Raw genomic sequence first — 111800 nt, forward strand, 5'->3', positions numbered from 1 at the left:
GCTAGACGCGTTGCTCAAGCGGCTTGATCAAGCCATCGCCCAGTTCTACGACGACGGGGTCGCCATCGACGAGATCAATGGCGTTTGACGCGGCATCCGCGTCAAGATGACATGGCCGGTCGCTTACGGTCAGGCCGCCTTGGTAGCCGGACATCATTGAGGTCGCCACGTCCATCCCGGGGAGGATGGAGCCCGTGTCGGTCACCTTGTCGGGCATGGCGAGCTTCTGGCCCGCGATGACCCGGATGGGGGCGCCGGAGGGCATCAGCATCGGGTGCAGCCCGTTGTTGTCCGGGAGGCCCAGGGCGATGTCCTTGCCGTCGATCTCCTGCCCGTGGGGCGTCATGAGACCGGGGACCTTGACCTTGAATTCGGCCATGTCCTCGCGGAAGGTCTTCGCGGTGTTCTCCAGTTGACCGTCCACGTCCTTGACGTTGCCGAGGGCATAGACAGGCTTCCCGTTCACCATGTTCAGCGGGTTGCCCAACTCGGTGCCCTTGGACCCATAGGGGTTCGGGACCATCTGGAAGTGCTTGCCTTGACCGGGAAGGAACGTGTAGCCCTTCGCGATCTGCTGCGCCACCACGTCGGCCGCCTTGTCGAAGTCCACCTCGCCAGTCATCTGACGCATGTACGTCGCCTGCCGGTAGAGCATCTCGCGTACTCGCCGCGCATCCTTGGACGGGAGCGAGCTGTCGATGCCCGAGAACCAGCCATCGGAACCGGTGTGCTTTCGCATGGCTGCCGTGATCGCCTTGTCCACCGATAGGTCCACCTCAGCCGGCTTGGCGCCAGGCTTGAACTGGGACCACTCGAAGCGGCCCTTCGCGGCATCGGTCAGGGGCTTGATGTCCCCGCCGTTCGCGAAGTATTGGCCGGCCGTCTGGGCGTCGATGTCGCCACCGATGTAGGCCTTCATAGCGAGGAAGCGCCCGTAGGTCTCATCGTTCGGGAAGTACTTCTCGAGAACTTCGGAGCCCACCTTGTCTTCGAGGGTCCTGTAGCCCCGGTAGACCTGGGCGATCTTCGCGGGATCACGGCCCATCAGGGCGCCGCCGAGCTGCTGCTTGTAGACCTCGCTGGTGCCCTTGGGGCTCGCGGCCTGCACGATGGGGTCCGACAGGAATTCCATGAACTCCTGCGTCGCCTGTTCACTCGCCACGGCATTCGGAATGCCGTAGGTCTTGATGGTCTCGGCCAGGGCGGGCATGGTGGCCTGCCGCTGCACAACGATGTCACGGAGACCCAGTTCGTAGTTCTCGTTCACGATGGCGCCCACGGACTTGCCGAGGTGCGTGGCGACCGTGGGTCCGTCGTGGATGCCGTTGATCGCGCCGTTGACGGCCATGCCAAACACCGAGACCTCGGCCTTGGTCCGCAGCGACTTCTTGAAGGCCGCGTCGAGACCACGGAAGACCTCGGGACCGACGCCGTGTCGGCTGTCGATCTGGTAGGCCTTCTCCTCCATGTCCATGATCTGCGCGGGCGTGACGCCGGGCTGCGCGACGAGTGCTTGGAAGTCTTGGTTCCACTGCTGCACTGCCGTGCCGGCCTCGAAGGTCTTGATGCGGTGCGTCTGCTTGAACAGGTCTTCGGATAGCCGGGTATACGCAGCGGGGTTCCGGGCGGCCCAGGAGTTCGGGCTACCGTCGTCGTAGAGCGCTTTGAGGGTGCCGAGGGCTTGGCCGTAGTTCGTCACGCTCTCGCGGACGATGCCTTCGTGCCACTTGTCGGCCTGGGCCACGTTGCCCCGAGCCATAGTCAGGAGGCGCTGGTGGAGATCGGCAGCCTCGCCTGCCGTGAGGCCATCCGGGCTCGCATTGAGCTTGGACTTTGTGGATTCGAGGACCGTGTTTAAGGTGTTCGTCTCGACCGTCTTGCGCACGTCCTCGTTCGCCTTCGCGACCATCGATTGCGCTTGCTGCGTGAAGGTGTAGAGCTTGCGGGCGTCGTACTGCGGATCGCCCGTACCCTTACCGACTTCCCGTTCATACCAGTCCTTCATGTACTGCTCGGGGTTCACCGAGCCGTCCAGCGGCATGTCGCTCATGTGGAGCTTCGCGGCCTCGGTCATCTTGAAAGCGTCATCGTCCGCTTGCGCGGTGATGAAGGTGCCGGCGTAGTCTTGGCGATCCGCGTAGCGCGGGTCCATCGGCTTGCCTGTCTGTTTATCGGCCAGAGCTTGCCACTTCAGGGCGGTCCTCTCGCGCTCGCTCTGCACGAGATTTTCCTTGTGCACTACATCGGCGGCTTGTTGCAGCGACTGCGCAGCGATGTTGAAGAAGCCAGAAAAGGCGTTGCCGAGGGCCTGGATGGCCTGACCTTGACCTTGAACCTGCGCGGCAGTGGACTTGCCCATCTCGGTGCTCGTGGAGGGTGCGGCGGTCTGCTGAGCCGCTCTGAAATTCGGGGTTGTCTGGAATGACTGCTCGCGTTGTCCTGCCATGTGTGTCTGGTTCCGGTTGGTGAAGGTTGATCGCACCAGCGGACGCCGGTACGCGGACGAGAGCGCCCGTCCCACTGCCCGGGCGGGCGGTGAGGCTGAAGCTCTCAGGATGGGGGAGAGGGACGCACTGGAGACCCAGGGAGTGGGGCTCGATGGGCGCACGGTTTTTGACAAGCCGGTGATACGGCTGTCACCTTGGGTTGTCTTAATCCCCGGCGATACGGTCGTCACCATGCGTGGGTTTAATCGCGGCGGGTGATACGGCTGTCACCTTGGGTAGTTTTGATCCGGTGATACGGTCGTCACCTTGTGCACTTTTCATTCCGGCTGACGCCCGAACCCGCTACGATCTGCGGCATGAATGCCGAGACTGCCCGCCTTGTTGACGCCGAGATAGCCAAGCTTGTCATTGAAGCCGCCAAGATCGGGGATGAGCGGCGGGCGCGACATGCCGACGAGACACATCGCGCAGCCTGTGCGGAGACGTGGACTATGAAGACTGTGCGCGAGGAGATCGTTTACCCCGCGCTTGTCGCGGCGTGCCTAATAGCGGCGGGCGCTGCCTTGTTTGCGGCACTATCGAAACTCGCGGCCTAACCAACACTGCCTCTGCAGTTCTCGTTCGAATCGCGGGGAGTGATTTCCGCCGAGTGAGTAAATCGAGGTGAGGGGCTGGGACAACCTGAAGGCCCCCTAAACGGCCAAGAGCGCACCAGTCAGTAGGCCTATCAGGGCACGCTCTATCCATGCGTCCGTGGCCGCTTCTGGATGCCCCGGCGGGACCAAGAGGTCCACGACGTCCAATGCCTTGTTTGCAAGCGTCAAGAGCGTCACGGGGTCAGGCGCTTCGCCTTTGACCTGTCGAACCTCATGGCCAACGATGACGACGGCGCGAATCACGGGATGTCCTGCGGCTTGATCGGCCGTATACCTCGTGCGGTAGTTTTGAGGTCCTGGCACTTCCTGTGCGCCCACGTGCGGGTGCGGGTCTGTTGGGTCATCCCGCGCCGTGCTGCTAGGCGCTACAGGCGTTTGCGCGATGGCCGTTGGAGGTGGCGACTGCACGATGGTCTTCCGTAACTCGCGTAGCGCTGTGGCGAGTGCTGGGAATCTTTTCGGTTGAGCAGCCTTGTTCGCATGTGCTACTACGTATGAAGCGGTCGGCCCTCGAAGCTCAATCGTCAGAGATGCCGCTCGCACGTCTTGGACCTCCACCCAGGCGCAAGGGTCGCCGTGCGTGCTGGCCGCCCACTGGACCCTGACGGGTCTTCGCAAACTTTTCCCAAGCGCAGCGGCGAACGTCCGAAGCGGTCCCTCAGCATAGGCGGGCGCGTAGGGCATGGGCGTTACGGGGTAATGCTGGCTCGTGCCGACGAGCGACGCGCAGAACGCATGCACACGTTCCGGGCGGCTTCGAGCGCAGCGGGGAAGGTAACGCCCTCGCGCAACGGGAGGCCATCCCGCGACAAGACGGAGGCCTCGCCGGGAACCCCTGCACCGATCACGATGGACACGAGGGCCGTCGGTACTGAACGTGAGTCCTCGGTACAGAGGGCAGCCCAGTGTTGGCCGCAGTCGGTCGAGCCGTATTCGGTCGTTACTGGGCGCTTAAGCGCGGTCGCCATCTGCTCGCGCAGAGCTTCGACGTTGGCGCGTTGAGCGGCAGGGAAATTGAATTGCGTGGTCATGGCTGTGTGTCCTGTTTGTGTGGAGCCGCGACTTTGTCCGCTGATCACAAGATTGTCAGCAGCACGAGTTACCTACTTGAGGGGCTTTCCTCGGCAACTAGCGCGAGTCACCTGCGAAGCACTCGCTTCTCAGTAACTCGCATCTTGTTCAAATGGGACGCGGACTTGCGCGATATCGCCTCGGGCGATCTTCGCGCTTGGAGAAAGTCAACCCCCACAACCACTTTTGTCGTTGAGGTGCTACTTTGCCCCCATGAACGCTGCCGCAAAGCGACCGAGACGTGCCCATCGCTGCACGCGCGGGGCGAGGCGGTCGCCACTAGAGGCGTGGGAAACTCATTAAGGGCGGCGACGGCTTTGAACGGACAATGAGTCCTTCGCAGCCCTTCGCAGCCCTTCGGTCCCGCCTATGGCTAAGCTAATTCCTGCCCCTCTCCTTGCCATCGTTTCGAACATCGTTTCTACGGCAGAGACTCACGCGAGTATGGACAGTCTGTTCATGTACGCCGAAGCCCCCGGCGAGCCGCCGGAGGGCAGTAAACACGTCAAGGCGCAAGAGTGGCTACGGAACACGAACAAGGAGCACCCAGATCCGTTGGCGGTTCTGGGACGGATCATCAGCGGCTACATGGAGGACCCAGTGATGGCTGCGGACTACGTAGCCCCTCAATGGACCCAAGAACACGAATCGACCCTGACGAAGCGGGAGAACGTCCGCAAGATCGAGAAGGTGCTTGCCAACAACGGCTTGCAATACCGTGTCGGGGGCTTCATCACGGGAGGCGGACTCGCACCAAGTAAGACGCTGGGGCAGCTAATCAAAGGCCGGGACATGCCCGCGATCCACCGTGAATTTGATCGAGCTATGGAGACCGTCGAGGCCAAGCCACGAGAGGCCGTCTCTGCCGCCTCTAACATCCTTGAATCGATCTTCAAGACCTACATTGAAGACAACAAGCTGGCGATGCCGGACAAGCAAGATTTGCAACCGGTGTTCAAGGTCGTCCGCGCTGACCTCGGGCTCGATCCTGGAAGCATCGAGGACCAGGACCTACAGCGAATCATCACGGGCCTGTTTTCAATTGTTGACGGTATCGGCGCACTGCGCACGCATGCGGGCAGCGCCCATAGCGAGGGCCGCAAAGGCTACAGGCTCGAACCTCGGCATGCACGTTTAGCCGTCAACGCCGCGCACACCGTCGCGACGTTTGTTATGGAGACATGGGACAAGAAGATCGGCAGCAAACCGCCGTTTGCTGCTGCCTAGCGGCCACGACGACGCGCCGGGCCTATGGGATTCGTAGCTTGATGGTGGAATCAAGCACCCCGCTTCGCGAAGTTGAGATCCGACCAGTCCAGCACTGCTACAGCGGCCACCAGCGCCCCCATGGATGCATGCGTGTACCTCGACTGCACTGCGCCGCTCTCGTGCCCAATCAGCTTGTCGATGATGGTCTCGTTCACGCTGGCCCCAGCTAGTACGGAACGGACATTGTGGCGGCAGGAGTGCGCTGAGAACCTCGGGTCCGGGGCGATGCCGGCGTCCTTGCGGAGGTCCAGGAAGTAGCGGCCCGCAAGCTCGCTGGGGCGCTTTTTACCTGACTGGATGAACGTAGGAAACAGGAAGCGCTCACCGCAGGCCCGCATGGCCTCTACGTGCTCTCGCAGCCCCATTGCCAATACCTGTGGGGCCATCGGGACCACGCGCAGCCCTGCGGCCGTTTTGACGCTTCGGGCCTCATGGCCCTCGGTCGCCATGTCGTGAATCTCAATGGAGAACTGGCCGTCGATCTCCTTCAGGTCTGCCAATTCAAGCTGCGCAATCTCCCCGAGACGACAGCCCGTGTACAGCAGCAAGGGCAGCAGCCAACGGCCCGAGTCGTTCCGGGTGTTGTTGGCCGCGACCAGGGCCTTCAATTGCTCCAGGCGCCACGGGAGCCGCTTGGTCGAATCGGAGGTATCGACCTTGACGCCCACCCATGGATTGACCTTGAGCTTCCCGGAGTCCACAGCCAGATTGAGCAGGGCGACCAGCGGGGATAGCAGGTTGCGGATGGACCGACCCTTGAGGCCCTGGGCGACCAGAGCAGCCCGGTACTTCGCGGCGTGTCCCCGGTCCAAGTCTCCAGCGGCCACAGGGCCGCATGCCTTGGTGAACTCGGCAATGCCGCGCTCGGTGATCTTGATGGCTGCAGGTTTGCGGGTCTTGGCCGCCTTCCAGTCGGCGAGCAGGGTTGCCCAGGAGAGGCCGGCAGAGGGTGCGCCAGGAGAGGCCACAGGAACTGCCTGAACCCCGGAGACCGCTGGAGCCTCTGGGGTGTCAATGAGTTCACCGCGATCCCGGGCGACCGCCTCGGCGCTGGCCTTCGCCAGCACACGGGCCAGCTTCAGCAAGGCCAGCTTCCCGGGCATGCCGCTCCAGTCGATGCGCAGCCCCATCGGCTGGGTTAGGCGCTCCATGCGCAGCGTAATGGCAGACAGGTCTCCAGCAGCGACCATCTGCACCCACTGCTCGGCGATCCAGGCCCGAAGGATCAGGCGCCGCTCAGTAGGGCTCGGGTTGCCTTCCCATTCGTAGGAGGCCAATGCAGCATCCAGACCTTCCGGCTCTACGCGCAGCCGGTCGTCCCCGATCAGCACGGCATGACGGACAGCCTGCGCCAGCGTATCGACCAGTGCAGCGGTGGGAGCTATGGCAGGCTGCGGACGGCGCCGCTCACGCTCGGCCGCCCATTGAGTCTCAAGGTCGGCCCGGATCGCCAGGGCTTTGATGCGGGCTATGGGTTCATCCCGGGTGCCGAGGGTCGCGCGGAAGGCGTAGCGGTCCTCGGGGCCGGCGCGGAGGTCTACCGGCTTGACGATGGTCAGGAAGAACGTTTGACGCCTACGCGTCAGGCCGGGTATCGGTCTCGGTGGTGATGCCATTTGATGGGGCTCCAAGTGGTGAAGTTCACACGTCTGGAGCACATCGGATTACGCGGTAGGCCGCGCCAGCCTTGGAGATTCGCGTTTTCAGAGGAGAAAACGGAATTCTAGAAGAGGTTGACGAGCCTTACCCCTGGCACTGACTACGCAGTTAGGGCTGCTTGGTTCCCCACCTGACCCGGTTGGCCACTTCACCATGCAGGGAGGCCCGTCAGCACGCATTGTAACCCCCCAGGATGCGCGCACTTCGTGTCGCTTCTCCTTCCCCCTGCCGGGGGCGACACCTGAGGCCCCGGCGAAGCCGGTTCCTCGGTGTCCCACGAAAAGGCAGGCTTTTTTGATTGCGGGGTAGGGCTGAGGGCTGGCGCCGTGCCTTTTAGAATGCCCGCAATGTCTTATCTCGTGCTCGCTCGCAAGTTCCGTCCGAAAACCTTCGGTGAGATGGTCGGTCAGGGGCATGTGGTTCAGGCGCTCGAGAACGCGTTGACCACGCAGCGCCTGCATCACGCCTATCTTTTCACCGGCACCCGGGGTGTCGGCAAGACCACGGTCTCGCGGATTCTGGCGAAGTCACTCAACTGCCAGGGGCCGGACGGGCAGGGCGGCATCACGGCCACGCCGTGTGGCGTGTGCCAGGCCTGCCGCGACATCGACTCGGGTCGTTTCGTGGACTACACCGAGCTCGACGCGGCCTCGAACCGCGGCGTGGACGAGGTGCAGTCGCTGCTCGAACAGGCCGTCTACAAGCCGGTGCAGGGGCGCTTCAAGGTCTTCATGATCGACGAAGTGCACATGCTCACGAACACCGCGTTCAACGCGATGCTGAAGACGCTCGAGGAGCCGCCCGAGTACCTCAAGTTCGTGCTGGCCACGACCGATCCGCAGAAGGTGCCGGTCACGGTGCTGTCGCGCTGCCTGCAGTTCAACCTGCGGCCGATGGCGCCCGAGACGGTGCTCGAGCACCTCACCAGCGTGCTGCAGACCGAGAATGTCCCGGCCGAGCCGCAGGCGCTGCGCCTGCTGGCGCGCGCGGCGCGCGGCTCGATGCGCGACGCGCTCTCGCTCACCGACCAGGCCATCGCATTCGGCAACGGCGAGCTGGTCGAGGCCGGCGTGCGTCAGATGCTCGGCAGCGTCGATCGCGGCCATGTGTTCCGCCTGATCGAGGCGCTGGCGCAGGGCGATGGCAGGACGGTGGTCGAGACATCGGAGGCGCTGCGCGTCGACGGTATGTCCGCCGCTTCCACGCTCGAGGAAATGACGGCGGTGCTGCAGGCCATGGCCGTGCTGCAGGCCGTGCCCTCGCGGGCGGAGTCGGCCGATTCCGCCACCGACCCCGACGCTGCAGACACCGCGCGCCTTGCCGCGCTGATGCCGGCCGACGAGACGCAGCTGCTCTACAGCCTGTGCCTGCATGGCCGCGGCGAGCTGGGCCTGGCCCCCGACGAGTACGCCGCCCTGACCATGGTGCTGTTGCGGCTATTGGCCTTCAAACCTTCCAGCGCGGTTGCTTCGACGGCCTCCCCGGAAAAAAAAACTCTGAATGAAGCTGCGGCCGTGGCGCCGGTAGCTCCGGCGCGCACCGTGCCACCTGCTCCGGCCCCGGCGCCGGTGGCTCGCCACCCGGTCGAATCGCCTGCTGCACCCGCGCCAGCGCCTGCCCACGCTGCCTCGGTTCCCGCCGGCCATCGCCTCGCCGTGGTCGACGAACCCCGGCAGGCCGAACCCCGCCCCGGCGCTGCCGCCGAAGCACCCGCCCGGGTTGTCGGCGTGCCCATCCGCGTGCAGCCTCCGCCCAGTGCCCGCGACACGCCACGCGCCGACGAGCCGCGCAGCACATTCACCCCCATTCCGACCAGCGAAGACGGCGATTTCTGGTACGCCACGGTCTCCCAACTGATCGCGGCCGAGGCCATCGCCGCCTTGGCGCGTGAACTGGCACTGCAATCGCAGCTGGTGGGCCGCGACACCGATCAGTGGCTTCTGCGCATCGAGCGTGAAACGCTCAACCAGCCATCCAGCCGCGAAAAGCTGACGGCTGCGCTGGGCAGCCTGGGCCACGACGTCAAGCTCGCCATCGAGATCGGCAGCGTGGTCGACAGCCCCGCGCGCCGCAACAAACAGGCCGCGGACGAGCGGCAGCGCGTGGCCGAAGAGGCCATCCTCAGCGACCCCGAAGTGCAGGCGCTGATGCGCGACTTCGATGCGAAGATCGTCCCTGGCACGCTGAAACCAGCCTGAGCTTCCGTCTCTCTTATCCTTCACCCACTTTCCAACCAGACACAGGACCAACGATGTTCAACAAAGGACAACTGGCCGGCCTCATGAAGCAGGCGCAGGCAATGCAGGACAACCTCAAGAAGGCCCAGGAAGAGCTGGCCCACATCGAGGTCGAAGGCGAATCCGGCGCCGGCCTCGTCAAGGTCGTCATGACCTGCAAGCACGACGTCAAGCGCATCACCATCGACCCCAGCCTGCTGGCGGACGACAAGGACATGCTCGAAGACCTCGTGGCTGCCGCCTTCAACGCCGCCGTGCGCAAGGCCGAGGAAACCAGCGAGCAGAAGATGGGCAAGCTGACGGCCGGCATGCCAGGTCTGCCGCCAGGCATGAAGCTGCCGTTCTGAGCGAGCGGTCGCAATAAATGGCAGACGCCAGTTCGCTCGACGCCTTGGTCGATGCGCTGCGCCGCCTGCCCGGTGTCGGCGTCAAGTCGGCCTCGCGCATGGCATTCCACCTGCTGCAGCACGACCGCGAGGGCGCACAGCTGCTCGCACGCGCACTGCAGCAGGCCGCAGGCCACGTGCGGCATTGCGAGCGCTGCAACACCTTTACCGAGGCGCCGGTCTGCAACGTCTGCCTCGACACGCGGCGCGATGCGAGCAAGCTCTGCGTGGTCGAGACGCCGGCCGACCAGGCCGCGCTCGAACGCACCGGCGCGTTCCGCGGCTATTACTTCGTGCTGATGGGCAAGCTCAGCCCGCTCGACGGCATCGGGCCGAAGGACATCGGCCTGCAGAAGCTCTTCGACCGCGCGCGCGACGGCACGGTGAGCGAGGTCATCCTCGCCACGAACTTCACCGCTGAGGGCGAGGCCACCGCGCACGTGATCGGCGAAGCGCTGAAACAGCACGGCCTGACCGTGACGCGCCTTGCACGCGGCGTGCCGGCAGGCAGCGAGCTCGAGTACGTCGATCTCGGCACCATCGCCCATGCCCTGGTAGATCGCAGGTAGCGCGCACAGCGTTGTCTGGGCACTCGCGTTTCCGCTCGATATCGCAATACTTTTTCCGGCGTGATGAAGCCTTGGCGAAGGCTTCTCGGAGAGGCCTTCGTGCTTACGTGAAAACCCGCACGGGATCACCCCGATGCAGCCCTGTGGTGCGGCCCCTAAGCTCGATTCAGTTCTTACGAGTCACAGAGCCAACGGGCAACGTTTCATGCTTCATCGCCGCACTCTCATTTCAGCTACTGCCGCCATTGCCGCTGCAACCATCGCGTTGCCGCGTGTCTTTGCGCAGCAGGCGAAGCTGGAGAAGACGAAGATCTCCATCGCGGTCGGCGGCAAGGCGGCGTTCTACTACCTGCCGCTCACCATCTCGGAGCAGCTCGGCTACTTCAAGGCCGAAGGGCTCGATGTGGAGATTTCCGATTTCGCCGGCGGCGCGCGTGCGCTGCAGGCGGTGGTCGGCGGCTCGGCTGATGTCTGCTCGGGCGCTTACGAACACACCATCAACCTGCAGGCCAAGAACCAGTTTTTCCAGGCCTTCGTGCTGCAGGGCCGTGCACCGCAGATCGCGGTGGGCGTGTCGACCAAGAACATGGCCGGCTACACCGGCATCCAGGATCTCAAGGGGAAGAAGATCGGCGTCTCCGCGCCGGGCTCGTCGACCAACATGGTGGCCAACCTCGTGCTCTCGCGCGGCGGGCTCAAGGCCAGTGACGTGAGCTTCATCGGCGTGGGCGTGGCGGCCGGCGCGCTCACCGCGCTGCGCTCGGGCCAGATCGACGCCATCAGCAACACCGACCCGGTGATGACGATGCTGGAGCAGAAGGGTGACGTGAAGATCATCAGCGACACGCGCACGCTCAAGGGCACGCTGCAGGTGTTCGGCGGCACGATGCCGGCGGCCTGCCTGTATGCGTCGAGCGAGTTCATCCAGAAGAATCCCAACACCTGCCAGGCGCTGGCGAATGCCATCGTGCACGGCCTGAAGTGGCTGCAGACGGCGGGGCCCGGCGACATCATCAAGACGGTGCCCGAGACTTATCTGCTCGGCGACCGCGCGCTGTATCTTGCGTCGTTCGACAAGGTGCGCGAATCGATCGCCACCGACGGCCTCGTGCCGGTCGACGGCCCCAAGACGGCGCTCACCGCGATCGCAAGCTTCGATACCACCGTGAAGGCCGACAAGATCGACCTCGCGAAAACCTACACCAACGATTTTGCTAGGCGCGCGAAAGACAGGTTCAAAGCCTGATTCCGAACGTCCCCGCGACCCGGCCTCGGCCGGGTTTTTTACGCCATGTCCGATTACGCACTCGAACTTCTCTCCATCAGCTGCACCTTCCATTCGAAGGACGATCCGGGCCAGCGCTACACGGCGGTGGCCGACACCACGCTGCGCATCAGGGCAGGGGAGTTCGTCTCGGTGGTCGGACCCACAGGCTGCGGCAAGTCGACGCTGCTGAACGTGGGCGCGGGCCTGCTCGAGCCCTCTTCGGGCACCGTGAAGGTCTTCGGCCAGACGCTCGAGGGCATCAACACGCGCGCCGGCTACATGTTCCAGACCGAGGCACTGATGCCCTGGCGCAGTGCCGTCGACAACGTGATGGTGGGCCTGCAATACCGCGGCGTGCCCGATGCCGAGGCGCGCGAGCAGGCCGAGGCCTGGCTCTCGCGCGTGGGGCTCTCGGGCTTCGGCGACCGCTATCCGCACCAGCTTTCCGGCGGCATGCGCAAGCGCGTGGCGCTGGCGCAGACGCTGGTGCTCGACCCCGACATCATCCTCATGGACGAACCCTTCAGTGCGCTCGACGTCCAGACGCGCCAGCTGATGGAGAACGAGGTGCTCGACCTCTGGAGCGCGAAGAAGAAGGCGGTGCTGTTCATCACGCACGACCTCGACGAGGCCATTGCGATGAGCGACCGCGTGGTGGTACTGTCGGCCGGCCCTGCGACGCACCCTATCGGCGAGTTCGCCATCGACCTTGCAAGGCCGCGCGACGTGGCCGAGGTGCGCACGCAGCCGCGCTTCGTCGAGCTGCACACCCAGATCTGGGAGGTGTTGCGCGACGAGGTGCTCAAGGGTTATGCGCAGCAACTGAGGAAGGCCGCCTGATGCCGCGCCTCGGACTCAATGAACGCAACGCGCGCTTCTGGCAGCTGGCGCTGCTGGTGGTGATCCTGGTGGCTTGGCACATCGCCTCGCGCAACCAGCAGTTCGCCTTCTTCCTCGGCGAGCCGATCCAGGTGGCGGGCCGCATCTGGAGCTGGTTCCTGCCTTTTGAACTGCCGGCCAATGCGCTCTTTCCCGAAGGGCTGAAAGGCAATGCCGACATCTACCAGCACCTGGGCACCACGCTGCTGGAGACGGTGCTGGCCTTCGTCATCGGCACAGTGCTGGGCCTGGCCTGCGGGCTGTGGCTGGCGCTCGCGCCCACGGCGAGCCTGATCCTCGACCCGTACATCAAGGCCGCCAATTCGATGCCGCGCGTGATCCTCGCGCCCATCTTCGCGCTGTGGTTCGGGCTGGGCATCTGGAGCAAGGTGGCGCTGGCGGTCACGCTGGTGTTCTTCATCGTGTTCTTCAACGTCTACCAGGGCGTGCGCGAGGTGAGCCCGGTGGTGCTGGCCAACGCGAAGATGCTGGGCGCCAACCAGCGGCAGCTGCTGCGCACGGTGTACCTGCCGAGCGCGACCAGCTGGGTGTTTTCCAGCCTGCACACTTCGGTCGGCCTGGCCTTCGTGGGTGCGGTGGTGGGCGAGTACCTGGGCTCGGCGCGGGGCGTGGGTTATCTGATCCTGCAGGCGGAGGGCACCTTCGACGTCAACACGGTGTTCGCCGGCATTGTGGTGCTCACGGCCTTTGCGCTGGCGCTCGACGGGATCGTAGGGCTCATCGAAAAGCGCCTGATGAAGTGGCAGCCGAAGACCGGCGAGACCGAAAAGCTCTAGAGCCCTCATGCGATGATCCTGCGCGGCGCTGAGGAGTGCCGCAACGATCCACGGGGGTAAACGAACAATGAGCCACGACCACAAGCGGGCCACGACCTTGCGCTCGCGCGACCAGGCCGCCAAGGTTTCGAACGAAGAGCTGTTCTTCGACCTGGTCTACGCGTTTTCAGTCACGCAGCTTTCCCACTACCTGCTGGACCACCTCACGCTATTGGGGGCGCTGCAGACGCTGGTCATGTGGTTCGCCGTCTGGCTGGGCTGGCAGTACACGGCCTGGACCACCAACTGGTTCAACCCCAGCGCGCTGCGCATCCGCGGCGTACTGTTCGCAATCATGCTGCTGGCGATGGTGATGGCCTCGGCGCTGCCAGGGGCCTTTGCCGAGCGGGGACTGGCGTTCGCGCTGTGCTTTGTGGGCATCCAGGCGGGGCGCACGCTCTGCATGCTGATCGCCATCGGCCCCAACGATCCGCTCACGCCCAACTTCCGCCGTCTGCTGGCCTGGAACTGCGTGGCCGGGGTGTTCTGGATTGCCGGTGGCCTGGTCGACGGGCCGGCGCGTCTCGCACTCTGGTTCGGCGGCGTGCTGTGCGAGTACATCGCACCGATGATCGGCTTGCGCTTTCCGGGCCTGGGCCGTTCGCTGACCAGCGACTGGACCATCGACGGCGGCCATCTCGCCGAGCGCTGCCAGCTGTTCGTGATCGTCGCGCTGGGCGAGTCGGTGCTGGCCACCGGCATCGCCTTCGGGCACCACCCCGAATGGCACGGGAGCGATCTGTTCGCGCTGCTCGTGGGCTTCGCGGGCAGCCTGGCGATGTGGTGGATGTATTTCGACACCAGCGCCAAGGAGGCGACCCACGTCATCGAGCATGCAGCGGACCCGGGCGGCGTCGGCGCCAAGTTCCACTACACGCACGTCATTCTGGTGGCGGGCATCATCGTCTGCGCTGTGGCGGACGAGCTGACGATCGGAGAGGGCTCGCACCATGCCGAACTCAAGTACCTCGGTGCGCTGATCGGCGGACCGGCGCTCTATCTGTTCGGCAATGCGCTGTTCAAGCGCGTGGTGCGCGGCTTCCTGCCGCAATCGCATCTCTATGGGCTGGGCCTGCTGGCGGTGCTTGCGGTCTTCGCGTCGCACATGACGGTGATGGTGGTGGGCACGCTCACCACGGTCATCATGATCGCCGTGGCCGCGCTGGAGGCGGTGGTACGCCGCAGGGCGTGGGCCGCCAAGGCCCACTGAAGCGCGACCAGCCTTAGCGCTTCTTCTTTGCCGGCGTGCCGCCGCGCTTCTCGCGCACGACCTGCTGCTTGCTGCTGGCGGGCACCTTGGCCACATTGGAGCCCCGCGGCGCGGCCGCCTTCGAGGACGCACCGCCACGGCGTGCGGGAGCGGCCGTGACATGCGACGTCTGCACGGGCCGGATGCCGGTGCCCGCGCGGGTCGCAACCGTCGCGCGAACGGGCAGATACACCACCACGCTGTAGCCACGCTTGAACGCGTGATTGGGCTTCACGTCGTTCCACTCGGCCACGTTGGCCGGCTTGAGGTTGTAGCGGCGCGCGATGCTGGCAACGCTGTCGGCGCGCCCGGCCTTGACGGTCGTGCGGCGCGTGACGATCTCGGGCTGGAAGCTCAGGTGGCCGCCGTCGGCCACCACGGCCGCCACGTCTTCCTTCACGCGGGCGCCGCGCGGCACGATCAGCGTCGAGCCGGCCTTGATGAGCATGCGCGGCGGCACGTTGTTCATGGCGCGCAGGTCGGCTTCGCTCATGCCCGAGCGCTGGGCTGCGTCGGCCACCGTCATGGTGTTGGGCACGACCCAGGCGGTCCAGCTGGCGTACTGGCCCTGCGAATAGGCATCGAAGTTGCGCTGGAACACGGCCGCGTTGTCCCACGGCAGCAGGATCTGCGGCGTGCCGGCCGCGATCAGCACGGGTTTGTGCGCTGCGGGGTTGAGCGCGCGGAAGTCGTCGAGCCGAACGTCGGCCAGCTTGGCGGCGAGCTCCACGTCGAGGTCGCGCGTGAGCGTGACGGTCTGGAAGTACGGGTGGTTGGCGATCAGCGGCAGTTCGGTGTTGAAGGCCTGCGGGTTCGCCACGATGTTCTTCACGGCCTGCAGCTTGGGCACGTACATGCGCGTTTCGGCGGGCATGGTGAGGTCGCTGTAGGTGGTGGGCAGGCCCAGGCGCTGGTTCTTGGCGATGGCGCGGCTCACGCTGCCTTCACCCCAGTTGTAGGCGGCCAGGGCCAGTTGCCAGTCGCCGAACATGCCGTAGAGCTTCTGCAGGTAGTCGAGCGCGGCGCGGGTGGAGGCCACCACGTCGCGGCGGTCGTCACGGAAGATGTTCTGCTTCAGGTCGAAATCGGTACCGGTGGCCGGCATGAACTGCCACATGCCCGCGGCGCGCGCGCTGGAGATAGCCTGAGGGTTGAACGCGCTCTCGATGTAGGGCAGCAGCGCGAGTTCGGTCGGCATGTTGCGCCGCTCGAGTTCCTCGACGATGTGGAAGATGTACTTGTTCGAGCGCTCCGTCATGCGCTGGATGTAGTCGGGCCGGCTGGCGTACCACTGCTCGCGGTCGCGCACCAGGTCGCTGTCGAGGTTGGGCATCTTGAAGCCGCGGCGGATGCGGTCCCACATGTCGACCGGCGGCGCGAGCGTGACCACGCTCTGCGAATGGGCCTGGCCGCTGGGGAGGGGGGAGAGCGAGTCGCGCGGGTAGATGGGGGCCGCGCTGCCGGCGACCTTGGAGCCGGTGCCGCCGGCCTGGGGTGACGATGAAGAAGAGGGGGAGGAGCTGTTGTTGTTCGTGCCCGCGCAGCCCGCGAGCACCAGTGAACCTGCAAGGCAGGTGGCAGCGATAAATTTCATCGGAAGTCGTTTTTCCATTGGCGCAGTGCGGCAAACACGTCGGCTTCGGCTGCATCGGCAGCCAGCTCGGCGTGGGCACGCACCGCTCTAAGGACAGTGGCTTCGCGGCTGCGAAGAAAGGGGTTGACCTGGCGTTCGATCGCCAGTTGTGACGGCAGCGTGGGCTGCCCCTTCGCGCGCAGGCTTTCGCAGCGCGCGTTGTAGTGACTCAGTTCGGCGTTGGCCGGTTCCACCGCCTGGGCGAAACGCAGGTTAGAAAGTGTGTACTCGTGAGCGCAGCAGATACGCGTGTCGCCGGGCAAAGCGGCGAGTGCATCGAGCGAGGCCAGCATTTGCGCAGGCGTGCCCTCGAACAGCCGTCCGCAGCCACCGGAGAACAGCGTGTCGCCACAGAACAGCAGCGGTGCGTCGTTGAGCGCGGTTTGCGCGGCGGGGAGGAAGTAGGCGATATGGCCGGCCGTATGGCCCGGCACGTCGATGACCTCGAAGCGCAGGCCGAGCACTTCCGCGATGTCGCCCTGCGCCAGCGGCGTGTACGGCTCGGGAATGCGCTCGCGTGCGGGCCCCCAGATCGGGGCGCCGGTGGCTGTATGCAGCGCGGCCACGCCCCCCGTGTGATCGGGGTGGTGGTGCGTGACTAGAATCGCGGCCAGCTGCAGCTTGTGGCGCGCCAGCGCGTCGAACACCGGTTGGGCATCGCCCGGATCCACCACGATGGCGTGGGACCCGTCGTGCAGCATCCAGATGTAGTTGTCAGCGAAGGCGGGCAGCGGAACAAGGGTCATGAGCGGTCAAATTATAGGTTTGCAGGATTGGTTCGCGACCCCCCCGGGGCGCTACCTTCTGGCTTGGGAGCAGGCCCAGTTCGATCAGGCGGTGGCCGATGTGTTCGGCTATCACGCGCTGCAGCTGGGCGCGGCAGAGGTCGACGGGCTGCGCGCCAACCGCATGCCGCACCGCTGGCTGGCGCTGGACGACCCCGCCCGCGCCAGCAAGGCAACGCTCCTGACCGACTTCGCGGCGCTGCCTTTTGCAGCCAACAGCCTCGACCTGGTGGTGATGCCGCACGCGCTCGAACTGAGCCCCGACCCGCACGCCACCCTGCGCGAGGTCGAGCGGGTGCTGGTGCCCGAAGGCCGCGTGGTGATCTGCGGGCTCAACCCGGCCAGCCTCTGGGGCATGCGGCAGCGCCGCGCGCACATCTACCGCCGGCTGGGCATCGGCGATCTCTACCTGCCCGAAGGCGGGGAGTTCATCGGCTACTGGCGCATGCGCGACTGGCTGCGCCTGCTGAGCTTCGAGGTGGAGTCGGGCCGCTTCGGCATCTACCGGCCGGCGGTGCGCAGCGAGGCCTGGCTGGAGCGCTCGCGCTGGATGGACGCCGCCGGCGAGCGCTGGTGGCCGATCTTCGGTGCGGCCTACTTTCTGGTCGCGGTGAAGCGGGTGCGCGGCATGCGCCTGCTGAGCGCCGACTGGCGGCGCGCAGGCGCCCGCGCCACCGCGCCCGTGCCCATTGCCGGCAAGGTGCATCGCAGCGAGCCGAACAAGAATTGAAATGATCGAAATCGAATGAAGAGGATCGAATGAAAGAGAAGGAAAAGTCAGTTTGAACGAAGTCGTGATCTACACCGATGGTGCGTGCAAGGGCAATCCCGGCCCCGGTGGCTGGGGCGCGTGGCTCAAGTCGGGCGCCACCGAGAAGGACCTGTTCGGCGGTGAACTCAACACCACCAACAACCGCATGGAGCTGACCGCCGTCATCGAGGGCCTGGCCGCGCTCAAGCGGCCCTGCAAGGTGCTGCTGTATCTCGACAGCCAGTACGTGCGCAAGGGCATCACCGAATGGATCCGCGGCTGGAAGGCCAAGGGCTGGCTCACCGCGAGCAAGCAGCCGGTAAAGAACGTCGAGCTCTGGCAGCGGCTCGACAAGCTGGTGAGCGAAGGCGGCCACCAGATCGAATGGCGCTGGGTCAAGGGCCACTCGGGCGATCCGGGCAACGAGCGCGCCGACATGCTGGCCAACAAGGGCGTGGACAAGGCGCTGGGGCGCCTCTGAGCCGGGCGGCCGCGGGCCGCTCTTTCTTTTACAGGCGGCTAGATCACGCCGTCGAACATCATCACGTCGACTTCGTCGCCCGCCGCCACGCTGCCTTGATCGTGGTGCAGCACCACGAGCCCGTTGGCCTCGACCATCGAGCTGAGCACCCCGGAGCCCTGGTGGCTCCCAACGCACACTTCGGGCAACGCGCCCCGCACGTTCTTCACGAAGCCGCGCTGGTATTCGGTGCGGCCCGGCTTCTTGCGGATCGGGCTCGTGCTGCGCGCGCGCAGCAGCGGTGGCGGCGCGGCGGCTGCTTCATGGCAGCCCATCATGCGCAGCAGCGCCGGCCGCACGAAGGCCAGGAAGGTGACCATCACCGCCACCGGATTGCCCGGCAGGCCGAACAGCACGGCCGGCTGCGGTGAGGCCTCACGCGGAATCAACCCCACAGCGAGTGGACGGCCCGGGCGCATGGCCACGCGCCAGAACGCCATGTCGCCCAGCTGCTGCATCACGTCGCGCGTGTGGTCGGCCGCGCCCGCGCTGACGCCGCCGCTGGTGACGATGGCATCGGCCTCGCGCGCGGCGCGCTGCAGCGTGGCGGCGAGCGTGGCCGGGTCGTCGCGCACCAGGCCGAGGTCGATCACCTCGCAGCCCAACCGCGTGAGCAGGCCGATCACGGTGTAGCGGTTGCTGTCGTACACGGCGCCTTCGCGCGGCGCGTCGCCGAGGCTCAGGATCTCGTCGCCGGTCGAAAAACAGGCCACCCGCAGCCGCCGCAGCGCGGGCACGCCCGGCAGGCCGAGGCTCGCGACCATGCCGAGCGCGGCGGGCGAGAGGCGTTCGCCCTTGTGCAGCGCGGGCTGGCCCTTCATCAGGTCTTCGCCCGCGAAGCGGCGGTTGTCGCCGCGGCGCAGCACCTTGGCCGGGAAGCACACGCGGTCGCCGTCGACCTTGCAGAACTCCTGCGGAATGACGGTGTCGAGGCCCGCCGGCATCATTGCGCCGGTCATGATGCGCACCGCATCGCCCGCGCCCAGCGCGCCGCGCCAGGCCGCACCGGCCAGCGCCGTGCCCGCCACGCGCAGCGTGATGGAGGCGTCGATGGGGGCGTCCTTGGGCAGCACCGAGCCGTCGAAGGCGTAGCCGTCCATGGCGGAGTTGTCGTGCGGCGGCACGCTGATGGGCGAGACGATGTCTTCGGCCAGCACGCGGCCGAGGGCATCGAGCAACGAAACGCTTTCGCGCTGCGTGACGACGGCCGTGGCCGTCAGTTGCGAAAGGAAGGCGTGGACGGCCTCGACGCTCAGGTCGGCGGCGTCGTCATAGCCCGTGAGGGTGGAAGCGATGTCTGCGATGCGGCTCATCGGTTTTCGAGTGCGTGCAGTTCGGCCAGGGTGTTGGCGTTGAAAAAGGCGTCGGGCGCGTCGCCGGGGCGGTCGAAGGGCACGTGCACCGTGCGGTGCTGCGCGGTCCATGCGTGGACCCTGCGGCCGCCGGCTTCGGTGTAGCGCTGCAGGCTGCCGCGCAGGTCGGCGCGCAGCAGGCAGAAGACGGGTTGGGGGCGCAGCACTACGTCACCCTCGGCGGCTTCGGGCGCGGTGGCGATGGCGATCTCCGCATTGCCGGCAACGACCGCTTCGGCGAGCCGGGCGGCCAGGTCGGTCGGGAACAGGGGGGTGTCGCAAGGCACGGTCAGCAGCCAGGGCGTGGTGCAGTGCTCCAGCCCGGCCAGAAAGCCCGCGAGCGGCCCCGCATAGTCCGCGAGGCTGTCGGGCCACACCGGCACGCCGAAGGCTTCGTAGTCGGCGAGGTTGCGATTGGCATTGACCATCAGCCGGCCGACCTGCGGCCCCAGCCGCCGTATTGCATGCAGCGCCAGCGGTTCGCCGTTGAAAGGCTGCAGCCCCTTGTCGACACCGCCCATGCGCGAGCCGCGTCCGCCGGCCAGCAGCAGCCCCGTGATGTCGGCGGTTGCGATGGTGGCGTGCGCGGGCATGGCGGCCGCCTGCGTCATCCGCCGATGTAGCTCATCTCGACGCGGCGCGGGGCCTTGTCGCCGGCATCGCCACTGTCGTCGTCCGGACCGTGCAGGGCGCGCAACTCGGAGTAGCGGTCGGCGCGGCCCTGCCAGATGTGGCCGATGGCCGAGGAGATGTCGTCGTCGCTGGCGGTGCCGCGCAGCAGTGGGCGCAGGTCGTGGCCGGCGCTGGCGAAGAGGCAGAGGTAGAGCTTGCCTTCGGTCGACAGGCGCGCGCGGCTGCAGTCGTGGCAGAAGGCCTGGGTGACGCTGCTGATCACGCCGATTTCGCCGGTGCCGTCGGCATAGGCCCAGCGCTGGGCGGTTTCGCCGGGCGTGGCGGCTTCGAGCGGCACCAGCGGAAATTCGGCATGGATGCGCGCGATGACGTCGGCCGAGGGCAGCACTTCGTCCATGCGCCAGCCGTTGGTGGCGCCCACGTCCATGTACTCGATGAAGCGCAGCACCACCTTGCCGCCGTGGTGCGTACGGAAGTAGCGGGCCATCGGCAGGATCTCTTGATCGTTGGCGCCGCGCTTGACCACCATGTTGACCTTGATGGGGCCGAGGCCAGCGGCGATTGCCGCGTCGATGCCGGCGAGCACGTCGGCCACCGGAAAGTCGACGTCGTTCATGTGGCGGAACACGGCGTCGTCGAGGCTGTCTAGGCTCACCGTCACGCGCTGCAGGCCGGCAGCCTTGAGCGCGCCGGCCTTGCGCGCGAGCAGCGAGCCGTTGGTGGTGAGCGTCAGCGCCAGCGGCTCGCCGGCGGGTGTGCGGATCTCGGCGAGTTGTTCGATGAGCCCCTCGATGTTCTTGCGCAGCAGCGGCTCGCCGCCGGTCAGCCGGATCTTGCGCACGCCGTGGGCGGCGAACAGGCGGGCCAGCCGCGTCATTTCCTCGAAGCTCAGCAGCGCGCTGTGCGGCAGGTACTTGTAGTCCTTGTCGAACACATCCTTCGGCATGCAGTAGCTGCAGCGGAAGTTGCAGCGGTCGGTCACGCTGATGCGCAGGTCGGTCATGGGCCGGCCCAGGCGGTCGAGCAGCAACCCCGTGGCGGGCACGGCAATCTCCGGTACGGCCACGGCGGGGCGTGCGCGGCTGATCGTGGAGATCGGGATGACGGTGCTGCTGCTGTTCTTCATGGCTTCGTGGAAGGGGGTTCCGATTTTGCGCCAGGCCCCAAGGGCCTGTGAATCGGAGGCTACTTGATCACCGCCGCATAAATCATGTCCCGGGTCAATGTTCTGTAATGTGTTCTGTACTTTGGCGACTGCAGCATGAGCACGACGAACATCTCGTTCTTCGGGTCGACCCACATGTAGGTGCCGCCCGCGCCGCCCCAGTTGTATTCACCGTCGGCCGACGGGTAGGGCGCCTCGCCGTCGTTGCGGCGCACGGCAAAGCCCAGGCCGAAGCCGTAGCCCGGGCCCGGCAGGTAGAGCGGGCCGGGCACGATGCCGGCGCCCGCGTTGGAGTGGTCGGCGGTCATCAGCGCGATGGTGCGCGGGCCGAGGTAGCGCTTGCCGTCGAGCGAGCCGCCGTTGAGCAGCATCTGCAGGAAGCGCGCGTAGTCGTTCGCTGTCGACACCAGTCCGCCGCCGCCCGATTCGTACTTGCGCACGACGCGCGGGTCGTTGAACTCGGCGCCCACGCCGAAGCTGCGGTCGCTGGCCAGCGGCTCGGCAATGCGCGGCTGGCGCGCCGGTTCTGGCACGTAGTAGCTGGTGTCCTTCATGCCCAGCGGGTCGAGCAGCCGGGTTTTCTCGAACTGGTAGAGCGACTGGCCCGACACCACCTCGATCACGCGGCCGAGGATGTCGGTCGACTGGCTGTACTCCCAGGTCGTGCCGGGCTGGTAGGCCAGCGGCAGCTTGGCGAGGCGCTGGGAGAACTCGGCCAGCGTCGGGTCGCCGGCGCCCAGGTCGGCGGCGTTGTAGGCTTGCTTCACGAGGCCCGGGCCGAAGAAGCCGTAGGTCAGGCCCGATGTGTGGCGCATCAGGTCCTGCACGGTGATCGGGCGGCGCGCGGGCACGGTGTCGAGCACCGGCTTGCCGTCGGCGCCGGGCTTCTCGACGCCCACCGTCATGGTGGCGAACTCGGGCAGGTACGTCGAGATCGGGTCGTCGAGCTTCAGCCGGCCGTCTTCCACCAGCATCATCGCGGCCACCGTGGTGATGGGCTTGCTCATCGAATAGATGCGGAAGATGCCGTCGCGCGGCATTGGAGTGCCGGCCACAGGGTCGAGCTTGCCGACCGGCTCGAACCACGCGACCTTGCCCTGGCGCGCCACCAGCAGCACCGCGCCCGGGATCTTGCCGGCGGCCACGTCGGCCTTGAGCACGTCGGTGAGCATCTGCAGGCGCCCGGTCGAGAGGCCGACCTGTTCGGGCCTGGCTGTCGGCAGCGATTGCGCCGCCGCCAGCAGGGGAAGGGCCAGGCCGAGCACGGCCGCGCGCAGGCTGCGCTTCAGGAATCTCATGGTGTTGTCTCCGTCTTGTTGTGAATGGAAAACCTGTGCCGCCTCTCGTGGGCGGCTGCGGGCTATCCGCGGCAGAGCTTCAGGTTCGTGCGGGTGGCGCGGACCACGGGCAGGAAGATCTCGGCGTCGGCCGGCGGGTAGTTGTCCTTGATGCCGTCGTCGGTGCGGTCGGCGTCCTCGGCCAGCGGCTGCAGGGTCTTGAGGCAGGCGGCGCGGTCGTTGAGCTTGAACTGGGTGAGCGCGAGGTCGTTGCGCAGCCAGGCCTTGGTGATCCAGTCGAGGGTCTTGTCGCAGTCCGACAGTACGGGAGCGAGGGTGGTCTGCGCGGCAGCGTAGTCCTTCGCGTCGTACTGGCGCTTGAAGGTCTTGCGCGAGTTGGCCACGGCCTTGTCGGTGCAGGCGGGGATGGGGCGGGTGTAGGTGCCCTCGAAGCCGGCGCGCGCGCCGCAGTTGTCGCGGCATTGATCCGCGCCGTTGGTCGTGACCTGCACCTTGTCGGCGTTGACCGCGAAGTTCACCACGCACGCCGAGTCGTCGAGCTTGGCCTTGCCGCGCACGATGGTGCCGTCGAGTGCGCAGGTGTGTGCGTTGGCGCCGATGGTGGTGATGTCGAAGTGCCCGTCGGGCTTGACGCGCAGCGAGCCGCTGCCCCGTTCGTAGATGTAGTCGCCGGCCGGCGGCGTGGCGGTCTGCGCGGCGGCGAGGCCGGCGCAGGCGAGCAGGGCGAAGGGAAGGATGCTCTTGAGCTTCATCGTTGGAAATCTCCCGGGGAAACGTGCCGCAGCGCAGTGTATCTATCGTTGCCGAAAGCTTCCTGAAATGGCCGGTTTGCGCCATCTCTGCCGCAGATGTCTTGACGTGGACAATGAGAATTCCTATCATTTAGGCGCCTGAGTACGCAACACGTCGACAACGCAAAGGGCTCTTCCAACCAAGGAGCTTTTCGAACGTGCCGTACACCCTGCCAGCCTTGCCCTATGCCTTCGATGCGCTCGAACCGCACATCGACGCGCAGACGATGGAAATCCACCACGGCAAGCACCACCAGACCTATGTGAACAACCTCAATGCGGCCCTGAAAGACACGCCGCACGAGGGAACGCCGGTCGAAGAACTGATCGCCAACGTCGAGCAGCTGCCCGAGGCGCTGCGCGCGCCGGTGCGCAACAACGGCGGCGGGCACGCCAACCACAGCCTGTTCTGGACCGTGATGGCGCCAGTCGGGCAGGGCGGTGGCGGCACGCCTACTGGGGCGCTCGCGAAAGCCATCGACACCGACCTGGGCGGTTTCGACGCCTTCAAGGAGGCCTTCACCAAGGCCGCCCTCACGCGCTTCGGCAGCGGCTGGGCGTGGCTGTCGGCAGGCCCCGGCGGCAAGCTCGCCGTGGAGAGCAGCGGCAACCAGGACAGCCCGCTGATGCGCGGTATCGGCTCTGGCAACACGCCGATCCTCGGGCTCGACGTATGGGAGCACGCCTACTACCTCAAGTACCAGAACCGCCGCCCCGAATACATCGCGGCCTTCTACAACGTCGTGAACTGGGCCGAGGTGGGCCGGCGTCACGCCGCCGCGACCGGCGGCTGAGGAGCAGGCCCATGAACGAGCCGCAGCAGCGCGCGATGGCAGGACGGCAACCCAGGCAGGCCCGCCCGATGCGCGAGTGGGTCGGCTTCGCCATCGTCGCGGCCGGGGTGCTGGTGGGCGTGTTGCAGTTCTGGCAGTTCGTGCGCGGCGATCCGCTGGTATGGAATGCCTTGCTAGGCGGCTCGGTGGCCGCGCTGGCGACCGCGCTCGGCACGCTGCCGGTGCTGTTCTCGCAGAAGCTCCCGGAGCGGCTGCAGGACACTCTGTTCGGCTTCGGCGCCGGCGTGATGCTGGCGGCCAGCGCCTTCTCGCTGATCATCCCGGGCCTGGAGGCCGCAAAGAACGTGGGTGTGTTCGGCGGCGGCAACTGGGCGGCGGGAGGGGTGATCGGTTCCGCCATCCTGCTCGGTGGCATCGTGCTGATGCTGATGGACCGCGTGCTGCCGCACGAACACTTCATCAAGGGCCGCGAAGGCCAGGCCGCCAGGCAGCTGCGCCGCACCTGGCTCTTCGTGTTTGCGATCGCGCTGCACAACGTGCCCGAAGGCCTGGCCATCGGCGTGGGCTATGCGGCCAACAACGGGCTGCGCGCCGACGCGCTGGCCACCGGCATCGCAATCCAGGACGTGCCCGAGGGCCTGGTGGTCGCGGTGGCGCTGCTGGCCGCCGGCTACAGCCGCATGTTCGCGGTGCTGATCGGCATGGCCTCGGGGCTGGTGGAGCCGCTGGGTGCGGTGCTGGGCGCGGCCGTGGTCGGCCATTCGGCGATGCTGCTGCCCTGGGGACTTGGCTTTGCGGCAGGCGCGATGCTGTTCGTGATCAGCCACGAGATCATTCCCGAGTCGCACCGCAAGGGGCACGAAGCCTTTGCCACGAGCGGGCTGATGATCGGCTTCGTGCTGATGATGCTGCTGGACACCGCGCTGGGTTGACCAGCCCCGCGCGGTCAGCCGTGCTTGACGGCGACGGTTTTCAGCGTGGTGAAACCGTACAGGGCCTCGAAGCCCTTCTCGCGCCCGTAGCCTGAAGACTTCACGCCGCCGAAAGGCAGCTCGACACCGCCACCCGCGCCGTAGTTGTTGATGAACACCTGGCCGCTGCGCACGCGCTTGGCCATGCGGAACTGGCGCGAACCGTCGGCGGTCCACACGCCCGCCACCAGGCCGAACTGCGTGGCATTGGCGAGCGCGACCGCTTCGTCTTCGTCGGTGAAGGACATCGCGGCCAGCACCGGGCCGAACACTTCTTCCTGCGCCAGTCGATGCCCGACCGGCACGTCGCGCAGCAGAGTGGGCGCCTGGTAGAAGCCGGTCTCGGGCGCTTCCTCGACCACGATGCCCTGCGCCACCATCGGGATGCCGGCATGCTGCGCGTCGCTCAGGAAGTCCCACACACGCTGCTGCTGCGTCTGGCGGATCAGCGGGCCCACGTCGAGGTCCATGGCCGCGGGGCCGACGCGCAGGGCTTCGAAGGCATGGCCCAGGCGCTCGAGCAGCGGCTCGTAGATGCCGCGCTGGATCAGCACCCGCGAGCCGGCCGAGCAGGTCTGGCCGGCGTTCTGCACGATCGCGTTGATGACCACGGGAATGGCCGCGTCGAGGTCGGCGTCCGCAAAGATGATCTGCGGGCTCTTGCCGCCCAGCTCCAGCGTGACAGGGCAATGCCGCTCGGCTGCCACCTGCTGGATCAGCGTGCCGATCTTCGGGCTGCCGGTGAAGCTGATGTGGTCGATGCCTTCGTGCCGCGCGAGCGCGTCGCCCACTTCATGGCCGTAGCCCGTCACGATGTTGAGCGCGCCGGCCGGAAAGCCGACCTCGGCTGCCAGCTGCGCCACGCGGATCAGCGAGAGGCAGGCATCTTCGGCCGGCTTCACCACGCACACGTTGCCCGCCGCCAGGGCGCCGCCCACGCTGCGCCCGAAGATCTGCATCGGGTAGTTCCACGGAATGATGTGGCCGGTAACGCCGTGCGGCTCGCGCCAGGTGAAGACGCTGTAGCCGTCCTGGTAGGGGATGGTCTCGCCGTGCAGCTTGTCGCAGGCGCCGGCGTAGAACTCGAAATAGCGCACCAGCGCCACCGCGTCGGCACGCGCCTGCTTGACGGGCTTGCCGCAGTCGCGCTGCTCGATCAGCGCCAGTTCGTCGACGTGCTCGGCGATCTTTTGCGAGAGCTTGTAGAGCAGGCGGCTGCGGTCGGCGGCGCTGACCTTGTGCCACACACCCTCGAAGCAGTCGCGCGCGGCGCGCACGGCGGAGTCGATGTCGGCGGCATTGCTGCGCTGGATTTCGTCGAAGGCCTGGCCGTCGGAAGGATCGATGACCGGCAGGGTGCGGCCGGAGGAGGACGGGACGTCCGCGTTGGCGATGTAGTTGAGCTGCATGGGGCTGGATTTTGCGCGAAGCACGCGCAACCCACGGCTGAGAGACAACTACCGACTTAATACGCAGTCGCCTACGCTAAGAATCTATTGATGTGAATTAAAAAGTACTATTTTTTGCCGAGGGGCAGCGAAAAAACCAGAAACTCGTGGAAAAAGTACGTGTTCAGGTGTCGGGCCTGCCGCAAACGAAGTGATACAACCGGATACGATACCCACCGGCCAAACCTTTGGCCTATCTAATCTTCGATGACAACCAAATTGCCGGCCAGTCGCATCAATAGCAGAGGGCGATGTAGCTAGGACCGGCGCACCGAAAGGAAACACTGTGGCGATACTCAATGGCACGACCGGAAACGACACCTTGGTCGGTACGGAAGGGGGGGACGTCATTCATGGCGGTGCCGGAAACGATCTGATCGATGGTGGGGCAGGTGACGACCTTCTTTTCAGCGATGAAGGCGACGACATCATCTGGGGTGGGCCTGGCAGGGACATGATCACCGGTAACAACACCGGGATCGTCGTTGCCAATTACGGCCTCGATCCTGCGGGGGTCACCGTGAATTTGCGTACGGGCCTTGCGACTGATGGTTGGGGAGATCAGGACATCCTGTCGCGGATCTATGCCGTTGCAGGTTCGAATTTCAACGATACCCTCACGGCGGCCGGTGCCACGAGTTCGGTGTTGCTGTCCGGCTTGGGCGGCGACGACAAGATTACCGGCGGCTGGGGCAACGACCTGTTGCTGGGCGGTGACGGCAACGACACGATCGACGGTGGCGATGGCATCTCGGGTTTCGGCAACTACATCCACGGTAGCGTCTACCGCCTTTATCAAGCAGCCTTTGCCCGTGAGCCCGATGTCGGCGGCCTGCAGGGATGGGCCGGCTCCATCAGGAGCGGCGCAACCCTCAAGACGGTCGCGGCGGCTTTTGCGCAGTCGTCGGAATTTCAGACAGCTTATGCAGGCCTGGACAACACGCAGTTCGTCACGCGCATGTACCAGAACGTTCTGGGGCGCGCACCAGATGCCGGTGGCCTCGCTTCCTGGCTCCGTTCGCTCAACGCGGGGGCGTCGCGTTCGGAGGTTCTGCTCGGGTTCTCGGAGTCTGGCGAGTTCAAGAACAACACGTCCCTCGATGTCGATGCATTCATGACATCGCGTTTCAGTGCTGATCATCAGGGCGAGGTCTATCGCCTTTACAAGGCGATCTTGAACCGTGAGCCGGACAGCGGCGGTTTTGTCGGGTGGGTGAACCTGCTGGACACAGAGGCAACCAATATCCAGACAGTGGCGGACGGGTTCATGAAGTCTTCGGAGTTCCAGAAGATCTATGGATCGCTGGACAACACCCAGTTCGCAACGCTTCTCTATCGGAATGTGTTGGGACGTGAGCCCGATCAGGGCGGCCTCGCAGGCTGGGTCGATGCGCTGAACCGTGGTGCGAGCCGCGCGGATGTGGTCGTCGGCTTCTCGAGGTCGGGTGAGTTCATCACGAACACTGCACCTGCCCAGGCCAGCTACATGGCAACCAGGTTCGGCAGTTGGAGCGACGAGTTGCAAGGCGGCACCGGAAACAACACCCTGATGGGGGGGCGCGGCGCGGACACCTTCGCGTTCGATTTCGGCAAGCCTGGCAACGATCAAGTCTATGGACTCGAGAATGTCGACATCCTGCGATTCACTGGATATAGCTACGGCAGCGCTGCGGACGTCTTGAGCCACATGACTCAGAACGGCCAGAACGTGATTTTCTCGGATGGCAGCCAGAGCATCACGTTCCATCACACCACGCTGGCGCAGCTTTCCCAGACCACCATTCAGCTGACAGCTTGACGTTGTAGTGACTGGTTCTTGCGAGATCTTTGTCGCAAGAACCGCACTTCACCTTGATTGAGAAAAGAGCTTGGACGGTCTTGCATCAAGAGCCAAATGAAAAGGAGCGAACGAGCCAACGGGAGGCCTCGGGGAAGCCGGTCGATCCGAATTTGACGGCTCACGCTGAGCAGGCGTCATTTCCGGCGCGTCACGGCTTGTCTGCCTTGCAGCCTGTGATCGCATTCTTCTCCTTGGAGATGAGCGTTCAGGCATTGGGACAGGCCATGGGGTGGCGACCTGATTCCCTCGTCGGGTTTGAAGACCTCCAGCGTGCGGCGCACCACCTGGGACTTCGCTCGAGAAGGCAAAAAGTCGGCCTGCGCCAGCCGCACAAGTGGAGGCTTCGGCTATTGCGGAGCAGGGCAGGTGCACTGGCAATTCCTTGTCTGGTGGTTGCTCCCGACGGAGGCTTGGTCACAGTTGTGGCGCGCCGCGATGTACGTCCTGGGTCTTCAGTCGCAGAAATGCAGCCTGGTGCCACCACATCGCCGCAGCCCGCGCAGGAATTGCTCCTGTGGGTTCCTGACAGCTCGACGTTCAAATGGGTTTCCATGACCGCGCTGGCGTCGCAGTACGGGCGCGATGGCGTGCTTTCGATCCTTCGGTTCCATCAGCCGCTGCACCTCGGGTTGTCCGAAGGGGGCTCGAACAGGCGTTTTGGGTTGGGCTGGTTCGTACCTATCCTTTGGCGCTATCGCAAGCCGCTCGGGCAGGTGCTGCTTGGCGCGTTCCTGCTTCAGTTGGTCGCGCTGACCACCCCACTGTTCAGCCAAGTCATCATCGACAAGGTCTTGATGCACAAAAGCCTGTCAACGCTTCATGTGCTGGGCATTGGGATGGCGGGACTGATCGTGTTCGAGGCGGTCACCAACACACTGCGCGGCTATATGCTCGCTCACACATCTGCCCGCCTGGATGCGGGGTTGTCGAGTGACCTCTTTCGCCATCTGCTAAGCCTGCCTATCCGCTATTTTGAGCAGCGGCAGGCTGGCGACACGCTGGCCCGTACGCGGGAACTGGAGAACATTCGCGGATTCTTCACCGGCGGTGCGCTGACGACGCTCGTCGACGGTCTGTTCATCGGGATCTTCATCGCAGTGATGCTCCTCTATAGCGTCAAGCTTACCGTCGTGACGCTCGTAGGCTTACCGATCCTGGCTTTGGTCACGTTGGTGGCGCAGCCCATCTTTGCGCGAGCGCTGCAGACCAAGTTCGATCGCGGCGCCGAGGCTGGGAGTTTCATGGTCGAAAGCATCCACGGCATTCACACGGTGAAGAGCCTGGCGCTAGCGCCGATGTGGCAACGCAAGTGGGATCTGCTTGCCGCCCGGCAGGTTGCCGCGGGGTTCGATGTCAGCAAGCTGGGAAACGCGGCGCAGAGCATTTCGCAGGCGGTGCAGCGCATGTTGACGCTGGCTGTGCTTTGGGTAGGCACTACGCTCGTGATGGACAACGAGCTCACTGTCGGTGGCTTGATCGCATTCCAGATGCTTGCTGGGCAGGTGCTGCAGCCCGTTTCGCGTCTCGTCGGTCTTTGGCAGAACTTCCAGCAGGTCAAGCTTTCGGTTGATCGCATGGGTGACCTTATGAACGCACAAGCAGAGCCCAGTAGCGCCAGTGCGCAGGCAATGCCGTTGTTCAAGGGGCGCGTGGAACTGCAGTCGGTCTGCTTTCGCTACCAGGTGGAGGCTTCCCTTGTCCTGCAAGATGTCAGCCTGGTCCTTGAGCCTGGGGACGTGGTGGGCATCGTGGGGCGCTCGGGATGCGGGAAGTCGACGCTGACCAAACTCATTCAGCGGCTGTATGGCCTGGAGGCTGGGCGGATACTGATCGATGGGCATGACATTGCGCAGGCCGATCCACAGCAACTTCGTCGCCAGATCGGCGTGGTTCTTCAGGATAGCTTCCTGTTCAGCGGAACGATTGCCGAGAACATCGCTATGGCTCACCCGGGGTTGGCCTTCGATCGCATTGTTTTCGCAGCGCAGCAAGCGGGAGCGCACGAATTCATCACGGCGTTGCCGCAGGGCTACCAAACGCCGGTTGGCGAACGAGGCGCTCTTCTTTCGGGCGGCCAGCGCCAGCGCATCGCCATTGCGCGTGCATTGACGGGAGATCCGCGAATTCTGATCTTCGACGAGGCCACCAGTGCGCTGGACGTCGAAAGCGAACAGGCCATTCAGGCCAACATGGCGCAGATCTGCAGAGGCCGTACGGTGATCATGATCGCTCATCGTCTTTCGACATTGCGGCATTGCGGCCGCATCGTCGTGCTGGACAGCGGACGGGTGGTGGAGCAGGGCCCGCTGCAAGACCTAGTGGCGCAGAAAGGCGAGTTTTCAAGGCTCTGGGCAATGCAACAGCAGGAGCCGATGCCTGTGACGCGCAGGAGTCAATCTTCTGCGCGGCCGGAACGGCGCGGGAGTTCGGCGGAGGCCCCCCTGTGAGCGATGTATTGTCCTCCAGGGAGAAGGCGTTTCACAGTCCGACGCTCAGCATCGAGGAGACACCCCCAGCCCCTTTTGCCAGTGGTCTGATGTGGACGTTGGCTGTATTGCTGTTCGGTGCCATCGCCTGGGCTTGCATAGGCGAGATCGAGATTGTCGCCACAGCGCCTGGCCGCCTGATCCCTGATGGACGAGTGAAAGTGCTGCAAACGATCGAACCGGCGCTCGTGCGCGCGATCCACGTGCGGGAAGGTCAGCGGGTGAAGGAGGGAGACCTCCTGATCGAGCTGGATCCCACGTTGTCTCAGGCAGATCTCTCCAGCAGTCAGCAACGGCTGCAGCAGAACCAGCAGCAGATGGCTAGGCTCATGGTTGAGATGAAAGGGCAGCACCTGCCCATGTCGTCGCTCGTCCCCGGTTCCGATGTCGTGCGAACGGCGCCCGTATTGACGCCCGATCAGCTCGCGACGATTCAGGCCCGCGAGGCTGCCTTCGAAGCGAAGCTCGCAGAAGCAAGGGCGTCGGTCGATGAGAAGACGAAAGCGCTCAAGGCGGCGGAATCAACTCATACGAAGCTGCGCCTGAACCTTGGATTGGCGACGAAGCGCTACCAACAGAGCCTTGCGCTGGTCAAGGAGGGGTTTTTCAGCGAGGGTGAGCGGCTCAAGCAGGAGCAGGAGGTCGTAGGCCTTGAGCACGATCTGGCCGCACAGACTCAGACGCTGTCGCAACTCGCCGCAGGCCTTCAAGAAGCGCGTTTTCGCCAAACCTCCGTCGAGCAGGAAAGAAAGGTGCAGATTCTTGGCGAGGTGGAGCAAGCCAGCAGGGAGCGCGCGAGCCTTCAGGCCGAGTTCGAGAAGGCCCAGCAACTCAATGGCCTGAAGACCCTGCGTGCGCCGGTTTCCGGGGTGGTCCAGAGCATAGGAATCGCCACGCTCGGCAGTGCGGTTGCGGCCAACCAGCCACTCCTGACGATCGTTCCCGAAAACACTCCGCTGATTGCGGAAGTCTTGCTCAGCAACAACGATATCGGGTACGTGAAGTTGGGGCAGACGGTCGAGGTCAAGCTCGACAGCTTTCCCTTCACGCAATACGGTTCGGTCGCGGGGAAGGTGAAGTGGATCAGCGCCGATGCCGAATTCCAGGATCCCCGGGCGCTTGATAAACAAGTGGGCACCAGTCAATCCGGTTCTAGCAATCGCAACTTCGATGGTGGTAGTTCAGAACAGCGAACGAATGGTCTTGCCTATCGCGTGCAGATTGCGCTCGCTGGCCCCGACGCGAGCATCTGGATCAAGGGACGCCCTCAAGCGCTGCAGTCGGGCATGAGTTTGCAAGCTGACATTCAGACCGATAGACGACGCTTGATCCAGCTGGTATTGAATCCGCTCGAAAAGGGCTGGAACGAAGGCGTTCGAGTTCGGTAGAGCGAAGTCCATAGCGGCTGCTCTCGGGGGCGACAAGCCGCTACTTGGCCTTCGGCAGCGCCTTCACGGCATTCAACATGCGCTCCACGTGCTTGTCCGGATTCAGGTTCTGGTAGTAGTAGGCGACCTTGCCGTCCGGCGAAATCACGTACGACAGGCGGTTGGCGAAGTCCGGCCGCGTCTGCATCAGCGCGTCGAAACCCTGGATCACGGTCTTGTTCTCGTCCGACGCCACCGGAAATCGGCTCTGGCACGACTTGACCGAGAACTTCGACAGGGTACCTATGTCGTCCGCCGAGACGCCGATCACGGTGGCGCCCAGCGCGGCGAACTGGTCGACGGCTTCGGCGAAGGCGTGGGCCTCGATCGAGCAGTCGTTGGAATCGGCAGCAGGAAAGAAGTACAACACCACCGGTCCCTTGGCGAGCGCGTCGGCCAGCGAGTAGCGGAAGGTCTTGCCGCCCAGGGCGGCGTTGGCGGTGAACTTGGGCACGGGGTCGCCGATGTCCAGGGCGGCCCAGGCAGGGTGGGCAAGGGCTGCAAAAATCGTCATCCATGCGATGCGATGGAGGTGCGAACGAGCCATGATGTAACTCCGAGCGATGTGGAGCGAATTCTAGGCTTGAGCATCCCCTGAATGGGCCTTTGAAACCGGCGCGGGCTGGCCGGCGTATTGAACACAACAACCGAAAAACGGCGGGAAGCACCAAGCAATGGGCGAACCATCATGAACACCTGGCTCTCGTTTCTGCGCATCGCGCTCGCGGGCGTCCTGATAGCGGCACTCGGCGCCTGCGGCTCGCTGCCGCCGGCGCGGGAGCGGCCCGCCGAGTTCGCCGCCTCGGCCGACCCATCGACCACGCTGGCGAAGATCGTCGCCGCCTCCACGCCGCCCGACGAGCACTCGGGCTTCCGGCTGATGCCACTGGGCGTGTACTCGCTCGATGCGCGCATCCAGCTGGCCCAGCGGGCCCAGCGCTCGCTGGTGGTGCAGTACTACCAGCTCGAGAACGATGCCGTTGGCCGCCTGCTGTTGCGCACGCTGCGCGAGGCCGCGGGCCGGGGCGTGAAGGTGAGGGTGCTGGTGGACGACCTGTACACAGTGAAGAGCCAGCAACTGCTGCTGGCGCTGTCCGAGACGCCCAATGTCGACGTGCGCCTGTTCAACCCGTTCTGCTGCGGGCGCAACGGTTTCCTCTCGCGCTTTGCGGCGTCGCCGTGGGAGATTCCGCGGCTCAACCACCGCATGCACAACAAGCTCTTCATTGCGGACGGCGTGATGGCTGTAGTGGGCGGGCGCAACATTGCCGACGAGTATTTCGTGCTGAGCGAGGCGCAGAACTTCATCGACATGGACGCGCTGGTGGTCGGCAAGGTGGTGCCGCAGCTCGAGTCGATCTTCGACGCCTACTGGAACAGCGAACAGGTCTGGCCCATTGCCGACATCGTGACGGGCGAGGGCGGCCGCAAGCCGACCGGCACCGACTTCGACGGCTGGGTGGGCATGGCCGCGCCACCGCCGAAGATCGTGCTGCCGCCGTCCGACATCCTCGGCTACGGCCCCATCGCCGAAGAGCTCGACGGCGGCCGCATGGGCCTGCTGTGGGGCGAGGCCCGTGCCATCGCCGACCCGCCCACCAAGCCCGCGACCATGACAGCCGACGAGGCGATCTCCACCAGCGTGACGATGAAGGTCTGGGCGCTGCTGCTCGACGCCAAGACCGAGGTCGACATGACCTCGCCGTACCTGGTGCCGGGCGAGCGCGGCATGGAGGCCTTCGAGGACCTGACCCGGCGCAAGGTCAAGCTCACGCTGCTGACCAATTCGCTGGCTGCCAACGACGAGCCGCTGGTGCACACCGGCTACGCGCGCTATCGCGAGCGGCTGCTGCAAGGCGGGGCCGACCTGTACGAACTGAGCCCGCAGCGCACCAGCGCAGGCGAGCGCTTCGGTATGTTCGGCAAGTCGCTCGGGCGGTTGCATGCCAAGACCGCGGCCATCGACAAGACACGCATCTTCATCGGCTCGATGAACCTCGACCCGCGCTCGGCCAGCCAGAACACCGAGATGGGGCTGGTGGTCGACAGCCCGCAGCTGGCGCGCGAGATGATGCGCGTCATCAACATCAGCAAGCTGCAGAACTCCTACCGGCTGCGGCTGGCCAAGGACACCGGCACGCTGCAATGGCTGACGAACGACGGCGAGAAAGAAGTGATCCTGACCTCGGAGCCGGAGTCGAGCTTCTTCCAGCGCTTCTACAACATGCTCATAGCGCCGATCGTTCCCGAGATGCTGTTGTAGCCTCGGGGGATGGCGCAGACCTTCACTTCGTTGTCCGCCCCGCAGGTCATGCTGTGGGGCGTGCTTTTTTTCGGCGGTATCTATCTCGGCTTCGGCGGCATCACGTGGCTGCTGACGAAGCGCGTGTTGCCGGCGCTGGGCATCGGGCGCGAACTCGATCCGCGGCCGCTGCAGCCGGGGCAACTGCGGCGCGAGCTGGGGCAGTCGGGCGTGTCGGTGCTGATCTTCGGGCTGGGCATGGTGTTTCCGTGGGGGCTGCTTCAGCTTGGCTGGGCGCGGCTCGACGGCGATGCGGGGTGGCGGCAGATCGCGGTCGAGATCCTCGTGCTCGCGTTCTGGAACGACGTGCATTTCTGGATCAACCACCGATTGCTGCACACGCGCTGGCTGCGGCGCTTTCACGGGCCACATCACCGCTCGTTCGTGACTACGCCCTGGGCGACCTACAGCTTCCATCCCGTCGAGGCGCTGATGCTCGGCAACGTGATCCTGCTGCCGATGGTGGTGCACGACTTCAGCTTCTGGTCGCTGGCGGCGGTGCCGGTGTTCAGCCTGTTCTTCAACTGCATCGGGCATTCGAACTACGACTTCTTCACGGGCGTGTCGTACAGCCACTGGTTCGCGGCAAGCCGCCGGCACCATCTGCACCATGCCGTGCACAACGGCAACTACGGCTTCCAGTTCACGTTCATGGATCGGCTCTTCAGGACGCGCATTGCGGCCGATGCAGCCGAGCCGGTACTTCAGGCTTTCCGAAAGAAGCATGGCGCGACCGCGGCCTGACGCGAGCCGTCGCCTGCCGGGGCTGCGCCACTGGCGCGACTGGCAGAGCCTTGCCTACCTCGCCGCCTTGCCTGCGCTGGCAGCGTGGCAATGGCTCCACGGTTTCAACGCGCTGCTGTATGGGCTGATGCTGTTCCTGACGCTCGGCGTCGGCGTGATCCATCACAACCACGTGCACCTGCGCATGTGGCGCGGGCGGCGCATGAACCGGCTGACGGATTTCTGGATCACGCTGCTGCAGGGCCACCCGACCTTCGTGTTCTGGCCCGCGCACGTGGCCAACCATCATCGCCACCGGCACGGGCCGAGGGACGTGGCGCGCACCTACCGCTTCGGTGGCGACACCAATCATCTGCGGGGCTATCTGCTGCATCCGTTCCAGGCCGTGTGGGTGCTGATTCCGGTGTTCTTCGCGTGGCTGGCGCGGCTGCGGAAGCATCGGCGCGGCGCATGGCGCTACTGCATGGCGCAGTACGTGCTGTGGCTGGTCAGCTGGACGGTGCTGCTGGCGCTCGATTGGCGCAAGGCCCTGCTGTTTGTGATCGTGCCGCAGCTGCATGGCCTGCACTGGCTGCTGGCGACCAACTACCTGCAGCACGCGCATGCCGACGGCCGAAAACCCGTGCGCAAGGAGGCGCCGAGCGATACCTCGGGTAGCCAGCTGAACTACGCCCGCAATTTCGAGGGGCTGGTGAACCCCTTGCTGTTCAACATCGGCCTGCACACCGCACACCACGAGAACCCGCATGCCCATTGGTCCGAGCTCACGCATCTGCATCGCACGCGTTACCGCGCGCGGGTGGATCCTGTGCTCAACGAGGGCGGGCTGGTGCCGTACATGGTGCGCGTGTTCGTGCTGGGGACCGTGTGGCCGCGTTTTCGCAGCCGCCCGCTGATGCCTCCCGATTCATCCATCACCTGAACCATGCCTGTCTCATTCCAACGCGTCTATCTCGAAAGCGCCGGTTACTTCATGCCGGGCGAGCCCATTCCCAACGACCGCATGGACGCGTACATCGCGCCGCTGAACCGCATGTCGGAGCGCATCAAGCGGCGCATCCTGGCGGAGAACGGCATCCTCACGCGGCACTACGCCATCGATGCGGAAGGCGTGACGCAGCACACCAACGCGCAGCTGGCGGCCGGCGCGATCCGCGACTGCCTGCGGCGGGGCGGTGCGGAGCTGTCGCGCGTGTCGCTGTTGGCCAGCGGCTCGTCGGGCGGAGACACGCTGATGCCGGGATTCGCCAACATGATCCAGGGCGAACTGGCGGCTCAGCCGATGGAAACGCATTCGGTGCACGGCATCTGCGCGGCAGGCGTGTCGGCGATCCAGACTGCCGCGCAGGGCATCGAGCTGGGCGCGCACCGCTCGGCGATGGCGGTGGCGAGCGAGATGCCGTCGCGCCTCTTCAAGCGTTCGCGCTTCGCGGCGCGCGGCTATGAAACCGACTTCGACTCGCACTTTCTACGCTGGATGCTGTCGGATGGCGCGGGCGCCTTGCTGCTGTCCGACGGCACGCCCGCACTGGCCGGCGCGCCTGGGTTGCGCCTGAAGCTGAAGTGGGTGCATCAACGTGCGTTCTCGGGCGACTACCCGGTCTGCATGCAGCTGGGCCTGACCGAAGACCGCGCGCGCGGCCACCTCGACTTCGGCTCCTGGGCCGAGGCCGAAGCGGCGGGCGCCTTGTCGCTGCGGCAGGACATACGCCTCCTGCCGCATCTGTTCGACATCGGCATCCACGAATACGCGGGGCTGGTGCGCGACGGCTGGGTCGATCCGAAGCGGGTCGATCACTTCCTGTGCCATTACTCGTCGGAGAAATTCATCCCGGTGGTCGAGGACCTGATGGCGAAGGCCGACCTGTCGATTCCCCGTGAGCGCTGGTGGAGCAACCTCGCATGGCGCGGCAACACCGGGGCGGCGTCAATCCTCGTGATGCTGGCTGAGTTCCTGCACACCAAGACGCTGAAGCCCGGCGAGCAGATCTTCTGCTACGTGCCGGAATCGGGGCGCTTCATGGCGGCGTACATGCTGCTCGAAGTCGAGGCAGCCGATGCGGCGCCCGTGGTGGTGGCGCCCCGAGCGGCAGCGGTGCCCGACGACGACCTCGTCATTGCGCCTCCGCATGACCCGGCCGCCGCACCCGAAGGACTCGGCGCCTTGCTCACCGAGCTGGCCGCCATCTGGCACGACTACCGCTCGCGCGTCTGGCGCACGCCGCTGGTCCGCCAGATCCGCGAGCGCCGTTTTGCCGTGCCCGACTACCTGAACTGGATGGAGCAATGGGTGCCGCAGGTGCGCGAGGGCAGCCTGTGGATGCGCGAAGGCGCCGCCTCGCTGAGCGAGCCGTACCAGGTGCTGGCCTCGCTGATCGGCGTGCACGCGGGCGAGGAGCAGAACGACTTCAACATCCTCTTCAGCGATTACCGCAAGGCGGGCGGCACGGTCGAGCGCATCGAGGACCTGCGCCGCAACCCGGGCGGCGAGGCGCTCAATGGCTACCTGCACGGCCTGGCCGCCACGCGCGACCCGATCGGCCTGCTGGGCGCGATCTACATCATCGAAGGCACGGGCCAGCGCATCGTGCCGGCGCTGTTGCCGCTGCTGAAGGCCAGCCTGAAGCTGCCGCCCGATGCCTTCCGTTTTCTCGAATACCACGGCCACAACGACGAGCACCACCTGAGCCGCTGGCTCACGGCGGTCGAGATGGTGATGGCCGTGGAAGGGCAGGCGCGCGCCGCCCGCCAGATCACAGACACCGCGCGCCACACGGCCGCGCTGTACCTGATGCAGTTCCAGCACATCACGGAGCGTATGCCCCATGGATCGAACACCTGATTTCCTGACGCAGGCGCACGACGAGCGCGACCCCAGTCCTTGGCTGGCGCTGTACCTCGACCAGAGCACGCCGCTGCCCGACAACGTCAAGGCGGCGTGGCTGGCCGATTCGAGTTCGGGCTCGCGGCAGTATCTGCTGCCGTTCCTGCGGCCGATCGCGCGGCTGACGATCATCCTGATCCAGATCGTGAAGGTGTTCGTGCCGCGCAACTGGTCGCATTCGATGCTGCTGCACCGGTTTTTGGCCTGGGGGCTGAAGCGCTTCGTGTCGCCGGAGGCCAACTGGCTCATCCTGCGGCACTTTCACCTGGGCTCGCAGGTGCTGGCCTTCATCGGGCGGAATTCGCCGGCTCCGGTGGCCACCAATCCGCTGGAGCCGGCCGACATCGACGCGCTGAAGGACGAGATGTTCCTGAAGCACGACCTGAACCTCTTCAACTTCGTGATCCGGCTGAACAAGGCGCTGCGCGACAAGGGCGTGGCGCTGTGCAAGGCGGAGAAGGTCGATTTTTCGATGATCAGGGAGCCAGGGCTGCGGCTGGAGGACATGCCCCAGGGCAGGCTCAATTTTCTCGACCTGCAGAGCGCCATCGAGCTGTTCACGCCGCTCTACCAGCTGATGCTCACGGACAACGATTTCTGGCGCGCGGCCAATTCCTTGCAGCTGGACGAAACCATCGGCATCTACACGGCGACGCTCCTGAACGCGCCCGAACACCTGATCCTGGTCAACAACAAGCATCCGCTGGTGCCCCTGTCGACCCTGCGGGCGGGGCACCGGCTGGTGATCCACGGGCTCTCGACCGAGATGCTGCACAGCCTGCTCCAGCGGATGCAGGCGGCGCAAAAGGCGGGGGAGCCGGAGACATCCCTATACGAGCAGCCACTTGCATAGGCGTATGCTGCCCCCAGATGGAAACCATGAACACGACCGATAATCCGTCTCCCAAGACCGATCTGGCAGTGACCCACGTGCTGGCGCAACTGCTGGAAAAGCTTGAGCACAGCCCTGTGCCCGTAGGCGCAGAGCAGTACCGCTCCGTGGTCGAGCACCTCGTGCATGAGTTCGAGGACGTCGAGCAGGGCGCCGAACTAGGCCGCCTGCTCGATGCCTATCCGGCCGCGGCCGAGGTGTACGAGAACCTCAATTACAAGCACGCCGGGCTTTGCCGCTCGGCGTTGGACGCTTCCCTGGCCGCTGAAATCAGCGCACGGGAAGCCATTGCACGCGCAATGCGCAGTGCATAACTGAACAGCAAGGACAAGACGCATGGCGAAGGGTGAAGTGAAGACGGCAGTGGTGGCGGATGGGCTGCGTTACAAGTCCAAGACGCCGGGTTCGCCGTTCCGCGCCTCGGCGTCGTTCAGCGGCGCGACCATGTCGTGCTTCATGTGCGGCAAGCACCGCGTGCGCTCGCAGCTGCGTACGCGCCAGGTGCTGGGCAAGTCCCAGACCGTGTGCGCGCCTTCCTGCAAGGCGCTCGACGAATCCCTCGAATAGGGGATTGCCCCCAACTGCTGGCAGTGTGCCTGCTAGCACATTGGGGAGGCATTTTGGAGACATTTCCTCGTGCATAAGTCACGGAATGGCCTTCCGCATTGCCGGCAATCGTTATACAGTTGGACACAAATGATGCATGTAATTGCATGTAATCTAAAGTTCTACTAGTAGCCGATTTCCAATGAATTGCAGCCACACCGTCGACGCCCCTCGCGGGACATGGAATTCAACGCTTGCAAAGGGGCCCTGCCATGGCTAAGTCGCGCCACGTGGTCATGCAGGTGGTCAAGCGCTCGTCCGGCAGCGCCACGCACCATGTCGAATTCCTGATGGACGACAACTTCGCCGAGCGCCTGCGGCAGCTGCGTTCGCTGGTGCCACCCCTGGGCAGCCTCAACAAGCAGCGCGACCTCGTGATCGACAAGGTGCGCGTGCGCCTGCCCAACGCCATCTGGCGCTCGGGCAACGAGATCGAGATGGACGGCGGGGTAGACGGCTCCTGCATCGTCATCGCCGCCGAAGGCTCGTTCAACTGCGGTGGCAAGGACCGCAAGACGCGCGAGAAGCTCGTGACGTACAACTTCTCGATCGCGCGCCTGATCGAGCTGCATGCCGAGCGCCCGGAGGGCGAGACCTTCTACATCCGCGACGGCGTGTTCGCCAATGACGAGCCGGCCGAATCGCCAGCCGGCCGTTGGGTTGCGTCGATGCACGAGCTCGAAGTGGTGATGCGTGTGCCGGATGCTCCGTCCGATTTCGACACCCTGCACGACCTGACGCTGCGCCCTGAGCAGCAACAGCAGGCCGGCAGCGGCGCGCCGCACCGCGCCAATTTCTACTGAGTTTCTTGCCCGTCAGCCGGCAGCGGCCGCCTCAGGCGCCGCGCCCACTGGCGTGTACTGCGCACGGTTGTCCGCCAGCCAGCGCTCCGACAGGCTGCTGTCCTGCTGCATCGGATGGAAGTCCGCGCGCAGGTAGCTGCGCCAGCCGGCCAGGTTGCCGCGCAGCAGGCCGTCGCGGCTCAGCAGGATGCGCGCGGCGCTCTTCCAGGTCGACCATTTCCACAGCTGCTTTTCGTGGCGCAGGTTGTCGATGGTCTGGTGCATCAGGTCGCCCAGGAACATCATCGTCACGCGGCGGAACCAGCGCGTGCGCCATTCGTCGGAGCCACCCGCGGCCTGGTAGATGTCGAAGGCCACGCTCTTGTGTTCCAGCTCTTCCGCGCTGTGCCATAGCCACATGGTGCGCAGCCGGGGCTCGGCGCCGTCGAGGACCTGCGGGTGCGCCAGCAGCCACTCAGCGAACATCGCCGTGAAATGCTCGGTGGCCGCCGTCACCGCCAGCGCGTGGCGTGGGTCGGCTTCTTCCATCAGGGCCATGCGCTTGCTGGCGCGCGCCGTCCAGCCGTCGACCAGGCCCTGGCTTTCCAGATGGTTGTTGAAGAGTGAATGAATGCGCCGGTGCGTGGCTTCCTGCCCGATGAAGCCGCGCACGTCGGCCTTGTGTTTTTCCTGTACCTCGGCCGGCAGCGTGGCGACGGCGTCGCGCACCGCGTCGATGAAGAACTGCTCGCCGAAAGGGAAACTCATCGACAGGGCGTTGAAGAAAGCGGTCGAGAATGCATCGCCGCCGCACCAGTTGCGGGCAAAGGGCGGTTGCAGGTCGATCAGAAGGCGGCGGACAACGAGATCGGTCATGAAACAAGCCTTGGAAAAAGCACGGGTTGCGTGGATGGATGGTTGGTACAAATCAGTACCGCATGCCGCCATGTTGCAATTGTGAATTGGTACTGTCAAGTACCGAGACGTAGGAAAATGTGCCGTTCATGAGCGAAACCATCGAAAAAGCAGCCCCTTCCAAGTCCGCCGAGGGCCCAGGGAGCGAGCACTACAAGCGTCTGCTGCAGGGCATGGCGCACGCCGTGGCAGCCAAGGGCTACGCCGAGACAACCATTGCCGACATCGTGCGCGAGGCCGCCGTGTCGCGCCGCACTTTCTACGAACACTTCAGCACCAAGACCGAGTGCCTGATCGCGCTCTACGAAACCGCCAGCCGGCTCGCGCTGCAGGCGGTGAGCGAGGCCTTCGACCCGGTGCAGCCCTGGCATGCGCAGGTCGAGCAGGCCATGACCGCGTACTTCGATTACCTCGCGCAAGACCCGGTGCTGCTGCGCACGCTCTTCGTCGAGATCCTGGGGCTCGGCATGCCGGGCCTGGTGGTGCGGCGCCGGGTGAACGACGAGATCGCCAACTTCATCCAGGTGGCGATCAACAGCAGCGACAGCGCGGATGGCCCCGCCGTGCACCTGACGAGCGAGATGGCAATGACCGTGGTTGGCGGCATCAACGAACTGGTGCTGCAGGCCATCGAGCAGGACCGTGCGGGCGACCTGCGCGAACTGGTGGCGCCCGCCACGCGGCTGGTGCGCGCCGTGGCGGCCGAGAGCCAGCGCTAGACGCGCTTCGGCCCGGCGGTGCGCTGGGTGGCCGCGAGCCACAGCGCCAGCAGCCCCGCAATAGTCAGCGACAGCAGTACCCCAAGGTAGGGCAGCACGTCATGCAGCGGCGCGCCCATCTGGTTGAGCCGCAGCGAGGCCTGGATACCCGCCGTGCTCGGGAAGAGCCAGCGCAGTGCCTGCAGTGGCTCCGGCAAGGCCTCCACAGGCCACGAGAAGCCCGAGAGAAAGGCCATCGGCAGGGCGGTGAACAGCAGCACCTGCAAAGCCCGCTCGCGGTCTCGGAACCAGCAGCCGAGCACCAAGCCCAGCGCGCAGATCGCCGGCACGTAGAACGCGAGCAGCACCAGCGCACCGAGCGGATTCCCTCCGCGCGGATAGTCCTGCAAGAAGAACACCCAGCCGAAGTAGAAGAGCCCGCTCAGAAAGCCGAACGCCGAGAGAGCCCCCAGCCGCCCCAGCCAGGCTCCCATCGAGGCCCGCAGCCGCCCCGCCTCGGCCCAGGTGCCAGCCAGCATCGCCACGCCCATCAGCAGCGTCTGCTGCAGGATCAGCAGTGCCACCGCCGGGACCACGTAGCTGCCATAGCCTTCGGTCGGGTTGAACAGCGCGACCAGCTGCGTGTTGAGCGGACTGCGGCTGCGAGCGGCTTGAATCGCGCTCTGGCCGCCAGCCTGCAGCGTGCGGATCTCGACCCCGGCCGACACCGTACCCACGGCCTCCGAGAAGCCATACAGCACCGCTTTGTTCAACAGCGCATAGGCGCCGTTGCCTTCGATGGTGACGACGGCCGAGGTGCCGCGCAGCACATCGCGCTTGAGGTCGGCCGGCAGCAGCGCATAGCCTTCGATGTCGCCGCGCCACAGCGCCTGCTGCGCCTCGCGCACATCGCCCGTGACCATGCGCACGTCGAGCCGCGGATTGGCCAGCGCGAAGCGCGCGATCTGCCGCGACAGCGCTGTGTGGTCCTGGTCGACCACTGCCACCGGCACGCGCGCCACGGCCTGCGTGCCATAGGGCCACGGGTAGAAGAAGCCGTAGATGATGGGCGCGAGCAGCATGATCAGCAGCACGCCCTTGTCGCGCAGCACGGCGAGCGCGGTGTCGCGCCATGCGGCGCCGAGGTGGAGCCGTTCGTCAGTCATCACCGTCCACCCCAACTGTCGGGCGCTCCGGCCGCGCGCACCAGCGCACCGGCGGACGCGGCAAGCAGCACGCCCGTGCCCAGCACCATCCACAGCGGCGTGGCGACCGAATACACCACCGGCGCGCCCATCTGCAACTGCTCCATCTGCACGCGGATGTAGTGCGTGTAGGGCAGCAGGCTGGCCCATATCTGCGCTAAGAAGGGCATCGCGACCAGCGGAAAACCCACGCCACCGAACGCGAAGGCCGGCGCCGTGATGAAGCCCGTAGCCGAAAGCGCAGTGCGCAGCGAACGCGTGAATGCCGCCGCGAAAGCCCCGAGCGCAATCGACAGCGCCAGGAACACAACCAGCGCAAACAGCGTCCACCCGAGCGAACCGACCGGATGCCACCCGCGACCCGCGGTGATCCACAGCATCGCCGCGATGGCCACCGCCGAAAGACTCGCGAACGGCAGCGCCAGCTTGCCCGCCAGCGCTGCCAGCGCCTCGTGCCATCGTGGCGCGGCACCCAGCCACTCGCCTATGCTGCGGTCGCGCAACTCGCGCCCCACGGCCCAGGCGCCGGCCGTCATCGCAAGGATGTGCAGCAGCGCCGGAATCAGCGCCGCGCCGAGAAACTGCTCGTAGTCGGTCGAGGTGTTGAACAGCGCCACCATGCTCGCCTTGATCGGCTCCATGCTCACGCGCGCCGCCGTCATCGACTCGCCGCGCTTGTTGCGCACCGTGAGCTCGACCCCGCCCGAAACCGTGGCCACGGCAGTGCGCACGTCGCGCTGGATCAGGCTCGAATGCGTGCCGAGCTGCGCGTTGTGCAGCAGCACGACCTGCCCGACGCGGCCCTGCTTGACCTCACGGCTCAGGTCGCGCGGCAACTGCACCGCCGCGTCGACCGCGCCGCTGGTCAGGGCGCGCGCCATCTCGCCTTCGTCGCCGTACCGCTGCACCACGCGCAAGCCGGGCGTGGCGTCCAGAAAGCGCACCAACTGGCGCGAGAGCGACGAGTGGTCCTGGTCGAGCACGCCGATTGGCAATCGCTCGGGGAGGCCGGCCGAGAAGATCCACCAGATCAGGAACACCGCGAGCAGCGGCACCCACGAGACCATCGCCAGATCCCAGGGGCGCGTGCGCAGCAGCGCGAACTCGCGCCGTGCGCTGGCTGCGGAAAAGCCGCGCAGGCTCATCGCGAACTCAGTCGACCAGCACGCTCATGCCGGGCCGAGCGCCGTCGATGGGCTTGAGCGGCCGCGCGCGGACCTCGAAGGTGCGCACGTCGAAGCCGGTGCCGCCGCGCGTGGCGCGCCACGTCGCGAAGTCGGGCAGCACTGCGCTGTAGTAGACCTTGAAGCGGGCCGTGCGCCTGTCTTCTGGCAGCGCGGGCAGGCGCGCATCGAATTCGTTGCCGAGCGCGAAGCGGGCGAGCCGGTCTTCGCGCACGTTGAGCACCACCCACTGGTCGCTCAGGTCGACCACCGTGACCACGGCCACGCCCTGCGGCGACAGCTCGCCGACCTTGGCCAGCACCTTGGCCACCTCGCCCCCGACGGGGCTGCGTAGCTCGGTCTCGGCCTTGGCGGCTTCGGCCTCGGCTACCACGCCGGCGACCTGGCGCGCCTGCGCGCTGGCGGCTGTCTTGTCCTCGGGGCGGGCGCCGATGCGTGCCATGTCGTACTGCGCCTTGGCGGCAATGGCGGCGTCGCGCGAGGCCTTCCAGTTGGCTTCGGCCTCGTCGCGTTTCTGGTCGGCAACCAAGCCCTCGCGCGCCAGTCCGTCGACACGGCGGTACGAGGTCTGCGCCAGCTGGGCCGCGGTTTCGGCGCGCTGCCACTGCATGCGCGCCATCTCGACCTCCTGCGGGCGGGCGCCGTTCTGCGCCTTGTCGGCGACGGCCTGCGCGGCCTGTTCGGCGGCAGTGGCCTGCGCGAGCTTGGCGCGCACTTCGGGGCTGTCCATGCGCACCAGCACCGCGCCGGCCTGTATGCGGTCGCCTTCCTTCACCGGCACTTCGGCGATACGCGCCGTCACCTTGCCGGCAACATCGGTCTCGCGCGCCTCCATCTGGCCCTGGAATACCTCGGGGGCGGGCTGCGACGCGCGCCAGAAACCCCAGACGAGCACCGCCAGCACGAGCAGGGCGGCGAGTATCGCGATCAGTTTTCGGGTCTTGGCACTCATCATCAATTCACCTTCACGTCGGCACGCGCGATGTAGTCGGAAAACCTTTCGGAAAGGCCCGCGCTTTCGAGCAGTTGCGCAAGCGCTTGCACGTAGTCGTTGGCGGCTTGCGCGCGTTCGGTCAGCACCTTGGCCTGGTTGGTTTCGGCGTCGATCAGGTCGAGCGTGGTGCTCGTGCCTTCGCGCAAGCCCGAGGTGCGCAGCTTCACGACCTCTTGCGCCAGCTCCACCGAGGCCTTCATCTCGAGGTATTGGCGGCGCGCGTTCTCCAATGCGCGCCAGTTGCGTTCGACCAGCAGCGAGATGTCGCTGCGCGCCTGAGCGTCGGTGCGCTCGGCCTGCTCGACCTGCTTGAGTGAAGCAGCCGACAGGGCGTCGCGGTCGACCGAGTCGTACAGCGTCCAGCGCACGCCGAGGCCGGCCACCCAGTCGGCGTTGCCGCCCTTGAGTTCGCGCGTGCCGAAGGCAATGACTTGCGGGCGGCGCAACGCCTCTTCGCCTTCGTGCAATTGCTCGGCCTGCGACTTCTTGGCCGCGACCTTGCCCAGGCCCGGGTGTCGCGTGAGCGCCGAGTCGATGAAATAGCCGAGCGGTTCGATCGGTGTGCTGATGAGAAAGAGCGGCGTCCGCGGCGTCACGCTGCCATCAGCACGCACCGTGCGGGCCAGGGCTACGGCGGCGAGCGCCGCGTCGTTCTCGGCCTTGCGCGCATTGCGCCGTGCTTCCTCATACGCGGCGCTGGCCTGCAGGCGCTCGACGCGCGAGATCACACCGGCCGCGAGCATCTTCTGCGCCGCCGAATCATGCTGTGCGATCGTTCGCTCGGCCTGCGCGCGCAGCGTGGCCGCGCGCTGCGCGAGCTGGGCGCCGAAGTAGCGCTGTACCAGCAGCGTGTCGACCTCGTGGCCGGCCTGTTCGGCATCGGCCTGCGCTTCGCGCGTCTGGGCCGAGACGAAGCCGCGCACAGCATCGGTCGCGCCGCCGACGTAGAGCGGCCACACGGCCGAGATCGATGTGTTGGCGCCGGTGTCGTGGCGGTTGAGCGTGTAGCTGTTGGGCAGCTGCGGAATCGGCACGCGCGCGATCACGCTCTGGATGGACGACGGCAGCGCCGAGCCGATCTGCCCGAATTTCTGGTTGAGCGGATCGAGGTCGAGATTCAGGTTCGCGTTGTAGGCATAGGCCAGCCCCGAGACGCTGACCGTCGGGCCGCCGAGCCCCTTCAGGCCCTGGCCCTGCAGTTCCTTCGACTCGACCGCCGCGCGGGCCGCGGCCAGCTTGTCGGAGCGATCGAGCATGCGGGCGCGGGCCGCTTCGAAGCTGAGCGACAGGGTGTCGTCGTTGCGGGCCTGGGCCTGCGCGAAAGCCGCGGTGCCCAGCACCAGCAGTGCCGGCAGCAGGTAGAGAGAAGGAGAAAGGGCTTGGCGGCAGCGTGTCATCGTTTCAAGGGGCTGTTCAGATCTGCACCGTTGGCCGGTAGTCCGCCAGCAGCACTTCCTTCCATTTGCCGAACAGCGCCATCAGCCCGACGGCCACTGCGCCCGACAGCACCACTACCCAGCATGCATGCGCCCATCCGTCGTCGAAGGCACCGAACATCACCGCGCGAAAGGCCTGCACTACCCAACTGAACGGCAGCCAGCTGTGCACCGTGCGGAAGAAGCCGGCCGAAAGCTCCACCGGCAGCACCCCGCCACCGGCCGACAGCTGCAGCGTGAGCAGCAGCACCGTGAGGATGCGGCCGAAGTCGCCGAACACATGCAGGATCGCGAACAGCACCACCAGGAAGACCAGCGAGGCCAGCGCCATCGTGAGCGCCAGGGCGGCCACGTGCGGCGCCTGCACCTGCAGCACGCCCAGCAGCGTGGCCAGCACCAGCGCCACCTGCAGCAGCACGATCAGCGCCGGCATGGTGATCTTGCCGAGCGTCTTGGCGAGCTTCGGGTAGTGGGTGTGGTCCGCCAGCACGATGCGGATGTTGAACAGGTAGCCGGCCATCACCGCGCCGATCCACAGCGCCACCGACACCATGTTGGGCACGAAGGCGCTGCCGTTGTTGTCCACCGGTGCTACCACCTCGACCTTGGGCTCGACCGAATCGGCCAGCCCCGAGGCGCTGCCCTGGATGCGGGTGATCGAGGCGGGCAGGGCAGCTTCGATGGTGCGCACGCCGGTCAGCAGGCGCTGTGCGCCCTGCGCAAGCTGAGCGCCACCCTGCACGAACTCGTCGAGCTTCTTGTCCGCCGGCAGCTTGCCGGCCATGGTGCGGATGCCGCCAGACAGCGCCCCCATGCCGTCGGTGAGCTTGCCCACGCCGCCGTCGAGCGCAGTGGCGCCAGCCGCGAGCTTGTGATTGCCGTCCTGTGCCTTGGCCATGGCCCCCTGCGCCTGATCGATGCCGCCGCGCAGCTTGTCGGCGCCGGCCGCGAGTTCGCCCGCGCCCTTGGCGATGCGCTCGCCCACGAAGGGGATGTCGGCGGAATCCTTCTGCATCTTGCGCGCGCCGTCGCCGAGCTGGCCGGCACCGGCTTCGAGCTGGCCGAGTCCGTCGCCGATCTGCGCGAGCCCGCTGCCGAGTTCGCGCTGGCCTGCCGCGAGTTGCTGCGAGCCGGCCTTCAGTGCACGCAGGTCAGCGTCGGCCGGCAACTTCGATTCGATGGTGCGGATACCGCCGTTCACCTGCTTGAACCCGCTGCTCACCTGCTGCGCGGCGGCGCTGTATTGGGCCGCGCCGTTGGCCAGCGTCTGGCTGCCGTCGCGCAGTTCCAGCAGCGCCTGCTTGAGCTTGTCGAGCCGCTGCTGCGAACCGGAGGCCGCATTCAGCACCAGCCCCCAGCGCTGCTCGTTGAGCATCTCGTTGACCTGGTGCCCCAGCTCACCCGCGAAACGCCGCGCCAGGCCGGCCGAGCTGTAGTTGTTGCCTTCGGAGGTGTAGACCACCAGTTGCCCGGCGCCGCGCTGCGCACCCGGCACCGCGTTGGCGCTGAAGTCCGCCGGAATCAGCAGCGCAAAGGCCAGCGTGCCGCGCCGCACCTCGGCGCGCGCGGCTTCGGCGTCGGTCATCGCGCGGAAGCCGAAGGCGCGCTTGTCGAGCAGGGTGTGCGTGAGTTCGTCGCCGACGTTGACCGTGCGCGACATGTAGGTCACGCCCTGGTCCTGGTTGACGATGGCGGCGGGCAGGTCGGCCGTGTGCCCGGCCGGGTCCCACACGCTCGTGAGGTAGATCAGCGCATAGAGCGCCGGCACCACGCCGACCGCCACCACGGCCAGCAGGATGCGCGGAAAGCGCCGCACGATCGCCAGCTCGGCCCGGGCGATGGCCCAGGTGCCAGCGAACAGTGCGTGAAGGTATCGCATGGGGCTAGGAGGTCTGCAGCAGCGCCATGGCGGTGGGGTTTGCGTACAGAAGCGGTCAGCCCGGCTTTTTCTGGGCGGGGTCGTAGAAGAATTGTTCTTCCGCGATGCGCTCGCCTTCCCAGCGCTGCCAGGCGATTTCTTCCATTCGCATCTTGCTGCCGCCCTTGAACGTGAACTCGAAGATCCAGTGGATCGCCACGTGGTCGCCGTTCACCAGCACCGGCCGCACGCAGCTGGAAACCACCGACTCGGTGCGGTCGAGCACGGCGCTTTCCTGCGCCACCAGCGTGCTGCGGCCGCGCCGCGGCTCGGCCTGGTTCTCGCGCATGGTGGCGTCTTCGGTGTAGTAGTCCTCGATGGCCTTGGCATGCGCGCCGCCCTCGACGGCGGCGATGAATGATTCGAGTCGTTCGGGCGTGGGCATTTCAGGACTTTACTTTGACTTCAACGCGGCGCGCCTCGGCGGGCGGCCCATCGGCCTGCGATTGCTCGGGCTTGGCCAGCTCGATCTTGTCTTCTGGCGCACCAGCGGCCTTGAGCGCATCGCTCACGGCCATCGCGCGCTGCTTGGCGAGCTCGGCATTCTTGGCCGGGTCGCCGCTGGCATCGTGGTAGCCGCTCACGAGCACGGTGCTGCCGCTCTGCACGGCCTTGATGACGTCGGCCAGGGCTTCCTTGGCGTTGGGCGCTACTTCGGAGCTGGCGCTCGCGAAGTAGAACTTCACGACGCCGTTCTCGACCTTCACCGCAGCGGCTTCGGCAGCCGACACGGCGCCCGAAGCGACCACCGCAGCAGGCGTCGACGGAGCCATCGCGGCGGGCGCGGTCGCGGCCGGCGGCATCTCGACCTTCGCCGGCACGGCCGCCGCCGCATCGCCGGCATGGAACTTCACCACCAGCGGCACGATGAGCAGCGCCACGATGTTGATGATCTTGATCAGCGGGTTCACGGCCGGGCCGGCCGTGTCCTTGTAGGGGTCGCCCACGGTGTCGCCGGTGACGGCGGCCTTGTGCGTCTCGCTGCCCTTGCCGCCGAAGTGGCCGTCCTCGATGTACTTCTTGGCGTTGTCCCAGGCGCCGCCGCCGGTGCACATGCTGATGGCGACGAACAGGCCCGTGACGATGGTGCCCATCAGCAGCCCGCCCAGCGCCTTCGGCCCCAGCACCAGGCCGACGACGATCGGCACGAGCACCGGCAGCAGCGAGGGGATCATCATTTCCTTGATGGCCGCGCCGGTCAGCATGCTCACGGCCTTGCCGTACTCGGGCTTGCCGGTGCCTTCCATGATGCCGGGGATGTCGCGGAACTGGCGCCGCACTTCTTCCACCACCGCGCCCGCCGCGCGGCCCACGGCCTCCATGGCCATCGCGCCGAACAGGTAGGGAATCAACCCGCCGATGAAGAGGCCGACGATCACCATCGGGTCACTCAGGTTGAAGCTGATGTTCAGCCCGAAGCTCTCCAGCTTGTGCGTGTAGTCGGCGAAGAGCACCAGCGAGGCGAGGCCCGCAGAGCCGATAGCGTAGCCCTTGGTCACGGCCTTGGTGGTGTTGCCGACCGCGTCGAGCGGGTCGGTCACGGCGCGCACGCTGGCGGGCAGGTCGCTCATCTCGGCAATGCCGCCGGCGTTGTCGGTGATGGGGCCGTAGGCGTCGAGCGCCACCACGATGCCGGCCATGCTCAGCATCGACGTGGCAGCCACCGCAATGCCGAAGAGGCCTGCCAGCGAGTACGAAGCCAGGATGGCGATGCACACGAAGATCACCGGCCACGCCGTGGAGCGCATCGACACGCCCAGGCCCGCGATGATGTTGGTGCCGTGGCCCGTGGTCGAGGCCTGTGCAATGTGCTGCACGGGCTTGTACTGCGTGCCGGTGTAGTACTCGGTGATCCATACCAGCGCGGCCGTCAATGCGAGGCCAACGAAGCAGGCGCCGAACAGCTTGAGCTGGCTGCCGCTCGGGGCGATCGCGTTGTCGGGAATCAGCCAGCTGGTGACGAACCAGAACGCAATCAGCGACAGGATGCCCGCCACCGCCAGGCCCTTGTAGAGCGCCGGCATCACGTTGACCATGCCCGGCGAGGCCTTCACGAAGAAGCAGCCGATGATCGACGCGATGATCGACACGCCGCCCAGCGCGAGCGGGTACAGCACCGCGTTGGTCGGCGCCGCGGTAACCATCAGCGCGCCCAGCACCATGGTGGCGATCAGCGTCACGGCGTAGGTTTCGAACAGGTCGGCGGCCATGCCGGCGCAGTCGCCGACGTTGTCGCCCACGTTGTCGGCAATCACGGCCGGATTGCGCGGGTCGTCTTCAGGGATGCCGGCCTCGACCTTGCCCACCAGGTCGGCGCCGACGTCGGCGCCCTTGGTGAAGATGCCGCCGCCCAGCCGCGCGAAGATCGAGATCAGCGAGGAGCCGAAGGCAAAGCCGATCAGCGGATTGAGGGTGACCGCAAGGCTGTGGCCCGCCGCCGGCGTGCTGCTGCCGATCAAGACCCAGTAGAAGGCCGACACGCCCAGCAGGCCCAGGCCCACCACCAGCATGCCGGTGATGGCGCCGCCGCGGAACGCGACGTCGAGTGCCGGGCCGATGCCTTGAGTGGCCGCCTGCGCCGTGCGCACATTCGCGCGCACCGACACGTTCATGCCGATGAAGCCGCAGGCGCCCGAGAGCACCGCGCCCACGATGAAGCCGACTGCCGTGGTCAGGTCCAGGAAGATGGCGATGAGGATGGCGAGCACCACGCCGACGATGGCGATGGTGCTGTACTGCTTGGCGAGGTAGGCGGAGGCGCCGGCCTGGATGGCCGCTGCAATTTCCTGCATGCGGGCATTGCCTGCGTCCTTCGCGAGAATCCAACTTCGAGCCCAGAAACCGTAGGCCACGGCCACTAGGCCGCAGACGATAGCCAGTATCAGGGGGGTGTTGCCGATCATGCTTTGCTTCTCCATTCGTTCGTTGCGACTTGTGGAGACGGACAGCATGGGCCCTGCGTGCAACGCGTACGGGACCATGTTTTCCGCCGCGTTGCTTCCTCGAAGCTCACTGCACCAAGGGTGAGGAGCCGATTGGCCAACGGTTGCAATTTACAGGCAAATACGAGTGCGCGTGCGACCGGTCGGTGACACGGAAAGTAAACTCCGGGTTTGTCCCCATCTCTCTCATACTTTTCCACTACTCGAAAAACGTCATGTCCTTCGACAAAGTTTCCCCCGGCAAGAACGTCCCCGATTCCTTCAACGTCGTGATCGAAATCCCGATGAACGCCGACCCGATCAAGTACGAAGTCGACAAGGAATCGGGCGCGATTTTTGTCGACCGCTTCATGACGACGGCCATGTACTACCCGGCCAACTACGGCTATGTGCCGCAGACCCTGTCGGGCGACGGTGACCCGGTCGACGTGCTGGTCATCGCCCCGTATCCGCTGCTGCCGGGCGTGGTAGTGCCGTGCCGCCCCCTGGGCATCCTGATGATGGAAGACGAAGCCGGCGTCGACGGCAAGGTGCTGGCTGTGCCCACAGACAAGGTGCTGCCCATCTACAGCCACTGGAAGTCGGTCGACGACGTGAACCCGATGCGCCTGAAGGCCATCAGCCACTTCTTCGAGCACTACAAGGACCTGGAAGAAGGCAAGTGGGTCAAGGTGCTGGGCTGGGAAGGCATCGACGCGGCCAAGAAGGAAATCCTGGACGGCATCGCCAGCTACAAGAAGTAATTTATTCGTTCTCGAAGGGCGAGCGGCGCGGGTCGCGCGTGAAGCTGCCGGCCAGCGATGGCGCGCAGCCCGGCGTGTCCGAGACGGTGACGCGGTCGGTGTCGAACTGGAGTGTGCGGGTGCAACGCCCGCCTTCCTGCACCACGAGGCGCCGCTGCCCGTCGAGCACGTTCTTGCCCTGCAGCAGCATGTTGCCGCGCGGGTCGGGGCAAACGTAGATCTGGATGTCCAGCGTGCCCCCCAGTTCGGGCGTCACGTCGAGGAAGCGCCCGTCCTTCGGGCATTGGCCTTCCACATAGCGTCCCATCCAATGCAGCAGCGGGTGACTCAGGTAGGTGATGCGCCGCTCGTAGTCCTGCTTGAGGCATTCGGTCTTGCCGCGGCATTCGCGGTTGCGCACAGCTATCCAGTCACGCTGGTCGCGTTTCAGGAACGTCGCCCACTGGCCCGTGCCGGGCATTTCGACTTGCCGCTTGTAGAGGGCGGCCATGGCTTCGTCCTGCCGTGACAGGCCGGGGTCGGCGCAGATGGCTTTCTCGGTGGCGTTGCCGGCCTTGGCGCAGTCGAAGCTGGCGGCCGTGGCCAACTGGCTGGCCGCCATGAAGCAGAGTGCCACGAGGGCAGGGCGTGTGAAGGGCAGCATGCGGTTCTCTCTCCTCGATGCGGATGCTAGGAGAGGCGCCGCGCGCCGTCGATGTGCCGAATGGTCAAGGGCACTATGCCCTTGGACAGAGGAGACGCTTCAGGCGCGGACCGCGTCGCTGGCCAGCCGCATCCATTCGCGATTGACCGAACGCGCATGCGAGTTCCAGTGGCGAGCGGCCTGCTGGAGTTCGTCCCACTGGCGCTGTGCACCGGTGGCATCGCCTTGCTGGGCAAGCCATGCGATGTAGCGGGCGCGGGCCTCGACGGTGTTGTACTGGCTCAGCGCGGCCTCGAAGGCTTCGCGCGCTTCCGGCTGGCGTCCGTCGGCGGCGAGGGCGCGGGCGGTGAGCACGGCGACTTCGTCCTTGCGGTAGTCGTCGCGCGTGGCACGCAGGGCCTGGAGCGCCTGCAATGCCTCGCGGCCGGCAGTCGCTCCACCCGCAGCCAACAGGGCGCTGGCCAGGCCGAACTGCAGTTCGGGATCGGAGGCCAGCGGGCCCTTCAGTGCGTCGCGGTAATGGCCGACGGCATCGGCGGCCTGCCCCTTGTCGAGCGCTGCCTTGGCAAGGCGCAGCTTGTTCTGGGCCGTGGGGGCGAGGTCGTAGGCCTCGGTGGCCGCGCGGTATTCGCGCTCGGGGTCGATGAAGCCGATGGCCGCGCTGGCCACCTTGCCGGCGGTGCGCTGCATGCGCGAGGCGGGCAGGTACTCGACCACGAAGTACACGATGCTTCCCAGCAGCGGGAAGCTGAAAAGAATGAGAAGCCAGTACATCTGCTTGCCGTGGCGCATTGCGTGCACGGCGAAGAACAGCGCGATGAGGACGTGTAGCCCCAGTCCGACGAATGGCATCGAGTTCTCTCTGAGTTGTTGTGGATATCGGGCGCTTTTATAGCAGCCCCGCATGGCAAGAAAGGCTGGTCAAGCGGCCTTGAACGGGCTGCGCTCGCCAAGGTGATCCATGTAGTTCTCGATGCCCGCGCCCTCGCGCTCCAGGAAGCGCTCGACCGCATCGGCAAACGCCGGGTGTGCCAGCCAGTGGGCGCTGGTGGTTTTCACCGGCATCAGCGCGCGCGCCATCTTGTGCTCGCCCTGGGCGCCGCCCTCGAAGCGCTGGGCGCCGTGTTCGATGCACCAGGCCAGCGGCTGGTAGTAGCAAGCCTCGAAGTGCAGGCAGTCGACGCGCTCCAGCGCGCCCCAGTAGCGGCCGTAGGCAACGAGCGGTGCATCGCGCTGCGTCGAAAGGGCGATCAGGCTGGTGGCCATGGGTTTGCCATTGCGCTCGGCGACGAACAGCAGCCAGGCCTCGGGCATCGTGTCGGCCATGCGCCGGAAGAAGTCGCGCGTGAGGTAGGGCGGGTTGCCGTGCTCGCGGTAGGTGCGCTCGTAGCAGCGGTAGAAGAAGTCCCAGTCGGCCTTCGAGATGTCGGTGCCGCGCGACCAGCGGAAGCTCACGCCGGCGTCGGCCACCTTGCGGCGCTCCTGGCGGATCTTCTTGCGCTTGTCGTGCGAGAGGCTGGCGAGGAAGGAGTCGAAGTCGGGGTACTGGGCGTTGGTCCAGTGGAACTGCACCGTGTTGCGCAGCATCAGGCCTGCTTCGGTGCAGGCGGCGATGTCGGCATCGGCGCCGAACAGCAGGTGCAGCGACGACAGCTCTTCCTGCTTGCACAGCGCGACGAGTCCTTGCACCAGCAACGTGCGGCTTTGAGCGTCGCGCGCCAGCAGCCGCGTGCCGGGCACGGGCGTGAAGGGCACTGCGACCACGGCCTTCGGGTAATACGCGAGCCCGTGCTGCTCGTAGGCATTGGCCCAGGCCCAGTCGAAGACGTACTCGCCGTAGGAATGGTCCTTGATGTAGAACGGGCACGCGGCCTGCAACTGCTCGCCTTGCCACAGCGTGACGAACTGCGGCATCCATCCGCTCTCCGGCGTGGCGCTGCGGCTGTCGTTCAGCGCCGCGAGGTATTCATGGCGCATGAAGGGCGATGGCTCGGCCTCGGCGGCCAGCAGCGCGTTCCATGCGTCCGGGCTCACGTCAGCCGGCGACGACAGAACCCGAATGACATAATCGTTCAAGCCTTTTTCTTCCTTCTGTATGACGCTCAAGCTCGCCATCGCGCAACTCAATTTTGTGGTGGGCGACCTCGCCGGCAACGCGAAAAAGATCGTCGACGCCGCGCGCGATGCCCATGCGCAGGGCGCGCGCCTCTTGTTGACGCCCGAACTCTCGATTGCCGGCTATGCGGCGGAGGACCTGTTCCTCCGTCCCGCCTTCACCGAAGCCTGTGATGATGCCGTGAAAGGCATTGCCGCTGCTCTGGCCGATCTCAAAGACATGGTGGTGGTGGTGGGGCATCCGACCGGCGGCAGCCTGCGCAGCCGCTCGGTGGCCGTACAGATGCGCCACAACGCGGCAAGCGTCATCAAGGAAGGCCGCATCCTCGAAACGTATGCCAAGCGCGAACTGCCCAACTACCAGGTGTTCGACGAGCGCCGCTACTTCACGCCGGGGCAGGGCACCTGCGTGTTCGAGGCGGGCGGTGTCTCGGTCGGCCTGCTGATCTGCGAGGACGCCTGGTTCGACCAGCCGGCCGAACTGGCACGCGAAGGTGGTGCCGAGGTGCTGGCGGTGATCAATGCGTCGCCGTACCACGTGGGCAAGGAAGGCGAGCGCGTCGCGCGCATGGCCGACCGGGCGCGCGCGGTCGGCCTGCCGCTGGTGTACGCGCACCTGGTCGGTGGGCAGGACGAGGTGGTGTTCGACGGCGCTTCGTTCGCGTTGCAGGCCGATGGCGTGGCTGCCATGCAGGCCGAGAGCTTCAAGGAGAAGCTGGTTTTCGCCCAACTGGAGCGCACGCCTCAAGGCGGCGTTGGCTTCGTAGCCGAGCCGGCGGCCATCGCACCGCCACGCGACGCTGAGGCCCAACTCTGGGACGCCCTGGTGCTCGGAGTGCGCGACTACGTCGGCAAGAACGGTTTTCCGGGCGCCATCCTGGGGCTTTCGGGCGGTATCGACTCCGCATTGGTGCTTGCCATCGCGGTCGATGCACTGGGCAAGGACAAGGTCCGTGCGGTGATGATGCCTTCGCCTTACACCGCCGACATCAGCTGGATCGATGCGCGCGACATGGCCGCCCGCCTGGGCGTGCGCTACGACGAGATTTCCATCAAGCACACCTTCGAGTCCTTCAAGGGCGCGCTGGCCGAAGAATTCAAGGGGCGGCCCGAGGACACGGCCGAGGAAAACATCCAGGCCCGCATCCGCGGCACGCTGCTGATGGGGCTTTCGAACAAGTTCGGCGCCATCGTGCTCACCACGGGCAACAAGAGCGAAATGGCCACCGGCTACTGCACGCTGTACGGCGACATGGCAGGCGGCTTCGCGGTCATCAAGGACCTGCTCAAGACAACCGTGTTCGCGCTGGCGCGCTGGCGAAATGCCCACGATCCGTACGGCACGGGCACCGAGCCGATTCCCGAGAGGATCATCACGCGGCCTCCCAGCGCCGAACTTCGGCCCGATCAGACCGATCAAGACAGCCTCCCGCCCTACGACATCCTCGACGGAATCCTGGCACGCTACATGCAGGACGACGAGGGCATCGACGAGATCATTGCCGCGGGTTACGACCGTGCGGTGGTCGAGCGGGTTGCGCGGCTCATCAGGATCAACGAATACAAGCGGCGCCAGGCGCCGGTAGGCATCCGGGTCACCCATCGAAGCTTCGGCAAGGATTGGCGTTACCCTATCACCAGCAAATTCAACGAAACCGCCGGAGCACGAAAACCATGAAGCAGATCACCGCCATCGTCAAACCCTTCAAGCTCGAGGACGTGCGCGAGGCCTTGGCCGAAGTGGGCGTCACCGGCCTGACCGTCACCGAAGTCAAGGGCTTCGGCCGCCAGAAGGGGCACACAGAGCTCTACCGCGGCGCCGAATACGTGGTCGACTTCCTGCCCAAGATGAAGGTCGAAGTGGTCGTCAACGAGGCCGATGTGGAGCGCTGCATCGAAGCCATCGTCAGTTCCGCGCGCACCGGGAAGATCGGCGACGGGAAGATTTTTGTCACCGGCGTGGAGCGCATCGTGCGTATCCGTACGGGTGAGGAAAACGAAAACGCTGTTTAAAGCAAGAAAGCCCCGGCGACGGGGCTTTCGACATGGTCGTCAGAGGTTTTCCGACAGCCTGTCTTCGCGTGGATGGAGCGGCACTTCGGCGCGCAATGCCGTGAGCAGCTCGGGCACATCGGTGCCGGTGCGGATCAGGCTCATCTGCCATTCGCCCATGAAGCCCTCGCGCACGCTGTGCGCCAGGAAGCCAAGCAGGCCGTCGTAGTAGCCGGCGGTGTTGAGGATGCCGGTGGGCTTGTCGTGGTAGCCGAGTTGGCGCCAGGTCCAGATCTCGAACAGTTCCTCGAAGGTGCCGATGCCGCCCGCCAGGGCGACGAAGGCATCGGCGCGCTCACCCATCATGGCCTTGCGTTCGTGCATGGTGTCGACCACGTGCAGTTCGTCGCACAGCGGGTTGGCCAGTTCCTTGTCGACCAATGCCTTGGGGATGATGCCGACCACTCGGCCGCCGGCAAGGCGGGTGGCCTCGGCCACCGTGCCCATCAGGCCGGTGCGACCTCCGCCGTAGACAAGCTGGCCGCCGTGCTGGCCGATCCATTGGCCGACGGCTTGCGCGGCCTGGGAAAACTCGGGGCGCTCGCCGGGGCGCGAGCCGCAATACACACAGATCGAAAATTCAGGATTCATCCTGCCATCATGCCGCAGCCCGTGGGCCTTCTCATGACACGAAGCGTTGCCACAACGCTGCCGCCCAGATGCCGCCGCACAGCGTGAGCGACAGCAGCACGGCGGCGCTACCCATGTCCTTGGCGCGCTTGGAGAGGTCGTGCCACTCAGGGCCGATGCGGTCGATGGCGGCTTCCACCGCGGTGTTGAGCAACTCGACGATCATCACCAGGATGGCGCTGCCCGCGAGCAGCGCCACCTCGACCCAGCTGCGCCCGAGCCAGAAGGAGGCCGGAATCATCACGATCGACATGATGGCTTCCTGGCGGAAGGCGGGCTCGCTCCAGCCGGCGTGCAGGCCGTGTAGCGAGATCAGCGTGGCGTGCCAGACGCGTTCGAAGCCCTTGCGGGCTTTTTGCGGATTGACGGCGGGATCGGGAAGCTTGGGCAAGGCACTCATTGGCGACTCATCGGTTTGGAGGTGATGAGCCGTGTACCGGCCCAGGCGTCGTGCCAGAACTGGCGCTCGGGGTGAAAACGCGCCAGCAGGGCCCAGACAGCGACCCAGCCGAAGATCAGGACGGTCGATTCGCCGCCAGACAGCTTGAAGGGCGCGATGGCGGCCAGCGGCGGTAGGAACCAGACCCAGCTCAGCAGGTAGCGCGCCAGCGCACGGCGTTGGCTGATGGGCTGGCCGTGCGCGTCGACGATGCGGATGTTCCAGGTTTTCATGGCGAGGGTCTGGCCTTTGGTCCAGAACCAGACGAAGTACACGCCGAACACCACGAAAAGAAAAGCCTGAAATAGATGGCGGCGCGAATCCATGGCGTCGCGCATCTGACCAAGCGTGCTGAAGAGCCAGCCCGAAACGAACACCACCGCAAACAGCAGCATGCCCTCGTAGAGCCAGCAGGCCATGCGGCGCCAGAGGCCGGGCACTATCGAAACAGGAGCGCTGGCTGCAGGAGAGATCGGCGAGGCGGGCTGATCGGGGCCCGAAGCCTCGGGAGAGCTGGAAACCATCGAAGCCTTGGGATCAGGGGGCGGGGGAGGATGGCTCGGCTGCCGACGACGGCGCGGGCACCTGGGCTTCGGCCGGAACCGGTGGAGAAGCGATGCTGGACGGGGCTGGCGCGGCGGGGAGGATGGAAACCGCCGGCGTCGTCGCTGCGGGCACGCGCTCCGGCGGCGATGCCACCATGATCGTGGCCGGCGTGGCAGCGGGGGCGGGCGGCGGGGCCAGCAAAATCCTGGGCGTGTGTTGTACGCCGGGGGTGACGGCCGGCACCGGCACGAGCTTCTGGGACGAGACCGGCCGCACAGGAATGGCGGCACCGCGTGGCTTGGGTGGGGCGCGTTCCGCGAGCTTGCGCTTTTCTTCCTCGCTCAAGGCCTGGTACTGCTCCCATTTGACCTTGCGCTCGTCAGGCGGAATGCGCTTGACCTCGGCGAAGTTCAGGCGGGCCTGGGCGCGCTGCTGATTGCTCAGGGCGGTCCATTCGATCATGCGGCTGTGAAGGGTGGTCTGTTCGTCCGCCGACATGCTCGCGAAGTTGCGCGACAGCGCCAGCCACTTTTTCTTTTGCCCGACGTTCAGCGTGTTCCAGTGAGCGTTCAGCGGCTTCAGGGCTTGCTGCTGCTCGGCCGTGAGTTCGCTCCAGAGCGGCTTGGTCGTCGAGATGGCCTTGGGGCTGGTGGCTGACGCGGAGCTCGCCGAAGCCGGGCCCGCCGCAGCCTTGGCGGCTGCTTCGGAGGGCGGCTGGGCGCAGGCGAGCGTGAGGCTGAAGGCTGCGACTGCAAGCGCACCTGCCCAAACGACTGCGCCCGCCGGGAGCGGGCGCAACGGGCGGGGGGTGTTTGCGCTGGGGGTGGAGCGGCGTCGCATTCGGTCGATGAAAAATCAGTCGGAGGCGCTGTCGGCCTTCAGGAATTGGGCAAAACCGGGGTCGGTGTAGGCAGCGGGCGGCAGGTCGCCCGTCAGCAGCGCGGAATCCACTTCGGCCAACTCGCTGGCGCGGTCGTCGTCCTGCATCACGCTGATGGTGATCAGGCCCGCCACAAGCGCAATCAACGGCACCACGGAGCCGATGCGGGTCCACCAGCTTCCACCCAGTGTGAGCGTGTGGCCCGACTGCACCACCACAGGCGCAGTCCGCAACTGCGGGGGCTGCTTGCGCGCGGAAACGGCCTGCGCTCGCGCCACGCGCAGCCGCTCGCCGATGTCGTGCGGCAGCTCTCGATTGCCGGCCGAAAGGCGGGCAACCAGACGCTGGCCGAACTGGTCTTCGGCGGTGGTGGATGTTGAGGTTGGAACCTTAGTGTTCATAGCGATATTCCCTTGGCCTTGAGCGCCTTGCTCAGAGCGTGAACGGCTCGCGAGCAATGGGTTTTGACGCTGCCCTCGGAGCAGCCCATCGCAGCGGCCGTCTCTGCGACGTCCATTTCCTCCCAGTAACGCATCAGGAAAGCCTCGCGTTGACGGCCCGGCAGTGCTGCGATCTGTTCCTCGATCTCGTGGAAGACCTGGGCGCGGCGGGTCGTGTCTTCGGCGCTCTCCGATTCCCTAGAGTCGGTCGGCGAGACGAAGTTCTCCAGCAGGTCGAAATCTCCGTCGTCGTCGACCGAGTCGAAATCGCTGAGGTTGGAGAAAAGGGCGCGCCGGGTTTTCTGGCGGCGGAACCAGTCGAGCGTGCAGTTCGACAGGATGCGCTGGAACAGCATCGGCAGTTCGGCCGCGGGCTTGTCGCCGTAGTGCTGCGCCAGCTTCATCATGCTGTCCTGCACGATATCGAGGGCCGCTTCTTCATCCCGCACGTGGTAGACCGAGCGCTTGAAAGCGCGTCGTTCAACGCTTTTCAGGAAGTCGGAGAGTTCTTGTTCAGTGGCCAAGCGAGAGGGGGCGCGCAGAGCGCGCCGCGTGGGGAAGAGGGTCTAGCGATCGCGTATGTTTACCGCCGCGGATTATGCCTTTGTAGCTTTACAAGGCAGCTGAAGCGAATCTGAACGCCCGGAAATGTCATAATCCGCCCTGCAAGTCAAAAGGCAAACGGGTCACGGTCCGGCGGAACATCAGTCCGCTCATGGCTTTGGCCTCAAGTCCTGGCGCGACCTCACAAGGGTTGGCAAGGGGCACCCAAGGTATTTCGTTCCCGAAATAAACAAAGGTTGATCATGGAAATCTCCAAAGCGGAAATCGTTTCCGCAGCAGCCGCGTCCTCAGGCGCCGGCAACCCGACGCGAGAACTCATGGGCGCTGAAGTGCTGGTCAAGGCACTGCAGGCCGAAGGCGTCCAGTACGTCTGGGGTTACCCCGGCGGCGCGGTTCTCTACATCTACGACGCGTTCTACAAGCAGGACACCATCCAGCACGTGCTGGTGCGCCACGAGCAGGCCGCCGTTCACGCGGCCGACGGCTACGCACGCGCCACCGGCGAAGTCGGCGTGGCACTGGTCACTTCCGGTCCCGGCCTGACCAATGCGGTCACCGGCATCGCGACGGCGTACATGGACTCCATCCCGATGGTGATCATCTCGGGCCAGGTGCCAACGGCTGCCATCGGCCTTGACGCCTTCCAGGAATGCGACACGGTCGGCATCACCCGCCCCATCGTCAAGCACAACTTCCTCGTCAAGGATCCGAAGGATCTGGCCATGACGATGAAGAAGGCCTTCCACATCGCACGCAGCGGCCGTCCGGGCCCCGTGGTGGTGGACGTGCCCAAGGACGTTTCGTTCAAGAAGGTCCCGTACACCGGCTATCCCGACAAGGTCGAGATGCGCTCGTACAACCCGGTGCGCAAGGGTCACGGCGGCCAGATCCGCAAGGCGCTGCAACTGCTGCTGGCTGCCAAGCGTCCGTACATCTACACCGGCGGCGGCGTGCTTCTGGGCAACGCCTGCAATGAACTGCGCACGCTGGTCGACATGCTCGGCTACCCGGTCACCAACACGCTGATGGGCCTGGGCGCCTATCCGGCGAGCGACCGCAAGTTCCTGGGCATGCTGGGCATGCACGGCACCATCGAAGCCAACAACGCGATGCAGAACTGCGACGTGCTGCTGGCCGTGGGGGCGCGCTTCGACGACCGCGTGATCGGCAATCCCAAGCACTTCGCGCAGAACGAACGCAAGATCATCCACATCGACATCGACCCGTCGAGCATCTCCAAGCGCGTGAAGGTCGACATCCCGATCGTCGGCGACGTGAAGGACGTGCTCACCGAGCTGATCTCGATGATCCGCGAGAGCACCACCAAGCCCGATGCAGGCGCTCTGTCCGACTGGTGGAAGACCATCGAGGCCTGGCGCTCGCGCGACTGCCTGAAGTACGACCGCGGCAACAAGGACGTGATCAAGCCGCAGTACGTGGTCGAGACCCTCTGGAACATGACCAAGGACGCCGACGCGTACATCACGTCGGACGTGGGTCAGCACCAGATGTGGGCTGCGCAGTACTACCGCTTCGACGAGCCACGCCGCTGGATCAACTCGGGCGGCCTGGGCACCATGGGCGTGGGCATTCCCTACGCCATGGGCATCAAGCTCGCGAAGCCCGATTCGGAAGTGTTCACCATCACCGGCGAAGGCTCGGTGCAGATGTGCATCCAGGAACTCTCCACCTGCCTGCAATACAACACGCCGATCAAGATCTGCTCGCTCAACAACCGCTACCTGGGCATGGTGCGCCAGTGGCAGGAGATCGAATACTCCGGCCGCTACAGCCACAGCTACATGGATGCACTGCCCAACTTCGTGAAGCTCGCCGAGGCCTATGGCCACGTCGGCATGCTGATCGAGCGTCCACAAGACGTGGAGCCCGCGCTGCGCGAAGCACGCAAGCTCAAGGACCGCACGGTGTTCATGGACTTCCGCACCGATCCCACCGAAAACGTGTTCCCGATGGTGAAGGCCGGCATGGGCATCACCGAAATGCTGTTGGGTTCCGAAGATCTCTGATCCGCGGAACATTCGCTCAACTCTTTACTGACGAATCTATTGCTCGCCGAGCCCGCGCATTACCGTGCGCGGGGGAGGGCGGCGAAAAGAGGAGTCACGCAAACATGAAACACATCATTGCAGTGCTGCTGGAAAACGAGCCGGGTGCTCTTTCCCGCGTGGTGGGCCTTTTCTCGGCCCGTGGCTACAACATCGAATCGCTCACGGTGGCGCCCACGGAGGACGCAAGCCTCTCGCGCATGACCATCGTTACCACCGGTTCCGACGACGTGATCGAGCAGATCACCAAGCACCTGAACCGCCTGATCGAAGTGGTGAAGGTCGTAGACCTGACCGAAGGCGCCTACACCGAACGCGAACTCATGATGGTGAAGGTGCGCGCGGTCGGCAAGGAGCGCGAGGAAATGATGCGCATGGCAGAAATTTTCCGCGGCCGCATCATCGACGTGACCGATAAGAGCTACACCATCGAACTCACCGGCGACCACGGCAAGAACGACGCTTTTCTTGAAGCGATCGAACGTAGCGCTATCCTCGAGACAGTCCGTACCGGTGCCAGCGGCATCGGGCGCGGCGAGCGCATCCTGCGCGTGTAGGAGGGTGAAAGCGCCCTCAGTTCATACGTTCATCCACACATGAGGCAAGAGTGATGCGAGGTCTGCTCGGTTTCGACAAGATGGTGACCCCGGCGATCGTCCGGGGGCTCTACTTTCTCGGCCTGCTGGGTGTGATCGTCCTGGCGGTGGCGGCGCTGTACCAGCGCCAGTACCTGCCGGCTTTCACGGTCCTGATCTTCGGCACCATTGGCGTTCGCATCTACAGTGAATTGCTCATCGTGCTGTTCCGCATCCACGACAGCCTCGTGTCCATCAACCAGCAAATGAAGGACCGGAATTCCTCCGGCCTCTGAGTGAAATGCATCCCGCTACGGGTGCTCGAGATTTTTTAGGAGAGATACACATGAAGGTTTACTACGACAAAGACGCGGACCTGAGCCTCATCAAGGGCAAGACGGTGGCAATCATCGGTTATGGCTCGCAAGGCCATGCGCACGCGCAGAACCTGAACGACAGCGGCGTCAAGGTCGTGGTCGGCCTGCGCAAGGGTGGTGCTTCGTGGCCCAAGGTCGAGAAGGCCGGCCTGAAGGTCGCTGAAGTCGCCGACGCCGTGAAGGCCGCCGACGTCGTGATGATCCTGCTGCCCGACGAGCAGATCGCCAACGTCTACAAGAACGACGTCGCACCGAACATCAAGGAAGGCGCTTCGCTGGTCTTCGCACACGGCTTCAACGTGCACTACGGCTTCGTTCAGCCCCGCGCCGACCTCGATGTGTGGATGGTTGCTCCCAAGGCCCCTGGCCACACCGTGCGCAGCACGTACACCCAAGGTGGCGGCGTGCCCCACCTCGTGGCCGTGCACCAGGACAAGACCGGCAAGGCGCGTGACCTCGCGCTGAGCTATGCCACCGCCAACGGCGGCGGCAAGGCCGGCATCATCGAGACCAACTTCCGCGAAGAAACCGAGACCGACCTGTTCGGCGAACAAGCGGTTCTGTGTGGCGGCACTGTCGAGCTGATCAAGGCTGGTTTCGAAACGCTCGTGGAAGCCGGCTACGCGCCCGAAATGGCGTACTTCGAATGCCTGCACGAACTGAAGCTGATCGTCGACCTGATCTATGAAGGCGGCATCGCCAACATGAACTACTCGATCTCGAACAACGCCGAATACGGCGAGTACGTCACCGGCCCGCGCGTCGTGACCGAAGAGACCAAGAAGGTCATGAAGCAAGTGCTGAAGGACATCCAGACCGGCGAATACGCCAAGAGCTTCGTGCTGGAAAACGCTGCCGGCGCTCCGACGCTGATCAGCCGCCGCCGCCTGAACTCCGAGCATCAGATCGAAGTCGTCGGCGAAAAGCTGCGCGCGATGATGCCCTGGATCAAGAAGAACAAGCTGGTCGACCAGACCCGCAACTGATCTGCGGACCGCGAGGGTGCTTCGGCACCCGTTTCCCAAGGGCCACCCGTTGCGGTGGCCCTTTTGTTTGACGGGGGCGACGCAGCCCCTGAACTACACTGCGAGCCATGCGATTCAAAGATCAAGATGCTATCGAATGGATAGCTGCTCGCGCAGTGCCCATGAGGGACGGAGGCAAATTCAATGCATGACGACACGCTCCCCGACGATGTGCAGCCGCGCAAACGCCGCAAAGGCATCTACATCCTGCCGAACCTGTTCACGCTGGCGGCGCTGTTCGGCGGGTTCTATTCTGTCGTGATGGCCATGAACGCGCGCTTCGACCTCGCGGCGCTCGGTGTGTTCGCCGCGATGGTGCTCGACAGCCTGGATGGGCGCGTGGCCCGCATGACGAATACACAGAGCGCGTTCGGCGAGCAGATGGATTCGCTGTCCGACATGGTGTCGTTCGGTGCGGCGCCCGCGCTCATCGCCTACGAATGGTCGCTCAAGGGCCTGGGTCGCTGGGGCTGGATTGCGGCCTTCGTGTACTGCGCCTGCGCGGCGCTGCGGCTCGCGCGCTTCAACGTCAACACCGGCGTGGTCGACAAGCGCTGGTTCCAGGGTCTGCCGTCGCCCGCGGCCGCTGCGCTCGTGGCGGGCTTCATCTGGCTTGTGAACGAGTGGGGCAAGCGCGGCGGCGAGGTGCTGTATCTCTCGTGGACGCAGATCACCTGGGTCACTTTCGGCTTCACGCTGTACGCGGGTCTCACGATGGTCACCAACGCGCCGTTCTACAGCTTCAAGGACATCCAGATGAAGAAGAGCGTGCCTTTCGCGGTGATCGTGCTGATCGCGCTGGGCATTGCCGTCATCAACATCCATCCGCCGACTGTGCTGTTCAGCCTGTTCGTCATCTACGGCCTGAGCGGCTACGTGGTCTATGCGTGGCGCAAGGCCAAGGGTCAGCCGGTCAGTGTGATCAGCACCTCGACGGAAGAGCCCGACGAACGGGGTCTGCACAACTGACCCGGTGGCTTGTGCTACATTCGCAACCCTCATGACCAAGATTTCGCTGCTGGCCCTACTAGCCCTCCCTCACGGGCGGAGACGGTAGCGCACGCGCAAATCCCTCACCACGGCCCGTTCGCACCAGCAACGGGCCGTTTGTTTTTGGGGTTGCTGGTTGATCACCAACCATCTCAGAGAAATCGACATGCTCAAGCAACCTCAAAGCAAATACCGTGCATTCGCCCCGATCGGCCTCAAGGACCGCACCTGGCCCGATGCCGTGCTGACCAAGGCGCCGATCTGGCTGTCGACCGACCTGCGCGATGGCAACCAGGCGTTGGTCGAGCCCATGGACATCGCTCGCAAGATGCGCATGTTCGAGACCCTCGTGGCCATCGGCTTCAAGGAAATCGAAGTCGGCTTTCCTTCGGCTTCGCAGGTCGAATTCGACTTCGTGCGTAAGCTCATTGAGGAAGACCGCATTCCCGACGACGTGACGATCCAGGTGCTGACGCAGGCGCGCGACCACCTCATCGCCCGCACCTTCGAATCGCTGCAGGGTGCTCCGCGCGCCATCGTGCACCTCTACAACGCCGTCGCGCCCGTGATGCGCCGCGTGGTGCTCAACATGGACGAAGACCAGATCGTCGAACTCGCGAGCAGCCACGCGCGCATGTTCAATGAGTTCGCCGCCAAGCAGCCGAACACGCAGTGGACCTTCCAGTACTCGCCCGAAATGTTCTCGGGCACCGACGTCGTGTTCTCGAAGCGCGTGGTCGATGCGGTGACAGAAGTCTGGGCGCCTACGCCGCAGCGCAAGTGCATCGTCAACCTGCCAACCACGGTCGAGCATTCCACGCCGAACATCTTCGCGGACATGATCGAGTGGATGCACCGTAACCTCGCGCGCCGCGACTCCATCGTGCTTTGCGTGCATCCGCACAACGACCGCGGCACAGGCACCGCCGCCGGTGAACTGGCCTTGATGGCCGGCGCCGAGCGCATCGAAGGCTGCCTGTTCGGCAATGGCGAGCGCACCGGCAACCTCGATCTCGTGAATGTTGCGCTCAACCTCTACACGCAGGGCGTTTCGCCCGAGCTCGATTTTTCGAACATCGACGAGATCCGCGCCACGGTCGAGCATTGCAACCAGATCCCGGTACATCCGCGCCATCCGTATGTAGGTGACCTCGTCTACACCTCGTTCTCAGGCTCGCACCAGGATGCGATCAAGAAGGCCTTCGCCGCGCGCAAGGAAGGCGACATCTGGGACATGCCTTACCTCCCCATCGATCCGAAGGACGTAGGCCGCAGCTATGAAGCCGTGATCCGCGTTAACAGTCAGTCCGGCAAGGGCGGCATGGCTTATCTGCTCGAGAGCGAATACGGCATCGAGATGCCGCGCCGCCTGCAGATGGAGTTCATGCAGACCGTGCAGCGCGTGATGGACGTCGCCGGCAAGGAACTCACGGCCGCTGACCTCTGGCAGCTGTTCGTGCGCGAGTACGGCATCGAAACCGCGCAGTCTTTGCAGAATCGTGTGATCGAGGAAGAAGGCGAGGGCGCCAACGCTTCCGTGGTTCTGCGCGGCGATCTGCCGTGGGATGCTGAAGTCCACGCCATCGAAGGCCGCGGCAATGGCCCCATCGATGCCTTCACGCAGGCACTGAGCAAGGCCACTGGCCACACGGTGCGCGTGATGGACTACCACCAGCACGCCATCGGCGCAGGTGCCGACGCCAAGGCGGTGGCCTATCTGGAACTGCGCGTCGACGAAAGCCAGACGCTGTTCGGTGTGGGCATCGATGCGAACGTGATCACGGCGTCGCTGAAAGCGATTGTTTCGGGCGTGCAGCGTGCACGGACCCGGGGCGCGCACGGAGCACAATCAGCGGTTGAAGTCGCCTGACGCTGCCGCGCCGACCTTGGTCGGGTGCGCGTGGGGGATGAACAACGGAGACCCACGATGACCGACCAACTTATTATTTTCGACACCACCCTGCGCGACGGCGAGCAATCGCCCGGCGCCTCGATGACGCGCGACGAGAAACTGCGCATTGCCAAGCTGCTGGAGCGGCTGAAGGTCGACGTCATCGAGGCTGGCTTTCCCGCCAGCTCGAACGGCGACTTCGAGGCCGTGAAGGCGATTGCCAATACCATCAAGGACTCGACGGTGTGCGGCCTCTCGCGCGCCAACGACCGCGACATCGCACGTGCGGCCGAAGCCCTGAAGGGCGCGGCCCGCGGGCGCATCCACACCTTCATCGCAACGTCGCCGCTTCACATGGAAAAGAAGCTGCGCATGTCGCCCGACGAGGTGCATGAACAGGCCAAGCTGGCCGTGCGCTTCGCGCGCAACCAGATGGCCGACGTGGAGTTCAGCCCAGAAGACGGCTATCGCAGCGACCCGGACTTCCTGTGCCGCGTGCTCGAAACCGTGATCAACGAGGGTGCCACCACCATCAACGTGCCCGACACCGTCGGCTACGCCATTCCCGAGCTCTACGGCAACTTCATCAAGATGCTGCGCGAGCGCATTCCCAACAGCGACAAGGCGATCTGGTCGGTGCATTGCCACAACGACCTCGGCATGGCCGTGGCCAACTCGCTGGCCGGCGTGAAGATCGGCGGCGCGCGCCAGGTCGAATGCACCGTCAACGGCCTGGGCGAGCGCGCGGGCAACTGCTCTCTCGAAGAAGTCGTCATGGCGGTGAAGACCCGCAAGGACTACTTCGGGCTCGACCTCAGGATCGACACGCAGCACATCGTGGCCGCGAGCCGCATGGTCAGCCAGACCACCGGCTTCGTGGTGCAGCCCAACAAGGCGGTGGTGGGCGCCAATGCCTTCGCGCACGCCTCGGGCATTCACCAGGATGGCGTGCTCAAGGCGCGCGACACCTACGAGATCATGCGTGCCGAGGATGTGGGCTGGACGGCCAACAAGATCGTGCTGGGCAAGCTCAGCGGCCGCAATGCCTTCAAGCAGCGCCTGCAGGAGTTGGGCGTGACCATGGCCAGCGAAAGCGACATCAACGCCGCGTTCCTGCGCTTCAAGGAGTTGGCCGACCGCAAGTCCGAAATTTTCGACGAGGACATCCTCGCGCTCGTCAGCGCGGAAGAGGTGTCGAACGTTGGTGAGCAGTTTGCTTTCGTCTCTCTCTCCCAGCACAGCGAAACCGGCGAGCGCCCCCAGGCGAAGGTCGTGTTCACCGTCCAGGGCAAGGAAGTCACCGGCGAATCCGACGGGAATGGCCCGGTTGATGCTTCCCTGAAGGCCATCGAGTCGCATGTCAAGAGCGGCGCCGAGATGGTTCTTTACTCTGTAAATGCCATCAGTGGCTCGACGGAAAGCCAAGGAGAAGTTACAGTCCGGTTACAAAACGCAGGGCGGGTGGTCAACGGTGTGGGTGCAGACCCGGACATCGTGGTTGCTTCGGCAAAGGCTTATTTGAGTGCGCTCAATAAGTTACAGAGCCAAGCTGAGAGAGTTGCGGCACAAGGTTAGGTTTTCAGGCGATCCTTGGTATTCGATTGAAGAAGAGGATGCAAGTAACTGATATTGCGTGCTTTTTTTGATTTGGATACACTGCGGTCCTCGTTTGTCGCCGCTGGAGATTTATTAATGCCCGAAGCCCGTCTACGCCGAGTTTCCAGCCAGCGGTTTCTACCCGCGTTCAAATTCATCGCCGTCGCGCTGTGCGCCACGGCGTTTTTGCTGCCTGGCGCCCAAGCAGCCAAGAAAGAAAAGCCCGCTGCCGCCAAGACCACAGTCGCCAAGAAGGCGAAGGGTCCGGTGCCGGTCGAGGTAAAGCGCAACGCCGCTTCGTCCAAAACCGCGCGCGGTCCCGTGCCCGTTGTTGTCGCCAAGCGCGGCGGCCGTGCCGAGAAGAGTGAGCGCGCCGAGAAGGTCGTTCGCGGTGGCCGCAATGTCGTGGCCACCATCCACAAGAGAAATGGCAAGACCGTGGTGGCCGTGCAGCGCCGCTCGGTGGTTCGCGTCGTCGAGGCGCCCCCCCGCCAATCCTTCGGCCAGATGGCCGGCCTGCATGGCACCGAAGACGTACTCGACCTGAAGTCGAGCGTCGCGCTGGTCATCGACCAGGACACGCACGAAGTGCTGTTCAGCAAGAACGACCACGCCGTGCTGCCGATCGCGTCGCTCACCAAGCTCATGACCGGCCTGCTCATCAGCGAAGCCCATCTGCCGAACGACGAGCTCATCACCATCACGCAGGACGACGTCGACACCGAAAAGCGCAGCAGCTCGCGCCTGACGGTCGGCACTACGCTGTCGCGCGGCGAACTGCTGCACCTGGCGCTGATGTCGAGCGAAAACCGTGCCGCGCATGCGCTGGGCCGCACCTACCCGGGTGGCCTGACGACTTTCGTGAGCATCATGAACGCCAAGGCCAAGATGCTCGGCATGAAGGACACGCGCTACGTCGAGCCCACCGGCCTGTCGAGCAGCAACCAGTCGAGCGCGCAAGATCTGGCGCTGCTGGTCAATGCCGCCTATTCCGATGCCACGGTACGTTCGCTGTCCACCTCGCCGGAATACCAGGTCGAAGTCGGCAACCGCGTGCTGCAGTTCAACACCACCAATCGCCTCGTGAAGAGCCCCGATTGGGAAATCGGCGTGCAGAAGACGGGCTACATCTCTGAGGCCGGCCAATGCCTTGTGATGCAGGCGAAGGTCGCCGGGCGCAAGCTGATCATGGTGTTCCTGGATTCGGCCGGCAAGTTCAGCCGCATTGCAGATGCCGAGCGGGTTCGCCGCTGGGTTGAGGCTACGCATTCCGTCGGTTCGCCGGCAGCTTCGTCGCGCAATGCTGCGTATCAGGTCGCGGGCTGATTGGTCAACCGCAGGCTGTAACGAAAACAGGCCCTTCACAGGGCCTGTTTGCTTTTGGGGATAGGCCCGGGTCAGGCGCCTGCTGGCGGCGTGCTGCCCGAAGGCGACGGCGTCGCAGCCGTGCCGTCCTTGAATCCCAGCGCGCCCGAGATTTCATTGGCCGTGGCCTGCAGCTTGGGTAGCCAGCCTTCGTCCAGCCGGTCAGCCGGTGCGGAGATCGACAGGCCCGCCACCAGCTTGCCCTGGTCGTCGTAGATGCCGGCGGCCATGCAGCGCACGCCCAGCTCCAGTTCTTCGTTATCGCGGGCAATGCCGTACTGGCGCGCCTTCGACAGTTCGCGCTCCAGTGCCGGCAACTGGGTGATGCTGTTGCGCGTATGGCCGGCCAGACCTGTGCGCGTGGCGTAGCTGCGCACGCGCTGCGGATCGTCCGCCGCCAGGAAGAGCTTGCCTGTCGAGGTGAGGTGAAGGGCAGCTCGGCCGCCGATGGCGCGCACCACCTGCATGCCCGAGCGCTCGCTGTAGGAGCGCTCGATGTACACGATCTCGTCGCCCTGGCGCATGCTCAGGTTGACGGGCTGCTGCGTCAGCTTGTGCAGCTCGCGCATCGGGCCCAGGGCGGCGTCGCGCACGTTGAGTCGGCCCTTGACCAGGTTGCCCAGTTCCAGCAGGCGCATGCCCAGCCGGTAGCTGCCGGCTTCGGGCCGATCGACAAAGCGACCAACCGCCAAGTCGTTCAGGATGCGGTGCGTGGTCGACGGGTGGAGCCCGGTTTTTTCGCTGATCTCCTTCAGCGAAATGGCCTCCTCGCGGGATGCCAGGACATCGATCAGCGCGAACATGCGCTCGATCACCTGGATCACGGGGACGGCGGGAATGTCGGATTGGTTTTTTCTCATGGCGCTTTGCGGTGATGACCGGGCGCCATTTTACCTTGTGAAATTGCCCGGCGCCTGCCAATGTCCGTCTACCAACACTTCGTGCGGGGAGAAGCGCGCCTTGTAGTTCATCTTCGGGCTGTGCTCGATCCAGTACCCGAGGTAGACGTGCGGCAGGCCCAGCTTGCGGGCCTGTTCGATCTGCCACAGTACGCTGTAGGTGCCGTAGCCCGCGCTGGTTTCGGGTTCGTAGAAGGTGTAGACGGCCGAGATGCCATCGTTCAGCACGTCGAGGATCGACACCATCTTGAGCGCCCCGGCACTGCCGTCGGGCAGCGTTTCGCGGAACTCCACCAGCCGCGAGTTGACCCGGCTCTGCAGCAGGAACTGCGTGTACTGGTCGATGCTGTCGTGGTCCATGCCACCTCCTGCGTGGCGGCCGTTCTGGTAGCGCAGGTAGAGCTGGTAGTGCTCGGGCATGAAGCACAGCTTGAGCACGCGCGCCTGCAGGTCGGCATGCTGCTTCACCGCACGCCGCTGGCTTCGCGTGGGACGGAAGTCGTTGGCCAGCACGCGCAGCGGGATGCACGCGCGGCAGCCGTCGCAATAGGGCCGGTAGGTGAACATGCCGCTGCGCCGGAACCCACTGAGCACCAGGTCGGAATAAGCGTCGTTGTGGATCAGGTGGCTGGGCGTGGCCACTTGCGAGCGGGCCTGCCGGTCCGGCAGATAGCTGCAGGGGTAGGGCGCCGTCGCGTAGAACTGCAGCGTGTGAAGCGGGAGGTCCTTGAGGTGCGTCACGTCGGGGAAAGAGGTCGCGCGGAAAGGAGTTCGGACCAGTATACGGGGTCGAATCGCCACCGTGGGCCCTCTTGTTGTCGCGCCCTGGCCACGTGCGCGACGAAGCGTTTGCGCGCCATCTCGTGGGCGCCGAGGCTTGCGAGGTGGGCGGTGTTCTGCTGGCAGTCGATCATCTGCACGCCGGAATGCCGGCACAGCGACACCAGCGCGGCCAGCGCGATCTTCGAAGCGTCCGGCCGGCGGGTGAACATCGACTCGCCGAACACCGCGCGGCCCAGCGAAACGCAGTAAAGCCCGCCCGCGAGTTCGCCGTCGATCCAGGTTTCGACACTGTGGGCATGGCCGGCGCGGTGCAAATTCGTATAGGCCTGCACCATGTCCGGCACGATCCACGTGCCTGACTGGCCCACGCGCGGAGAGCCCGAACAGGCCTTGATGACGGCCGCGAAATCGTGGTCGATGCGCACCTCGCAACCCGGCGTCTGTGCAAAGCGCGTCAGGGTCTTGCGAAGCGAGCGATGCAGCTTGAACTGCGCCACCTGCAGCACCATGCGAGGGTCCGGGCTCCACCAGAGGATCGGCTGGTCCTCGCTGAACCAAGGAAAGACGCAGTTGCCATACGCCTGCATCAAAGTATCGACATCGAGTGCGCCACCGGCCGCCAGCAGGCCGGGTACGGGGTCGGCCATACCCCAGGCCGATGCAGGATCGGGCAAGGCATCTCCGGGTTCGAGCCAGGGCAGTTGTCGCATGGGCGTAGGTATACACGGCTTCGCAAATTCCACTCCAGTTGGGCGAAAATCGCACACAGCCGACACCGCCACAAGGGTTCGGCTCACACGCCACGGCACCACAAAACCCGCCGGAAACCCTATAGTGCGCAGCTTGCATTCGCAGACCCACGCAAATCAGGCAGGCCCGCACATACGCCGGGGATGAGCACAAGAGGACCACGTACGTTGACCACTGAACCCAATCCCACGCGCTTCGGCAGCGGCCAGGCGGTGCGCCGCCTCGAAGACGAAAGCCTGCTGTCAGGCGCCGGCCGCTACACCGACGACGTCACGCTCCCCGATCAGGCGCATCTCGTTTTCCTCCGATCCTCCTACCCGCACGCACGCATTGTCTCGATCGACACCAGTGCCGCCGCCGCCATGCCCGGCGTGCTGCGCGTGATCACGGGCGCGGAAATGGCCCAGGCCGGCGTCAAGCCCATGCCGGGCGCCGCGGGCTTCAAGCGCGCAGACGGCAGCGACAGCGCCAGCCCGCCGCGCTACGCCATCGCGCATGAGCGCACGCGCTTCGTCGGCGAGGCAGTGGCCGCCGTGGTGGCCGACACGGTGCAGCAGGCCCGCGATGCGGCCGAAGCCATCGTGGTCGACTACGAAGACCTGCCCATGGTGGTCGACCTCGCAAGCGCCACCGCCGACGGTGCCCCGCAGTTGTGCGAAGAAGCCTCCGGCAACGTAGCCGCCGAAATGCGCCACGGCAGCAGCGAGGCCGCGATCGCCGCCTTCGCCAAGGCCAGCCATGTGGTTGCGCTCGACGTGAACAACCAGCGCGTGGTCGCCCTCACGATCGAGCCGCGCTCCGTGCTCGCGGTGCGCGACGGCGAAACCGGCCGCCTCATGATCCGCATGAGCACGCAGATGCCCTCCGGCGTTCGCGATTCCGTCTGCGCCGCCATCGGCCTTGCCAAGGAAAAGGTGCGCGTGGTGGTGGGCGACGTCGGCGGAGGCTTCGGCATGAAGACCGGCGCCTATCCCGAAGACATCGCCGTCGCCTTCGCCGCGCTGCAAGTCAGCCGGCCGGTGAAGTGGGTGGCCGACCGCAGCGAGGAATTTCTCTCGAGCGCACACGGCCGCGACATCGAGGCGCGTGCCGAAATGGCACTCGACGCCAGCGGCAAGATCCTGGCCCTGCGCATCAAGACCCTTGCCAACGTGGGCGCGTACGCCACCGGCACCGGCGTCGCGATCCAGCTGCTGATCGGCCCCTGGGTGCAGACCAGCGTCTACGACATCCAGACCATCGACTTCCATTTCAAGGCGGTGCTCACCAACACCGCGCCCACCGGCGCCTACCGCGGCGCTGGCCGCCCTGAGGCCATCTTCACCATCGAGCGGCTGATGGACGAGGCCGCGCGCCAGACCGGCATCGACCGCATCGTGCTGCGCCGCCGCAATTTCATCCGCCCCGAGCAGATGCCGTACAAGAACCCGATGGCGCAGACCTACGACACCGGCAACTTCGAGTCGGTGATGGACCAGGCGCTGACGCTCGCCGACTGGCAGGGCTTCGAGACCCGCGCGGCCGAGTCGGCCAGCAAGGGAAAGCACCGCGGCCTGGGCATCGCCACGTTTCTCGAATGGACCGGCGGCAACGTGTTCGAAGAGCGCGTCACGGTCTCGGTGCAGGCAGATGGCGTGATCGAGGTGTTCTCCGCCGTCAATGCCATGGGGCAGGGCATTGCGACCTCGCTGGCTCAACTGGCCGTCGATGCCTTCGGCGTGCCCATCGAGAAGGTGCGCGTGGTGCTTGGCGACACCGATCGCGGCGACGGCTTCGGCAGCGCCGGCTCGCGCTCGCTGTTCACCGGCGGCTCGGCCGTGCGCATCGGCGCCGAGCGCACCATCGACAAGGCGCGCGAACTGGCCGCGCAGGAGTTCGAGGCTTCCATCGACGACATCGTGTACAGCCGCGGCGTCTTCAACGTGGCCGGCACTGACCTCGAGCTCGACCTCTTCGCGCTCGCCGCCAAGCAGCCCGAGCGCGAAATCTTCGTCGACTCCACCAGCACCGTGGCCGGCCCGACCTGGCCCAACGGCTGCCACATCTGCGAGATCGAGATCGATCCGCCCACCGGCGAAATCAGCGTGGTGGCCTACAGCTCGGTCAACGACGTGGGCCGCGTCATCAACCCGATGATCGTGCGCGGCCAGCTCGAAGGCGGTGCGGTGCAGGGCATCGGGCAGGCGCTGTACGAGCAGGTGGTGTATGACCACGAAACCGGCCAGCCCGTCACCGGCAGCCTGATGGACTACGCGGCCCCGCGCGCCGACATCGTCGACACCATGTTCAACATGGAGATGGACGAATCGACGCCGTGCAAGAACAACCCGCTGGGCGTGAAGGGCGTGGGCGAGCTCGGCACCATCGGCGCCACGCCGGCCATCGTGAATGCGGTGGCCGACGCCTTTGCGCGCAACGGCCTGGCCACGCGTGCTCCGCGCCTGCACATGCCGCTGAGCCCTGCACGCGTGTGGCAGGCCATGCAAACGGTCGATTGAGCAATCGTTTCCGTGGGACAGAAAGGCGCCGGCCATGCTCGTCACCACCGAACTGCAGACCGACCCGATCCGCGTCTCCAGCTACCGCTGCGACGCGGGCCCCGACGCGCAGCCCTTCACCGAGCTGCACGAGGGCTATTCGGTCTCGTATGTGCGCAAGGGCAGCTTCGGCTACCGCACGCGCGGCCATGCCTACGAGCTGGTCGCCGGTTCGGTGTTGGTCGGCTGTCCGGGCGATGAATATGTCTGCACGCACGATCACCACGTCTGCGGCGACGAGTGCCTGGCCTTTCACCTGTCGCCGGGTTTCGTTGACCTGATCGGCGGCGACCAGAAAACCTGGCGCACCGGCGGCCTGCCGCCCCTGGCCGAGCTCGTGGTCATCGGCGAGCTCGCGCAGGCTGCGGCCGATGGGCAGAGCGACGTGGGCCTGGATGAACTGGGCATGTGGTTCGCGAGCCGCTTCGTCGAAGTTGTGTCCGATCAGACCAAGCCCAAGACCGCGCCCGTCGCTGTGGCACGTGATCGCCGCCGCGCGGTCGATGCCGCGATGTGGATCGACGCCCACTCGCAGCACGACATAGGCCTCGACGGAGCGGCCGCCGAGGCCGGCCTGAGCTCCTTCCATTTCCTGCGGCTGTTCTCGCAGGTGCTGGGCGTCACGCCGCATCAGTACCTCGTGCGCTCGCGCCTCCGGCATGCCGCGCGCCTGCTGGCCGACGACGACAGCCGGCCCGTGACCGAGGTCGCGCTCGACGTGGGCTTTGCCGACCTCAGCAATTTCGTGCGCACCTTTCACCGCGCCGCTGGTGTATCGCCGGGCAGCTTCCGCAAGGCGGCCCAGGGCGACCGCAAGATTTTCCAAGACCGCATTGCCGCGCTCTTCCATGATGACCGCCTGATCCATCCATCGAGCAGGAAGCCATCATGTACGACCACATCGGACTGAAAGTCAAAGACCTCGCCGCGAGCCGCCGCTTCTACGAAGCTGCGCTCGCGCCGCTCGGCCATGTGCCGGGCCCGCATGACGACAGCTATGCGGGCATCGGCCCGGCTGACGAGCCCGCGCTGTGGCTCTACGCGGCCAAGGGCGCGAAAGGGCCCGGCACCCACATCGCCTTCCGCGCGCCGAACCACGAGGCCGTGGCCGCCTTTCACAAGGCCGGCCTGAAAGCAGGCGGCACCGACAACGGCGGCGCGGGCCCGCGGCCGGACTACAGCCCGACCTACTACGCGGCGTTTCTCATCGATCCCGACGGCAACAACGTCGAAGCTGTCTGCCCCTGAAGCGAGGTTTGCCATGGCCACGGTCTACAAGGAATTCATCGTCGAGGCGGATGCAGCCCATGTGTGGGACGCGCTGCGCGACTTCAGCGCGGTGCATACGCGGCTCGCGCCGGGCTTTCTCACCGGCTGCACCATCGACGCCGAGGGTGCCCGCATCCTCACCTTCGCCAACGGTCTTGTGGCGCGCGAGGTGCTGGTAGGCATCGACGACGCTCATCGCCGGTTGGCCTACATCGTCACCGGAGGGCAGGCCGCGCATCACCACGCAACGGCGCAGGTGTTCGAGGAAGGTGCGGGCCGTTCGCGCTTCGTCTGGATCACCGACGTGCTGCCCGACGCCATGGCGGCCTACATCGGGCCGATGATGGAGCAGGGCGGTGCGGCCATGAAGGCCACGCTCGAAGGGCGTACCGTTTCGGCGGCCGCCTAGAAATCTTCCAGCGGCAGGCCGACGTAGTTCTCCGCCAGCGCGGTGGAGGCAGCGGTCGAATGCACCAGGTAGTCGAGCTCGGCCTCCTGGATCTTCTGGCCGAAGGCGCCCGTTTCCGGAAATTGGTGCATCAGAGAGGTGAACCACCACGAGAAGCGCTCGGCCTTCCAGACGCGGCGCAGGCAGAGGTCGGAGTAGCGGTCCAGCGCCGAGGCCGACTTCTCGCTGTAGAAGATTTCGAAAGCGCGTGAGAGATAGCCCACGTCGGCAGTTGCCAGGTTCAGCCCCTTGGCGCCCGTCGGCGGCACGATGTGCGCTGCGTCACCCGCCAGGAACAGCGAACCGAAGCGCATCGGCTCGGCGACGAAGCTGCGCAGCGGTGCAATGCTTTTCTCGAGTGAAGGTCCCGTCACCAGCCGTTCGCGCGCTTCGGGGTCGAGGCGCGCGCGCAGTTCGTTCCAGAAGGCCTCGTCGCTCCAGTTCTCCACGCGCTCTTCGGTGGGCACCTGCACGTAGTAGCGGCTGCGCGTGGCGCTGCGCATGCTGCACAGCGCGAAGCCGCGTTCGGTGTTGGCGTAGATCAGCTCGTGCGACACCGGCGGCACGTCGGCCAGCACGCCGAGCCAGCCGAAGGGGTAGACCTTCTCGTAGGTGTGGATCGTATCGGCCGGCACGCTCGCGCGGCTCACGCCGTGGTAGCCGTCGCAGCCGGCGATGAAGTCGCATTCGATCTCGTGCGTCTGGCCGTCTTTCTCGTAGCGCACGCGCGGCTTGCCCGAATCGAAGTCGTGCAGGCTGACGTTCGCCGCGCTGTAGATGGTGGTGAGCCCCTCGGCCGTGCGCGCTTCCATCAGGTCGCGCGTCACCTCGGTCTGGCCGTACACCGTGACCTGCTTGCCGCCCGTAAGGCCGTGCATGTCGATGCGGTGGCGTGCCCCCTTGAACAGCAGCTCGATGCCCTCGTGCGGCAGCCCTTCGGCCTTGGCACGGGCGTCGACGCCGGCACGCGCCAGCAGGTCCATCGTGACCTGTTCCAGCACGCCGGCGCGGATGCGGCCCAGCACGTAGTCGCCGCTCTGGCGTTCGACGATGACGTTGTCGATGCCAGCCTTGTGCAGAAGCTGCCCGAGCAGTAGGCCGGCGGGGCCGGCGCCGATGATCGCGACCTGGGTGCGCATGTTCGTGTCTCCGAGAGGGTTTCGTGGAGCGTAGGCCGCATGCGGGCGTCTGTGGCGGTCGCTCGCGAGGCTCTGTGCGATCATGCGAACGCGTGCGCGATGATCGCGCAACACTTCGACCGGACGACGAACCACCGACGCATGACCATCGCCAAAGCCGACTTCATCGAGGGCATCGCCAAGGGAATGGCGGTGCTCGAAAGCTTCGATACCGAGCGCCAGCGCCTCAATGCCACGCTGGCCGCCGAGCGTGCGGGCCTCACGCGCGCAGCGGCCCGCCGGCATCTGCTGACGCTGGCTCACCTGGGCTACCTGGAAACCGACGGCAGCTATTTCTGGATGGCGCCGAAGGTGCTGCGCTTCTCGGGCAGCTATCTCGCATCGTCGCGCCTGCCGCGCGCGCTGCAGCCTACGCTGAACCGGCTCGCGGCGCAGACCGGCGAGTCGTTCTCGGCAGTGGTGCTCGACGGGGAAGAGGTGGTCATCGTCGCGCGCAGCGGCAGCTACGGCACGCCAACCCGCGTGCTGGCCTATGGCCTGCACCTCGGTGCGCGGCTGCCTGCGCATGCCACCTCCACCGGCCGCGTCCTGCTGGCGGCGCTGGCGCCGACCCAGTTCACGCAATGGCTCAAGGGCCGTCATCTTGCGCGGCTCACGCCCAACACGGTGACGCAGGCGCGCGGCCTGCGGCAGCTGATTGCCCGCGCGCGCAAGGACGACTATTGTTTTGCCAGCGAGGAGCACGAGCTCGGCGTGCAGGCGCTGGCGGTGCCGCTGCGCGACATGCAGGGCCACACGGTGGCCGCGCTCAATGTGGTGCTGTCGGGCACGCGCTATCAGGAAGAGACCCTGCAGCGGGACATGCTGCCGCTGCTCTTCGAGGCCGCACGCGAAGTCCGCTCGTTGCTCTGATCTGAACTTTGGCCGTGGCCCGCGCCTCGAACCCCCGAAACGGACACAACCATGCGACTCCTCCTTCTAGAAGACGACGTGATGATCGGCGAGGCTGTACTCGACCTGCTGCGCGCCGAACAGTACGCGGTGGACTGGGTAAAAGACGGCGAAGCCGCCGAATCGGCCCTGCGCACCCAGCAATACGACCTCGTGATGCTCGACCTCGGCGTGCCGCGGCGCGACGGCCTCGAGGTGCTGCGCAACTTGCGCGCACGCAAGCAGCGGATGCCGGTGCTGATCGCCACCGCGCGCGATTCGGTGCAGCAGCGCATCGAAGGCCTCGATGCAGGCGCCGACGACTACGTGCTCAAGCCCTACGACCTCGACGAACTGCTGGCCCGCATCCGCGCCTTGTTGCGCCGCGCGGCCGGGCGCGCCGAGCCGGTGTACGAGCACATGGGCGTGAGCATCAACCCCGCCACGCGCGAGGTCACCGTGGCCGGCCAGCCGGTGGTGCTATCGGCGCGTGAATGGGCCGTGCTGGAGCCCCTGCTCGCGCGGCCCGGCATGGTGCTGTCGCGTGCCCAGCTCGAGGAAAAGCTCTACAGCTGGAAGGACGAGATCAGCAGCAACGCGGTCGAGGTCTATGTGCACGGCCTGCGCAAGAAGCTCGGCGCCGAACTGATCCGCAACGTGCGAGGCGTCGGCTACATGGTGCCGAAGGTATGAGGAGGGCGCTGACCGGATCGCTGCGCGCACGGCTGCTGTGGTTCCTGCTGGCGGCCATCGTGCTCGCCGCGGGGGCGCAGGCGCTGGTGGCCTACCGCACCGTGCTCGCCGAGGCCGACGACATCTTCGACTACCACATGCAGCAGATGGCGCTTTCGTTGCGCGCAGGCCTACCGCCGAGTGCGGCGGTAGGCGGCATCGGCACCGGCGAACAGAATTTCGATTTCGTCGTGCAGGTGTGGACCGCCGAAGGCGTGCGCATCTTCGAATCCGCCGAAGAGGCCGCGCTGCCGCAGCTAGCGGTGCTCGGCTTTGCAGACGTGCACGCGCGCGGCACCACCTACCGCGTGTTCTCGATGCAGACGCGCGGGTTGGTGATCCAGGTGGCGCAGGACATGGCGGCGCGGCGCCACATGGCCGGCACGCTGGCCTTGCGCACCATCGCGCCGGTGGCGCTGATGGCGCCGCTGCTGATGCTGGTCGTGTGGTGGGTCGTGAGCCGGTCGCTTGCCCCCGTGGCGCGCGTGCGCAAGCAGGTAGCGTCGCGCCAGGCCGACGACCTGTCGCCGGTAAGCGAAGAGAACCTGCCCGAGGAAGTGCGTCCGCTGGTGCAGGAGCTGAACCTGCTGTTCGACCGCGTGCGCCACGCCTTCGATGCGCAGAAGCACTTCGTCGCCGATGCCGCGCACGAACTGCGCTCACCGCTGGCTGCTTTGAAGCTGCAGGTGCAAGGCCTGCAGCGCGCGCCTGACGATGCGTCGCGAGACCTCGCCGTGAGCCGGCTGGTGGCGGGCATCGACCGTGCCACGCGGCTGGTCGAGCAGATGCTCGCGCTGGCCCGGCACGAGGCCAGCATGGCGGCCGGTGCCAAGCCCGAGCCGGTCGATCTGTCCGAGGTTGCGCGGCTCGCGGTGTCCGATGCCGTGGCGGCAGCGCAGGCGCGTGGCATCGACATCGGCATTGCCCATGCCGATGCGGCCGTGGTCAACGGCCAGTCAGAGGCCTTGCGCATGCTGCTGCGCAACCTGCTCGAGAACGCGATCAAGTACACGCCCATCGAGGGCCGGGTCGACATCGGCATCACCCGCCAGGGCGACGCGGCCGAGCTCACCGTGGACGACAGCGGGCCGGGCCTGCCGCCCGACGAACGCGAGCGCGTGCTCGACCGTTTCTATCGCTCGGGCGAAACGCAGGCGCCCGGCAGCGGCCTGGGCCTGGCCATCGTCAAGTCGATTGCCGACCTGCATGGGGCAACGGTGGCGCTCGACCAGTCGCCCAGCCTCGGCGGCCTGCGCGTGCTGGTGCGCTTTCCCGCGGGCCGGGGCGTTTAAGCGGCGCTTAAGTCAGACCGACGACATTCCTTTCATCGTTTTGGCGCCCAAGCGCCCTGAAAGGAACCGACAAATGAACTCCCGTCTGACTTCGCCCCGCGCCCTGGTGATTGCACTGGCGAGCGCGGGCGTGATCGGTGCCGTTGGTGCCGGTGCCTACACCAGCGCCCGTGCCGTGGGCACGCCGACCACCAATGCCACCGCCGTGGCGCCCGCAGCCATGGTCACGCTGCCCGACTTCTCGACCATCACCTCGCGCGACGGCCCGGCCGTGGTCAACATCAGCGTGACCGGCACCATGAAGGCCTCCGACGACGAGGCAGCCGCCGAGATCCAGGGCATCGACCCCGATGACCCGATGTTCCAGTTCTTCCGCCGCTTCCAGGGCCAGATCAATCCGCGCGGCCAGCAACAGCAGCAGCGCGAAGTGCCGGTGCGCGCGCAGGGCTCGGGCTTCATCGTCGACCCCAGCGGCATCATCATCACCAATGCCCACGTCGTGAAGGACGCGAAGGAAGTCACCGTCAAGCTGACCGACCGCCGCGAATTCCGCGCGAAGGTGCTCGGCGCCGACGCCAAGACCGACATTGCGGTGCTCAAGATCGACGCGAAGAACCTGCCCGTGCTCGCCCTCGGCAACACCAAGGACCTGAAGGTCGGCGAATGGGTGCTGGCCATCGGCTCGCCCTTCGGCTTCGAGAACACCGTGACGGCCGGCGTGGTGAGCGCCAAGGGCCGCTCGCTGCCCGACGACAGCTACGTGCCCTTCATCCAGACCGACGTGGCCGTGAACCCCGGCAACTCCGGCGGGCCGCTGCTCAACACGCGTGGCGAAGTGGTCGGCATCAACTCGCAGATCTACAGCCGCAGCGGCGGCTACCAGGGCGTGTCGTTCGCCATTCCGATCGACGTGGCGATCCAGGTGAAAGACCAGATCGTCGCGACCGGCAAGGCCACGCACGGCCGGCTCGGCGTGGCGGTGCAGGAAGTGAACCAGGCCTTTGCCGATTCGTTCAAGCTCGACAAGCCCGAAGGCGCGCTGGTCTCGAACATCGAGAAGGGCGGCCCCGGCGACAAGGCGGGCCTGAAGGCGGGCGACGTGATCCGCAAGGTCGACGGCCAGGCCATCGTGTCCTCGGGCGACCTGCCCGCGGTGATCGGCCAGCAGGCGCCGGGCAAGAAGGTCACGCTCGAAGTGTGGCGCCAGGGCGAACGCCAGGAACTGCAGGCCAAGCTCGGCGATGCGAGCGAGAAGCCCGCCAAGGTCGCGAAGGCCGATGCCGACGTGGGGCAGGGCAAGCTGGGCCTGGCGCTGCGTCCGCTGCAGCCGCAGGAAAAGCGCGAGGCCGCTGTCGAGAACGGGCTGCTGATCGAAGACGCGGCCGGTCCCTCGGCGCAGGCCGGGGTGCAGGCGGGTGACGTGCTGCTGGCCATCAACGGCACGCCGGCGCAGAGCGTGGAGCAGGTGCGCGAAGTGGTGGCCAAGGCCAGCAACAAGTCGGTGGCACTCTTGATCCAGCGCGGCGAAGACAAGATCTTCGTGCCGGTTCGCATCGGCTGATCGAAGGGACGACGGCCCGATGAAGCCGCCAGGCAAGCTGCAGCTGGAAGTGATCCACGAACGCTCGCCGGCCGGCGGCCTCTCGGCGCACATCCTGCCCACGTCGGCCACCATGATCGGCGTGTGCATGACCGTGATGTCGATCGGGCACCTCGGGCCGCGCGACGACATGCGGCTGCTGATCGATCGCCTGCTGGCCGTCGACGCGCTGGTCTTTCTGGCCAGCGCGTTGCTGTCTTTCATCTCGATGCGCGCCCGCAGATCGGGTGCGCGGCTCGAAGCCTGGGGCGAGATGGTCTTCATCGCCGGCCTCGGCCTGCTGGCGCTGGGGGCGGTGACGCTGGCGTTCGCGCTGCGCTGAAAGAAGCTCCTCAGGCCCGTGCGCAGGGCCAGTCGAGCTGCATGCGCGCTCCCCCGGTTGCGGGGTCCACCGTTTCGATCTGCAGCCGCGCGCCGATGGACTGGGCTCGCGCATGCATGTTCGCGATGCCGTGTCCCCTGTGCCCACCACCGGGGGGCGCCGTCGGCAGGCCGCGTCCGTTGTCCGTGAGCACGATGCGCACCAGCGACGGAGTCTCGTCGCCATGCCAGCTCGCATGCATCACGATGCGCGTGGCCGCCGCGTGCTTCAGCACGTTGGTGAAGGCTTCGAGCAGGATGCGCTGCAGCTGCAGGGCCGCCCGCGCGGCGAAGGGCTCCAGCGGCGGAATGACTTCCACGTCCCACACCAGTTCGATGCCGGCTGCGTCGAGCCGCGGCTGCAGGCGGTAGCGCAGGGTGGCCAGCACGGTCGGCAGGTCGTCGTGCGTGGGCTGCAGCGAATCGACGGCCATGCGCATTTCGTCGAGCGCGAGCTTCACGTGCTCCTCGATCACGGCGCGGTCCGGCTTGGCCTGCGTCACCACGTTGAGCAGGCCCACCAGCTGCGAGCCCACGCCGTCGTGGATCTCCCGCATGATGCGCTGGCGCTCCAGCAGCACGGCCTGTTCCTGATTCTGCTGGCGCACGGTTTCGAAGGCGCTGCGCAACTGATCTTCGCGCTCCGCCACGCGGGCCGCGAGGTTGGTGTTGAGCGCGCGGTAGTCGGCCACGGTGCGGCTGTAGCGCTCGACCACGAGGCCGGCCAGGATCATCACGAAGAAGAACATCGCGTGCGCCGTCAGCGTGAAGTAGGCGCCGCCGAAGAGACCCATGCGCACCAGCAGCAGATCGTGCGCGCCGGCCAGGATGGCCAGCGTGCCCGCCGCCATCAGCACGCCCGCGATGCGCCGCCGATCCACCAGCGCGCCGTACACCACGTAAGGCAGGCAGACGATGCTGGTCAGCTGCAGGATGACCAGGCCGGTGGTCCACAACGAAGGCCGCGCAAAGGCGAAAGAGGCGCAGGCCAGCGTGACCGACAGCGCGAGCGCGGCGTGGATCGAGCGCACCAGCCACGGTGGATTGCGCTCGAGCACCAGCAGCACGAAGCGCGCGATCAGCCCGATGTGGCAGGCATAGCAGACCGCCACCACTGCGCCCCACAGCGGCCAGGGAATCGGCACGTCGGGCCACACGCGGTCGAGGTTGCGCGCCACGCCCGAGAGCGCGGCCAGCGCGAAGCAGCCGTAGAGCGCATCGCGCTGGCGCAGCCACAGGCCGCCGGCAATGCCGCCCATCAGCAGCAGGCTGACGGCATACACGATGGCCGAGGTGTTGCGCCAGCTTTGCCGGTCGCGATAGAGCGTCGCGAGCGAGGCCTCGGTGCCGTACTGGACGCTGGCCAGCCCCGCGCCGCGCTGGCGCTGGATGGTCGTGCGCACGACCAGCGACTGCGGCTGGCCCGTACGGTGCAGCACGGCCGGGACCGGAACCAGCAGGTTACTCTTGGTCGCGTCGTGCTTCGGCACGCCCAGCGTGCCGAAGCTGGCCACCAGCGCGTCGTTGAACGAGATCGTCACCTGGTTGCCCGCGCCCGACATCAGCAGGGCCGCGGGTTCATCGCCCGGCACCGCGGTGGCAGGCAGGTCGATGCGGTAGGTCGCCTTGCCCCCGAGGCCGGGAAACTCGTGGTCCCAGCGAAAGGGCAGCTGCACCCAGCGCCTCTGCGCCGGCAGGCCATCAGGTTCGAGCGTGGCCTCGGCCGAGCTTATGTCGATGGTGGAGCCGGGCGTCCCGGCGGCATGGGCGTGGACGCCCGCCAGCGCAAGCCACAGGCACAGCAGCGCCGCAAAGAGCTGGCGATGAATGCCGCCGGCCACACTAGGGAAGCCAACCGAGGTTGCGCGCCTCGAACACCGCTTCCGATTTGTTGTGCACATCCAGCTTGCCGTAGATATTGCGGATATGGGTTTGGACCGTCGACGCCGAGACTCCCATCTGCGTTCCGACTTCGACATAGGTGAAACCACGAGAGACCAGGTCGAGCACCTCGAACTCGCGCGGCGACAGGCGTTCGGGAGCGATCGCCGAAGCGCTCGGCGCGGTGCTGGCGGGCTTGGCGGCAGCGGGTTGCTGTTGCCGTGGCGCTCCGCCCGAATGAGCCTGCCAGCGCCGCAGCAGCTTGCGCGCGATCACCGGCGACATCGGCGAGCCGCCGGCGCGCAGGTGGCGGATGTGGGTGGCGAGGTCGGCCTCGGTGCCGTCCTTCAGCAGGTAGCCGCTGGCGCCGGCCTCGAAGGCCTGGACCATGTTGGCCTCGTCGCCGAAGATCGACAGCACCATCACCGCGCAGGCCGGCTGCATGTTGCGGCACTGGCTGATCACCTGCAGCCCGGGGCGGTCGGGCAGGCCGAGGTCGACCAGCAGCACGTCGATGGGGTTGTCGACCAGCCAGCCGAGGATGTCGGCGGCGTTGGAGGCGCTGTAGGCCAGGCTCAGCGACGGGTCGGCATCGACCACGCGCGAGATGCGCTCGCGCATGCCGGTGTCGTCTTCGACGAGGGCAACCTGTGTTTCTGCGGTCATGCTCGCGCCGGCCCGGGGAGGCTGTATGCGCTCATGCAGGACGTGGGGGCGAGGCGCATGGAGAAGGCTCTGGGTTGCTGCTGGATGGCGCAAAGAGTAGAGGGCGGCCCACGCGCCGCCCATCCTATATACGGGGGAGGCGGCCCACCGCTTTCCGTGGCTTGCGCGCAGCCTTGCCGAGCCGCTCGGCCACGAGCGCCAGGTGCTCGACCAGTTCCTTCGGCGACTCGACCTCGAAGTCATGCGGCAGGCAGCCAAGCCAGACGGCCAGCGCGTCGAGCGAATTGGCGCCGGTGGCGATGCGCGTAGAGCCTTCGTCGATGGCCTGCGGCGTGCCGCTGACCCAGCCGAGGTACGGCTCGAGCGCCTTGGCAGATGCATGCACCACGACCTGCGCATGGTGCAGGTAGGGCGACACCTGCAGCGCGTGTTCCATGTAGGCCGCGACGTCGCCGTGGGGCAGTCGGCGCGGTGTGAATCGCGCGCCGGTGGGCGTGGGTTCGACGATGCGGTCGAGGCGGAAGGTGCGCCAGTCCTGCCGCGCCGTGTCCCAGGCCAGCAGGTACCAGCGCTGCCCGGTCTGCACCACGCGGTGCGGCTCCACCGTGCGTTCGGTGACGGCGTCATGGTGGTCGCGGTAGCCGAAGCGCAGTTCGAGCCGGTCGGTGCAGGCCTCGGCAAGAAAGGACACGGCCTTCAGGCGCACCGGCGACTTGCCGCGTAGCACCGGCACCACCGACGCGCGCACGCTGTCGAGCCGGCGGCGCAGGCGCGGCGGCATCAACTGTTCGAGCTTGGCCAGCGCGCGCATCGAGGCGTTCTCGATGTCGCCCGCGGCGCCGACCGGGTTGCCCAGGCCGAGCGCGACGGCGATGGCTTCTTCGTCCTCCAGCAGCAGCGGGGGAAGGGCAGTGCCCGCGCCCAGCCGGTAGCCGCCTGCCACGCCGGAAGTGGAATCGACCGTGTAGCCGAGGCTGCGCAGGCGGTCCACGTCGCGGCGCAAGGTGCGCTCGGTGATTTCGAGTCGGGCGGCGAGTTCGGCGCCCGTCCAGGAGCGTTGTGCCTGGAACAACGAAAGAAGCCGGATCAGGCGTGCGGAGGCAGACAGCATGTGCGCATGATGCCCGCGATCGAGGACAGTATCTGTCCGCAATGGGTCGTAGCCTTGGCTTTCATCTCAACCCCGGGACACAGACCCATGAAGAAGACATACAACGGCAGCTGCCATTGCGGCAAGGTTCGCTTCCAGGCCCTGATCGATCTCGCCGAGGGCACGGGCAAATGCAATTGCTCGATCTGCACCAAGGCCCGCGCATGGGGCGCGATCGTGAAGCCGGAGGCCTTCACGCTGCTGTCGGGAGAAGAAGACTTGTCGCTGTACCAGTTCAACACGCACAGCACCGAGCACCTGTTCTGCAGGCACTGCGGCATCCGGTCGTTCGGGCGCGGCAATGTGCCCGAGATCGGTGGTGCCTACGTCAGCGTGAACGTGAGCTGCCTGGACGACGTCACGCCGCAAGAGCTGTCGGCGGCACCCGTCCGGTACATGGACGGGCGCAACAACAACTGGTTCGAGCCGCCGGCCGAAACGCGCTACCTCTGAACGAGGCGGGCCGGCCGGCGATGTGCGCTACTGCGCCTGCTTGCTGCTGCGGCGCTGCTGCTTTGCTGCTCCCGGCGCCGAGGTTTGCGAGGGCGCCGCACCTCCGTCCACGCCCAGGCGGCCACCACCGCCGAGGCCCTGGCCGCGCACCGTCTGCGCCTTGTAATTGCGCAGCGAGCGGACCATCTGGTTGAACGCGTCCATGAAGGCCGCGGCAATCACCTTGCCCTGCGGCGTGCGCGTGTAGCCGCCAATGCCGCCCGCGGCGGAAAGGCCGCCCAGGCCCGCAAAGCCCGCGAAGTCGGTCTTGGAGGCGCTGCCTTCGGCGGCTGCAACCTGCACGCCCGAGCGGTTGTCGATCAGGGTCAGCAGCGCGCTGGCTTCCTTGGTCTGCATGCTCGCGCCCAGTTGGGCGATGGCGCGGCCGCGGCCGCCACCTACCAGGCCGCCGAGCGCGCCACCCAGGCCGCCGGCGTCGCTGTTGCTGAAGACGATCTCGGGCGACAGGCCGTAGTCGGAAGCCACCATCTGGCCGCGACCGAAGTTGCTGCCGCCGCGCATCTCGCCCGACTGCATCAGCGCGCGCTCGCGCGTCATGGCGTTCATGCCGGCTGCACCACGCTCGACCACCACGAAGCAGTTCGATTGCTGCACCAGCAGGCGCAGCAGGTTGGCAGTGGGAGGCAGCTTGTATTCGCCGGTGAGGATGGTGTACCAGCCCGCATTCACGTTCTCGATCAGCGAGACCGTGCCGAGTGGCGAATCGCAGCGCTCGAGCTGGCTGCTTTCGCCGGAGGTTGCGCTGCCTGCGGCGCTGCCGGTGGCCACGGTCTTGGCCGACTGGCTGCCCATTTGCATGTCCATGGTCTGGCAGCCTGAAAGGGCCAGCAGGCCCGCGAGTGCACTTGCGAGAGAGAGTTTGGAAAAAGCCATGTCCGATCTGTCAGGTGAAAAGAATGAGATGCCCGGTGCGGACGTCGCTTGATCAAGACCGAAGATGGAATTGCCATGGCCTGTACGACCTCCCGATTCGACGCGCCGCTGGCGACCGCGCGAACATACATTCCACGTGTCCGGTGCACCAGTGCCGAAAGTCATGGGCATGCGGGCGTGGCCCACCCGGCAGCTACAGTCGGGCCTTCACTCCGAGGAGCTTTCAGATGGCAACCAGGAAGAACGTCGTTGGAGAAGCGGCAGCGGAACTGACCCGCCAGCAGGTGCAGCAAGCCCTGGCCATCGCAGGGGCCTCGAACTTCGCCGGAGCCGCCGACCCGGCTTTCGTCGGCTCCATCCTCGTGGCCCTGGCCGTCAACACGAGCGCCGTGAGCGCGACCATCGACAGCGCAAAGGACCGCACCAGCGTCGTCATGAAGCACTGATCGACCGACCTGGAGGCACGGGCATCGTCAACGCGTGTATTCGCCGTTGGCCTCGGGCTGGAACAGCACAGCGACCACGCGCGCCGCGCCTTCCGCGCCGTTGGGCATCTGCCAGCGTGCGAGCGTGCCCGTTCTCACGCCCAGCAGGCCGATGCCTACGGGCGACAGCACCGAGACGAAGCCCTCACCCGGCTGCGCGTCGCCGGGGTAGCAGAGGGTGATCTTCTGCCGCTGGTGCGTGGCAGGGTCTTCCACCTCCACCTGGGAATTCATCGTCACGATGTCCGGAGGTACCTCGCGCGAGGGCAGCACATCCGCTGCGTCGAGAAGCTCGGTGAGCGCGGGCGGAAGCTGCTGGTCCTGCAGTTTGCCGAGACGGACGAAGTCGAGTTCGGTGAGCGTGCGCTCCCCGTGAATGGTTGCAAGCATGAAGCACTCCAGTTGAATGCGACTTCGCCCTGTGCAGGAGAGTGGGCGAAGTCGCTGCCGCGCGGCGGGTGCCCGGCGGTCAATGGTTCGCGCATCAGGAAGGAAGGTAGCGGACCGCCGGGCTCAGGAAAGTGCGGAGGTGTGTCGCAAGACCGCCGTAGTCGCCGCAGCGGCAACATCCGCACGACGGCCTGCCGCTGCCTGGGGCAGGGCTGCGCGTGCAGGGTGTTTGCGGTACACGGACGAGGGGGCCATCCGGACGAGTGTAGGGACGTGCTGCGAGGCCATCAAGCAATGGCCTCACGTGCCTTGCCGATAAGCGCGGTGTGGGCCAAGGTGTTGTCTGAGGAAAGCCGGCACCTGCGACAAGGTCACGAAGCGCTCGCGCGGCGGATGGGAATCAGCAGATCGGTGCGCAGTTCGGCCGGCGAGACCTTGCGCGTCGAGTTCAGGTAGTGCTCCAGCGTGGGCCGGTCGTCCGGCTCGTAGCCGCTGGCCGGCAGCCACCGGACATAGAGGGCGCGCACGGCCGCGTTGATCTGGGAGTACGGGCCGGCCAGGCGGTGCACGGCGTAGCAGCCACCGGGAATGTCGAGCATCTGGACCTCGGCGTCTTCCGGCCAAGGGTCGGGCGATGCGACGGCGGCGTAGTACCTGAAGCTGGCCGAGTCTTCGGGTTCGTTGAACGAGGCGCCCCACCGGTCCGAGATGACTCGCCCACCGGCCTGCAGGCGCAGCCGCCGATGGGTATGGGGAATGGTCGCGAATGACCCCTGGTGCCGCAGCGCGTGCAGCCGCTGCGCCGGGCACTCGACGATCCGCACGGCCGGTGCAGCGCCTTCGTTGTTCTCACCGGAACGCGGCAGCGCATCGACGTCGAGGATCGCCCGCGACATCTGCTGCTGGAATGCGCGCGGCGACTGTCCGGTGAACTGGCCGAAGGCGCGCGTGAAGGCTTGCGGGCTTTCGTAGCCCACGGCCAGCGCGACCTGCGTGACGCTCTGGGTGCCGGCTTCCAGCAGGCGGGTGGCGAGCGCCAGCCGCACGCGGCGGACCGTGGCGGCCACCGTTTCGCCGGCCACGCTTGCGTAGACGCGGTGGAAGTGAAAGGGCGAGAAGTGCGCGAGCCGCGCGAGGTCTTCGAGCCGGTGATCGGCCATCGGGTCCGCGACGATGGCAGCGACCGCGCGCGCCACGCGGGCCCGGTAGTCCTGCTCGGTTCGACGGCTTTCCATGCGCGGGAGTTTGCGCGCTTCGCGGGGCCGGTACTTAGCCGACTTTGCGCATATTCAAAAAAGATGCCGGGGCTTGCTGATCTGCCCGAAGAAAGGCTCCAAACGCGGATTTGTTCACAATTGAATACATTGGTGCTAATCTAGAGTTGCGGTCTGTCACACCATCGTCATGGCGTGCATCTGGAGCCGTCTTTGAAGCACCCGCATTTCTTCGCCCTTGGTGTCCTTCCCCGCACATGCCTTTTCGGCGCGCTGCTGCTGTGGTCGGCGGGCGACGCGATGGCGGCCTGCACCAGCACTTCGGGCGTGAGACTGCAGGCCACGGCGGGCTCCGTGTGCAGCGCGGCCGGCAGCTACGGCAGCAGCGGCGTGCCCGGGGGGCAATCAGCACTGGGCGCATCGGGCGGCGGCATCGTCAATGCCGCGGGCCTCATCACCATGACGATGTCCCAGAGCGGCATCAACGGCGTGTACGCGACGGGCACCGGCTCGCAGATCAACCTGCTCGGTGGCCTGACGCTGGACCGCCCCGGCGCAAGCACGGGCATCCGCGGCCTGCGCGCGGCGAGCGGGGGCACCGTCACCGTGAACGGGCCGTTGTCGATCACGCTGTCCAACGGGGCCAGCAACTACGGCATTTACGCGGAGCTGGCGAACACCCGCGTCATCCTGAACGGCGACACCAGCATCACCATGGGAGCCGGGGCTTCGTACTCTCCCGGCATTCGCATGACTACGGGGGCCAGCCTCGTGTCGAACGGCGCGATGGTCATCAGCGCGGCTGGCGACTCGAGGTCCGATGCGATCGCGACCGATCTTGGCGGCACCGCGCAACTCAACGGCAGCCTGAACCTGAGCGTGAGCGGCCAGCAGGCCTCGGCGCTCAAGATCACCAGCGCCGGAACCATCACCTACACGGGTACGGCAAGCCTGAACAACTCGGGCCTCAACGGGTCGGGCATCCGTGCGGTCACGGGCGGCGTGGCAACGGCCGCCGCATCGTCGAGCACCACGATCCATTCGAGCGGCATCAACAGCATCGGCATCTCGGTGCGCGATGCCGGCTCGCAGGTGAACCTGGCGGGCCCCGTGGCGATCCAGGCCACCGGCGTCACTCAGGCGAACACGCCAAGCGGCACGCAGGAGTCGTACGCCGCGGGCCTGCTGGTCACCGGCGGCGGCGCGATCAACGCGACGGGCTCGCTCGCGATCACCACCACCGACGCCAGCAGCTACGGCGCCGCGATGCTCGCCAGCAGCCCTTCGATCAGCGCCACCGGCACCGGCTCCATCACCGCCGCTGGCAGTGCGCTGGGCTTTCTCTCGGGCTCGGGCCAGACGGCAAGCTTCGACGGCTTTGCAATCACAAGCGCATCGGGCGACCTCGTGCGCGTCGATGCAGCCACTGGCGCGGTGCTCACATTGAAGAACACGAGCGCCACCGCCAGCAGCTCCGGCAACCTGCTGCAGGCACTAAACGGCAGCAGCCTCACTTTCACCGCCGATCGCAGCACGCTGAGCGGCAACGTCGTGACGGACACCACCAGCGTCGTCGACATGCGCCTGTTGAACGGTTCCAGCCTCGCGGGCAGCATCGATCCGGTGGACCTCACCGTCGATGCCACGAGCCGCTGGACGATGACGGGTAGCTCGTCGCTGAGCAGCGTGACGCTCGCGGGGCGAATCGACTTCCAGCCGCCGGGCTCTGCGGGCTCAGGCTTCGTGCCGCAGACGCTCACCGTCAACGGCAACTGGGTGGGGCAGGGCGGCATCGTGGGCATGCGCACTGCCCTCGGGGACTCCGGCTCACTGACTGATCGCATCGTCATCAACGCAGGCACCGTGAGTGGCACCACCACGCTGCAAGTGAGCAATGCAGGCGGCCTTGGCGCATTGACGACGGGCGACGGCATCATGCTCGTGAGCGCCATCAATGGAGCGACGACCACGGCGCAGACCACGAAGAATGGCTTCTCCCTGGCTGGCGGCCATGTGGACGCCGGCGCCTACGAGTACCGCCTCTACAGCGCGGACGCCTCAGGGGCCGGCGAGAACTGGTACCTGCGCTCGACCGCGCCGGCGACCGCGAGTCCGACAGGCCCGGCCACCGCGACCTTGCCAACCTACCGCGCCGAGGTTCCCCTGTTCGCCGCGCTGCCGTCGCAACTTCGGCGGGCCGATCTGGCGATGCTGGGCAACCTGCACCGGCGCATGGGCGATGGCGATGGTGTCGCGTCGAATGAAAGTGCGCCGCGGGGCCAGCGTGCCGCATGGGGCCGGCTGGTGTACGCCGACATCGACCTGCGCCAGCAGGGCACGGTCGCGCCCTCAAGCGACGGGCGCCTGCGCGGCTTCCAGACCGGTGTGCACCTGTATGCGCCAACGGGCTCGGCATGGCGCGCCGGTGTGTACGTCGGCCAGCTCGAAGGCCGCGTCGGCGTGCAAGGCTTTGCGCGTGGCGTGCAGGGCACTGTGGGCAGCAACGACCTGCGCTCGCGCTACCTGGCGGCCTACGCCACGTGGAAGGACGATGAGAACGATCGCTATGCCGACGCCGTCCTGCAGGGCGGCAGCCACCGCTACGGCGTTGAAGCGACGGGCAACCAGGCCAGCTGGGGCAAGGGCCGCAGCCTGCTGGCGTCGCTGGAGGTCGGACAGGCCTTCGGGCTCGCTCCGGGCTGGCGCATCGAGCCGCAGGCCCAGGTCGTCTATCAGAAGCTGAAGCTCGACGACGCAGTTCTCTCCGGTGCCAATGTGTCGCAGCAAACCGGTGGCGGTTGGCTAGGCCGCCTTGGCGTACGCGTGCGCGGTGAAGTTGCAACGGCCGCCGGCCTGCTGCAGCCCTATGCACGCCTGAACCTCTACAGCGCCAGCGCGGGCACCGACGTCGCGCAGTTCATCAACGCGGCGGCCGTCACGCGCATCGCCAGTGCCACCGGCTACCGCAGCGTGGAGCTGGCCGGTGGATTTACCTTGCCGCTTTCGCGAGCCGCCAGTGTCTATGGCGAGATCGGTCGCCTCTATGCGATGGGCGGCGACACGCGGGCACGGTCGTCGTTGCAAGGGTCTGCTGGCGTGCGCGCGCGCTGGTAGCGTTGTGAAGCGAAGAAAAAGAAAAAGCCCGCTGTCCATAAAAGACAGCGGGCTTTCCAGAGGCCTTGCGGCTTGTATTGGCTCCTCGACCTGGGCTCGAACCAGGGACCTACGGATTAACAGTCCGGCGCTCTACCGACTGAGCTATCGAGGAACAGCCTCAAATTATATGCAATGGATTTGTCGATCCTGGCCGGCCGGCTGCATTTTTTGCGTCGGTGCGATGACTGCCCGCAACACCTTCGCCACAGCGCAATTGAAAATGCCCCGCTACCTTTTGAGTAGCGGGGCATTCAGAGGCCTTGCGGCTTTGTAGTGGCTCCTCGACCTGGGCTCGAACCAGGGACCTACGGATTAACAGTCCGGCGCTCTACCAACTGAGCTATCGAGGAACAAGCCTTAGATTATAGCGTGCTTTTTTACGGCTTCTCAAGAGTGCGTTCAAAGCGCAACGCTCAGGCCCAGACGCAGCGTGCGCGGCGCACCCGGGAACAGATACACGTGGCTGAACTGGTAGGGCGATTCCTTCCAGTAGCGGCGGTCGAACAAGTTGTCGACGGCCAGCGTCCAGCTCGTGTTCACGCCGCGCAGCTTGGTGTCGTAGCGCAGCACCGCATCGACGCGTGTCCACGAAGGCAGCGTGATCGAACCATCGGGCAGCACATTGCGCCGGCCTTCATACGAAAGCTGCCCCGCGATTTCAAGGCCCGGCACCGATGCGACGCGGTACGCAGCCTGCGCACGCAGCACTTCCTTGGGCACGTTGGTCGGCGATTGCCCATTGAGCGCCGGATTCGCAGTGCTGCCGCGCCGCTTGGCATCGATCACCGCGACGCTGCCGCCGATGCGCCACGGCCCCTGGCTCCATTGCGCACCGGCCTCCAGGCCGCGATGTACCGCGCGCCCGTCGTTGCGCACTTCGCAATAAGCGCCGCACAGGTCGATGTTGGTCATCGGCCGCGAGATGTCGAACCACGCCACTTGCCAGTTGAATGCCTCGCTGCCGCCCTTCAGGCCCAGTTCCCATTGGCGCGAGGTGAGCGCGGGCAGTGCCTGCCCCGCGTTGCTGTACTGCGAGACCCTGTTTGGCACGACCTGCGACTCGACACCCTTGCCCCAGCTTGCATAGGCCAGCAGCCCCGGCTGGATGGTGTAGCTCGCCGCGATCCACGGCGTGGTCACGTTCTGCTTGTACCCGGTCGGGCTCGAGCCGTCGTTGCCGATGCTGCTGCGGTCGAGCCGCGTGTGGCGCACGCCGAACCAGGAGGTGAAGCGGTCATTCCAGCGGATCGCGTCCTGCACCGACAGTTCGGTCGAGCGCTCGTCGCGGTTGGTCTGCGGCGTGGTGGCGTCCGGGCTCGCCGGTACCACGGCTGTGCCCCAGATGTTGCCGGTGCCCGCGTAGTTGTAGGCCTGGTTGTCGAAGCGGTTGCGCACGCGGCTTTGCAGCAGCCCGAAGCCGAGCTCGTGCCGCACGCTGCCCGTCATCACATTGCCCTTGAGGTTGAGGCTGCCCGCCGTCTGCGTGCGGCGCTCGTTGTCGCTGCGGAAGTCGTAGACGTCGAAGGTGCCGTCCGAGCAATACCGGTCGTAGTTGCCCTCGGCGCTGCAGCCGAAGGCGTAGGCCAGCCGGTCGTCGCTCTTCAGCCGCTGCTGGCCGATCTGCGCGCTCCAGCGCCAGTCGGCATTCAGCGCCTGGCTGAAGCGCACCGTGCCCGTCAGCGCCTTGAACACCGAGGGCTGCGACCACGGCTGGTTGTTGAGGTTGATGCGCGGGTCGACCGGCGCCGGCAGCACGTTGCCCAGCAGGCTGTAGCCATTCTGGCTCGGCTGCGTCTTGCGGCTTTGCTCGATCTCGAACTCCAGCACCGAGTCGCGCGTGATGCGCCAGTCGGCCGCGAGCGAGAACAGGTTGCGGTTGCCGTCGAGGTTGTGCGTCAGCGGCTTGAGGTTTTCGCTCGCCACATTGAGCCGATAGCCGAACTGGCGGTCTTCACCGAAGCGCCCGCCGAGGTCGAGCGCGCCGAGCACGCTGCCACGGCTCGTGGTCTCGATGCGCACCGTGCGCAGGTCCTGCTCGGTGGGCCGCTTCACGACGTAGTTGACCAGCCCGCCCGGCGCGCTGGTGCCGGCCTGGATGCCGCTGGTGCCGCGCAAGATTTCGACGCGCTCCTTGTTGTCGAGCGGAATCGATGTCTCGGCGCTGATCGGCAGGCCTTCGCGCCGGTAGTTGAAGCGGTTGTCCAGCACGAAGCCGCGCACCGTGAGGTAGTCCCAGTAGCCCGCGGAGTTGTAGGCGTCTGTGACCGAGGCGTCGAACTGTGTGAGGTCGGCGAGCCGGCGTGCGCCGCTGTCGCGCAGCTGCTTGCTGTCGATCACCGTGGCCGAGATCGGCAGCTCGCGCAGCGGCACGTCGCCGAAGCCGCTCACGTCGGCTTGAGGCGCCGCGGCCGCATCGTTGACGGTGACTTCAGGCAGCGCGGCCTGTTGCGCGTTGGCGCTCCAGGCCGTGGCAAGAAGGGTGGCGGCGATGGCGCACGAGAGAGGCGAGAGGGTGTGTTGCTTCATTCTGTTCAGTTGCTGACCGCAGCGGCGCTCATGGCTGCCATCCACTGCGCGGCCGTGGCCTCGGGGTCTTCGGCCGCGACCAGCGCGCGCACCACGGCGACGGAGCCGACGCCGGTGGCCAGCACCTCGGGCAGCCGCACGGCATCGATGCCGCCGATGCCTACCTGCGGATAGCCGCGCAGCAGGCGTGCATAGGCGCCGAGCCGGGCCACGCCCTGCGGCGCGGTCGCCATCTTCTTGAGCGTGGTCGGGTACACCGCGCCCATCGCGATGTAGCTCGGGCTCACCTTGTCGGCGCGCACCATCTCGGCATAGCCGTGCGTGCTGACGCCCAGCCGCAGGCCGGAAGCGCGCAGTTGCGCCAGTTCGTTCGGCGAGAGTGCGTCCAGGTCTTCCTGGCCGAGGTGAATGCCGTAGGCGCCGGCCGCGATGGCAACCTGCCAGTGGTCGTTGATGAAGAGCAGCGCGCCGGTGCCTTGCACCGCTTCGACGGCCGCCTGCACTTCGCGCTCGATGGCCGAGGCGTCGTCGGACTTGAAGCGCAGCTGCACCGTCGGTACTCCTGCACGCGCCATGCGGCCGACCCATTGCGCATCGGGCAGCACGGCGTACAGGCCGAGCCGTTCGGGGCTGGGCGGAAATGCGTCGTCGCGCGCAGTGGGTGGAAACGGCCGCATGCCGAAGTCTTCGGGGGTGTCGGGCCACAGCATGGCGTCGAAGCTGCTCAGGCGTTGTGTCTTCGCGTGCCAGGCATGGGCCAGGCATTCGGCATCGATCTCGATGAAGCCGAGGGCCGTGCAGGCCTGCTTGGCGCCGCGGTAGACCGGATCGTCCGAAGAGAAGTTCGGTGCACTGATGGGCGCGGATGTGATGGCACCAAAGCGCAGCCCGTGGGCCGCGACGATGGCGTGCGCGATGGCGCGGGCGTCGTTCGTGGTGCTCATGGTGCGTGATGCCAGAAGGGCGTGCCGAGTACGGGCGTGCTCGGCTGGGCGGCGTCTTGCGCTGCCATGGCGCCGGCGCGATATGCGGTGCGGCCAGCCTGCACCGCGTCGGCGAAAGCGCCAGCCATTGCGACCGGGTCTTGCGCCAGTGCAACGGCCGTGTTGAGCAGCACGCCGTCGTAGCCCCATTCCATCACCTGGCAGGCATGCGACGGCAGCCCCAGGCCCGCGTCGACCAGCATCGGCACCTTCAGCCGATCGCGCAGCACCTGCAGCGCATAGGGGTTGACCGGCCCGCGGCCGGTGCCGATGGGTGCGGCCCATGGCATCACCGCCTGGCAGCCGACATCGACCAGTCGCTGGCACAGCACCAGGTCTTCGGTGCAATAGGGCAGCACCTTGAAGCCGTCGCGGATCAGCTGCGAGGCCGCATCGACGAGGTTCAGCGTGTCGGGCTGCAGCGTGTAGTCGTCGCCGATCAGCTCGAGCTTGATCCAAGGCGTGTCGAACAGCTCGCGCGCCATCTGCGCGGTGGCGATCACTTCCTGCACGCTGTGGCAGCCGGCGGTGTTGGGCAGCACCGGCACGTCGAGCTTGCGCAGCAGCTCCCAGAAGCCGTTGCCGAGGTCGCTGTTGCCCGAGCCCTGGCTGGCAGTCTGGCGGCGCAGCGATGCGGTCAGCATCGCTGGCCTTGCGCGCTTCACGGCGGCTTCGAGCAAGTCGGGCGAGGGGTAGCGTGCGGTGCCGAGCAGCAGGCGGCTCTGGAAGGTTTCGCCGTAGAGCACCAGTGGGTCGTTCGTGGTCGTCATGTTCTTTGTCTCCATCATTCAGCCGCCCGTCACGGGGCGGATCACTTCGATGCGGTCGTCGGACTGCAGTGCGCGCGCGGCATACGCCGAGCGCGGCACGAACTCGCGGTTCACGGCCACCGCGAAAGGCGGCGTGGCGTTCAGTGCGGCCAGCGCGTCGGTGAGCGTGGCGTGGTCGGGCAGCACGAAAGGCTTGTCGTTGATCAGGATGTTCATGTGTCGAAGGTCTCCATGCCGAAGCTCCTTGCGAGGGCCGAGTGGCCGTGCGCGAGCAGCTCCATCGCGGCGTCGAGCAGCGCGGGCGCGATCATGAAACCGTGGCGGTACAGGCCGTTGATCTGCAGCACGCGCGGCTGCGGCTGACGGATGGCGGGCAGGTTGTCGGGCAGCGTGGGGCGGCACTGCGTGGCGATCTCGACGATGCGCGCTTCGGCGAAGCCGCTGTGCACGGCATAGGCGGCGCTCAGCAGTTCGAGCGTTGAGCGCACGCTGGCGGGCGACATGTCGTCGGACTCGATCTCGGTCGCGCCGATCACGAACAGGTTGCCGGGCTTGGGCGCGATGTAGAGCGGGTAGCGCGGATGCACGAGGCGGGTGGGGCGTTGCAGGCTCACTTCGGGCGCATGCACGCGGATTACTTCGCCGCGCACGCCGCGCAGTGCGCTCCACTGGGGCTTGGCGCCGAGGCCGCGGCAGTCGAGCACCCAGTCGGGCTGGCCTGTCGTGCCGGGTGAAAAATCAGACGGTGCGCGTGGTGATTGCCAGTGCAGCGTGACACGAGGGCTGGCCTGCAGCGTCGCGAGCAGCGAGGCCAACAGCGCACGGTTGTCGAGCTGGCCTTCGCCCGGCAGGAACAGGCCCTGCGCAAAGCGCTGGCCCAGTGAAGGTTCCAGCGCTGTGATGGCCGGGCCGTCGAGCGTCTGCATCGGCGCGAGTTCGGGCACCTGCGTGCCGGTGCTGGCGAGCACGCGTGCAAGCCGCGCGGCTTCGGCGCTGTCCTGCCGGTGCCAGAGCACCAGCGTGCCCTCGCGCTGGAAGAAAACGGGCTGCGCCAGCAAGGCCAGCAGTTCGGGCCAGCGCGAGAGCGCGTGCTGCCCCATGCGCACGACCGACACCGGCGCCACGGCCGATTCGGCAAGCGGCGCGAGCATTGCCGCGGCCACGCGTGCGGCTGCGCCTTCGGCATCGGGACTGCCGGCTTCGAACAGATCGACCTTGCAGCCAGCCTGCGCGAGCGTCACCGCCAGCAGGCGGCCCATGAGGCCCGCGCCGAGGATGGCGGCCGATTGAAAAGGAAGGCTCACAGCCGTGCTCCTTCGCATTGCCGATACCGCCGATAATTTTCGGCATGACCCAAGGACCCACCCAGCGCTACGCACGCGTGCTTTCCATCGCCGGCTCCGACAGCGGCGGCGGCGCCGGCATCCAGGCCGATCTCAAGACTTTCGCGGCCCTCGGCTGCTACGGCATGACGGCCATCACCGCGCTCACTGCGCAGAACACGCTCGGCGTATCGGGCATCCACGGTGTGCCGCCCGATTTCCTCAAGGCGCAGATCCAGGCCGTGGTGGAAGACATTGGCGTCGATGCCGTCAAGCTCGGCATGCTGCATGCGCCAGAGGTGGTGGATGTGGTGGCCTGGGCCATCGACCGCTACCAGTTGAAGAACGTGGTGCTCGACCCCGTGATGGTCGCCACCAGCGGCGACCGCCTGATCGCCGCCGAGACGGTGCAGGTGCTGGTGCGCGAACTGTTCCCGCGCGCCGTGGTCGTCACGCCCAATCTCGACGAGGCGGCCTTGCTGATCGGCCATGCCATCGATGGCGTCGATGCGCTCGATGACGCGGCAAGCGAGTTGCTCGCGCTCGGCGCGAAGGCCGTGCTGCTCAAGGGCGGCCATCTGCCGGGCGATGAGGTGGTCGACGTGCTGCTGCAATCCGGCGGTGAGCGCAGGCGCCTGGCTTCCCGGCGCATTGCCAGCCGCAACCTGCACGGCACGGGATGCACGCTGTCGTCCGCCATTGCCGCGCACCTTGCGTTGGGTGCGGCGCTGCCCGAGGCGGTCGAACGGGCACGCACCTACATCCTCGGCGCGATGGCTGCCGGTGCGGATGTGAAGATCGGCGCGGGTCATGGCCCCCTCAACCACGGCTTTGCGCCAGTGCCGACGCACCGCCTGCCGTTGTCAGCTTCGGCCGGCTGAGCCAGGCCAGCACGAAGGTCGCCGCCAGCGTCGGCAGGGCAGAGCCGAACTGCGGCGCCCACTTGGCCAGCGCGTGGTACGCCGCGATGCCCGCGATCCAGATCAGCGCCGCGCCGAAGTCGATCTGGCGCGTACCGGCCAGTGATACCGACTGGCCGCTACCCAGCCGCCCGATGATCACGCCGTACAGGGGCACGAACACCGAGCTCAGAAGCAGCAGGAAAGGCTCCAGCGTGTGCATCGGCAGCACCAGCGCCAGTGCGATGCACAGCGCGGCCAGCAGCAGGCCCCAGCGCTTCACGCTCCATCGCGGCAGCAGGCTGTGCGTGGAGACCGAGCCCGAATAGACATCGCCGTACGCGTTGTCGAGTTCGTCGATCAGGATCAGGCCCAGCGCCACCAGTCCGCCTTGCGCCAGCAGCAGCGCGGTGACGAGGCTCACGCCGGGCTCGGCCACGCTCACCACCATCACGCCCAATGCGTAGCACCAGATGTTCGCCAGCGCATAGCCGATCCAGGTGCCGCTGAACGCGCTGCCCAGCCCTCCGGCATTACGTTTGCCATGTCGCGCGTAGTCGGCCACCAGCGGCAGCCAAGACACCGGCATCGCAATCACGAGGTCGAGCGCGCTGAACATGCCCATCGTGCCGTCGCCCGGGCGCGCCCAAAAGGCGTCCAGGCCCTTGGCCTGAAGCCGCGTCGCGAATTGCCATGTGAGCCAGATCAGCGACAGCACCACCAGCGGCAGGCCGAAGCGGCTCACGAAGCGCCGCACCAGCTTGACCATCGAACCCGCGAGCAGCGCCAGCAGCACCGCGCCCCACAGCAGCGTGGTCAGCACACCGCCCCAGGCAGTGCCCAGCGAGGGGCCGACCACCGATTGGCCGATGGCCTGCGTGCCTTCCCGCATGATGACCAGCTCGAAGGTGGTCCAGCCCACCAGCTGCACGATGTTGAGCAGCACCGGCAGCCGCGCGAAGGCGCTTCCGTAGGTGGCGTGCATCAGGCCGGCGCTCGCCAGGCCGCTCTCGCAGCCCAGTCGCGCGGTCCAGGCCAGCAGGCCGGCGCCGACGCAGGAGCCGAGCACGATGGCAATGACTGCATCGCGCGTGCCCACGGCCGGCACCAGGTAGGCGCCGATCTGCATCACCAGCAGGCCCACGCCGAGGCTGAACCAGAGCGAGGCATGGTCGTGCCAGCCGAACACGCGTTGGGACGCGGGCAGCGGCGTCAGCGCCTCGTTCGAGACGGTCGCGCGGTTGTTGTTGTCGTTTGCCATCCATTTGCTCCAGTGCAAAGGTTTGGCAGGTGGGCGGGGCCCGAGCGACACGGCCGTCACGCGAGAGAACGTGAGAGGCCACCGGACCAGCTTCCCTGCGCGAGGATTACCTCGGGCCTTCCAAGTAAACGAACAAAGAAGGCGCAATCAGGTTCAAAGGGACTTTCTCAGCCGGATCGGCAAACCGAACCAGCACCCCTAGCGAACGGCCATTCTAGACGCAGGATGCGGGCTCGCGAGTTCGGCAGAACCCGGACAAGAAGCGGAAGTTCGCGGAGGCGAGCCGAATGACGTCGCAGATGGGCTGCCGGCCGTGGCTCGCGCCGCCTGAAAGCCTCGAAGGGGCGCAGAAGCTGCCCAGAGCAGCCGACGCATCTTTTCGATCAGGCCGCGTCCAGATGGGAGAGTTGCTGTAGCCGATAACATTCGGTTACGCTCAGGTGCCGATCTCGGGTCGGCAAACCGATCCGACACCTCCAGCGAACAAGTAAGCCGTTCGACCTCAGCCTCATGCAGAATACGCTGCGCCGATGGGAGGCGGTGCAACCGGTTTTGCGTGCGCGGCCTCCATGGAAAGAAGAATTTTCACAAATAAGCATGAGGGGTGTCGAGATGGGAGAACCGATCTGGAAGGCTGTCCTGCCATTGCTGCTGGTCACTCTTGTATCTTGCGGAGGAGGTGGCGAAAGTTCCGTCGGGTTGTCCAGCGGGCAGTCCCCGTCGTCGCCCAGCAATGCTTCCCCCGCGATTCAAGCGAAAGATGCCAAGCCTGAGTCTGAAGATCAGGGGCTGACGACCGGGTTGGCAGATTCATCGGGGGGGATCGCTGCGCTGCGTGTGCAAGGAGCTGACGTTCTTTCCGCGTTCGAGCGGACGATGCGCGGTGTGGATGCACTGCCTTACGCAACGCTGGATACCAGCAGCTATGGCATTCCCCGGACGATGGTGTTCGACGCCAAGCACGGTGACATCTACGCTTCGTACCCCAGCACCTTCGCGGCAGTCGGGCTGAGCGCCATCGCTCGGTTCCGATCGAATGGCGCAGGCTGGACAAGCTCGACACTTTCGATTCCGGGTTTGCGGGACATTGCGCTGGCACCCGATTCCAGCGTGCTGGCAGCAACTGACGCGAGCAACCATGTTCATCTGGTCGATCTCGACACCTTCAGCGTGAAGAGCAGCCATCTTTCCCCCCTTGGCGTTGGAGATGAAGGTGGCTACGCCGAGGTCAGCATCGCCTTCACCAAGGACGGTAAGCTGTGGATGTCGACGGGGGCGTCCGGCTGGCATGGCGTGGGATTCTTCGACATGCGTACTTCCACCTTTGCGGAGCCGCTGCCCTACTGCTGCTACGGCAGCCCGTACTTTGCGGTTTCACGAGACGGTTCGCGATTGATGCTCGTCCCGTCGGCCGCCGTTTCGCCATCGCCATCCATGCTCTACATGGACGCGGACGACGGCGTCTTCCGAACGAACCCGATCGGGCTGACCTTTTTTTACTTTCTGACGAGCGTGAGCGACAACGGCAACCGCTTTCTGATGGATGGTTCCGCTGTTTACGACCGGGCATTCGGTACGGTGGGCGCGGTGCCCCAATCGGCAGTTGGCCTGAGGGCAGCTCAACTGTCGGCGGATGGGCGCCGTGCCTACCTGCTGGAATACGCCATTGAACCCGGCTCTCCGGCGCTGCCGATCATCCGGGTGCTCGATACGAGTGCCAAAGCCGGCACGCAGCTGAATCTGCCCGAGGTCGGGAAATTCACCATTCCCGACATACCGGGTTGCCAGACTGCCGAATACCCCGCCTACGAGTGCTATCGCCCCAGGATGCGTGTCACGCCAGAGGGCAAGAGCCTGCTGATACTCGGTGACAGGAAGCTTGTCGTCGTACCAATCCCTGGGGCGCTCATCGATTTCACGCCCAAGCCTGCAAGTTGATCGTCCGTTTTGTGCGCTGCTGCCAGGTCGCTTGGCCGGCTTGCGGTGCTCCCTACGGCTGACCAGTTGGCACGGTCTGGTCGGGACCAGCAGGCACGAGGGGAATTCGCCTCGGGCCATGGTCGAACGCGGAGAGAATCGCTGCCGCGGGAGTGCATACAAACGCACAGCAGGCCCCTCACAGATGAAAGATGATTCCCGGCGTTCGAACTTGGCAGAAACACCGCCTTCACCCTTGCAGCGCACCGGCTTACGGCGCTTCAGGGTCGACGTAGGCACCATCATCTGCGCCGTCGCGCTGTTGCAGTCGCTGCTGCTGGTGGCATTCGGCTACTGGGCCGCCGAGAAGCTGGTGTCCAGGGTGGGCACGGCCTCGCACAAGATCAACCATGACCGGGTCGAGGACAACGTGCTCGCCTTCCTCGCCAAGACCGAGGGAGTCATCCGATCGATTGCCGACTCTCCCAGCGTGCACGCCACCGGCGAGGATGGCGAACAGACCGCCGAGATGCTCTGGACCATGCTCGAGCAGACCCCCGAGCTCGACAGCATCAACGTGGCCACCGACGACGGCCACGTCTTGATGGCTGTGCGCTACCCGACCCCGGCCATCCGGCAGGTGTTGCGCGGCCCCGACTTCAGCACCGAAACCTGGCAGTACAAGCGCTCGCCCGACGCCGAGGGCGGCGACGCGAAGCAGCGCTTTGCTACGACGGCCATCACGGCCTATCGCAGCGACTTCGACCCCGAGAAGCGCACCTGGTACCGGGAGGCCATGAAGGCGCATGGACCCGTGTGGACCCAGCCTTTCCTGATGAGCGACTCACAGGAGCTTGCAATCGGCCATTCATTGCCCAGCGCACGTGTCGACGACGAGGGGCACACACGCCAGCTCGTGATCGACGGCAACGTGTCGCTGGGGCATCTGTCGAAGCTCGTGCGCATCTTCGGCGCGCTGGGGACCGGCGAGAGCGCCTTGCTGAGCGCCGACCATCACGTGATCGCGCGCAGCGACCACCCCGACCCGGTGCGCGAACTGGAGTCGCCAGACACCGGCGTGCTTGGTGCCTTGCATGCGCACATGCTTGCCGCGGGCAAGGCGGGTGGCGCCGACGACATGGCTTTTTCCATCGAGCATGAAGGGCGCAAATACCTCGTGCAGACCTCGCACATCCCGCACACCCGGTGGCAACTCGTCAGCTGGGAGCCCGAAGACCTGCTGCTCGGGGGCCTGCATCGTTCGGTGCTCTGGGCGCTGCTGCTGACGCTGAGTTTTCTCGGCATCGCGCTGTTCATCTCGCTGCGGCTGTCGAAGCTCGTGACCCAGCCGATCGAAAACCTCGCGCTTGTCGCGCGCCGCATCGGGCGGCTGGAGCTAGACAACCTGCCGCTCGAGCCGAGCCGGGTTCTGGAGATCCAGCATCTGAACCAGGCGCTGGACGAATCGGCGCGCAGCCTGCAGGCCTTTCGCAAGTTCGTGCCGGTGGACATCATCCGCCAGCTCGTCGCCGAGGGCCACGCGCTCGCGCCCAGCGGCTCGCCGCGCCGCATCACCGCGATGTTCACCGACGTGGAGGGCTTCACCACCATCTCCGAATCGATGGAAGCCGACGTGCTCGTGAGGCAGTTGACCGAGTACTTCAACCTGGCGGCCGGCATCTTTGCGCGGCATGGCGGCGTGGTCGACAAGTTCATGGGCGACGGCATCATGGTGCTGTGGGGCGCGCCGTCCGACCTGGAAGATGCGGAATACCGGGCCTGCGTCGCGGCGCTCGAACTGCATGCCGAAATGGACGTGCTCAACGGCAAGTGGCGGGGCGAAGGCCTGCACGAGTTCCGCACGCGCGTAGGCATCCACACCGGCCACGTGATCGCGGGCGTGCTCGGGTCGAGCAACCGGCTGTCTTACACCGCCATCGGCGACGCGATCAATGCGGCAAGCCGCATCGAGGGCACCAACAAGGAACTGGGCACGCGCACGCTGATCTCGCAGACGACCTTCGAGGGGCTGGGTGGGCGGCTCGCCACCCGCCGCATCGAGGAAACGACCGAGCTGCGCGGCAGGCAGGCGCGCATGGTGCTCTACGAGCTGTTTGGGCCTACGCAGCCCTGACCTTGCGCGCGAACGCCTCCAGCCCGTCGATGGTGATCTGGATGTGCCGCTCGAAGCTGCTGTCGAGCGGCACGGTGGTGCCGTTGTCCCAACGCAGGATGAAGGCTTTGTTGGCCAGTTGCGCCAGGTTGCGCGTGAGCACCGGGTGGTCGAGTGGGCGAATCGTGTGCACGCGCTCGCGCAGCTCCTCGGCCCAGGCCTGGGTGTTGTCCACGGGCAGGGGCGAGAACTCCATCGTCAGGAAGCCCAGCATCGCCGCGACCACGCAGTTGTAGGCCTCCAGCAGGGGCTCGCCCTCGAAGCCGGCTTCGGTCAGCGCCGCCAGCACGCCCTCGACCAGCTCGATCGGCAGGCTGCCGTTCGACACCAGCTGCGCGCCCAGCAGCTGCGCCACGTTCGGGTGGCGCCGCACCGCGGTGCGGCAGCGGCGGAACAGTTCGGTGATCCATGCCTGCCAGTCGAGCTTGCCGGGCGGCGGCGTGACTTCGGCCATGACGGCGGCGGCCACTTCGGCCAGCAGTGCCTCGCGCGTGCTCACGTGCCAGTGCACGGTGGCCGGATAGACATCGAGCCGCGCCGCGACCTCGCGCATGCTGAAGGCGCCCAGGCCGAATTCGTCGATCTGCGCCAGCGCGACTTCGGCGATGCGTTGTTTCGTCAGGCCGCCACCGCCGGCGGGGCGGCCGGCCGTACGGGGCTTGGGAGGCGATTTCTTCGTCATGGTTGCGGCCATTGTGCGGCAGCCGGGTTGACTGTATAAACAATATTAATTGAGCACTGATCAATAAACTGCGCCGCAAACGACGATCGCATCACCACCCGAAGGACATCCGCCATGACCCATGCCGCCATCGACCAGGCTCTTGCCGGCGCATACCAGCGCTTCACCGAGAGCAACCCCACCAGCCGCCATCAGTTCGAGGAGCAGGCGCGCTACATGCCTGGCGCCAACAGCCGTTCGGTGCTGTTCTACGCGCCGTTTCCGCTGACCATTGCCAAGGGAGAGGGGGCTGCGCTGTGGGATGCCGACGGCCACCGCTATGCCGACTTCATCGCCGAGTACACGGCCGGCGTCTACGGCCACACCGCACCCGAGATCCGTGAAGCCGTCACCGAGGCGATGCAAAGCGGCATCAACCTCACGGGCCACAACCTGCTCGAAGGCCGGCTGGCAAGGCTTATCTGCGAGCGTTTTCCGCAGATCGAGCAGTTGCGCTTCACCAACTCGGGCACCGAGGCGAACCTGATGGCGCTGACTGCCGCGCTGCACTTCACGGGGCGTCGCAAGATCGTGGTGTTTGCGGGCGGCTACCACGGTGGCGTGCTGGGTTTCGGCGCAAAGCCGCTGCCGACGACGGTGCCGTTCGATTTCCTGGTGCTGCCCTACAACGATGCGCAGACGGCGCGCGAGCAGATCGAAAGGCACGGCGCCGAGATCGCCGCCGTTCTGGTCGAGCCGATGCAGGGGGCGAGCGGCTGCATTCCGGGGAGCCTCGACTTCCTGCAGGCGCTGCGCGAATCGGCCACGCGCGTCGGCGCGCTGCTGGTTTTCGACGAGGTGATGACCTCGCGCCTGGCGCCGCACGGGCTGGCGAACAAGCTGGGCATTCGGTCAGACCTCACCACACTGGGCAAGTACATCGGCGGCGGCATGTCCTTCGGCGCTTTCGGGGGGCGTGCCGACGTGATGGCGCTGTTCGACCCGCGCACCGGGTCGCTGGCCCACTCGGGCACCTTCAACAACAACGTGCTGACGATGGCCGCCGGTTATGCAGGCCTCACCAAGCTGTTCACGCCCGAGGCGGCCGGCGCGCTGGCGGAGCGGGGCGAGGCGATGCGAGCGAGGCTCAATGCGCTGTGCGTGAAAGAGGGCGTTGCGATGCAGTTCACCGGGCTGGGCTCGCTGATGAACGCGCATTTCGTGGGCGGCGAGGTGCGCAGCGTCGACGATCTGGCACCAGTCGATGGGCACCTGCGCCAGCTGCTTTTTTTCCACCTGCTGAGCGAGGGCATCTACACCTCGCCGCGCGGCTTCGTCGTGCTGTCGCTGCCATTGGCGGATGCGGATATCGACCGCTACGTCGCCGCCATCGGCAGTTTCATCGGCGAATACCGGGCGCTGCTGCCCGGCGCGCGTTAACGGGAGCCGGAAACGCCCAGCAGCTCGTGCAGCCGCGTGCTGGTGGTCGTGTACTGCAGCGGCACGGCCTTGCCTGGGAACACGATGGCCGTGGCGCCCCAGGCGGCCAGCGTGGCCTCGTGGAAGCCGCAGACGATGAGCTTCTTCTTGCCCGGGTAGGTGTTGATGTCGCCCACCGCAAATACGCCACGCTCGCGGGTTTCGTATTTCTCGGTGTCGACAGGCACCTGTTTGCGCTCCAACTCCAGGCCCCAGTCGGCGATGGGGCCGAGGCGCGGCGAGATGCCCAGGCAGGCGATCAGCGCGTCGAGCGGCAGATCGACCGTGGTGGCGTCAGGCGTGGTGATCTGCAGTTGCTTGCCGTCGAAGGCAGTGGGCTGGCCGACCTTGAAGGCCAGCTTGCCCGCGGCCACGAGGGCGCGCATAGCTGAGATATTGGCCTCGTCAGCCTGGAAGCCGTCGCGCCTATGCACCAGCGTGACCTGCTTGGCCGTGGCCGTGAGCGCAATGGCGGTTTCGAGCGCGATGTCGTCGCCGCCATTCACCACCACTGTCTGCCCGGCGAAGCGGTCCGGCGAATCGGGGTGATAGAAGAGCGAACTGCCTTCGAACTGCGCAATGCCTTCGACGGCAATGCGCTTGGGCACGAAGGCCCCGACGCCGGCCGCGATGAACACCGTCTTCGCCAGGAAGGCGGTGCCGACCGAAGTCGTCAGCAGCAACCGGTCGTCAGCCTGGCGGGCCAGCGTAGCAACCTGCTCGCCGAAATGAAACTGCGGCTTGAACGGCGCCACCTGCTGCAACAGCGACTGCGCCAGACCGCGCCCGCTGGTCATCGGCGTGCCGGGAATGTCGTAGATCGGCTTGTCGCCATACAGCGCCACGCACTGGCCGCCCGCGGCGGGCAGTGCATCGACGATATGACAGGAGATTTCGAGCAGTCCCAGCTGGAAGGCCTGGAACAGCCCAACGGGGCCGGCACCGACGATCAGGGCGTCGGTTTCGATGGGGGTAACCAAGGTGCTCAGCGCACCAGCTCCCCGATCTTGTCCGTCTTGTCTTTCCACTCTTCGGCGTCAGGCAGGGCGGGCTTGCGCTTGGTGATGCTCTTCCAGCCGTCGGCCAGGGCCAGCTCGGCGTTGATCTTGATGAAGGCGATCTGGTTGGCCGGCAGGTCTTCCTCGGCGTAGATCGCGTTGACCGGGCATTCGGGGATGCAGACTGCGCAGTCGATGCATTCGTCCGGGTCGATCACCAACATGTTGGGACCTTCGCGGAAGCAGTCGACGGGGCAAACGTCCACGCAGTCGGTGTATTTGCAACGGATGCAGGCTTCGGAGACGACGTGAGTCATTTGTCTTTTAACGTCAGTGTGAGATCGGGGGAAACCCGAGATTTTAGGCCTTTGCGGCGGCGGGCTGCACAAGCACGGCAGCGGCGGTCTTGTGGGAGGCCGTATCGACCAGCACCAGGGAGCCCAACGCACGCGATTGCGTGAAGGGAAGCACGGCCAGCGGCTGCTGCAATGCCAGCACCACGTCGCCGATGGCATTGGCTTCCAGCTGCGTTGCCGGCTCCGATTCGAGCGTCGTGATGTTCACGCGATCGACGATGCGCGCCACCTTGGCCTTGACCCAGCGGTGGCCCTGCAGCGCCCAGTACACGCGGCCCGCGACCAGCGGCTCGTCGTCGAGCCAGGCCACGGTGGCGGTGATCTCGCGCACCGGCTCGAAGGCGCCGGGCGCCAGCAGCCAGTCGCCGCGCGACACGTCGACCTCGCGGTCGAGCACGATGCCGGCGCTGTGGCCCGCATGCACCGCCTTCGGCTGGCGCGTATGGCTCAGCACCTGCGCGACCGTGGCGGTCTGGTTGCTCGGCAGCACGGTCACGCGTTGGCCGAGTTCCACGTGGCCCGAGGCGACGCGGCCCCAGAACACGCGGCGGCCCTGCGAGGTGTCGGCGGAAGAAGAGAACTTCTCGACCCACTGCACCGGAAAGGCGAAGGGCACGTCCTCGTCCTGCGCCGTGACGGGCAGCTCCTCGAGCAGCTCGAGCAGGCTCGGGCCTTCGTAGCCGACCCAGTCGGCATGGCGCGTGGCCACGTTCCAGCCCTTGAGCGCCGAGATCGGCACGATGCCCGCCACCTGCACGCCGGCCGCTTCTGCAAACGCGTTCAGCGCTGTCGAGATGCGTTCGAATGCCAGTCCGGCGTCGTCGATGGCGTCGAGCTTGTTCACCGCGAACACGATCGACTGCACGCGCAGCAGATGGCACAGCAGCGTGTGGCGGCGCGTCTGCGGGAGCAGCTCGCGCTTGACCACGGTGCCGTCTTCGACCTCGGCGGCCCAGGCCAGCTTGGTTGCGTCGACCAGCACCACGGCAGCGTCGGCGGCCGAGGCGGCCGTGACCATGTTGCGCGTGTACTGCTCGTGGCCCGGTGCGTCGCCGATGATGAACTTGCGCTTGGCGGTCGAGAAGTAGCGGTAGGCCACGTCGATCGTGATGCCTTGCTCGCGCTCGGCCGAGAGGCCGTCGGTCAGCAGGGCGAGGTCGGTTTCGCCGCCGCGCTGCACGCCGGCCAGCTGGTCTTGCAGCACGGTCTTGCTGTCGACCAGCAGGCGGCCGATGAGCGTGCTCTTGCCGTCGTCGACCGAGCCGCAGGTGATGAAGCGCAGCGCGGTGCCGGTGTCGCCGTGGACGTCGGTGTTCACAGGGGTAGCAGTCGTCGTCGCGCTCATCAGAAGTAACCGTCTTTCTTGCGTTTTTCCATGGATGCTTCGGACGTCATGTCGTCCATGCGCGTGGCGCCGCGTTCGCTGACGTCGACCGACAGCGTCTCCAGCACCACGTCGCCCGCGTCGGCCGCGAGGCTCTCGACCGGGCAGGTGGTCGTGATGTCGCCCACGGTGCGAAAGCGCACGTCGCGCACCTGCACCGTTTCGCCGTCGCGCGGGGGGGTGAGCTCGGTCACCGGCACCAGCAGGCCGCGGCGTTCCACCACTTCGCGCTTGTGCGTGTAGTAGATCGACGGCAGGCCGACATGCTCGCGCTCGATGTATTGCCACACGTCGAGTTCGGTCCAGTTCGAGATCGGGAACACGCGGAAGTGCTCGCCCGGCGCAAGGCGGGTGTTGAACAGCGTCCACAGCTCGGGGCGCTGGTCCTTGGGCTGCCATTGGCCGAAGCTGTCGCGGTGCGAAAAGATGCGCTCCTTGGCGCGGGCCTTTTCCTCGTCGCGGCGGGCGCCGCCGATCAGCGCGTCGAAGCGGAATTCTTCGATCGCTTCGAGCAGCGTCACCGACTGGTGCGCATTGCGCGACTCGCCCGGATGGGCCAGGCGCACGGTGCCGCGCTTCATCGAATCTTCGACGCTGCGCACGATCAGCTCGGCGCCCAGTTCCTTCGCGCGCTGGTCGCGGTAGGCCGTCACTTCAGGGAAGTTGTGGCCGGTGTCGATCATCAGCAGCGGGTAGGGAATGCGGCCCACGCCGAAGGCCTTTTCCGCGCACTTCAGCAGCACCAGCGAATCTTTCCCGCCCGAAAACAGCAGGGTGGGGCGCTCGAAGGCGGCCGCGACCTCGCGCAGGATGAAGATGGTTTCTTCTTCCAGCGCATCGAGGTGCGTGTTGGAGAGGTGCGCTGGTGAGAGCAGCAGTTCGGTTTCGGTACGGGCGTTCATCGGATGGGGTGCTGGATGCAGAGGATCGGTGAGCCGTTGGCTCTCAGTGCGCGAGATGCAATCCGCACTCGCGGTTGTCTTCGCCCTTGGTCGGGTCCACGTAGTCGAAGTTGTTCGGCAGGCCGTGTTTCACACAGTACTCGTGAAGATCCTTGGACGACCAGTGCAGCAGCGGGGCGACCTTGATCAGGCCGTCCGGATTGACGCTGACCGGGTCCATCTGCGCGCGCACGGCCGTGTCGGT

The 111800-nt window shown here is 66.1% G+C and carries 103 protein-coding genes, 2 tRNA genes and 1 other RNA gene (1 of these 106 running past the window's edge); 51 read left to right on the forward strand and 55 right to left on the reverse strand.

Going from position 1 to position 111800, the window contains the following annotated elements; genetic code table 11:
- Nucleotide 1 precedes the first annotated feature (1 nt).
- The 3 genes from ACZYSP_RS00005 to ACZYSP_RS00015 form a co-directional block, all read right to left on the reverse strand.
- Nucleotides 2–2446 (reverse strand): hypothetical protein, encoded by a 2445-nt coding sequence (locus ACZYSP_RS00005; RefSeq protein WP_489012801.1) that lies wholly within the window; start codon nucleotides 2444–2446, stop codon nucleotides 2–4.
- A 318-nt stretch (nucleotides 2447–2764) separates the two neighbouring features.
- The gene (locus ACZYSP_RS00010) at nucleotides 2765–2911 is read right to left on the reverse strand and encodes a hypothetical protein (RefSeq protein WP_489012802.1); all 147 of its coding nucleotides are present in this window, start codon (nucleotides 2909–2911) and stop codon (nucleotides 2765–2767) included.
- Between the two features lie 881 nt (nucleotides 2912–3792).
- Complete coding sequence (locus ACZYSP_RS00015; RefSeq protein ID WP_489012803.1) at nucleotides 3793–4134, reverse strand: hypothetical protein; 342 nt, start codon at nucleotides 4132–4134, stop codon at nucleotides 3793–3795.
- 499 nt (nucleotides 4135–4633) lie between these two features.
- On the opposite strand from ACZYSP_RS00015, the gene ACZYSP_RS00020 reads away from it, so the two are divergent.
- Nucleotides 4634–5401: an abortive infection family protein gene (locus tag ACZYSP_RS00020; RefSeq protein ID WP_489012804.1), complete on the forward strand. Its 768-nt coding sequence runs from the start codon at nucleotides 4634–4636 to the stop codon at nucleotides 5399–5401.
- Nucleotides 5402–5451: 50 nt separating this feature from the next.
- On the opposite strand, the gene ACZYSP_RS00025 is transcribed toward ACZYSP_RS00020, so the two are convergent.
- Together ACZYSP_RS00025 and ffs are read right to left on the reverse strand one after the other, a co-directional pair.
- The gene (locus ACZYSP_RS00025) at nucleotides 5452–7059 is read right to left on the reverse strand and encodes a tyrosine-type recombinase/integrase (RefSeq protein ID WP_489012805.1); all 1608 of its coding nucleotides are present in this window, start codon (nucleotides 7057–7059) and stop codon (nucleotides 5452–5454) included.
- Between the two features lie 116 nt (nucleotides 7060–7175).
- Nucleotides 7176–7272, reverse strand: an RNA gene (ffs, locus tag ACZYSP_RS00030) — signal recognition particle sRNA small type.
- Nucleotides 7273–7449: 177 nt separating this feature from the next.
- Here ffs and dnaX point away from each other — a divergent pair.
- The 7 genes from dnaX to ACZYSP_RS00065 all read left to right on the forward strand — a co-directional run bounded on the left by dnaX (nucleotide 7450) and on the right by ACZYSP_RS00065 (nucleotide 14486).
- Nucleotides 7450–9300 (forward strand): DNA polymerase III subunit gamma/tau, encoded by a 1851-nt coding sequence (dnaX, locus tag ACZYSP_RS00035; protein WP_093074982.1) that lies wholly within the window; start codon nucleotides 7450–7452, stop codon nucleotides 9298–9300.
- 53 nt (nucleotides 9301–9353) lie between these two features.
- Nucleotides 9354–9686 carry a YbaB/EbfC family nucleoid-associated protein gene (locus ACZYSP_RS00040; protein WP_007836669.1) on the forward strand — a complete coding sequence of 111 codons (333 nt, stop codon included), beginning with the start codon at nucleotides 9354–9356 and terminating at the stop codon, nucleotides 9684–9686.
- A 17-nt stretch (nucleotides 9687–9703) separates the two neighbouring features.
- Nucleotides 9704–10294: a recombination mediator RecR gene (gene recR / locus ACZYSP_RS00045; RefSeq protein WP_093054337.1), complete on the forward strand. Its 591-nt coding sequence runs from the start codon at nucleotides 9704–9706 to the stop codon at nucleotides 10292–10294.
- A 205-nt stretch (nucleotides 10295–10499) separates the two neighbouring features.
- Complete coding sequence (locus ACZYSP_RS00050; protein ID WP_093054339.1) at nucleotides 10500–11540, forward strand: ABC transporter substrate-binding protein; 1041 nt, start codon at nucleotides 10500–10502, stop codon at nucleotides 11538–11540.
- 45 nt (nucleotides 11541–11585) lie between these two features.
- The gene (locus ACZYSP_RS00055; protein ID WP_093054341.1) at nucleotides 11586–12401 is read left to right on the forward strand and encodes an ABC transporter ATP-binding protein; all 816 of its coding nucleotides are present in this window, start codon (nucleotides 11586–11588) and stop codon (nucleotides 12399–12401) included.
- Complete coding sequence (locus ACZYSP_RS00060) at nucleotides 12401–13237, forward strand: ABC transporter permease (RefSeq protein WP_093054343.1); 837 nt, start codon at nucleotides 12401–12403, stop codon at nucleotides 13235–13237. Before ACZYSP_RS00055 ends, ACZYSP_RS00060 begins: the two co-directional genes overlap by 1 nt.
- Before the next feature lie 67 nt (nucleotides 13238–13304).
- Entirely contained in the window at nucleotides 13305–14486 is a 1182-nt protein-coding gene (locus ACZYSP_RS00065; RefSeq protein ID WP_093074979.1) for a low temperature requirement protein A, read from the forward strand.
- A 13-nt stretch (nucleotides 14487–14499) separates the two neighbouring features.
- Here the strand turns inward: ACZYSP_RS00065 and ACZYSP_RS00070 are convergent, their stop codons facing one another.
- Nucleotides 14500–16119: a transglycosylase SLT domain-containing protein gene (locus ACZYSP_RS00070; RefSeq protein ID WP_093074976.1), complete on the reverse strand. Its 1620-nt coding sequence runs from the start codon at nucleotides 16117–16119 to the stop codon at nucleotides 14500–14502.
- On the reverse strand, nucleotides 16116–16904 hold the full coding sequence (gene gloB, locus ACZYSP_RS00075; protein WP_489012806.1) for a hydroxyacylglutathione hydrolase: 789 nt from the start codon (nucleotides 16902–16904) through the stop codon (nucleotides 16116–16118). Before gloB ends, ACZYSP_RS00070 begins: the two co-directional genes overlap by 4 nt.
- On the opposite strand from gloB, the gene ACZYSP_RS00080 reads away from it, so the two are divergent.
- Complete coding sequence (locus ACZYSP_RS00080; protein WP_256216672.1) at nucleotides 16903–17673, forward strand: class I SAM-dependent methyltransferase; 771 nt, start codon at nucleotides 16903–16905, stop codon at nucleotides 17671–17673. The two genes, gloB and ACZYSP_RS00080, sit on opposite strands and share 2 nt — an antisense overlap.
- Before the next feature lie 52 nt (nucleotides 17674–17725).
- Nucleotides 17726–18175, forward strand: a complete 450-nt coding sequence (rnhA, locus tag ACZYSP_RS00085; RefSeq protein ID WP_093054353.1) for a ribonuclease HI — start codon at nucleotides 17726–17728, stop codon at nucleotides 18173–18175.
- 38 nt (nucleotides 18176–18213) lie between these two features.
- Here the strand turns inward: rnhA and moeA are convergent, their stop codons facing one another.
- The 5 genes from moeA to ACZYSP_RS00110 form a co-directional block, all read right to left on the reverse strand.
- A complete protein-coding gene (gene moeA, locus ACZYSP_RS00090) occupies nucleotides 18214–19527 on the reverse strand; it encodes a molybdopterin molybdotransferase MoeA (protein WP_489012807.1) in 1314 nt (437 codons plus the stop codon).
- The gene (mobA, locus tag ACZYSP_RS00095) at nucleotides 19524–20159 is read right to left on the reverse strand and encodes a molybdenum cofactor guanylyltransferase MobA (RefSeq protein WP_489012808.1); all 636 of its coding nucleotides are present in this window, start codon (nucleotides 20157–20159) and stop codon (nucleotides 19524–19526) included. The genes moeA and mobA overlap by 4 nt, the downstream gene beginning before the upstream one ends.
- A 14-nt stretch (nucleotides 20160–20173) precedes the next feature.
- Nucleotides 20174–21325 carry a GTP 3',8-cyclase MoaA gene (gene moaA / locus ACZYSP_RS00100; protein ID WP_489012809.1) on the reverse strand — a complete coding sequence of 384 codons (1152 nt, stop codon included), beginning with the start codon at nucleotides 21323–21325 and terminating at the stop codon, nucleotides 20174–20176.
- A gap of 59 nt (nucleotides 21326–21384) precedes the next feature.
- Nucleotides 21385–22662, reverse strand: a complete 1278-nt coding sequence (locus tag ACZYSP_RS00105) for a serine hydrolase domain-containing protein (protein ID WP_489012810.1) — start codon at nucleotides 22660–22662, stop codon at nucleotides 21385–21387.
- Between the two features lie 62 nt (nucleotides 22663–22724).
- On the reverse strand, nucleotides 22725–23414 hold the full coding sequence (locus ACZYSP_RS00110; RefSeq protein ID WP_093054363.1) for a hypothetical protein: 690 nt from the start codon (nucleotides 23412–23414) through the stop codon (nucleotides 22725–22727).
- 197 nt (nucleotides 23415–23611) lie between these two features.
- Here ACZYSP_RS00110 and ACZYSP_RS00115 point away from each other — a divergent pair, with 197 nt between their 5' ends.
- Nucleotides 23612–24247, forward strand: coding sequence for a superoxide dismutase (locus tag ACZYSP_RS00115; protein WP_489012811.1), 636 nt, complete (start codon nucleotides 23612–23614; stop codon nucleotides 24245–24247).
- A gap of 11 nt (nucleotides 24248–24258) precedes the next feature.
- Nucleotides 24259–25179 (forward strand): ZIP family metal transporter, encoded by a 921-nt coding sequence (locus tag ACZYSP_RS00120; protein WP_177192726.1) that lies wholly within the window; start codon nucleotides 24259–24261, stop codon nucleotides 25177–25179.
- Between the two features lie 14 nt (nucleotides 25180–25193).
- On the opposite strand, the gene ACZYSP_RS00125 is transcribed toward ACZYSP_RS00120, so the two are convergent.
- Complete coding sequence (locus ACZYSP_RS00125; RefSeq protein WP_093074954.1) at nucleotides 25194–26627, reverse strand: aldehyde dehydrogenase family protein; 1434 nt, start codon at nucleotides 26625–26627, stop codon at nucleotides 25194–25196.
- Nucleotides 26628–26952: 325 nt separating this feature from the next.
- Between ACZYSP_RS00125 and ACZYSP_RS00130 the strand changes: the two genes are divergently transcribed.
- The 3 genes from ACZYSP_RS00130 to ACZYSP_RS00140 all read left to right on the forward strand — a co-directional run bounded on the left by ACZYSP_RS00130 (nucleotide 26953) and on the right by ACZYSP_RS00140 (nucleotide 32380).
- A complete protein-coding gene (locus ACZYSP_RS00130; RefSeq protein ID WP_093074951.1) occupies nucleotides 26953–28464 on the forward strand; it encodes a DUF4214 domain-containing protein in 1512 nt (503 codons plus the stop codon).
- A 593-nt stretch (nucleotides 28465–29057) separates the two neighbouring features.
- Complete coding sequence (locus ACZYSP_RS00135) at nucleotides 29058–30953, forward strand: peptidase domain-containing ABC transporter (RefSeq protein WP_218149739.1); 1896 nt, start codon at nucleotides 29058–29060, stop codon at nucleotides 30951–30953.
- Nucleotides 30950–32380, forward strand: coding sequence for an HlyD family type I secretion periplasmic adaptor subunit (locus tag ACZYSP_RS00140; RefSeq protein ID WP_093074945.1), 1431 nt, complete (start codon nucleotides 30950–30952; stop codon nucleotides 32378–32380). The genes ACZYSP_RS00135 and ACZYSP_RS00140 overlap by 4 nt, the downstream gene beginning before the upstream one ends.
- A gap of 40 nt (nucleotides 32381–32420) precedes the next feature.
- On the opposite strand, the gene ACZYSP_RS00145 is transcribed toward ACZYSP_RS00140, so the two are convergent.
- Nucleotides 32421–32966 carry a peroxiredoxin gene (locus tag ACZYSP_RS00145; protein ID WP_093074942.1) on the reverse strand — a complete coding sequence of 182 codons (546 nt, stop codon included), beginning with the start codon at nucleotides 32964–32966 and terminating at the stop codon, nucleotides 32421–32423.
- Nucleotides 32967–33107: 141 nt separating this feature from the next.
- On the opposite strand from ACZYSP_RS00145, the gene ACZYSP_RS00150 reads away from it, so the two are divergent.
- The 8 genes from ACZYSP_RS00150 (at nucleotide 33108) to ACZYSP_RS00185 (ending at nucleotide 40650) form a co-directional block, all read left to right on the forward strand.
- Nucleotides 33108–34682 (forward strand): phospholipase D family protein, encoded by a 1575-nt coding sequence (locus tag ACZYSP_RS00150; RefSeq protein ID WP_093074939.1) that lies wholly within the window; start codon nucleotides 33108–33110, stop codon nucleotides 34680–34682.
- Nucleotides 34683–34691: 9 nt separating this feature from the next.
- On the forward strand, nucleotides 34692–35465 hold the full coding sequence (locus tag ACZYSP_RS00155; protein ID WP_093074936.1) for a sterol desaturase family protein: 774 nt from the start codon (nucleotides 34692–34694) through the stop codon (nucleotides 35463–35465).
- On the forward strand, nucleotides 35446–36387 hold the full coding sequence (locus tag ACZYSP_RS00160; RefSeq protein WP_093074933.1) for a fatty acid desaturase: 942 nt from the start codon (nucleotides 35446–35448) through the stop codon (nucleotides 36385–36387). Before ACZYSP_RS00155 ends, ACZYSP_RS00160 begins: the two co-directional genes overlap by 20 nt.
- 3 nt (nucleotides 36388–36390) lie before the next feature.
- Nucleotides 36391–38307, forward strand: a complete 1917-nt coding sequence (locus tag ACZYSP_RS00165; protein ID WP_093074930.1) for a StlD/DarB family beta-ketosynthase — start codon at nucleotides 36391–36393, stop codon at nucleotides 38305–38307.
- The gene (locus ACZYSP_RS00170; protein WP_093074927.1) at nucleotides 38291–39202 is read left to right on the forward strand and encodes a DUF6999 family protein; all 912 of its coding nucleotides are present in this window, start codon (nucleotides 38291–38293) and stop codon (nucleotides 39200–39202) included. The genes ACZYSP_RS00165 and ACZYSP_RS00170 overlap by 17 nt, the downstream gene beginning before the upstream one ends.
- 17 nt (nucleotides 39203–39219) lie before the next feature.
- Nucleotides 39220–39555 (forward strand): hypothetical protein, encoded by a 336-nt coding sequence (locus ACZYSP_RS00175; RefSeq protein ID WP_093054381.1) that lies wholly within the window; start codon nucleotides 39220–39222, stop codon nucleotides 39553–39555.
- Between the two features lie 22 nt (nucleotides 39556–39577).
- Nucleotides 39578–39808, forward strand: coding sequence for a hypothetical protein (locus ACZYSP_RS00180; protein ID WP_007836713.1), 231 nt, complete (start codon nucleotides 39578–39580; stop codon nucleotides 39806–39808).
- A 251-nt stretch (nucleotides 39809–40059) separates the two neighbouring features.
- Nucleotides 40060–40650 (forward strand): hypothetical protein, encoded by a 591-nt coding sequence (locus tag ACZYSP_RS00185; RefSeq protein WP_093054383.1) that lies wholly within the window; start codon nucleotides 40060–40062, stop codon nucleotides 40648–40650.
- A gap of 12 nt (nucleotides 40651–40662) precedes the next feature.
- Here the strand turns inward: ACZYSP_RS00185 and ACZYSP_RS00190 are convergent, their stop codons facing one another.
- Nucleotides 40663–41505, reverse strand: a complete 843-nt coding sequence (locus ACZYSP_RS00190; protein WP_093074924.1) for a metal-dependent hydrolase — start codon at nucleotides 41503–41505, stop codon at nucleotides 40663–40665.
- Between the two features lie 128 nt (nucleotides 41506–41633).
- Between ACZYSP_RS00190 and ACZYSP_RS00195 the strand changes: the two genes are divergently transcribed.
- Complete coding sequence (locus ACZYSP_RS00195; protein ID WP_093074921.1) at nucleotides 41634–42263, forward strand: TetR/AcrR family transcriptional regulator; 630 nt, start codon at nucleotides 41634–41636, stop codon at nucleotides 42261–42263.
- Here ACZYSP_RS00195 and ACZYSP_RS00200 read toward each other — a convergent pair.
- The 7 genes from ACZYSP_RS00200 to ACZYSP_RS00230 are packed head-to-tail and all read right to left on the reverse strand — an operon-like array spanning nucleotide 42260 to nucleotide 51882.
- Complete coding sequence (locus ACZYSP_RS00200; RefSeq protein ID WP_093074918.1) at nucleotides 42260–43408, reverse strand: ABC transporter permease; 1149 nt, start codon at nucleotides 43406–43408, stop codon at nucleotides 42260–42262. The two genes, ACZYSP_RS00195 and ACZYSP_RS00200, sit on opposite strands and share 4 nt — an antisense overlap.
- On the reverse strand, nucleotides 43408–44592 hold the full coding sequence (locus tag ACZYSP_RS00205; protein WP_489012812.1) for an ABC transporter permease: 1185 nt from the start codon (nucleotides 44590–44592) through the stop codon (nucleotides 43408–43410). The genes ACZYSP_RS00200 and ACZYSP_RS00205 overlap by 1 nt, the downstream gene beginning before the upstream one ends.
- A gap of 7 nt (nucleotides 44593–44599) precedes the next feature.
- A complete protein-coding gene (locus tag ACZYSP_RS00210) occupies nucleotides 44600–45586 on the reverse strand; it encodes an HlyD family secretion protein (protein WP_093074912.1) in 987 nt (328 codons plus the stop codon).
- Nucleotides 45586–47022: a TolC family protein gene (locus ACZYSP_RS00215; protein ID WP_093074909.1), complete on the reverse strand. Its 1437-nt coding sequence runs from the start codon at nucleotides 47020–47022 to the stop codon at nucleotides 45586–45588. Before ACZYSP_RS00215 ends, ACZYSP_RS00210 begins: the two co-directional genes overlap by 1 nt.
- A 16-nt stretch (nucleotides 47023–47038) precedes the next feature.
- Nucleotides 47039–48940, reverse strand: coding sequence for a YhgE/Pip domain-containing protein (locus ACZYSP_RS00220; RefSeq protein ID WP_093074906.1), 1902 nt, complete (start codon nucleotides 48938–48940; stop codon nucleotides 47039–47041).
- Between the two features lie 55 nt (nucleotides 48941–48995).
- Complete coding sequence (locus ACZYSP_RS00225; protein ID WP_354336011.1) at nucleotides 48996–49364, reverse strand: nuclear transport factor 2 family protein; 369 nt, start codon at nucleotides 49362–49364, stop codon at nucleotides 48996–48998.
- Nucleotide 49365: 1 nt separating this feature from the next.
- A complete protein-coding gene (locus tag ACZYSP_RS00230) occupies nucleotides 49366–51882 on the reverse strand; it encodes a sodium-translocating pyrophosphatase (protein WP_489012813.1) in 2517 nt (838 codons plus the stop codon).
- A 254-nt stretch (nucleotides 51883–52136) separates the two neighbouring features.
- Here ACZYSP_RS00230 and ppa point away from each other — a divergent pair, with 254 nt between their 5' ends.
- On the forward strand, nucleotides 52137–52664 hold the full coding sequence (gene ppa / locus ACZYSP_RS00235) for an inorganic diphosphatase (RefSeq protein ID WP_093054399.1): 528 nt from the start codon (nucleotides 52137–52139) through the stop codon (nucleotides 52662–52664).
- A 1-nt stretch (nucleotide 52665) separates the two neighbouring features.
- On the opposite strand, the gene ACZYSP_RS00240 is transcribed toward ppa, so the two are convergent.
- From ACZYSP_RS00240 to ACZYSP_RS00250, 3 genes are all read right to left on the reverse strand, one after another.
- Nucleotides 52666–53307 carry a lysozyme inhibitor LprI family protein gene (locus ACZYSP_RS00240; RefSeq protein ID WP_489012814.1) on the reverse strand — a complete coding sequence of 214 codons (642 nt, stop codon included), beginning with the start codon at nucleotides 53305–53307 and terminating at the stop codon, nucleotides 52666–52668.
- 99 nt (nucleotides 53308–53406) lie between these two features.
- Nucleotides 53407–54159, reverse strand: coding sequence for a hypothetical protein (locus ACZYSP_RS00245; RefSeq protein ID WP_093174068.1), 753 nt, complete (start codon nucleotides 54157–54159; stop codon nucleotides 53407–53409).
- A gap of 69 nt (nucleotides 54160–54228) precedes the next feature.
- The gene (locus ACZYSP_RS00250) at nucleotides 54229–55383 is read right to left on the reverse strand and encodes a GNAT family N-acetyltransferase (RefSeq protein ID WP_093074894.1); all 1155 of its coding nucleotides are present in this window, start codon (nucleotides 55381–55383) and stop codon (nucleotides 54229–54231) included.
- A 19-nt stretch (nucleotides 55384–55402) separates the two neighbouring features.
- Here ACZYSP_RS00250 and ACZYSP_RS00255 point away from each other — a divergent pair, with 19 nt between their 5' ends.
- Both ACZYSP_RS00255 and ACZYSP_RS00260 read left to right on the forward strand, forming a co-directional pair.
- Nucleotides 55403–57100, forward strand: a complete 1698-nt coding sequence (locus ACZYSP_RS00255; RefSeq protein ID WP_093074891.1) for an NAD+ synthase — start codon at nucleotides 55403–55405, stop codon at nucleotides 57098–57100.
- On the forward strand, nucleotides 57097–57435 hold the full coding sequence (locus ACZYSP_RS00260; protein WP_093054409.1) for a P-II family nitrogen regulator: 339 nt from the start codon (nucleotides 57097–57099) through the stop codon (nucleotides 57433–57435). The genes ACZYSP_RS00255 and ACZYSP_RS00260 overlap by 4 nt, the downstream gene beginning before the upstream one ends.
- 39 nt (nucleotides 57436–57474) lie before the next feature.
- Here ACZYSP_RS00260 and ACZYSP_RS00265 read toward each other — a convergent pair whose 3' ends face one another.
- From ACZYSP_RS00265 to ACZYSP_RS00290, 6 genes are read right to left on the reverse strand one after another with little or no spacing between them, the layout of a single operon-like run.
- Nucleotides 57475–58065, reverse strand: coding sequence for an LOG family protein (locus tag ACZYSP_RS00265; RefSeq protein WP_093054411.1), 591 nt, complete (start codon nucleotides 58063–58065; stop codon nucleotides 57475–57477).
- 31 nt (nucleotides 58066–58096) lie between these two features.
- Complete coding sequence (locus ACZYSP_RS00270) at nucleotides 58097–58504, reverse strand: diacylglycerol kinase (RefSeq protein WP_093054413.1); 408 nt, start codon at nucleotides 58502–58504, stop codon at nucleotides 58097–58099.
- Nucleotides 58501–59067, reverse strand: coding sequence for an RDD family protein (locus ACZYSP_RS00275; RefSeq protein ID WP_093074888.1), 567 nt, complete (start codon nucleotides 59065–59067; stop codon nucleotides 58501–58503). Before ACZYSP_RS00275 ends, ACZYSP_RS00270 begins: the two co-directional genes overlap by 4 nt.
- A 13-nt stretch (nucleotides 59068–59080) precedes the next feature.
- Complete coding sequence (locus ACZYSP_RS00280; protein ID WP_256216670.1) at nucleotides 59081–59887, reverse strand: DUF3106 domain-containing protein; 807 nt, start codon at nucleotides 59885–59887, stop codon at nucleotides 59081–59083.
- Between the two features lie 57 nt (nucleotides 59888–59944).
- Entirely contained in the window at nucleotides 59945–60370 is a 426-nt protein-coding gene (locus ACZYSP_RS00285; RefSeq protein WP_093054419.1) for a DUF3619 family protein, read from the reverse strand.
- Nucleotides 60367–60933 (reverse strand): RNA polymerase sigma factor, encoded by a 567-nt coding sequence (locus ACZYSP_RS00290; RefSeq protein ID WP_093054421.1) that lies wholly within the window; start codon nucleotides 60931–60933, stop codon nucleotides 60367–60369. The genes ACZYSP_RS00285 and ACZYSP_RS00290 overlap by 4 nt, the downstream gene beginning before the upstream one ends.
- A 282-nt stretch (nucleotides 60934–61215) precedes the next feature.
- Here ACZYSP_RS00290 and ACZYSP_RS00295 point away from each other — a divergent pair, with 282 nt between their 5' ends.
- From ACZYSP_RS00295 to ACZYSP_RS00330, 8 genes are all read left to right on the forward strand, one after another.
- Nucleotides 61216–63000, forward strand: coding sequence for an acetolactate synthase 3 catalytic subunit (locus ACZYSP_RS00295; protein ID WP_489012815.1), 1785 nt, complete (start codon nucleotides 61216–61218; stop codon nucleotides 62998–63000).
- A 104-nt stretch (nucleotides 63001–63104) separates the two neighbouring features.
- On the forward strand, nucleotides 63105–63596 hold the full coding sequence (gene ilvN, locus ACZYSP_RS00300; protein WP_007834236.1) for an acetolactate synthase small subunit: 492 nt from the start codon (nucleotides 63105–63107) through the stop codon (nucleotides 63594–63596).
- 53 nt (nucleotides 63597–63649) lie between these two features.
- The gene (locus ACZYSP_RS00305; RefSeq protein ID WP_093054426.1) at nucleotides 63650–63910 is read left to right on the forward strand and encodes a DUF4282 domain-containing protein; all 261 of its coding nucleotides are present in this window, start codon (nucleotides 63650–63652) and stop codon (nucleotides 63908–63910) included.
- Nucleotides 63911–63960: 50 nt separating this feature from the next.
- Nucleotides 63961–64977, forward strand: coding sequence for a ketol-acid reductoisomerase (gene ilvC / locus ACZYSP_RS00310; RefSeq protein ID WP_093054428.1), 1017 nt, complete (start codon nucleotides 63961–63963; stop codon nucleotides 64975–64977).
- A 183-nt stretch (nucleotides 64978–65160) separates the two neighbouring features.
- Complete coding sequence (gene pssA / locus ACZYSP_RS00315) at nucleotides 65161–65985, forward strand: CDP-diacylglycerol--serine O-phosphatidyltransferase (protein ID WP_093054430.1); 825 nt, start codon at nucleotides 65161–65163, stop codon at nucleotides 65983–65985.
- A gap of 187 nt (nucleotides 65986–66172) precedes the next feature.
- Nucleotides 66173–67876 carry a 2-isopropylmalate synthase gene (leuA, locus tag ACZYSP_RS00320; RefSeq protein ID WP_093054924.1) on the forward strand — a complete coding sequence of 568 codons (1704 nt, stop codon included), beginning with the start codon at nucleotides 66173–66175 and terminating at the stop codon, nucleotides 67874–67876.
- Between the two features lie 57 nt (nucleotides 67877–67933).
- Nucleotides 67934–69472: a 2-isopropylmalate synthase gene (locus tag ACZYSP_RS00325; RefSeq protein WP_093074882.1), complete on the forward strand. Its 1539-nt coding sequence runs from the start codon at nucleotides 67934–67936 to the stop codon at nucleotides 69470–69472.
- Between the two features lie 117 nt (nucleotides 69473–69589).
- Nucleotides 69590–70819 carry a serine hydrolase gene (locus tag ACZYSP_RS00330; RefSeq protein ID WP_093054434.1) on the forward strand — a complete coding sequence of 410 codons (1230 nt, stop codon included), beginning with the start codon at nucleotides 69590–69592 and terminating at the stop codon, nucleotides 70817–70819.
- A 71-nt stretch (nucleotides 70820–70890) separates the two neighbouring features.
- Here the strand turns inward: ACZYSP_RS00330 and ACZYSP_RS00335 are convergent, their stop codons facing one another.
- From ACZYSP_RS00335 to aat, 3 genes are read right to left on the reverse strand one after another with little or no spacing between them, the layout of a single operon-like run.
- Nucleotides 70891–71718: an IclR family transcriptional regulator gene (locus tag ACZYSP_RS00335; protein WP_093054436.1), complete on the reverse strand. Its 828-nt coding sequence runs from the start codon at nucleotides 71716–71718 to the stop codon at nucleotides 70891–70893.
- A 30-nt stretch (nucleotides 71719–71748) separates the two neighbouring features.
- Nucleotides 71749–72498, reverse strand: coding sequence for an arginyltransferase (locus tag ACZYSP_RS00340; protein ID WP_093074879.1), 750 nt, complete (start codon nucleotides 72496–72498; stop codon nucleotides 71749–71751).
- Entirely contained in the window at nucleotides 72495–73250 is a 756-nt protein-coding gene (gene aat / locus ACZYSP_RS00345) for a leucyl/phenylalanyl-tRNA--protein transferase (RefSeq protein WP_093074876.1), read from the reverse strand. The genes ACZYSP_RS00340 and aat overlap by 4 nt, the downstream gene beginning before the upstream one ends.
- Nucleotides 73251–73457: 207 nt before the next feature.
- Here aat and ACZYSP_RS00350 point away from each other — a divergent pair, with 207 nt between their 5' ends.
- Genes ACZYSP_RS00350 through ACZYSP_RS00365 form a run of 4 tightly spaced genes read left to right on the forward strand, consistent with a single transcriptional unit; the run spans nucleotide 73458 to nucleotide 77505 of the window.
- A complete protein-coding gene (locus tag ACZYSP_RS00350; protein WP_093054442.1) occupies nucleotides 73458–75788 on the forward strand; it encodes a xanthine dehydrogenase family protein molybdopterin-binding subunit in 2331 nt (776 codons plus the stop codon).
- A 34-nt stretch (nucleotides 75789–75822) separates the two neighbouring features.
- A complete protein-coding gene (locus ACZYSP_RS00355) occupies nucleotides 75823–76737 on the forward strand; it encodes a helix-turn-helix domain-containing protein (RefSeq protein WP_093174054.1) in 915 nt (304 codons plus the stop codon).
- Nucleotides 76716–77075: a VOC family protein gene (locus tag ACZYSP_RS00360; protein ID WP_093054451.1), complete on the forward strand. Its 360-nt coding sequence runs from the start codon at nucleotides 76716–76718 to the stop codon at nucleotides 77073–77075. Before ACZYSP_RS00355 ends, ACZYSP_RS00360 begins: the two co-directional genes overlap by 22 nt.
- A 13-nt stretch (nucleotides 77076–77088) precedes the next feature.
- Nucleotides 77089–77505 (forward strand): SRPBCC family protein, encoded by a 417-nt coding sequence (locus tag ACZYSP_RS00365; RefSeq protein WP_093074870.1) that lies wholly within the window; start codon nucleotides 77089–77091, stop codon nucleotides 77503–77505.
- Here ACZYSP_RS00365 and pobA read toward each other — a convergent pair.
- Entirely contained in the window at nucleotides 77502–78683 is a 1182-nt protein-coding gene (pobA, locus tag ACZYSP_RS00370) for a 4-hydroxybenzoate 3-monooxygenase (protein WP_093074867.1), read from the reverse strand. The genes ACZYSP_RS00365 and pobA overlap by 4 nt on opposite strands.
- A 141-nt stretch (nucleotides 78684–78824) precedes the next feature.
- Between pobA and ACZYSP_RS00375 the strand changes: the two genes are divergently transcribed.
- The 5 genes from ACZYSP_RS00375 (at nucleotide 78825) to ACZYSP_RS00395 (ending at nucleotide 83559) form a co-directional block, all read left to right on the forward strand.
- A complete protein-coding gene (locus tag ACZYSP_RS00375) occupies nucleotides 78825–79595 on the forward strand; it encodes an IclR family transcriptional regulator domain-containing protein (RefSeq protein ID WP_093054457.1) in 771 nt (256 codons plus the stop codon).
- Between the two features lie 51 nt (nucleotides 79596–79646).
- Nucleotides 79647–80306, forward strand: a complete 660-nt coding sequence (locus tag ACZYSP_RS00380) for a response regulator (protein WP_093054459.1) — start codon at nucleotides 79647–79649, stop codon at nucleotides 80304–80306.
- A complete protein-coding gene (locus ACZYSP_RS00385; protein WP_354336019.1) occupies nucleotides 80303–81637 on the forward strand; it encodes an ATP-binding protein in 1335 nt (444 codons plus the stop codon). The genes ACZYSP_RS00380 and ACZYSP_RS00385 overlap by 4 nt, the downstream gene beginning before the upstream one ends.
- A gap of 73 nt (nucleotides 81638–81710) precedes the next feature.
- A complete protein-coding gene (locus ACZYSP_RS00390; protein WP_093074861.1) occupies nucleotides 81711–83198 on the forward strand; it encodes a DegQ family serine endoprotease in 1488 nt (495 codons plus the stop codon).
- A gap of 19 nt (nucleotides 83199–83217) precedes the next feature.
- Nucleotides 83218–83559: a hypothetical protein gene (locus ACZYSP_RS00395; RefSeq protein ID WP_093054465.1), complete on the forward strand. Its 342-nt coding sequence runs from the start codon at nucleotides 83218–83220 to the stop codon at nucleotides 83557–83559.
- 10 nt (nucleotides 83560–83569) lie between these two features.
- Here the strand turns inward: ACZYSP_RS00395 and ACZYSP_RS00400 are convergent, their stop codons facing one another.
- The 3 genes from ACZYSP_RS00400 to ACZYSP_RS00410 form a co-directional block, all read right to left on the reverse strand.
- Entirely contained in the window at nucleotides 83570–85438 is a 1869-nt protein-coding gene (locus ACZYSP_RS00400) for a sensor histidine kinase (protein WP_354336022.1), read from the reverse strand.
- Between the two features lies 1 nt (nucleotide 85439).
- Nucleotides 85440–86144, reverse strand: coding sequence for a response regulator transcription factor (locus ACZYSP_RS00405; RefSeq protein ID WP_093074856.1), 705 nt, complete (start codon nucleotides 86142–86144; stop codon nucleotides 85440–85442).
- A 124-nt stretch (nucleotides 86145–86268) separates the two neighbouring features.
- Nucleotides 86269–87255 (reverse strand): helix-turn-helix transcriptional regulator, encoded by a 987-nt coding sequence (locus ACZYSP_RS00410; RefSeq protein WP_093074853.1) that lies wholly within the window; start codon nucleotides 87253–87255, stop codon nucleotides 86269–86271.
- 87 nt (nucleotides 87256–87342) lie between these two features.
- Between ACZYSP_RS00410 and ACZYSP_RS00415 the strand changes: the two genes are divergently transcribed.
- Nucleotides 87343–87747, forward strand: coding sequence for a GFA family protein (locus ACZYSP_RS00415; protein WP_093054473.1), 405 nt, complete (start codon nucleotides 87343–87345; stop codon nucleotides 87745–87747).
- 27 nt (nucleotides 87748–87774) lie between these two features.
- Here ACZYSP_RS00415 and ACZYSP_RS00420 read toward each other — a convergent pair whose 3' ends face one another.
- Nucleotides 87775–88680 carry a CsgG/HfaB family protein gene (locus tag ACZYSP_RS00420; RefSeq protein ID WP_093054475.1) on the reverse strand — a complete coding sequence of 302 codons (906 nt, stop codon included), beginning with the start codon at nucleotides 88678–88680 and terminating at the stop codon, nucleotides 87775–87777.
- A gap of 227 nt (nucleotides 88681–88907) precedes the next feature.
- Between ACZYSP_RS00420 and ACZYSP_RS00425 the strand changes: the two genes are divergently transcribed.
- Nucleotides 88908–89126, forward strand: coding sequence for a hypothetical protein (locus tag ACZYSP_RS00425; RefSeq protein WP_093074850.1), 219 nt, complete (start codon nucleotides 88908–88910; stop codon nucleotides 89124–89126).
- Between the two features lie 27 nt (nucleotides 89127–89153).
- Here the strand turns inward: ACZYSP_RS00425 and ACZYSP_RS00430 are convergent, their stop codons facing one another.
- On the reverse strand, nucleotides 89154–89555 hold the full coding sequence (locus ACZYSP_RS00430) for a GreA/GreB family elongation factor (protein WP_093074847.1): 402 nt from the start codon (nucleotides 89553–89555) through the stop codon (nucleotides 89154–89156).
- Nucleotides 89556–89926: 371 nt separating this feature from the next.
- Nucleotides 89927–90790: an AraC family transcriptional regulator gene (locus ACZYSP_RS00435; protein WP_093074845.1), complete on the reverse strand. Its 864-nt coding sequence runs from the start codon at nucleotides 90788–90790 to the stop codon at nucleotides 89927–89929.
- 192 nt (nucleotides 90791–90982) lie between these two features.
- On the opposite strand from ACZYSP_RS00435, the gene ACZYSP_RS00440 reads away from it, so the two are divergent.
- Nucleotides 90983–93883 (forward strand): autotransporter family protein, encoded by a 2901-nt coding sequence (locus tag ACZYSP_RS00440; protein WP_093074842.1) that lies wholly within the window; start codon nucleotides 90983–90985, stop codon nucleotides 93881–93883.
- A gap of 78 nt (nucleotides 93884–93961) precedes the next feature.
- Here ACZYSP_RS00440 and ACZYSP_RS00445 read toward each other — a convergent pair.
- The 7 genes from ACZYSP_RS00445 to ACZYSP_RS00475 form a co-directional block, all read right to left on the reverse strand.
- Nucleotides 93962–94037, reverse strand: a tRNA-Asn gene (locus ACZYSP_RS00445).
- 162 nt (nucleotides 94038–94199) lie between these two features.
- Nucleotides 94200–94275 (reverse strand) — tRNA-Asn (locus ACZYSP_RS00450).
- A gap of 49 nt (nucleotides 94276–94324) precedes the next feature.
- Nucleotides 94325–96451, reverse strand: coding sequence for a TonB-dependent siderophore receptor (locus ACZYSP_RS00455; protein ID WP_093074839.1), 2127 nt, complete (start codon nucleotides 96449–96451; stop codon nucleotides 94325–94327).
- A gap of 5 nt (nucleotides 96452–96456) precedes the next feature.
- Nucleotides 96457–97395, reverse strand: a complete 939-nt coding sequence (gene thiE / locus ACZYSP_RS00460) for a thiamine phosphate synthase (RefSeq protein ID WP_093074836.1) — start codon at nucleotides 97393–97395, stop codon at nucleotides 96457–96459.
- Complete coding sequence (locus tag ACZYSP_RS00465; RefSeq protein WP_093075251.1) at nucleotides 97392–98204, reverse strand: thiazole synthase; 813 nt, start codon at nucleotides 98202–98204, stop codon at nucleotides 97392–97394. The genes thiE and ACZYSP_RS00465 overlap by 4 nt, the downstream gene beginning before the upstream one ends.
- An 18-nt stretch (nucleotides 98205–98222) precedes the next feature.
- Nucleotides 98223–98420, reverse strand: coding sequence for a sulfur carrier protein ThiS (thiS, locus tag ACZYSP_RS00470; RefSeq protein ID WP_093074833.1), 198 nt, complete (start codon nucleotides 98418–98420; stop codon nucleotides 98223–98225).
- Nucleotides 98417–99508, reverse strand: coding sequence for an FAD-dependent oxidoreductase (locus ACZYSP_RS00475; protein WP_177192725.1), 1092 nt, complete (start codon nucleotides 99506–99508; stop codon nucleotides 98417–98419). The genes thiS and ACZYSP_RS00475 overlap by 4 nt, the downstream gene beginning before the upstream one ends.
- 44 nt (nucleotides 99509–99552) lie before the next feature.
- Here ACZYSP_RS00475 and thiD point away from each other — a divergent pair, with 44 nt between their 5' ends.
- On the forward strand, nucleotides 99553–100407 hold the full coding sequence (gene thiD, locus ACZYSP_RS00480; RefSeq protein WP_093075248.1) for a bifunctional hydroxymethylpyrimidine kinase/phosphomethylpyrimidine kinase: 855 nt from the start codon (nucleotides 99553–99555) through the stop codon (nucleotides 100405–100407).
- On the opposite strand, the gene ACZYSP_RS00485 is transcribed toward thiD, so the two are convergent.
- Nucleotides 100346–101686, reverse strand: a complete 1341-nt coding sequence (locus ACZYSP_RS00485) for a purine-cytosine permease family protein (RefSeq protein ID WP_093074827.1) — start codon at nucleotides 101684–101686, stop codon at nucleotides 100346–100348. The genes thiD and ACZYSP_RS00485 overlap by 62 nt on opposite strands.
- 510 nt (nucleotides 101687–102196) lie before the next feature.
- On the opposite strand from ACZYSP_RS00485, the gene ACZYSP_RS00490 reads away from it, so the two are divergent.
- Together ACZYSP_RS00490 and ACZYSP_RS00495 are read left to right on the forward strand one after the other, a co-directional pair.
- Entirely contained in the window at nucleotides 102197–103624 is a 1428-nt protein-coding gene (locus ACZYSP_RS00490; RefSeq protein WP_143062562.1) for an NHL repeat-containing protein, read from the forward strand.
- A 235-nt stretch (nucleotides 103625–103859) separates the two neighbouring features.
- Entirely contained in the window at nucleotides 103860–105737 is a 1878-nt protein-coding gene (locus ACZYSP_RS00495; protein ID WP_256216667.1) for an adenylate/guanylate cyclase domain-containing protein, read from the forward strand.
- Here ACZYSP_RS00495 and ACZYSP_RS00500 read toward each other — a convergent pair.
- A complete protein-coding gene (locus tag ACZYSP_RS00500) occupies nucleotides 105724–106458 on the reverse strand; it encodes a TetR/AcrR family transcriptional regulator C-terminal domain-containing protein (protein WP_093075246.1) in 735 nt (244 codons plus the stop codon). The genes ACZYSP_RS00495 and ACZYSP_RS00500 overlap by 14 nt on opposite strands.
- A 114-nt stretch (nucleotides 106459–106572) precedes the next feature.
- Between ACZYSP_RS00500 and ACZYSP_RS00505 the strand changes: the two genes are divergently transcribed.
- Nucleotides 106573–107877, forward strand: coding sequence for an aspartate aminotransferase family protein (locus ACZYSP_RS00505; protein ID WP_093074819.1), 1305 nt, complete (start codon nucleotides 106573–106575; stop codon nucleotides 107875–107877).
- Here ACZYSP_RS00505 and ACZYSP_RS00510 read toward each other — a convergent pair.
- The 5 genes in view from ACZYSP_RS00510 to ACZYSP_RS00530 are tightly spaced (at most 43 nt apart) and all read right to left on the reverse strand, a layout consistent with a single transcriptional unit that may run on beyond the window.
- Nucleotides 107874–108944: an NAD(P)/FAD-dependent oxidoreductase gene (locus ACZYSP_RS00510; RefSeq protein ID WP_093074817.1), complete on the reverse strand. Its 1071-nt coding sequence runs from the start codon at nucleotides 108942–108944 to the stop codon at nucleotides 107874–107876. The two genes, ACZYSP_RS00505 and ACZYSP_RS00510, sit on opposite strands and share 4 nt — an antisense overlap.
- The gene (gene fdxA, locus ACZYSP_RS00515) at nucleotides 108902–109231 is read right to left on the reverse strand and encodes a ferredoxin FdxA (RefSeq protein WP_056599092.1); all 330 of its coding nucleotides are present in this window, start codon (nucleotides 109229–109231) and stop codon (nucleotides 108902–108904) included. The genes ACZYSP_RS00510 and fdxA overlap by 43 nt, the downstream gene beginning before the upstream one ends.
- A 43-nt stretch (nucleotides 109232–109274) precedes the next feature.
- A complete protein-coding gene (locus ACZYSP_RS00520) occupies nucleotides 109275–110615 on the reverse strand; it encodes a sulfate adenylyltransferase subunit 1 (protein ID WP_093074815.1) in 1341 nt (446 codons plus the stop codon).
- Entirely contained in the window at nucleotides 110615–111556 is a 942-nt protein-coding gene (cysD, locus tag ACZYSP_RS00525) for a sulfate adenylyltransferase subunit CysD (RefSeq protein WP_093054501.1), read from the reverse strand. Before cysD ends, ACZYSP_RS00520 begins: the two co-directional genes overlap by 1 nt.
- A 43-nt stretch (nucleotides 111557–111599) precedes the next feature.
- Nucleotides 111600–111800 carry the final stretch of a phosphoadenosine phosphosulfate reductase domain-containing protein gene (locus tag ACZYSP_RS00530; protein ID WP_093075243.1) on the reverse strand. The gene runs 432 nt beyond the window's last position, so 201 of the gene's 633 nt are visible here — the last part of the coding sequence; its start codon lies off the right edge, out of view; it ends in the stop codon at nucleotides 111600–111602.

It is taken from the genome of Variovorax sp. F042 (assembly GCF_057814215.1).

What these genes read in the sequence shown, in the direction of transcription:
- ACZYSP_RS00170 (WP_093074927.1), top strand. Translation starts at nt 38,291, where the DNA reads ATGGATCGAACACCTGATTTCCTGACGCAGGCGCACGACGAGCGCGAC.
- ACZYSP_RS00375 (WP_093054457.1), top strand. Translation starts at nt 78,825, where the DNA reads ATGACCATCGCCAAAGCCGACTTCATCGAGGGCATCGCCAAGGGAATG.
- ACZYSP_RS00360 (WP_093054451.1), top strand. Translation starts at nt 76,716, where the DNA reads ATGTACGACCACATCGGACTGAAAGTCAAAGACCTCGCCGCGAGCCGC.
- ACZYSP_RS00180 (WP_007836713.1), top strand. Translation starts at nt 39,578, where the DNA reads ATGGCGAAGGGTGAAGTGAAGACGGCAGTGGTGGCGGATGGGCTGCGT.
- ACZYSP_RS00420 (WP_093054475.1), bottom strand. Translation starts at nt 88,680, where the DNA reads ATGGCTTTTTCCAAACTCTCTCTCGCAAGTGCACTCGCGGGCCTGCTG.
- ACZYSP_RS00245 (WP_093174068.1), bottom strand. Translation starts at nt 54,159, where the DNA reads ATGCCATTCGTCGGACTGGGGCTACACGTCCTCATCGCGCTGTTCTTC.
- ACZYSP_RS00520 (WP_093074815.1), bottom strand. Translation starts at nt 110,615, where the DNA reads ATGAGCGCGACGACGACTGCTACCCCTGTGAACACCGACGTCCACGGC.
- ACZYSP_RS00155 (WP_093074936.1), top strand. Translation starts at nt 34,692, where the DNA reads ATGGCGCAGACCTTCACTTCGTTGTCCGCCCCGCAGGTCATGCTGTGG.
- ACZYSP_RS00285 (WP_093054419.1), bottom strand. Translation starts at nt 60,370, where the DNA reads ATGAACACTAAGGTTCCAACCTCAACATCCACCACCGCCGAAGACCAG.
- ACZYSP_RS00380 (WP_093054459.1), top strand. Translation starts at nt 79,647, where the DNA reads ATGCGACTCCTCCTTCTAGAAGACGACGTGATGATCGGCGAGGCTGTA.
- ACZYSP_RS00275 (WP_093074888.1), bottom strand. Translation starts at nt 59,067, where the DNA reads ATGGTTTCCAGCTCTCCCGAGGCTTCGGGCCCCGATCAGCCCGCCTCG.
- aat (WP_093074876.1), bottom strand. Translation starts at nt 73,250, where the DNA reads ATGCGACAACTGCCCTGGCTCGAACCCGGAGATGCCTTGCCCGATCCT.
- ACZYSP_RS00135 (WP_218149739.1), top strand. Translation starts at nt 29,058, where the DNA reads ATGACCGCGCTGGCGTCGCAGTACGGGCGCGATGGCGTGCTTTCGATC.
- ACZYSP_RS00080 (WP_256216672.1), top strand. Translation starts at nt 16,903, where the DNA reads ATGAGCGGTCAAATTATAGGTTTGCAGGATTGGTTCGCGACCCCCCCG.
- ACZYSP_RS00220 (WP_093074906.1), bottom strand. Translation starts at nt 48,940, where the DNA reads ATGCGATACCTTCACGCACTGTTCGCTGGCACCTGGGCCATCGCCCGG.
- ACZYSP_RS00195 (WP_093074921.1), top strand. Translation starts at nt 41,634, where the DNA reads ATGAGCGAAACCATCGAAAAAGCAGCCCCTTCCAAGTCCGCCGAGGGC.
- ACZYSP_RS00385 (WP_354336019.1), top strand. Translation starts at nt 80,303, where the DNA reads ATGAGGAGGGCGCTGACCGGATCGCTGCGCGCACGGCTGCTGTGGTTC.
- ACZYSP_RS00065 (WP_093074979.1), top strand. Translation starts at nt 13,305, where the DNA reads ATGAGCCACGACCACAAGCGGGCCACGACCTTGCGCTCGCGCGACCAG.
- cysD (WP_093054501.1), bottom strand. Translation starts at nt 111,556, where the DNA reads ATGAACGCCCGTACCGAAACCGAACTGCTGCTCTCACCAGCGCACCTC.
- ACZYSP_RS00455 (WP_093074839.1), bottom strand. Translation starts at nt 96,451, where the DNA reads ATGAAGCAACACACCCTCTCGCCTCTCTCGTGCGCCATCGCCGCCACC.
- ACZYSP_RS00355 (WP_093174054.1), top strand. Translation starts at nt 75,823, where the DNA reads ATGCTCGTCACCACCGAACTGCAGACCGACCCGATCCGCGTCTCCAGC.
- ACZYSP_RS00230 (WP_489012813.1), bottom strand. Translation starts at nt 51,882, where the DNA reads ATGATCGGCAACACCCCCCTGATACTGGCTATCGTCTGCGGCCTAGTG.
- mobA (WP_489012808.1), bottom strand. Translation starts at nt 20,159, where the DNA reads ATGCCCGCGCACGCCACCATCGCAACCGCCGACATCACGGGGCTGCTG.
- ACZYSP_RS00415 (WP_093054473.1), top strand. Translation starts at nt 87,343, where the DNA reads ATGAAGAAGACATACAACGGCAGCTGCCATTGCGGCAAGGTTCGCTTC.
- leuA (WP_093054924.1), top strand. Translation starts at nt 66,173, where the DNA reads ATGCTCAAGCAACCTCAAAGCAAATACCGTGCATTCGCCCCGATCGGC.
- ACZYSP_RS00015 (WP_489012803.1), bottom strand. Translation starts at nt 4,134, where the DNA reads ATGACCACGCAATTCAATTTCCCTGCCGCTCAACGCGCCAACGTCGAA.
- ACZYSP_RS00205 (WP_489012812.1), bottom strand. Translation starts at nt 44,592, where the DNA reads ATGAGCCTGCGCGGCTTTTCCGCAGCCAGCGCACGGCGCGAGTTCGCG.
- thiE (WP_093074836.1), bottom strand. Translation starts at nt 97,395, where the DNA reads ATGAGCACCACGAACGACGCCCGCGCCATCGCGCACGCCATCGTCGCG.
- ACZYSP_RS00365 (WP_093074870.1), top strand. Translation starts at nt 77,089, where the DNA reads ATGGCCACGGTCTACAAGGAATTCATCGTCGAGGCGGATGCAGCCCAT.
- ACZYSP_RS00335 (WP_093054436.1), bottom strand. Translation starts at nt 71,718, where the DNA reads ATGAGAAAAAACCAATCCGACATTCCCGCCGTCCCCGTGATCCAGGTG.
- ACZYSP_RS00070 (WP_093074976.1), bottom strand. Translation starts at nt 16,119, where the DNA reads ATGAAATTTATCGCTGCCACCTGCCTTGCAGGTTCACTGGTGCTCGCG.
- ACZYSP_RS00465 (WP_093075251.1), bottom strand. Translation starts at nt 98,204, where the DNA reads ATGACGACCACGAACGACCCACTGGTGCTCTACGGCGAAACCTTCCAG.
- ACZYSP_RS00425 (WP_093074850.1), top strand. Translation starts at nt 88,908, where the DNA reads ATGGCAACCAGGAAGAACGTCGTTGGAGAAGCGGCAGCGGAACTGACC.
- ACZYSP_RS00405 (WP_093074856.1), bottom strand. Translation starts at nt 86,144, where the DNA reads ATGACCGCAGAAACACAGGTTGCCCTCGTCGAAGACGACACCGGCATG.
- recR (WP_093054337.1), top strand. Translation starts at nt 9,704, where the DNA reads ATGGCAGACGCCAGTTCGCTCGACGCCTTGGTCGATGCGCTGCGCCGC.
- ACZYSP_RS00190 (WP_093074924.1), bottom strand. Translation starts at nt 41,505, where the DNA reads ATGACCGATCTCGTTGTCCGCCGCCTTCTGATCGACCTGCAACCGCCC.
- ACZYSP_RS00325 (WP_093074882.1), top strand. Translation starts at nt 67,934, where the DNA reads ATGACCGACCAACTTATTATTTTCGACACCACCCTGCGCGACGGCGAG.
- ACZYSP_RS00430 (WP_093074847.1), bottom strand. Translation starts at nt 89,555, where the DNA reads ATGCTTGCAACCATTCACGGGGAGCGCACGCTCACCGAACTCGACTTC.
- ACZYSP_RS00150 (WP_093074939.1), top strand. Translation starts at nt 33,108, where the DNA reads ATGAACACCTGGCTCTCGTTTCTGCGCATCGCGCTCGCGGGCGTCCTG.
- ACZYSP_RS00295 (WP_489012815.1), top strand. Translation starts at nt 61,216, where the DNA reads ATGGAAATCTCCAAAGCGGAAATCGTTTCCGCAGCAGCCGCGTCCTCA.
- ACZYSP_RS00185 (WP_093054383.1), top strand. Translation starts at nt 40,060, where the DNA reads ATGGCTAAGTCGCGCCACGTGGTCATGCAGGTGGTCAAGCGCTCGTCC.
- pssA (WP_093054430.1), top strand. Translation starts at nt 65,161, where the DNA reads ATGCATGACGACACGCTCCCCGACGATGTGCAGCCGCGCAAACGCCGC.
- ACZYSP_RS00330 (WP_093054434.1), top strand. Translation starts at nt 69,590, where the DNA reads ATGCCCGAAGCCCGTCTACGCCGAGTTTCCAGCCAGCGGTTTCTACCC.
- ACZYSP_RS00200 (WP_093074918.1), bottom strand. Translation starts at nt 43,408, where the DNA reads ATGACTGACGAACGGCTCCACCTCGGCGCCGCATGGCGCGACACCGCG.
- ACZYSP_RS00505 (WP_093074819.1), top strand. Translation starts at nt 106,573, where the DNA reads ATGACCCATGCCGCCATCGACCAGGCTCTTGCCGGCGCATACCAGCGC.
- ACZYSP_RS00005 (WP_489012801.1), bottom strand. Translation starts at nt 2,446, where the DNA reads ATGGCAGGACAACGCGAGCAGTCATTCCAGACAACCCCGAATTTCAGA.
- ACZYSP_RS00390 (WP_093074861.1), top strand. Translation starts at nt 81,711, where the DNA reads ATGAACTCCCGTCTGACTTCGCCCCGCGCCCTGGTGATTGCACTGGCG.
- ACZYSP_RS00270 (WP_093054413.1), bottom strand. Translation starts at nt 58,504, where the DNA reads ATGAGTGCCTTGCCCAAGCTTCCCGATCCCGCCGTCAATCCGCAAAAA.
- thiS (WP_093074833.1), bottom strand. Translation starts at nt 98,420, where the DNA reads ATGAACATCCTGATCAACGACAAGCCTTTCGTGCTGCCCGACCACGCC.
- ppa (WP_093054399.1), top strand. Translation starts at nt 52,137, where the DNA reads ATGTCCTTCGACAAAGTTTCCCCCGGCAAGAACGTCCCCGATTCCTTC.
- ACZYSP_RS00040 (WP_007836669.1), top strand. Translation starts at nt 9,354, where the DNA reads ATGTTCAACAAAGGACAACTGGCCGGCCTCATGAAGCAGGCGCAGGCA.
- ACZYSP_RS00110 (WP_093054363.1), bottom strand. Translation starts at nt 23,414, where the DNA reads ATGAAGCTCAAGAGCATCCTTCCCTTCGCCCTGCTCGCCTGCGCCGGC.
- ACZYSP_RS00435 (WP_093074845.1), bottom strand. Translation starts at nt 90,790, where the DNA reads ATGGAAAGCCGTCGAACCGAGCAGGACTACCGGGCCCGCGTGGCGCGC.
- moaA (WP_489012809.1), bottom strand. Translation starts at nt 21,325, where the DNA reads ATGAAGAACAGCAGCAGCACCGTCATCCCGATCTCCACGATCAGCCGC.
- ACZYSP_RS00120 (WP_177192726.1), top strand. Translation starts at nt 24,259, where the DNA reads ATGAACGAGCCGCAGCAGCGCGCGATGGCAGGACGGCAACCCAGGCAG.
- ACZYSP_RS00255 (WP_093074891.1), top strand. Translation starts at nt 55,403, where the DNA reads ATGACGCTCAAGCTCGCCATCGCGCAACTCAATTTTGTGGTGGGCGAC.
- ACZYSP_RS00410 (WP_093074853.1), bottom strand. Translation starts at nt 87,255, where the DNA reads ATGCTGTCTGCCTCCGCACGCCTGATCCGGCTTCTTTCGTTGTTCCAG.
- ACZYSP_RS00305 (WP_093054426.1), top strand. Translation starts at nt 63,650, where the DNA reads ATGCGAGGTCTGCTCGGTTTCGACAAGATGGTGACCCCGGCGATCGTC.
- thiD (WP_093075248.1), top strand. Translation starts at nt 99,553, where the DNA reads ATGACCCAAGGACCCACCCAGCGCTACGCACGCGTGCTTTCCATCGCC.
- ACZYSP_RS00020 (WP_489012804.1), top strand. Translation starts at nt 4,634, where the DNA reads ATGTACGCCGAAGCCCCCGGCGAGCCGCCGGAGGGCAGTAAACACGTC.
- ACZYSP_RS00050 (WP_093054339.1), top strand. Translation starts at nt 10,500, where the DNA reads ATGCTTCATCGCCGCACTCTCATTTCAGCTACTGCCGCCATTGCCGCT.
- ACZYSP_RS00010 (WP_489012802.1), bottom strand. Translation starts at nt 2,911, where the DNA reads ATGTGTCTCGTCGGCATGTCGCGCCCGCCGCTCATCCCCGATCTTGGC.
- ACZYSP_RS00395 (WP_093054465.1), top strand. Translation starts at nt 83,218, where the DNA reads ATGAAGCCGCCAGGCAAGCTGCAGCTGGAAGTGATCCACGAACGCTCG.
- ACZYSP_RS00125 (WP_093074954.1), bottom strand. Translation starts at nt 26,627, where the DNA reads ATGCAGCTCAACTACATCGCCAACGCGGACGTCCCGTCCTCCTCCGGC.
- ACZYSP_RS00485 (WP_093074827.1), bottom strand. Translation starts at nt 101,686, where the DNA reads ATGGCAAACGACAACAACAACCGCGCGACCGTCTCGAACGAGGCGCTG.
- ilvN (WP_007834236.1), top strand. Translation starts at nt 63,105, where the DNA reads ATGAAACACATCATTGCAGTGCTGCTGGAAAACGAGCCGGGTGCTCTT.
- ACZYSP_RS00490 (WP_143062562.1), top strand. Translation starts at nt 102,197, where the DNA reads ATGCAGAATACGCTGCGCCGATGGGAGGCGGTGCAACCGGTTTTGCGT.
- gloB (WP_489012806.1), bottom strand. Translation starts at nt 16,904, where the DNA reads ATGACCCTTGTTCCGCTGCCCGCCTTCGCTGACAACTACATCTGGATG.
- ACZYSP_RS00145 (WP_093074942.1), bottom strand. Translation starts at nt 32,966, where the DNA reads ATGGCTCGTTCGCACCTCCATCGCATCGCATGGATGACGATTTTTGCA.
- ACZYSP_RS00025 (WP_489012805.1), bottom strand. Translation starts at nt 7,059, where the DNA reads ATGGCATCACCACCGAGACCGATACCCGGCCTGACGCGTAGGCGTCAA.
- ACZYSP_RS00225 (WP_354336011.1), bottom strand. Translation starts at nt 49,364, where the DNA reads ATGCCCACGCCCGAACGACTCGAATCATTCATCGCCGCCGTCGAGGGC.
- ACZYSP_RS00265 (WP_093054411.1), bottom strand. Translation starts at nt 58,065, where the DNA reads ATGAATCCTGAATTTTCGATCTGTGTGTATTGCGGCTCGCGCCCCGGC.
- pobA (WP_093074867.1), bottom strand. Translation starts at nt 78,683, where the DNA reads ATGCGCACCCAGGTCGCGATCATCGGCGCCGGCCCCGCCGGCCTACTG.
- ACZYSP_RS00500 (WP_093075246.1), bottom strand. Translation starts at nt 106,458, where the DNA reads ATGACGAAGAAATCGCCTCCCAAGCCCCGTACGGCCGGCCGCCCCGCC.
- fdxA (WP_056599092.1), bottom strand. Translation starts at nt 109,231, where the DNA reads ATGACTCACGTCGTCTCCGAAGCCTGCATCCGTTGCAAATACACCGAC.
- moeA (WP_489012807.1), bottom strand. Translation starts at nt 19,527, where the DNA reads ATGAGCCGCATCGCAGACATCGCTTCCACCCTCACGGGCTATGACGAC.
- ACZYSP_RS00060 (WP_093054343.1), top strand. Translation starts at nt 12,401, where the DNA reads ATGCCGCGCCTCGGACTCAATGAACGCAACGCGCGCTTCTGGCAGCTG.
- ACZYSP_RS00160 (WP_093074933.1), top strand. Translation starts at nt 35,446, where the DNA reads ATGGCGCGACCGCGGCCTGACGCGAGCCGTCGCCTGCCGGGGCTGCGC.
- dnaX (WP_093074982.1), top strand. Translation starts at nt 7,450, where the DNA reads ATGTCTTATCTCGTGCTCGCTCGCAAGTTCCGTCCGAAAACCTTCGGT.
- ACZYSP_RS00215 (WP_093074909.1), bottom strand. Translation starts at nt 47,022, where the DNA reads ATGACACGCTGCCGCCAAGCCCTTTCTCCTTCTCTCTACCTGCTGCCG.
- ACZYSP_RS00055 (WP_093054341.1), top strand. Translation starts at nt 11,586, where the DNA reads ATGTCCGATTACGCACTCGAACTTCTCTCCATCAGCTGCACCTTCCAT.
- ACZYSP_RS00210 (WP_093074912.1), bottom strand. Translation starts at nt 45,586, where the DNA reads ATGATGAGTGCCAAGACCCGAAAACTGATCGCGATACTCGCCGCCCTG.
- ACZYSP_RS00105 (WP_489012810.1), bottom strand. Translation starts at nt 22,662, where the DNA reads ATGAGATTCCTGAAGCGCAGCCTGCGCGCGGCCGTGCTCGGCCTGGCC.
- ACZYSP_RS00240 (WP_489012814.1), bottom strand. Translation starts at nt 53,307, where the DNA reads ATGCTGCCCTTCACACGCCCTGCCCTCGTGGCACTCTGCTTCATGGCG.
- ACZYSP_RS00260 (WP_093054409.1), top strand. Translation starts at nt 57,097, where the DNA reads ATGAAGCAGATCACCGCCATCGTCAAACCCTTCAAGCTCGAGGACGTG.
- ACZYSP_RS00165 (WP_093074930.1), top strand. Translation starts at nt 36,391, where the DNA reads ATGCCTGTCTCATTCCAACGCGTCTATCTCGAAAGCGCCGGTTACTTC.
- ilvC (WP_093054428.1), top strand. Translation starts at nt 63,961, where the DNA reads ATGAAGGTTTACTACGACAAAGACGCGGACCTGAGCCTCATCAAGGGC.
- ACZYSP_RS00175 (WP_093054381.1), top strand. Translation starts at nt 39,220, where the DNA reads ATGGAAACCATGAACACGACCGATAATCCGTCTCCCAAGACCGATCTG.